The organism is Sphingobacterium sp. UBA865 (genome assembly GCF_002295765.1).
Taxonomy (GTDB): Bacteria; Bacteroidota; Bacteroidia; order Sphingobacteriales; family Sphingobacteriaceae; genus Sphingobacterium; species Sphingobacterium multivorum.
This window is the reverse complement of sequence record NZ_DBGB01000031.1, coordinates 57,672-173,014: the sequence shown is the minus strand read 5'-3', so window position 1 is coordinate 173,014 and position 115,343 is coordinate 57,672. Positions and strand designations below refer to the sequence as shown.

General features: G+C 40.7%; 94 protein-coding genes (2 of these 94 cut by a window edge). 56 read left to right on the top strand and 38 right to left on the bottom strand.

Going from position 1 to position 115,343, the window contains the following annotated elements; genetic code table 11:
- The 3 genes from B2O97_RS16745 to rhaT all read right to left on the bottom strand — a co-directional run.
- On the bottom strand, window positions 1-597 hold the beginning of the coding sequence (locus B2O97_RS16745) for a TIM barrel protein (protein WP_286767709.1). The gene continues 678 nt to the left of window position 1, outside the view; the window shows 597 of its 1,275 coding nt (coding positions 1-597); the start codon lies at window positions 595-597; its stop codon lies beyond the left edge, outside the window.
- A gap of 82 nt (window positions 598-679) precedes the next feature.
- On the bottom strand, window positions 680-2,782 hold the full coding sequence (locus tag B2O97_RS16740; RefSeq protein WP_286767708.1) for a bifunctional aldolase/short-chain dehydrogenase: 2,103 nt from the start codon (window positions 2,780-2,782) through the stop codon (window positions 680-682).
- Between the two features lie 27 nt (window positions 2,783-2,809).
- Window positions 2,810-3,886, bottom strand: a complete 1,077-nt coding sequence (gene rhaT / locus B2O97_RS16735; RefSeq protein WP_286767707.1) for an L-rhamnose/proton symporter RhaT — start codon at window positions 3,884-3,886, stop codon at window positions 2,810-2,812.
- Between the two features lie 174 nt (window positions 3,887-4,060).
- On the opposite strand from rhaT, the gene B2O97_RS16730 reads away from it, so the two are divergent.
- Both B2O97_RS16730 and B2O97_RS16725 read left to right on the top strand, forming a co-directional pair.
- Window positions 4,061-4,681, top strand: a complete 621-nt coding sequence (locus B2O97_RS16730; RefSeq protein ID WP_286767706.1) for a 3'-5' exonuclease — start codon at window positions 4,061-4,063, stop codon at window positions 4,679-4,681.
- A gap of 10 nt (window positions 4,682-4,691) precedes the next feature.
- Window positions 4,692-6,605, top strand: coding sequence for a DUF294 nucleotidyltransferase-like domain-containing protein (locus tag B2O97_RS16725; protein WP_070570129.1), 1,914 nt, complete (start codon window positions 4,692-4,694; stop codon window positions 6,603-6,605).
- Window positions 6,606-6,660: 55 nt separating this feature from the next.
- Here the strand turns inward: B2O97_RS16725 and B2O97_RS16720 are convergent, their stop codons facing one another.
- From B2O97_RS16720 to B2O97_RS16675, 10 genes are all read right to left on the bottom strand, one after another.
- Window positions 6,661-7,212 carry a hypothetical protein gene (locus B2O97_RS16720; RefSeq protein ID WP_147281985.1) on the bottom strand — a complete coding sequence of 184 codons (552 nt, stop codon included), beginning with the start codon at window positions 7,210-7,212 and terminating at the stop codon, window positions 6,661-6,663.
- Window positions 7,209-7,442: a hypothetical protein gene (locus tag B2O97_RS16715; protein ID WP_147281984.1), complete on the bottom strand. Its 234-nt coding sequence runs from the start codon at window positions 7,440-7,442 to the stop codon at window positions 7,209-7,211. Before B2O97_RS16715 ends, B2O97_RS16720 begins: the two co-directional genes overlap by 4 nt.
- A 6-nt stretch (window positions 7,443-7,448) precedes the next feature.
- A complete protein-coding gene (locus B2O97_RS16710) occupies window positions 7,449-7,712 on the bottom strand; it encodes a hypothetical protein (RefSeq protein ID WP_070570132.1) in 264 nt (87 codons plus the stop codon).
- A gap of 1 nt (window position 7,713) precedes the next feature.
- A complete protein-coding gene (locus B2O97_RS16705; protein ID WP_115046533.1) occupies window positions 7,714-9,675 on the bottom strand; it encodes an alpha-L-arabinofuranosidase C-terminal domain-containing protein in 1,962 nt (653 codons plus the stop codon).
- 105 nt (window positions 9,676-9,780) lie between these two features.
- Window positions 9,781-11,325, bottom strand: a complete 1,545-nt coding sequence (locus B2O97_RS16700) for an alpha-N-arabinofuranosidase (protein WP_236560294.1) — start codon at window positions 11,323-11,325, stop codon at window positions 9,781-9,783.
- A gap of 10 nt (window positions 11,326-11,335) precedes the next feature.
- Window positions 11,336-12,484 (bottom strand): aldose epimerase family protein, encoded by a 1,149-nt coding sequence (locus B2O97_RS16695; RefSeq protein WP_201640069.1) that lies wholly within the window; start codon window positions 12,482-12,484, stop codon window positions 11,336-11,338.
- Window positions 12,485-12,578: 94 nt separating this feature from the next.
- Window positions 12,579-14,279: a sodium:solute symporter family transporter gene (locus tag B2O97_RS16690; RefSeq protein ID WP_070570138.1), complete on the bottom strand. Its 1,701-nt coding sequence runs from the start codon at window positions 14,277-14,279 to the stop codon at window positions 12,579-12,581.
- 69 nt (window positions 14,280-14,348) lie between these two features.
- The gene (araA, locus tag B2O97_RS16685; protein WP_070570341.1) at window positions 14,349-15,851 is read right to left on the bottom strand and encodes an L-arabinose isomerase; all 1,503 of its coding nucleotides are present in this window, start codon (window positions 15,849-15,851) and stop codon (window positions 14,349-14,351) included.
- 37 nt (window positions 15,852-15,888) lie between these two features.
- On the bottom strand, window positions 15,889-16,581 hold the full coding sequence (locus B2O97_RS16680) for an L-ribulose-5-phosphate 4-epimerase (RefSeq protein ID WP_070570140.1): 693 nt from the start codon (window positions 16,579-16,581) through the stop codon (window positions 15,889-15,891).
- A gap of 17 nt (window positions 16,582-16,598) precedes the next feature.
- Window positions 16,599-18,287: a ribulokinase gene (locus B2O97_RS16675; protein ID WP_115049386.1), complete on the bottom strand. Its 1,689-nt coding sequence runs from the start codon at window positions 18,285-18,287 to the stop codon at window positions 16,599-16,601.
- A gap of 329 nt (window positions 18,288-18,616) precedes the next feature.
- Here B2O97_RS16675 and B2O97_RS16670 point away from each other — a divergent pair, with 329 nt between their 5' ends.
- The 17 genes from B2O97_RS16670 (at window position 18,617) to B2O97_RS16590 (ending at window position 37,984) form a co-directional block, all read left to right on the top strand.
- The gene (locus tag B2O97_RS16670) at window positions 18,617-19,321 is read left to right on the top strand and encodes an NUDIX hydrolase (protein ID WP_070570142.1); all 705 of its coding nucleotides are present in this window, start codon (window positions 18,617-18,619) and stop codon (window positions 19,319-19,321) included.
- Between the two features lie 145 nt (window positions 19,322-19,466).
- Window positions 19,467-20,117, top strand: coding sequence for a hypothetical protein (locus B2O97_RS16665; RefSeq protein ID WP_070570144.1), 651 nt, complete (start codon window positions 19,467-19,469; stop codon window positions 20,115-20,117).
- Window positions 20,118-20,485: 368 nt separating this feature from the next.
- On the top strand, window positions 20,486-21,988 hold the full coding sequence (gene atpD / locus B2O97_RS16660) for a F0F1 ATP synthase subunit beta (protein WP_070570146.1): 1,503 nt from the start codon (window positions 20,486-20,488) through the stop codon (window positions 21,986-21,988).
- Window positions 21,989-22,009: 21 nt separating this feature from the next.
- Window positions 22,010-22,258 (top strand): ATP synthase F1 subunit epsilon, encoded by a 249-nt coding sequence (gene atpC, locus B2O97_RS16655; protein ID WP_070570148.1) that lies wholly within the window; start codon window positions 22,010-22,012, stop codon window positions 22,256-22,258.
- Window positions 22,259-22,656: 398 nt separating this feature from the next.
- The gene (locus B2O97_RS16650) at window positions 22,657-23,547 is read left to right on the top strand and encodes a branched-chain amino acid transaminase (RefSeq protein WP_070570150.1); all 891 of its coding nucleotides are present in this window, start codon (window positions 22,657-22,659) and stop codon (window positions 23,545-23,547) included.
- Entirely contained in the window at window positions 23,531-25,231 is a 1,701-nt protein-coding gene (ilvD, locus tag B2O97_RS16645) for a dihydroxy-acid dehydratase (RefSeq protein ID WP_070570151.1), read from the top strand. The genes B2O97_RS16650 and ilvD overlap by 17 nt, the downstream gene beginning before the upstream one ends.
- A 117-nt stretch (window positions 25,232-25,348) precedes the next feature.
- On the top strand, window positions 25,349-27,091 hold the full coding sequence (gene ilvB / locus B2O97_RS16640) for a biosynthetic-type acetolactate synthase large subunit (RefSeq protein ID WP_115046528.1): 1,743 nt from the start codon (window positions 25,349-25,351) through the stop codon (window positions 27,089-27,091).
- Window positions 27,092-27,099: 8 nt separating this feature from the next.
- Window positions 27,100-27,690: an acetolactate synthase small subunit gene (gene ilvN / locus B2O97_RS16635; protein ID WP_070570155.1), complete on the top strand. Its 591-nt coding sequence runs from the start codon at window positions 27,100-27,102 to the stop codon at window positions 27,688-27,690.
- Window positions 27,691-27,704: 14 nt separating this feature from the next.
- On the top strand, window positions 27,705-28,169 hold the full coding sequence (locus B2O97_RS16630; RefSeq protein WP_236560296.1) for a DinB family protein: 465 nt from the start codon (window positions 27,705-27,707) through the stop codon (window positions 28,167-28,169).
- A gap of 45 nt (window positions 28,170-28,214) precedes the next feature.
- The gene (ilvC, locus tag B2O97_RS16625; RefSeq protein ID WP_075994367.1) at window positions 28,215-29,696 is read left to right on the top strand and encodes a ketol-acid reductoisomerase; all 1,482 of its coding nucleotides are present in this window, start codon (window positions 28,215-28,217) and stop codon (window positions 29,694-29,696) included.
- 134 nt (window positions 29,697-29,830) lie between these two features.
- Window positions 29,831-31,228 carry a 3-isopropylmalate dehydratase large subunit gene (gene leuC / locus B2O97_RS16620; protein WP_070570162.1) on the top strand — a complete coding sequence of 466 codons (1,398 nt, stop codon included), beginning with the start codon at window positions 29,831-29,833 and terminating at the stop codon, window positions 31,226-31,228.
- Window positions 31,229-31,238: 10 nt separating this feature from the next.
- Window positions 31,239-31,829, top strand: coding sequence for a 3-isopropylmalate dehydratase small subunit (gene leuD / locus B2O97_RS16615; RefSeq protein ID WP_070570164.1), 591 nt, complete (start codon window positions 31,239-31,241; stop codon window positions 31,827-31,829).
- A complete protein-coding gene (locus B2O97_RS16610) occupies window positions 31,823-33,301 on the top strand; it encodes an ATP-binding cassette domain-containing protein (RefSeq protein ID WP_070570166.1) in 1,479 nt (492 codons plus the stop codon). The genes leuD and B2O97_RS16610 overlap by 7 nt, the downstream gene beginning before the upstream one ends.
- Before the next feature lie 176 nt (window positions 33,302-33,477).
- Window positions 33,478-34,551 carry a 3-isopropylmalate dehydrogenase gene (gene leuB / locus B2O97_RS16605; RefSeq protein WP_115046524.1) on the top strand — a complete coding sequence of 358 codons (1,074 nt, stop codon included), beginning with the start codon at window positions 33,478-33,480 and terminating at the stop codon, window positions 34,549-34,551.
- 41 nt (window positions 34,552-34,592) lie between these two features.
- A complete protein-coding gene (locus tag B2O97_RS16600; RefSeq protein WP_083296124.1) occupies window positions 34,593-35,756 on the top strand; it encodes a 2-isopropylmalate synthase in 1,164 nt (387 codons plus the stop codon).
- 213 nt (window positions 35,757-35,969) lie between these two features.
- Window positions 35,970-37,217 (top strand): threonine ammonia-lyase IlvA, encoded by a 1,248-nt coding sequence (gene ilvA / locus B2O97_RS16595; RefSeq protein WP_070570170.1) that lies wholly within the window; start codon window positions 35,970-35,972, stop codon window positions 37,215-37,217.
- Window positions 37,218-37,468: 251 nt separating this feature from the next.
- The gene (locus tag B2O97_RS16590) at window positions 37,469-37,984 is read left to right on the top strand and encodes a DUF2911 domain-containing protein (protein WP_070570172.1); all 516 of its coding nucleotides are present in this window, start codon (window positions 37,469-37,471) and stop codon (window positions 37,982-37,984) included.
- A 343-nt stretch (window positions 37,985-38,327) separates the two neighbouring features.
- On the opposite strand, the gene B2O97_RS16585 is transcribed toward B2O97_RS16590, so the two are convergent.
- Window positions 38,328-40,730: a S9 family peptidase gene (locus B2O97_RS16585; RefSeq protein WP_115046521.1), complete on the bottom strand. Its 2,403-nt coding sequence runs from the start codon at window positions 40,728-40,730 to the stop codon at window positions 38,328-38,330.
- A gap of 461 nt (window positions 40,731-41,191) precedes the next feature.
- Between B2O97_RS16585 and B2O97_RS16580 the strand changes: the two genes are divergently transcribed.
- From B2O97_RS16580 to nrdF, 4 genes are all read left to right on the top strand, one after another.
- The gene (locus tag B2O97_RS16580) at window positions 41,192-41,425 is read left to right on the top strand and encodes a thioredoxin family protein (RefSeq protein ID WP_046673718.1); all 234 of its coding nucleotides are present in this window, start codon (window positions 41,192-41,194) and stop codon (window positions 41,423-41,425) included.
- Window positions 41,426-41,459: 34 nt separating this feature from the next.
- The gene (nrdI, locus tag B2O97_RS16575; RefSeq protein ID WP_083296125.1) at window positions 41,460-41,867 is read left to right on the top strand and encodes a class Ib ribonucleoside-diphosphate reductase assembly flavoprotein NrdI; all 408 of its coding nucleotides are present in this window, start codon (window positions 41,460-41,462) and stop codon (window positions 41,865-41,867) included.
- Window positions 41,827-43,932, top strand: a complete 2,106-nt coding sequence (gene nrdE / locus B2O97_RS16570) for a class 1b ribonucleoside-diphosphate reductase subunit alpha (protein WP_070570178.1) — start codon at window positions 41,827-41,829, stop codon at window positions 43,930-43,932. The genes nrdI and nrdE overlap by 41 nt, the downstream gene beginning before the upstream one ends.
- 132 nt (window positions 43,933-44,064) lie before the next feature.
- Window positions 44,065-45,051 (top strand): class 1b ribonucleoside-diphosphate reductase subunit beta, encoded by a 987-nt coding sequence (gene nrdF, locus B2O97_RS16565; protein ID WP_070570180.1) that lies wholly within the window; start codon window positions 44,065-44,067, stop codon window positions 45,049-45,051.
- A gap of 65 nt (window positions 45,052-45,116) precedes the next feature.
- Here nrdF and B2O97_RS16560 read toward each other — a convergent pair whose 3' ends face one another.
- From B2O97_RS16560 to B2O97_RS16525, 8 genes are all read right to left on the bottom strand, one after another.
- The gene (locus B2O97_RS16560; protein WP_198385995.1) at window positions 45,117-45,524 is read right to left on the bottom strand and encodes an alkaline phosphatase; all 408 of its coding nucleotides are present in this window, start codon (window positions 45,522-45,524) and stop codon (window positions 45,117-45,119) included.
- Between the two features lie 144 nt (window positions 45,525-45,668).
- Window positions 45,669-46,835 carry a glycoside hydrolase family 76 protein gene (locus tag B2O97_RS16555; protein WP_115046519.1) on the bottom strand — a complete coding sequence of 389 codons (1,167 nt, stop codon included), beginning with the start codon at window positions 46,833-46,835 and terminating at the stop codon, window positions 45,669-45,671.
- Between the two features lie 55 nt (window positions 46,836-46,890).
- Window positions 46,891-48,522: a RagB/SusD family nutrient uptake outer membrane protein gene (locus B2O97_RS16550; RefSeq protein WP_115046518.1), complete on the bottom strand. Its 1,632-nt coding sequence runs from the start codon at window positions 48,520-48,522 to the stop codon at window positions 46,891-46,893.
- Window positions 48,523-48,534: 12 nt separating this feature from the next.
- A complete protein-coding gene (locus tag B2O97_RS16545; protein ID WP_083296128.1) occupies window positions 48,535-51,579 on the bottom strand; it encodes a SusC/RagA family TonB-linked outer membrane protein in 3,045 nt (1,014 codons plus the stop codon).
- A gap of 571 nt (window positions 51,580-52,150) precedes the next feature.
- Window positions 52,151-53,866 carry a GMC oxidoreductase gene (locus tag B2O97_RS16540; protein ID WP_070570188.1) on the bottom strand — a complete coding sequence of 572 codons (1,716 nt, stop codon included), beginning with the start codon at window positions 53,864-53,866 and terminating at the stop codon, window positions 52,151-52,153.
- 7 nt (window positions 53,867-53,873) lie between these two features.
- Complete coding sequence (locus tag B2O97_RS16535; protein WP_070570191.1) at window positions 53,874-54,362, bottom strand: gluconate 2-dehydrogenase subunit 3 family protein; 489 nt, start codon at window positions 54,360-54,362, stop codon at window positions 53,874-53,876.
- An 87-nt stretch (window positions 54,363-54,449) separates the two neighbouring features.
- Entirely contained in the window at window positions 54,450-55,109 is a 660-nt protein-coding gene (locus tag B2O97_RS16530; RefSeq protein ID WP_115046516.1) for an HAD family hydrolase, read from the bottom strand.
- Between the two features lie 36 nt (window positions 55,110-55,145).
- Window positions 55,146-55,781, bottom strand: a complete 636-nt coding sequence (locus B2O97_RS16525; RefSeq protein ID WP_115046514.1) for a DUF6266 family protein — start codon at window positions 55,779-55,781, stop codon at window positions 55,146-55,148.
- A 484-nt stretch (window positions 55,782-56,265) separates the two neighbouring features.
- Here B2O97_RS16525 and B2O97_RS16520 point away from each other — a divergent pair, with 484 nt between their 5' ends.
- A complete protein-coding gene (locus tag B2O97_RS16520; RefSeq protein WP_115046513.1) occupies window positions 56,266-56,877 on the top strand; it encodes a fumarylacetoacetate hydrolase family protein in 612 nt (203 codons plus the stop codon).
- A gap of 13 nt (window positions 56,878-56,890) precedes the next feature.
- Window positions 56,891-58,621 (top strand): M23 family metallopeptidase, encoded by a 1,731-nt coding sequence (locus B2O97_RS16515; RefSeq protein WP_115046512.1) that lies wholly within the window; start codon window positions 56,891-56,893, stop codon window positions 58,619-58,621.
- Window positions 58,622-58,856: 235 nt separating this feature from the next.
- Here the strand turns inward: B2O97_RS16515 and B2O97_RS16510 are convergent, their stop codons facing one another.
- Entirely contained in the window at window positions 58,857-59,561 is a 705-nt protein-coding gene (locus tag B2O97_RS16510; protein ID WP_115046490.1) for an IclR family transcriptional regulator, read from the bottom strand.
- A 97-nt stretch (window positions 59,562-59,658) separates the two neighbouring features.
- Here B2O97_RS16510 and B2O97_RS16505 point away from each other — a divergent pair, with 97 nt between their 5' ends.
- Window positions 59,659-60,381 carry a 3-ketoacyl-ACP reductase gene (locus B2O97_RS16505; protein WP_070570201.1) on the top strand — a complete coding sequence of 241 codons (723 nt, stop codon included), beginning with the start codon at window positions 59,659-59,661 and terminating at the stop codon, window positions 60,379-60,381.
- Between the two features lie 135 nt (window positions 60,382-60,516).
- Here the strand turns inward: B2O97_RS16505 and B2O97_RS16500 are convergent, their stop codons facing one another.
- Window positions 60,517-60,765, bottom strand: a complete 249-nt coding sequence (locus tag B2O97_RS16500; RefSeq protein ID WP_070570204.1) for a hypothetical protein — start codon at window positions 60,763-60,765, stop codon at window positions 60,517-60,519.
- Window positions 60,766-61,609: 844 nt separating this feature from the next.
- On the opposite strand from B2O97_RS16500, the gene B2O97_RS16495 reads away from it, so the two are divergent.
- From B2O97_RS16495 to B2O97_RS16470, 6 genes are all read left to right on the top strand, one after another.
- Window positions 61,610-62,836: an HsdM family class I SAM-dependent methyltransferase gene (locus B2O97_RS16495; protein WP_201303586.1), complete on the top strand. Its 1,227-nt coding sequence runs from the start codon at window positions 61,610-61,612 to the stop codon at window positions 62,834-62,836.
- Between the two features lies 1 nt (window position 62,837).
- On the top strand, window positions 62,838-63,935 hold the full coding sequence (locus B2O97_RS16490; protein ID WP_070570206.1) for a restriction endonuclease subunit S: 1,098 nt from the start codon (window positions 62,838-62,840) through the stop codon (window positions 63,933-63,935).
- A 75-nt stretch (window positions 63,936-64,010) separates the two neighbouring features.
- Complete coding sequence (locus B2O97_RS16485; RefSeq protein ID WP_070570208.1) at window positions 64,011-64,481, top strand: N-acetyltransferase; 471 nt, start codon at window positions 64,011-64,013, stop codon at window positions 64,479-64,481.
- Entirely contained in the window at window positions 64,471-64,998 is a 528-nt protein-coding gene (locus B2O97_RS16480; RefSeq protein ID WP_083296129.1) for a helix-turn-helix transcriptional regulator, read from the top strand. The genes B2O97_RS16485 and B2O97_RS16480 overlap by 11 nt, the downstream gene beginning before the upstream one ends.
- Before the next feature lie 173 nt (window positions 64,999-65,171).
- The gene (locus B2O97_RS16475) at window positions 65,172-66,134 is read left to right on the top strand and encodes a DUF4145 domain-containing protein (protein WP_262511809.1); all 963 of its coding nucleotides are present in this window, start codon (window positions 65,172-65,174) and stop codon (window positions 66,132-66,134) included.
- Window positions 66,131-68,563 carry a DEAD/DEAH box helicase family protein gene (locus B2O97_RS16470; RefSeq protein ID WP_201303588.1) on the top strand — a complete coding sequence of 811 codons (2,433 nt, stop codon included), beginning with the start codon at window positions 66,131-66,133 and terminating at the stop codon, window positions 68,561-68,563. The genes B2O97_RS16475 and B2O97_RS16470 overlap by 4 nt, the downstream gene beginning before the upstream one ends.
- A gap of 16 nt (window positions 68,564-68,579) precedes the next feature.
- Here B2O97_RS16470 and B2O97_RS16465 read toward each other — a convergent pair whose 3' ends face one another.
- On the bottom strand, window positions 68,580-70,337 hold the full coding sequence (locus B2O97_RS16465; RefSeq protein ID WP_070570213.1) for an SWIM zinc finger family protein: 1,758 nt from the start codon (window positions 70,335-70,337) through the stop codon (window positions 68,580-68,582).
- A 221-nt stretch (window positions 70,338-70,558) separates the two neighbouring features.
- On the opposite strand from B2O97_RS16465, the gene bcp reads away from it, so the two are divergent.
- Together bcp and B2O97_RS16455 are read left to right on the top strand one after the other, a co-directional pair.
- Window positions 70,559-71,020, top strand: a complete 462-nt coding sequence (gene bcp / locus B2O97_RS16460; RefSeq protein ID WP_070570215.1) for a thioredoxin-dependent thiol peroxidase — start codon at window positions 70,559-70,561, stop codon at window positions 71,018-71,020.
- Window positions 71,021-71,083: 63 nt separating this feature from the next.
- The gene (locus B2O97_RS16455) at window positions 71,084-72,553 is read left to right on the top strand and encodes a glycine--tRNA ligase (protein ID WP_070570217.1); all 1,470 of its coding nucleotides are present in this window, start codon (window positions 71,084-71,086) and stop codon (window positions 72,551-72,553) included.
- Window positions 72,554-72,645: 92 nt separating this feature from the next.
- On the opposite strand, the gene B2O97_RS16450 is transcribed toward B2O97_RS16455, so the two are convergent.
- The 7 genes from B2O97_RS16450 to B2O97_RS16420 form a co-directional block, all read right to left on the bottom strand.
- Window positions 72,646-74,085 carry a hypothetical protein gene (locus B2O97_RS16450; protein ID WP_115046489.1) on the bottom strand — a complete coding sequence of 480 codons (1,440 nt, stop codon included), beginning with the start codon at window positions 74,083-74,085 and terminating at the stop codon, window positions 72,646-72,648.
- A gap of 192 nt (window positions 74,086-74,277) precedes the next feature.
- Complete coding sequence (locus tag B2O97_RS16445) at window positions 74,278-74,481, bottom strand: hypothetical protein (RefSeq protein ID WP_159333438.1); 204 nt, start codon at window positions 74,479-74,481, stop codon at window positions 74,278-74,280.
- A 302-nt stretch (window positions 74,482-74,783) separates the two neighbouring features.
- Complete coding sequence (locus B2O97_RS16440) at window positions 74,784-75,644, bottom strand: helix-turn-helix domain-containing protein (RefSeq protein WP_070570223.1); 861 nt, start codon at window positions 75,642-75,644, stop codon at window positions 74,784-74,786.
- Window positions 75,645-75,709: 65 nt separating this feature from the next.
- Window positions 75,710-76,912, bottom strand: coding sequence for a DUF4369 domain-containing protein (locus B2O97_RS16435; protein WP_070570225.1), 1,203 nt, complete (start codon window positions 76,910-76,912; stop codon window positions 75,710-75,712).
- Window positions 76,899-79,238 (bottom strand): glycoside hydrolase family 95 protein, encoded by a 2,340-nt coding sequence (locus tag B2O97_RS16430; RefSeq protein WP_115046485.1) that lies wholly within the window; start codon window positions 79,236-79,238, stop codon window positions 76,899-76,901. The genes B2O97_RS16435 and B2O97_RS16430 overlap by 14 nt, the downstream gene beginning before the upstream one ends.
- Window positions 79,228-81,111: an alpha-L-fucosidase gene (locus B2O97_RS16425; RefSeq protein ID WP_286767705.1), complete on the bottom strand. Its 1,884-nt coding sequence runs from the start codon at window positions 81,109-81,111 to the stop codon at window positions 79,228-79,230. Before B2O97_RS16425 ends, B2O97_RS16430 begins: the two co-directional genes overlap by 11 nt.
- Before the next feature lie 517 nt (window positions 81,112-81,628).
- On the bottom strand, window positions 81,629-82,021 hold the full coding sequence (locus B2O97_RS16420) for a hypothetical protein (protein WP_115046481.1): 393 nt from the start codon (window positions 82,019-82,021) through the stop codon (window positions 81,629-81,631).
- Between the two features lie 64 nt (window positions 82,022-82,085).
- Between B2O97_RS16420 and B2O97_RS16415 the strand changes: the two genes are divergently transcribed.
- Window positions 82,086-83,258 carry a trans-sulfuration enzyme family protein gene (locus tag B2O97_RS16415; RefSeq protein WP_070570235.1) on the top strand — a complete coding sequence of 391 codons (1,173 nt, stop codon included), beginning with the start codon at window positions 82,086-82,088 and terminating at the stop codon, window positions 83,256-83,258.
- Window positions 83,259-83,346: 88 nt separating this feature from the next.
- On the opposite strand, the gene tpx is transcribed toward B2O97_RS16415, so the two are convergent.
- Window positions 83,347-83,847 (bottom strand): thiol peroxidase, encoded by a 501-nt coding sequence (gene tpx / locus B2O97_RS16410; RefSeq protein ID WP_115046479.1) that lies wholly within the window; start codon window positions 83,845-83,847, stop codon window positions 83,347-83,349.
- A 147-nt stretch (window positions 83,848-83,994) separates the two neighbouring features.
- Here tpx and B2O97_RS16405 point away from each other — a divergent pair, with 147 nt between their 5' ends.
- The 3 genes from B2O97_RS16405 to B2O97_RS16395 all read left to right on the top strand — a co-directional run bounded on the left by B2O97_RS16405 (window position 83,995) and on the right by B2O97_RS16395 (window position 87,206).
- The gene (locus tag B2O97_RS16405; RefSeq protein WP_115046477.1) at window positions 83,995-85,221 is read left to right on the top strand and encodes an OmpP1/FadL family transporter; all 1,227 of its coding nucleotides are present in this window, start codon (window positions 83,995-83,997) and stop codon (window positions 85,219-85,221) included.
- A 22-nt stretch (window positions 85,222-85,243) separates the two neighbouring features.
- Window positions 85,244-86,548: an SGNH/GDSL hydrolase family protein gene (locus B2O97_RS16400; protein ID WP_046673692.1), complete on the top strand. Its 1,305-nt coding sequence runs from the start codon at window positions 85,244-85,246 to the stop codon at window positions 86,546-86,548.
- A 241-nt stretch (window positions 86,549-86,789) separates the two neighbouring features.
- Window positions 86,790-87,206: an OsmC family protein gene (locus B2O97_RS16395; RefSeq protein ID WP_070570243.1), complete on the top strand. Its 417-nt coding sequence runs from the start codon at window positions 86,790-86,792 to the stop codon at window positions 87,204-87,206.
- Window positions 87,207-87,363: 157 nt separating this feature from the next.
- Here the strand turns inward: B2O97_RS16395 and B2O97_RS16390 are convergent, their stop codons facing one another.
- Entirely contained in the window at window positions 87,364-89,736 is a 2,373-nt protein-coding gene (locus B2O97_RS16390) for an outer membrane beta-barrel family protein (protein ID WP_115046476.1), read from the bottom strand.
- 185 nt (window positions 89,737-89,921) lie between these two features.
- Here B2O97_RS16390 and B2O97_RS16385 point away from each other — a divergent pair, with 185 nt between their 5' ends.
- The gene (locus tag B2O97_RS16385) at window positions 89,922-91,265 is read left to right on the top strand and encodes a sensor histidine kinase (RefSeq protein WP_115046474.1); all 1,344 of its coding nucleotides are present in this window, start codon (window positions 89,922-89,924) and stop codon (window positions 91,263-91,265) included.
- A gap of 83 nt (window positions 91,266-91,348) precedes the next feature.
- Window positions 91,349-92,023: a response regulator transcription factor gene (locus tag B2O97_RS16380; RefSeq protein ID WP_070570249.1), complete on the top strand. Its 675-nt coding sequence runs from the start codon at window positions 91,349-91,351 to the stop codon at window positions 92,021-92,023.
- 3 nt (window positions 92,024-92,026) lie between these two features.
- Here B2O97_RS16380 and B2O97_RS16375 read toward each other — a convergent pair whose 3' ends face one another.
- Window positions 92,027-93,082, bottom strand: a complete 1,056-nt coding sequence (locus tag B2O97_RS16375; RefSeq protein ID WP_115046472.1) for a DUF2157 domain-containing protein — start codon at window positions 93,080-93,082, stop codon at window positions 92,027-92,029.
- 156 nt (window positions 93,083-93,238) lie between these two features.
- On the opposite strand from B2O97_RS16375, the gene uvrA reads away from it, so the two are divergent.
- From uvrA to B2O97_RS16350, 5 genes are all read left to right on the top strand, one after another.
- On the top strand, window positions 93,239-96,079 hold the full coding sequence (gene uvrA, locus B2O97_RS16370; RefSeq protein ID WP_070570252.1) for an excinuclease ABC subunit UvrA: 2,841 nt from the start codon (window positions 93,239-93,241) through the stop codon (window positions 96,077-96,079).
- Between the two features lie 303 nt (window positions 96,080-96,382).
- Window positions 96,383-98,269 (top strand): DNA mismatch repair endonuclease MutL, encoded by a 1,887-nt coding sequence (gene mutL / locus B2O97_RS16365; RefSeq protein ID WP_088163149.1) that lies wholly within the window; start codon window positions 96,383-96,385, stop codon window positions 98,267-98,269.
- A gap of 12 nt (window positions 98,270-98,281) precedes the next feature.
- The gene (locus B2O97_RS16360) at window positions 98,282-98,968 is read left to right on the top strand and encodes a rhomboid family intramembrane serine protease (protein WP_088163150.1); all 687 of its coding nucleotides are present in this window, start codon (window positions 98,282-98,284) and stop codon (window positions 98,966-98,968) included.
- A gap of 11 nt (window positions 98,969-98,979) precedes the next feature.
- A complete protein-coding gene (locus tag B2O97_RS16355) occupies window positions 98,980-99,858 on the top strand; it encodes a rhomboid family intramembrane serine protease (RefSeq protein WP_088163151.1) in 879 nt (292 codons plus the stop codon).
- On the top strand, window positions 99,803-100,966 hold the full coding sequence (locus B2O97_RS16350) for an endonuclease/exonuclease/phosphatase family protein (RefSeq protein ID WP_236560300.1): 1,164 nt from the start codon (window positions 99,803-99,805) through the stop codon (window positions 100,964-100,966). Before B2O97_RS16355 ends, B2O97_RS16350 begins: the two co-directional genes overlap by 56 nt.
- On the opposite strand, the gene B2O97_RS16345 is transcribed toward B2O97_RS16350, so the two are convergent.
- Window positions 100,956-102,578 carry a S41 family peptidase gene (locus tag B2O97_RS16345; RefSeq protein ID WP_115046468.1) on the bottom strand — a complete coding sequence of 541 codons (1,623 nt, stop codon included), beginning with the start codon at window positions 102,576-102,578 and terminating at the stop codon, window positions 100,956-100,958. The two genes, B2O97_RS16350 and B2O97_RS16345, sit on opposite strands and share 11 nt — an antisense overlap.
- Window positions 102,579-102,884: 306 nt before the next feature.
- On the opposite strand from B2O97_RS16345, the gene B2O97_RS16340 reads away from it, so the two are divergent.
- The 5 genes from B2O97_RS16340 to B2O97_RS16320 all read left to right on the top strand — a co-directional run bounded on the left by B2O97_RS16340 (window position 102,885) and on the right by B2O97_RS16320 (window position 107,765).
- The gene (locus B2O97_RS16340; protein ID WP_046673680.1) at window positions 102,885-103,454 is read left to right on the top strand and encodes a hypothetical protein; all 570 of its coding nucleotides are present in this window, start codon (window positions 102,885-102,887) and stop codon (window positions 103,452-103,454) included.
- 141 nt (window positions 103,455-103,595) lie between these two features.
- The gene (gene fumC / locus B2O97_RS16335) at window positions 103,596-104,993 is read left to right on the top strand and encodes a class II fumarate hydratase (protein WP_070570264.1); all 1,398 of its coding nucleotides are present in this window, start codon (window positions 103,596-103,598) and stop codon (window positions 104,991-104,993) included.
- A 48-nt stretch (window positions 104,994-105,041) separates the two neighbouring features.
- Window positions 105,042-105,530, top strand: a complete 489-nt coding sequence (locus tag B2O97_RS16330; RefSeq protein ID WP_236560302.1) for a fumarate hydratase — start codon at window positions 105,042-105,044, stop codon at window positions 105,528-105,530.
- Between the two features lie 63 nt (window positions 105,531-105,593).
- Window positions 105,594-106,748, top strand: a complete 1,155-nt coding sequence (locus B2O97_RS16325; RefSeq protein WP_070570268.1) for an MFS transporter — start codon at window positions 105,594-105,596, stop codon at window positions 106,746-106,748.
- Window positions 106,749-106,763: 15 nt separating this feature from the next.
- On the top strand, window positions 106,764-107,765 hold the full coding sequence (locus B2O97_RS16320; protein ID WP_070570270.1) for an acyltransferase: 1,002 nt from the start codon (window positions 106,764-106,766) through the stop codon (window positions 107,763-107,765).
- Between the two features lie 21 nt (window positions 107,766-107,786).
- Here the strand turns inward: B2O97_RS16320 and B2O97_RS16315 are convergent, their stop codons facing one another.
- Window positions 107,787-108,251, bottom strand: a complete 465-nt coding sequence (locus B2O97_RS16315) for a copper resistance protein NlpE (RefSeq protein WP_115049384.1) — start codon at window positions 108,249-108,251, stop codon at window positions 107,787-107,789.
- Window positions 108,252-108,442: 191 nt separating this feature from the next.
- On the bottom strand, window positions 108,443-108,817 hold the full coding sequence (locus tag B2O97_RS16310) for a DUF3127 domain-containing protein (RefSeq protein WP_070570272.1): 375 nt from the start codon (window positions 108,815-108,817) through the stop codon (window positions 108,443-108,445).
- Window positions 108,818-108,894: 77 nt separating this feature from the next.
- Between B2O97_RS16310 and B2O97_RS16305 the strand changes: the two genes are divergently transcribed.
- The 6 genes from B2O97_RS16305 to pepT form a co-directional block, all read left to right on the top strand.
- Window positions 108,895-110,073 carry a THUMP domain-containing class I SAM-dependent RNA methyltransferase gene (locus B2O97_RS16305; protein ID WP_046673747.1) on the top strand — a complete coding sequence of 393 codons (1,179 nt, stop codon included), beginning with the start codon at window positions 108,895-108,897 and terminating at the stop codon, window positions 110,071-110,073.
- Complete coding sequence (locus B2O97_RS16300; protein WP_046673674.1) at window positions 110,066-110,713, top strand: HD domain-containing protein; 648 nt, start codon at window positions 110,066-110,068, stop codon at window positions 110,711-110,713. The genes B2O97_RS16305 and B2O97_RS16300 overlap by 8 nt, the downstream gene beginning before the upstream one ends.
- A 251-nt stretch (window positions 110,714-110,964) precedes the next feature.
- Complete coding sequence (locus B2O97_RS16295) at window positions 110,965-111,732, top strand: glycerophosphodiester phosphodiesterase (RefSeq protein WP_070570274.1); 768 nt, start codon at window positions 110,965-110,967, stop codon at window positions 111,730-111,732.
- A gap of 173 nt (window positions 111,733-111,905) precedes the next feature.
- Window positions 111,906-112,742, top strand: a complete 837-nt coding sequence (locus B2O97_RS16290; RefSeq protein ID WP_070570276.1) for an endonuclease/exonuclease/phosphatase family protein — start codon at window positions 111,906-111,908, stop codon at window positions 112,740-112,742.
- Window positions 112,743-112,970: 228 nt separating this feature from the next.
- A complete protein-coding gene (locus B2O97_RS16285; protein ID WP_070570278.1) occupies window positions 112,971-113,789 on the top strand; it encodes a DUF4197 domain-containing protein in 819 nt (272 codons plus the stop codon).
- 436 nt (window positions 113,790-114,225) lie between these two features.
- On the top strand, window positions 114,226-115,343 hold the 5' portion of the coding sequence (gene pepT / locus B2O97_RS16280) for a peptidase T (protein WP_070570281.1). 145 nt of this gene lie beyond the right edge of the window; 1,118 of the gene's 1,263 nt are visible here — the first part of the coding sequence; the start codon lies at window positions 114,226-114,228; its stop codon lies beyond the right edge, outside the window.

Genomic DNA, 115,343 nt, shown 5'->3' with positions numbered 1-115,343 from the left:
TTCCTGTAGGCTAGCAAGGGTATTTTCAAAGGCCTGTCTAAAATTCAGCTGCCCAGGGAATGATGAACCATCAGCCAGCCATACCGACAAGCATGTTGATCCCAATTGCTTCCCAAAGTCGATAACTTCTATATTATGATCAATAGCCTGTTGGCGTACGCGTGGATCAACGTGATGCAAAGACCCAAATTTATAGCTGTGCTCCTGCCCGACCTGATCCTGAAATGTATTTGAATTCATCGCATCAAAGTGAATTCCAAAACTTGCTGCGTACTGCTTCAACGCTTCAGCATCATTAGGAATATCCCAGGGAATATGCAATGATATAGCATCACTCGATCCATTCAATGCATGCAACAGGCCGACATCCGCAATTTTCTGCTCCAGTGTTGCCGGTTCACCTGCACCGGAGAAACGGCCAAACCGCGTTCCACCTGTACCCAATGCCCAGCTTGGTATAGCAATCTGGAATTTTTGTAGTTTTTCTAAAATTTCTTCTTTTTGTACAATCTCGTGAGAAACAAAATCAAAGGCTCGCTGGTGCCTCTCCTGCAATTGGTCATTATGTGCGGCGATAGCACACTTGTCTAAAATCATAATAGTACTGTTTTCGGTTTATTAAAATAGGGTATTGTGGTTTCTTGATCTTATTGAAAACACAATACCGAAGATAGCGAAATTAGCGCACAAATGCCATTGCTACGCCACCGTCTACATTGAGTATATTACCTGTAGATTTCGAGAGCAAACCACCTACAAAACAAAAACAGGCATTTGCAATATCCTCCGGTAGAATCACTTCATTCAACAAGGTCCGCTTCGCGTAAAATGTAGGCAGTTCCTCGATCTGAATGCCATAAGCCTTTGCGCGACCCTCGGCCCAGCCCCCAGCCCAAATATTGCTGTCGGAAATCACCGCATCGGGATTAACGACATTGACACGGATTTTGAATGGCCCAAGCTCTGCGGCACACAATCTACTTAAGTGCAGTTGCGCACCTTTTGCACTCCCATAACCGACATTATTCGGACCACTAACAAGTGCATTTTTGCTGACTATATTTAAGATATCACCACCTATGTTCTGTCCCTTTAAAATTGGTGTGATGGCTTGGGTAACCAAAAATTGTCCTTTAACCAATACATCATACAATAGGTCCCAATCTTGTTGGGTATGGTCCTCGATCGATTTAGAAATCGATAATCCGGCGTTATTGACAATGATGTCTATCCCGCCAAAGGCTAAAACAGTTTTATACAACGCTTCTTGGATCTGTTCTTCTTCGGTCACATCCAGCAGGACGGAGATCACTGCATCTTGGCCAAATTGTGCCACGAATTCTTGCTCGCACTCCGCCAAACGTTCAGCATTAATATCGTTCAGCACAACGACGGCCCCTTCCTGTGCCATTTTCTTGGCTATCGCTTTTCCGATTCCACCACCACTTCCCGTCACCAAAGCAATCTTTCCGGAAAGTGCTTTTGGTTTGGGCATACGCTGCAATTTAGCCTCCTCAAGTAACCAATATTCGATATTGAAAGCCTCCTGACGCGGCAAAGCCGTATACTCACTAACAGCCTCTGCACCCTTCATGACATGGATCGCATTGATATAAAACTCTGCCGCTACACGTGCCGTTTGTTTATCTTTTGCAAAGGAAAACATGCCGACGCCTGGGTATAAAATGATTACCGGATTTCTATCGCGGATAGCGGGACTATTATCGTGCTTACAACTTTCATAGTAGTGGGTGTACATATCCCGATACTGTTCAAATAAAGGTGTTAATTTGACTTTGAGCTCTTCGACGTTATCTAAATTTTCATTTTTATCCAGGTTCAGTACCAAAGGCTGAATCTTTGTCCGTAAAAAGTGGTCTGGACAGCTCGTCCCCAATGGAGCCAGGCGTGCGAGATCGTTAGAATTGATAAATTCCAGCACATCCTCATCATCGGTAAAATGGCCGACCATATGTCTTTCACTTGAACAAAATCCCCGAAGAAGAGGGGCTAATTTAGCCGCTTGTGAACTGCGTTGACTTCGCTCCAGACTGGTTTCTTTTTGTCCTCCAAAAACAGATTTTTTGGTCTTATAATTTTCTTCAAGATAAGCTGCACAGGTCTCTATTGCATCCAATGAATTCACATAACATTCATGTGCGGTGTCTCCCCATGTAAACAAGCCATGTGATCCCAACATAATACCCCGAATACCCGGATTTTCTGCTAAACAGGCTCTTAACTTGAGGCCCAGATCAAACCCTGGCCGCTGCCAATCTACCCAGCCGATGGCGCCATTAAACAATTCTTGTGTAATCTTCTTCCCATCTTTTGCAGCGGCAATAGCAATGGCTGCATCGGGATGCAAGTGATCAATATGTTTAAATGGTAAAAACCCATGTAATGGCGTATCAATAGAGGGTGCTTTAGAATCCAGATCGTAAATACAATGGTTAAATAGTTCAACCATTTCATCTTCGTGTTCCAAACCTTGGTAGACCTGCTCTAAACTGCGCAGCCGTTGAAGATAGAGTGCTGCCAATCCCGATTTCTTAAGCGTCCCAATATCTCCGCCTGAGCCCTTTATCCACATCACTTCCACATCCGCTCCGGTCAATGGATCTTTTTCAACAACTTTACAGGAGGTATTGCCCCCACCATAATTTGTGATTCTTAAATCCGCGCCTAAAATATTCGAACGATATAATAATAAAGCCACTTCATCACCGCCTAGTGTACGTGCTTTCTCATCGTCCCATAAGTAATTGACATGTTTGTACATTTTCACCTCTTCTATATAGTTTAAGTATTAATTTTCTAATGTCCTTGCAAAGCCTAGCATGCAAATGGAAATGATAATTGTGATAATCCCAGCAATAATGGAACGATAGGTCAAACGTTCTACCCCTCGCCATTCTTTTAATACAACACCCCAGGCATTTGAAATAAGAATGATGAAAGCCATATGTAATATCCAGGAACTAGCGCCATTACCCAGCCGGCTTTCCCCCATACCATAAAAGAAAAATTGGAGATACCAGGTTGTCCCAGCGATAGCACATAAAAGAAAATTCCGCAACTTCGGCACTGCTGGTTTCGTATAATCTTTAAAAGACTTATTCTTGATGAGCAGATAAAGACACCAAATAAAATTCGTCATAAAGCCACCCCACAGAATTACGATATAGGTTACATTATTTTGATAGAGAAATTCTCCCTTATTGGGGTTAGCAGCCTTCCATAGCGCATTGCTCACGTCCGCCATGGGTTTCCCAGACTCTATACCAAAATTGAAGCAGGCACTTAGTATACCCGAGACAATCGCTACCACGATACCTAAACCGAAGTTGTAATCCGATTTACTTTCGGCTGATAATGTTGACAGGTGTTTTTCTTTGGACATACCAGCCTTACCACATAGATAGACTCCGACCAAGCAGACCAACAGTCCAATGAGAATGCAAACACCCGGCTGTGTCGTAAAGAAGTAATCGATCCCGTGTTTACCCTCGGCCCGATTGAAAAAATAATAAATGCTAGGCATCAAGGAGCCAAATACCATGCTGAGTCCCAAAATAATACTACTTCCCAACGATACGCCGAGGTAACGCACACCAAGACCATAAGTCAGACCGCCTATCCCCCAAAGCATACCAAACAAAAAAGTATAACTTAAAATGGAATTATTGGTCTCTTTAATAATCGCCATAAAATTGGGTATCGTGAGCATGGCCGCGATGGGAGGTATAATGATCCACGAAAAAAGTCCGCCCAAAATCCACATGGATTCCCAGGACCAACCTTTCACCTTTTTATAGGGCACATAAAAACTTCCAGACGCAAAACCGCCTATAAAATGGAAGATTACTCCGAAAACAGCATTCATTAGCTATGTATTTAGGTATTACATAGCTAAAGTAAATGATTTTAGAAAAGGAACTGTTATGCACTGTTATGTTGTAACGACAAAATAGTTACGCTATAGCTAAATTATTTCGATACGGCCCGTTATCCTGCAACAAATTTTGATTACTTTTAATTATTAATTACCGACAATTCATTGAAAAAATATTTGCTATTCTTAGATACGGAAACATCTGGTTTACCGAAAAAATGGAACAAGAGTTATATGGACAGTGACAATTGGCCCCATATTTTACAATTGGCCTGGATCATCTATGACGAAGAGCAACATGAAGTTAAACGAACCAATAAATATATTTATGAGCCGTTAATACCAATCAGTCCTGCATCCGAACAGATTCATGGATTGACACCACCTTTTCTAATGAAATATGGTGAGAAGAAAAAAGACGTATTACGGAAATTCAGTCATGACATCAAAAAATATAAGCCGCAGTTAATCGGCCATTTTCTATCATTCGACCTGCAGGTATTAGCAGCCGAATTCTATCGATCCAACTTGGCTATTCCATTTCATAACTTAGCATATTTTTGCACCTTGTTGCATAGCAAAAAATACGTTCGGAATCCGAATATGGTACATCTTCCACTTTCATCGCTACATGAAACGCTATTTTCGAGTCCAGCGACCGAAATGCATAATGCAGAAAAAGATGCCGAGATTACCGCTAAATGTTATTTTGAAATGATTCGAAAAGTTGAATTATCCGAGCAGGACATACAAAATCAGCAAGCTGAATTCGAAAACATCTGTTAATGTAACTTCCATGAAAAACCCCGACGCTATACCACGCCTACTGAAATCGACTCAGCCATTTCAAATTCTGCCCGAAACCCTACAATTGAGTATCGTCGACAGATTCAATGAACATCGTTTTTCCAAAGATACCTTAGTTTATCGGCAGAACATTACGGATATGGATGGTGTTGATTTAATCCTCGAAGGTGAATATGAAACGTTCTTTCTGGATGTTTCCGATAATAAACGATTGGTCGAAATACACCATAAGCCGTATTGTTTTGGTGGAATATCAGTCTTATTAAACCGAACAAAAGCACTCAAGTCTGTTATTGCGAAAAAAGGTACAATTATTTATCGTTTACCCCGAAAAGACTTTATTGAGTTGTGTAATGCGAATGAAGAGTTTTTCCATTTTTTCACCAATTCCTTTGGAAAAAGAATGTTAGATGAGGAGTTTTCTCATTTTGTGAAGTCGCCAGCTTCCTTTGAGGAAAGCTACTTTGCGGCAGACCAACTCTATTCGCGCAAAATTGAGCATATTACCTATAAAGATATCGTATCCTGTACACCCGATACCCCCATCTTTGAGGCTGCACAGACCATGGCGAAACACAAGGTAAGCTGCATATTTATTAAAAAGGAGGAGCAGATTCTCGGCTATGCAACCGATATTACCTTAAGAGACAATGTCGTGGCCCAGCAGATTCCGGCAACACAATCTATCGCGCAGGTTATGGATAACCCCATTGTCAGTATTTCCGATCAGGCCTATCTTTACGAGGCGGTACTGATGATGTTCCGCACGAAATCGAGGTATCTCCTTGTCGAGAAGGCGGGCAATTATATCGGTTTCCTTAGTCGAAATCGGCTATTGAGTGAACAGGGGCAGTCTCCGCTCGTATTCATTCAATCGGTTAAACTCGCCGAAACGCTGGATGAGTTGCGTGAAAAATGGAATAATGTTCCCGAGATTATTCACCAATTGCTCGGTAGGGGTGTAAATGCCGAGATTGCGAACCAGGTCATCACGACCGTTGCCGACAGTATTGCCCTTAAAGTAATTGAAAAAGTGATCGGGGAAATGGGCGAGCCACCCGCCAAATTTGTGTTTATGGTAACGGGCAGCGAAGGAAGGAAAGAACAAACGCTAATGACCGACCAAGATAACGCCATTATTTATGAAGATAAAGCAAACGAACAACGGGAGCTCGTACGCGCGTATTTCCTCAATTTTGCCAGTCGCGTGTCGGATCATCTCAATACCATCGGTTTTAGCTACTGTACCGGTGGATATATGGCCAGTAATCCCGAATGGACACATTCGCTGTCGCATTGGAAGAAAAATTACAAGAAATGGATTGAAGAGAGCATCCCCGAGAATGCGATTAAATTTTCGACCTTCTTCGACTGTAGGCGATTATATGGTGACCAGGGCATTATTGATCAACTCAAAGAATTTCTCAATATTGAGCTACAAAAACCCAACGAGCGTTTTTTTACGTTCATTGCAAAGAATGCGCTGCAATATGAACCGCCGCTCACATTTTTCAAGGCAATAAAAACGCAAACAATAGGTTCTTCTGAAGTCTTCAATATCAAGAAAGCGATGACACCCATTGTTGACTTAGTCCGGGTTTACGCACTGCAAAACAGAATTTATGAAGAAAATACCGGTGGTAGGTTGAAACAGCTCCTTGAATTGGGCATCTTCACACAAGAACAGTACGAGGAATTAAATCAATCCTATTATTACCTGATGTCGATCCGTTTAAAAAATCAGGCCAACCAGATCCGTATCGCTAAACTGGCGCCCAACAATTATGTACCTATCGATAGCTTAACCAATATCGAAAAGGCGACAATTAAAGAGATCTTCAAAACAATCCATAATTTTCAACTCGGTATTAAGCTGAAATTCACTAGCAATTTATTTGGTTAAGTACCTTATTGCCATATAAAGGCAATAAGGTACGAAGATCAGCGCTAACGCGCTTCTATTTTTTTGGGAAAGACAAATCAAACTGCCAATGCTTTGCTAATCGCTGCAACTCTTGCTTTGTTATTGGGATGACAGCACCATGTTTGGGCGAAGTGAAATTAGTAGATTTCATTTTACCTGCATTAAAGTGTCCCAGATCAACAAAATTTTTAAAATCTGTGGTTTCACTGAAGCCAAAATTATGTGGTGATATCCCATAGATATCATACATTAACACCCATTTTTCTTCCCCTATCCTTTTCCACACATTCGGAGCTTCACAGGCTTCTGGCTCAGGGTCATAGAAACGATCATCATACTGATAGGGTCCATTCGGGTGGTCTGAAACAGCTTGCTTAATGCCTGGAACACCATCATGGGCAACATAAAAAAGATGGTATTTATTCCCCACCTTCGGCATATCGCCATCGATATAATTTTTATTTGATTTGGGGTATTGAAACAAAAGCTGTGGTTCTGATTCAAATGCTGTGAACTCCTTATTTAAGTAGGCATAGTAGAGCTGATTCAGTCCATTGCCAAACCGCATCGTAAAATAGATCATCATTTTACCATTCCGATCATCATAGATGAGTTCGGGAGCCCAAAAGGCGCCAACATTTTCCCAGCCTTAAAGGCTTTCTCCAAGTAGAGCTCCGTATGGGTCCATTGAATTAAATCAGCCGATTTCATTAAGACAATACCGCGGTTGTTACCCCATCCAAATGCGACTCCGTCGCGCTCCCATTCCGTATTTCTATACCCTTGCTTTTGTCCGTAGATATGTAGATCCGTCATGACCATTTAAAAATAACCATCTTTTCCACGCATGATATAGGGATCGCGAATACCTTTCTGCTGTGCAATGCTATCACCAGCAATGGTCGGTTTTCCTTTATTGATATCGGTGAAAGAATAGCCATCCTGACTGACAGCAACATACAGACCATGGCTTTCATCCTTAAAATAAACCATGAGGTAAGCAGCCAGATCCGATTCCTTCACCTGTGCAAACAAGTTATGCACAAATAGCATCAGGGTTGTAAAAATGAGTATGCGGATATTCATCTTATTTTACGGTCAATTTTATCAAGGTCAAGGAGTAAGGTTCAAATGTTTCAACAATTGTCTTCCCCTTATAAGTTATTGTATTTTGCTTTGGACGGATATTCAATGGTTCCTCGATACTGTTACTCTGGTTTAAGTTGGCGTTGGCCAAGGTGATTTTCTCTGCTGTCGCAGCAGGCTTTTTCTTCGAATTTATGGCAAGGTTCACTTTCATCGGCTTACTATTGTAATTGACGACTTTCACGATAAGCTGTTGCGCAACGGCATCAAATACTGCAGAAGCATATAGGCTATCTTTGCCCGCTACGAATTCACCATCCCGTTTGATCGGAACAATACTTGTCCCTTTATTGGTCGCATATAATTTTTGCACGTGGTAGCTCGGTGTTCCATATACCTGCAAGTTATCCACCCAAATTAAATCAGGTGACCACTGCCAGCCTTCGACATGACCGAATAATGGCGCGTAAGATGCCATTTCCACTACGTCGCCATTTCGTTCCAGGCCCGTCATGAAAGCGGCTTCCGAGAGGGCCGCCTCCCAGGTACTTTTGCCAGGACCGTTTGGTCGTGTGGTATGCGAAGCGTATTCCCCTGCGAAGATTTTCACCCCATTTCTAGGGTAATTATCATAACGATTGGCGCTCGACAGAAACCAGGATGGTGGGCGGTAATAATGTTCATCAATGATATCGATATTCATCGCCCGCAGTTTATCATCTAAGAAGTCAAAACGATCTCCTTCGGGATCGGTACCCGAACTGGCGATAATTTTGATCTCCGGATGTTTCTCGTTTAACGCTTTCTTGAAGACGGTTAACCGCTCGATATATTGCGGGCCCCAATTTTCATTTCCAACGCCCAACATGCTGAGGTGGAAAGGCTCAGGATGCCCCATATCCGCTCGTAATTTTCCCCATTTTGTAGCTGTTGTGCCGTTAGCAAATTCAATCAGATCCAAAGCGTCTTGAACATATGTATCTAACTCATCTAAGGGTACCACTTCACCGGTATTAAATTGGCAGGCCATACCGCAATTGAGAATTGGCACCGGAGATGCGCCAATATCTTCCGCCAGCAAAAAGTATTCATAAAATCCTAAACCGAAGGTCTGAAAATAATCAGGTGTCAGACGATGGCTAAACTCGGTATTCCAGCGGTTGATAATCAATTCCCTTTCCGTTATTGGTCCAACCGTTTTTTTCCATTGAAACCGATTGGCCAAATCTCTCCCTTCAACAATACAGCCGCCAGGAAAACGGATAAAGCCGGGTTTCATATCGGCAAGCATCTGAACCATATCTTTACGTAAACCCTTCGGTCTACCTTTCCAGGTGTCTACTGGAAATAACGAAAGCATATCGACGTCTAACGTACCTGTCCCTGTAAACCACACATTTAATTTGGCTTTATCTGTCGTTTGGTTGGCAGGAAATTTGACTGCAGCTTCAGACCATGATCCGACGGATTCAAGCGGAAGTTCAGCTGTTCCAATAACTTTATTCTGTTGATCGAGCAGTTCAACATGGATTTTCATTCCTTTAGCTGCACTTTGGTATTGTACTGAGAACTCATATGCTGCACCCGCTTTCACTCCCATTCCTCTAAAGCCTTCATTTTGTAGACCTAATTTCAGGTTAGCTGCACTATGTATCCTTAAATAACGTTTGTTCCCTTTACGTTTGCCATCGTTTAGTAGCAGGTAGCTTCCCTCAGGACCATTTTCGAGCTTTTTCCAGCCCATCCAAGGCTGATCAAACTCAAATGATCTATTCTTTACCAATTCTGCATAGATTCCCCCATCGGCACCAAGATTGATATCTTCAAAAAAGACGCCCCACATATGCGGCGATATGTTGCCTGTAGGTTTATCCAACGCAACATTTAATGTTATAGGTGACTGCGCCAATGCTGAAGAGCCCAAGCTCGCTAACAGTAACAGTGTTGACAGTACTCTTTTCATCCCTATATTTATTTTTTCAACAATAATTTATTATTTCAGGTTTTACACCAGCTTTAACAGCACAAATAGGGTAACACGACATGACAACCCTATCAAAATTAGCTGTTATATTAATTCCAATACAATAACTGAAAATGCAGGAATGTCCACTTCAATTGTACCATTTACAACCTTTGCCTTATTGTACACAACAGGTGCAATTGTTGCGGGTTTCTTAAAGGAATTATAATCGCGTAGGTTGTCCGCGGTAAGTATTCGACCTGTTACTTTTCCAGCTTTCACCGAACCCAAATCTACCTTTACCTTATTATTCTTTTTCGGATCAATATTTACTAAGGAGATATGTGTACGACCTTGCTGATCTTGAGAGGCTGAAACCGACACGGCCGGAATTTTTTCTTGGTTAAATTCAAAATCCGTTGATTGAAGGGAAATAGGAATTAACTTGGCATCCTGATGTACCTTATACATTTCCATCACATGATAAGTCGGCGTCAAAATCATATTCTTTCCTTCTGTCAGGATAACAGCTTGCAATACATTCACGGCTTGGGCAAGATTGGCCATCTTCACCCGGCGAGCATGATTGTTAAAGATATTGAGTGTCATTCCTGCAATCATGGCATCACGCATGGTATTTTGTTGGTAGAGAAAGCCCGGATTCGTGCCAGGTTCTACCGCATACCAGCCGCCCCATTCGTCTACGATCAGATCCACCAGTCCTTTCGGATCATATTTGTCCATGATGGCGATATTCTTTTCCACGAGCTCATTCATAAACCAAGCTGATTTCATGGTTTTAAAATACTCCTCCTCCGAATATTGCGTTGCAGAGCCCTTGTCGTCCCAGTTGATCACGGCATAGTGATGAAGTCCCATGCCTTTCATCAAACCACTTGGAATTTTCTTCATCAAAGTCTCCGTCCAATTATAATCGGCACTATTGGCTCCCGAGGCGATTCGATACAAACCGCTTCCATTGGTCCAGTCCGACATAAACGTGGCGTATTTGCGGTAGATGTCTGTATAGTAATCGGCAGTCATATTTCCGCCACAGCCCCAGGCTTCATTTCCTACGCCCCAGAATTTCACCTTCCAAGGCTCTTGCCGACCATTTTTTCGTCGCCAATCCGACATGGGGCTCTCGCCTTTAAAATTCACATATTGAACCCAGTCGGCAAGTTCCTGCACCTCACCGCTCCCCACATTTCCCGCCAGATAAGGCTCTGCACCCAACAATTCACACATATTGAGAAAATCGTGTGTACCAAAAGAGTTATCCTCTGTCACGCCGCCCCACCAATTGTTTACGATAGCAGGACGCTGGGCTTTGGGGCCAACGCCATCCTTCCAATGATACGTATCGGCAAAACATCCTCCTGGCCAACGCAAATTGGGAATATTCAACTTCTTAAGAGCTTCGATGATATCTTTCCGGACGCCGTCAGCATGGGGAATCGAATCATTTTTCTCACCGACATAAAATCCATCATAAATACAGCGTCCCAAATGTTCGGCAAAATGTCCATAGATATGTCGACTTATAATCTGCTCCTGCTGTGGTGTTTCCAATCTTACACTACTCTGTCCATACAGTAATCCAGTGGCCAGCGTAAAAACAACGCCTAATTTTAATCTTAGCTTCATCATATCGATTTTATTATTTCACACTAAATTGATAGGTTGTCTTTGAACTATATTTTTCGCCAGGTTTTAACACCGTTGACGCAAAACTGGGGTGATTTGGTGCATCTGGAAAATGTTGTGTCTCCAAGCAGAAGGCAGAACGGAATGGATACACTTTTCCCTCTTTCCCTTTAGGATCCGAATCCTTCATAAAATTACCGCTGTAAAACTGCAAGCCTGGTTCGGTTGTGTAGATGTCCATTTCAATACCTGTCTTGGTAGCATACACCTGTGCGACCTTCTGGAAACCATCCTTCTTGTTGAGTTCAAAATTATGGTCATAGCCCTTTCCAATCTTCAGTTGAGCATTTTGATCTTCAATACGAGCGCCAATGCGTGTCGGTTTGGTAAAATCGAATGCGGTGCCCGCGACAGGCAAGCTCTTTCCTGTTGGGATCAAGGTATTATCAACTTCGGTAATTGCCTTTGCATCAATCTGAAGTTCATGATCCAAAATAGAAGAATCTCCGGCTCCATTGAGGTTAAAATACGCATGGTTGGTCAGATTTAAGACCGTCTCTTTATCTGTTGTCGCCTGATAGGCTATGGCCAAAGCACCATTGTCATCCAGGGTGTAGGTAACCTCCATCTTGACCGTTCCTGGATACCCCGCTTCTTTATCAGGTGAGGTATAGGCTAATGTGATTGATGTATTAGTGCTACTAACAACATCCCACACCTTATTGTAAACGCCATTGGTACCGCCATGAAGTGAGTTCTCGCCATCATTCTTTTCCAACGTATACACCTCACCATTCAGTTTAAATGATGCTTTCCCGATCCGGTTACCATAACGCCCTACAATGGCGCCGTAAAAATTATTATAGTTATCCTTGTATTCTTTGGCCGAATCATAGCCCAAAATCACATCAGTCGCTTTACCGTTCTTATCCGGGACTTTTAAACTCACCAGACGTGCACCATAATTTGTCAACGTAATGGCGAGTTTGTCGTTCTTGAGCTGGAACAGTTTAACTTCTTTACCATCAATCTGACTGTCGAAAGCAGGGCTGGAAGTAGAATCAGCCATCGTTGCTGCTTGCTTATTTTGAGTTGATGAAGATTGGCAGCCATAGGCCAATGAAGCACAAGTCAACAAACCAATAATAATTTTCTTATTCATCTGTAATTAAGTTTTACCCCATCGGTCTGATGGAGGCTTCCTAATTTTCATTAGGAATGGTTCATAATTTTTTAATTATTCAAATGGCAACATTCTACCAAAAACGCACGTAGATAGCGGTCACCAACAATAAAGTCACAACAATTAATGCCAATACGGATGGTTCTACTTTAAACATCGACCGATCCAATACAAAAGCTTTTGGATTAACCTTTGGTCCAAATAAGCTCACAGCAATCATAGCAATCATTGTAAATACAAATGCGAGTCCCATACATATCTGGAATGGTATTTCATAAACGCCCGCTTTGTTGAGATATGCCGTATAGATCCATGTCTCTGGTCCGAAAACCTTTGTTGCAAACTCATTGAAAAATATAGACAACGCAAATCCCGTAACAAGGCCTGTAATGGCGGCTGCACCTGTCGTCCTTTTCCAAAACATTCCTAGCAAAAACATCGCAAAAACACCTGGGCTGATGAAGCCTGTATATTTTTGGATAAAAGTAAATCCGCCGGCACCACCGATGCCCAGCGCATCATTCCAGGTAAACAAAACAGAAAGTAGAATAGAGATCACGATGGTTATCTTTCCAACCCACACCATTTTTGCTTCGCCCGCATCTTTATTGATGTATTTTTTAAAGATATCCAATGTAAAGATCGTTGCGATACTATTGGCCTTTCCGGCCAATCCGGCCACAATAGCCGCTGTAAGCGCCGCCAGCGCAAGCCCTTTCATTCCATTGGGCAGATAGCCCAATATCGCTGAATATGCATTATCGGCGTGAAACACTCCTCCAGGAGCCATTTCGTGTTGTAACGCACCATTTTTGTATAGCACATAAGCGGCTATCCCTGGAAGCATAACGATAATTGGCATAAACAATTTTAGAAATCCCGCAAAAAGAATCCCTGTGCGTGCAGTCTTTAGATCGGCTCCCAAAGCGCGTTGTGTGATGTATTGATTACAACCCCAGTAATTTAGGTTGACAATCCAGATTCCGGCAAGGTACATTCCTATTCCAGGCAGCATCAGATACTTATTGATATCTTCCTGACTAGCTCCTGGCCCTGGTTTATCGACAAATAGGTTAAAATGCTCCGGCGAATCTTCCATCAATTTATTGAATCCAGCCAAGGCGTCTTGTCCCAAACCAAAATGTTCACTGACCAAGGTCAATGCCACATAGGTCGTCGCTATACCGCCAATAATTAATACAACAACCTGAATAACATCTGTAAAACCAATAACACGCATTCCGCCTAAAGTAATAATGACGGCAAATACGGCTAAAGCAACTGTAATGGTGTGGAAGCTGTCGCCACCTCCGGCCATACTCGAAATGGCAATTGCCCCGAGATACAGGATAGATGTCAGATTGACAAAAACATACAAAAACAACCAGAAGATTGCCATGATGAGACTCGTCGTTTCATTGTATCGGTTGTTCAAAAACTGAGGCATCGTGAAAATCTTGTTTTTCAGATAGACCGGAATAAACCAAACCGCAACAATAATTAACGCTACCGCAGCAATGAGCTCGTAAGCAGCTACAGCAATACCAACCTCAAATCCATTGCCGCTCATGCCAATAAACTGTTCAGCAGAAATATTCGATGCGATCAATGAAGAGCCTATGGCCCACCAGGTCAGTGATCCTTCTGCCAGAAAGTAGTCCTTGCTGCTGCTTAAACTATTCGTCTTTTTACGATAAATCCAATAGCCATAGCCGGCTACAATAAAGAAGTAAATTACGAAGATGATGTAATCTACCGTTGCAAATTTTTCCATATTTCCCAAATTGGTTATTATCAATAAGCCATTTATACCGCGAAGAACAGGTATAAATGGCTTAGGTTATTATTTACCCAGTAAATAATAGAGTTCATTCCATTTCAATTGGTCTTCGAGTCTTGCTACCGTAGTGTCCTCGTCGATCAATACATATTCTAAACCCGCCATACGTGCAAAATCTTCCAGGTATTCGGGTGTTAAGCTCAAACTGTAGGCAGTATGGTGCGCACCCCCAGCCACAATCCAGGCACTGCAACCTGTTTTCATATCGGGCAGCGGTTTCCATAACACCCGTGCGACAGGAAGTTTAGGGAGTTCTTCTTCTACAGCAACACCTTGTACTTTGTTCACGATCAAACGGAAACGCGTTCCCATATCGACCAAAGAAGCATTCAATGCATCACCACTTTGGCCATTAAAAACCAAGCGAGCAGGATCTGCCTTGCCGCCAATGCCTAGTGGATGCACTTCTATTCGTGGTTTTCCAATTGCCAATGCGGGGTCCACTTCCAACATGTGTGAGCCAAGTACCATGGGATTCTGCGGATCAAAATGATAGGTGTAGTCTTCCATAAATGCCGTCGTACCCGGTAATCCTGCTCCCATTACTTTGCAAGCACGCACCAAAGCCGGCGTCTTCCAATCCCCTTCACCGGCAAAACCATACCCCTCAGCCATTAAACGCTGTACCGCCAGGCCCGGAAGTTGTACCATGCCATGCAGATCCTCAAAAGTATCCGTAAAACCTTTAAAGTCTCCTTGTTCCAAAAACTTCCGTAGGCCAATTTCTATCTTAGCAGCTTCGATGAGGTTAGCACGATATTCACCGCCAGCTTTCACATTTTCGGCTAGCTCATAAGTTGCTTCGTACTCTGCTAATAATGCCGCGATTTCCGCTTCAGTGCTCGCATTAATCACCTCCACTAGATCCCCAATGGCATAGGTGTTTACAGCGAAACCAAATTGCGACTCTGCCTCCACTTTATCGCCATCTGTAACAGCCACATAACGCATATTGTCACCGAAGCGTGCAAATTTGGCTCCTTGCCAGTCATGCCAGCCTGCGGCTGCACGCGCCCAAACATTAATCCGTTCCAATACTTCCGCATCTTGCCAATGGCCAGTGACGACTTTACGCGCTATTTTTAAGCGGCTAACGATATGTCCAAATTCACGATCCCCATGCGCACTTTGGTTAAGGTTCATAAAATCCATATCGATACTATGCCACGGGATATCCTGGTTGTACTGCGTATGCAGATGCAACAATGGCTTTTGCAACGCTTTTAATCCTCGGATCCACATCTTTGCAGGTGAAAAGGTATGCATCCAAGTAATGACCCCAATACAATTTTTTTCACTATTGGCGGCTGCCAATGTTGCATAAATCTCGTCTGTATTTTTTACGATCGGTTTATATTTTACCGCTACCGGAATCACCGCTTGGGTATCTAAATAATGGGCTATTTCTTCAGCATGTAGGGCCACTTGTCGCAAGGTCTCTTCACCATAAAGGTCTTGGCTTCCCACGACAAACCAGACTTCAAGCTCTTTTAAATTGATATTCATGTAAATTGTAGTTTTTGCTATAGATTTTTTATTAAAATTATTGACCATAATAGGCATTGGCCCCATGCTTCCGCTCGTAATGCTTTTTGACCAGCGCAGACTTTAATCGAGGTGCATTCGGGTTGATCTGTTCTGTCAACCAAGCCATTTTCGCCACCTGTTCCAACACCGCACTGTTATAGACAGACTTTATTCCGGTTTTACCCCAAGCAAACGGCGCGTGGTTGCCAACCAGAATCATTTCCACTTCTTTATAGTCCAGCTTATTTTCGACAAAGTGATTGATAATTTGAAACCCCGTTTCATGTTCGTAGTTTCCGGCGATCATCTCATCGTGCATTGGTGGGGCACAAGGAATATCGACGGTCAAATGATCGGCATGTGTCGTTCCAAAAATGGGAATATCCCGCTGTGCCTGTGCCCATGCTGTCGCATAGGTGGAGTGTGTATGTGTTATACCGCCAATCTCTTTCCACTGTTTATACAATAGGGCATGGGTTTTCGTATCTGATGATGGCCGAAGATTACCCTCAACCACATGACCATCAAAATCTACAATCACCATATGTTCCGGTGTAAGCTCCTCATAAGGGACCCCACTGGGTTTAATGGCAAAAACTTCATGGTGACGGTCAACAACACTCACATTTCCAAATGTAAAAAGCACCAATCCCAGCTGGGGCAATTGCATATTGCAATGGTAGGCTTCTTCTTTAATTGAATTATACATGATTAAAATTTGAATGGTTAAACAGTAATGGCGAGCGATTCCTTTCCTTCGACAAAAGCACCCAGCGCTTTGTAATGTTCATAACGCTCGGCATAAATGGACACCCATTTTTCCTCAGGGATATAAGTCCGTTCAAAACCTTGCCCCATTGCCTTCATGGCATCCTCGACCCGGTTATATAAACCAGCTGCTGTTGCGGCAAACATGGCTGCGCCAATGGCACAAGTCTGTTCACTTTTATGAATACGAATAGGCATATTCATCACATTGGCCATCATTTGCATAATAAAAGGTGATTTTTTTGCAACTCCGCCTAAACCGATTAAGCCTTTTACAGGAATACCCTGCTCCACGAAACGGTCAACAATAGCCTTTGCACCGAAACAGGTCGCTTCGACAATCGCTCTGAAGATCCGCGGCGCATCTGTTCCGAGGTGTAAGCCTGTGATCGCCCCTTTCAAGGATTGATCCGCATCCGGAGTTCGGCGGCCATTGAGCCAATCTAAAGCTAATTCTGATGTTTCTGTTACGGGAAGTAATGCCGCCTGCTCACTTAGACTGACCAATAGTTTCTCTTCCAACGCTGCGATCAATTGTTCGCGCGTTCGTTCATCGATCTCTTCAACATCTTGTATCAAATTTTTCGTTGGCCATAGCAACACCTGTTTCAGCCAGGCGTAAGCATCTCCAAATGCCGACTGACCAGCTTCCATACCTATCATTCCTGGTATAATGGAACCGTCTACCTGACCACAGATTCCCCTGACCAACGTATGCTGTACCTCCTCTTTTGGAGCAACTAACATATCACAGGTTGATGTCCCCATCACCTTACTCAGATAATAGGGCTCAATTTGTCCTCCAACTGCACCCATGTGGCAGTCAAATGCACCTACACCAACAACAACTGATGTTGTAAGACCTAATCGTTGCGCCCATTCTTCCGAAAGCTGACCTGCAGATTGATCAGCAGTGTAGGTTTCTGAAAACAGGCGATCAACCAAACCATCCAACAATGGGTCAAGTGTTGAAAAGAAAGAATTTGGAGGTAGGCCGTCAAATTCTTCAGCCCAAAGTGATTTATGACCCGCTGAACAAACCCCACGCTTCATAGCAGATACCTGTGTTCCTCCAGTCAATAGAAAAGGAATATAATCACAATGCTCCACCCAGCTATAGGTGGCGGCACGGACCTTTTCATCAGCCCGAAATACATGGAGTAATTTGGCCCAGAACCATTCCGAAGAGTATACACCGCCTACATACTTCAGATAATCCACCGAACTATTTTGATTGTGCAGGTTAATTTCTTTGGCCTCTCTAACGGCTGTATGATCTTTCCATAAGACAAACATGGCATTGGGGTTGTCTTTAAACTCGTCCAACAGCGCCAATGGAACGCCGGCTGCGTTGACAGCAACTGGAGTAGATCCTGTTGTATCCACGGAAATTGCTTTTACAGCTTTGCCAATATTGTCGACTCCCGATTTGAGCAAGCAATCTTTAATTGTCGCTTCCAAGCCTTCGATATAATCCAACGGGTGTTGCCTAAACTGACTTAAAGCAGCATCACAATACGCCCCTCTTTTCCATCGCGGGTAGTAAAATACAGAAGAAGCTATCTCCTCGCCATTGTTAGCATCAACCAATACTGAACGGACCGAATCACTTCCATAGTCCACCCCAATGACATACGATTTATTCATTTTTGCTGAATTTGGTTTATAACTTATAATTGTCTCTAATGCCTTACTTTCCACTATCCCCCTTCCGAAGCTAGCCATGGAAAATAATTAGTGTCAAATAAACATTTATTTTTTTAAATATGAAAGAAAATTTTCATATTTAAAAAATAGAGCTAACTTCATAGCAGCAAATTATGGTTAACCCGAATTCCTGATATAGGGGTATAAATGCCTTTTAAAGGGATGTATCAGACAATTATTATACTTATTTTTAGCTATTTACTTTTTTACATAGTTTTGCTCGTGGAATAAATGGGGTGGTGTCAGATAAAAAGATAAAACGATAGACGATGGAATATTATAAAAAAGATTCAGGGATCCTTTTGGCAGTAGACTGCATCATATTTGGATTTAACGGCGAATCCCTTGAAGTACTTTTAATTAAACGTGATTTCGAACCAGAAAGAAATAAATGGAGTCTGATGGGTGGTTTCGTTCAATCCGACGAAAGTCCGGAAGAGGCCGCGAGCCGAGTACTCAAACAGCTAACAGGACTTGAAAATGTATACATGGAGCAATGTAGTGTATTCGGCGAACCTAATCGGGAACCTAGCGACCGGGTTGTCAGTATCTGTTATTTTGCATTGATTGACACACAGCAATATAAACATATCCTAAGCGACGATTACGAAGCCCAATGGTTTCCATTGCGGGAGCACCCAACACTGATCTTCGATCATGATCAAATGATCGCTTCGGCACAACACCGGCTACGCATGAAAGCGGCTTTGTATCCGATATTATTTGAACTGCTGCCCGAGAAATTCACGATTCCCCAAATTGCAGCACTTTATGAGGGTGTTTACAATATTGAGTTGGACAAGCGGAATTTCAGCCGAAAACTGCTTTCCTCAGACCTCATCATCAAACTGGAGGAAAAGGATAAGGAAAATTCAAAAAAAGGAGCCTACTATTTCAAACTAAACACGGCGATCTATAAGGAAAAGATCATGTCCTTTTTACGGTATTTGCCAAGTTGGTCGATCGAATCATAATAAAGTGACGGAAAATCAGGTATGTATTGGAATATATTTCACTTAACATTTTCGTTTTTTCAATAATTCCTTATATTTATCACAGGTATATCCTGGTTTTGCAATTTGGATAGGCTGGATTAACGCATTTTATAAAATAAACAACATGAGCAAATTGAGATTAGCATTTATATTCTTTACAATTTTATTTATTTCATCACATACATTACTGGAGGCACAAACTCCTACTGCGGCTCCCGCCACTACAGCAGCACAACAGGATAATGCTTTCAAGTACAGTCCGGATGGATTAAAAAAAGGAAGTTTGGCAAATCAATTTGACCACCTGAATTATATTTCGAAAAACAACTATGATTTCAAGATGGTGCGAAAAACCAATCTGGATATTGTGAAACGAAATGTCATAGATACCGTAGCAAAACTCCACAAGGAAATCAGCTCTTTAAAATCATCTTCAAGCAACTATACATCCAATACCAAAACTTTGCAAGATTCTATTCAGGTTTTAAAAGATCAGCTGGCGCAGGAGAAGGAAAAAACAGAAAGTTTTTCTTTCTTGGGCATCAATACCTCTAAAACTTTTTACAATACAGTTGTTTGGACGATCATTGCGGTATTGGCCGTAGCAGCATTTATCTTTTTATTTTCTTATCGGAAAGCGAAAGTGGACACGGTGGAATTCCAAAAGACAGCGGAGCAATCGCAAGAAGAATTCGCTACGTTCCGTAAAAAATCCATGGAAAAGGAACAGCTGCTCAAGCGCCAGTTGCAGGACGAACTAAATAAAAAAATATAGTCCTGCTTCTCATAAAATAGCATATTTATTTTGATCGACCTGTAACGACTCCTTGAGGTACTCCGTTACAGGTCGATTTTATTTCATCAGGTACCATTCCTCAAAACAAACAAAAGATTCAACGAAGTAATGCAGTAAACTTCAAAAATACCTAGCCGAATAAAAGAGAAAAACTATATTTGCAGGTATAGAAATCGAAACATACAGAATTACAATAGATAACATTTTGACCTACATTAATAAAATTGTAATTTAATTGCAAATTCTATTTGTTTTTAAAAACGAATAACCTTATTTTTGCTGACCAAAAAAGAGGCCTTTTATGTCTCTTATATAAAATTGATTAATAAATATTTAGTCCCTATAATATGCCCAAGATTGGTAAAATAGCGCAGATTATCGGCCCAGTTGTTGACGTCAACTTCGCCGACAGTGAAAATCTACCTAAAATTTACGATGCATTGTACATTCAAAAAGAAAATGGACAACGTGTTGTATTAGAAGTTCAACAACACTTAGGTCAGGATCGTGTACGTACAATTGCCATGGACGCAACTGAAGGTTTAGTTCGCGGAATGGAAGTTGTCGATACTGGTGCTCCTATCAAAATGCCTGTTGGTGAAGAAATCAAAGGTCGTGTATTCAATGTAGTTGGTGATGCCATAGACGGGATCCAAAATTTGAATAAAGAGAATGGTCGTCCTATCCACAACGTACCTCCTAAATTCGAAGATTTGTCAACTGAATCCGAAGTACTTTTTACTGGTATCAAAGTTATTGACCTTTTAGAGCCATATGCTAAAGGTGGTAAAATTGGTTTATTCGGTGGTGCCGGTGTAGGTAAAACTGTATTAATCCAAGAATTAATCAACAATATCGCAAAAGGTCACGGTGGTCTTTCTGTATTCGCCGGTGTAGGTGAACGTACACGTGAGGGTAATGACTTATTGCGCGAGATGTTGGAGTCTGGTATCATCAAATATGGTGAGCACTTTATGGAAGGCATGGAAAAAGGCGAATGGCCTTTGGAAACTGTTGACCACGAACTGATGAAAGATTCAAAATGTACTTTCGTATTCGGTCAAATGAACGAGCCTCCTGGGGCACGTGCACGTGTTGCTTTATCAGGTTTGACAGTAGCGGAATACTTCCGTGACGGTGATGGCGAAGGTCAAGGCCGTGACGTATTATTCTTCATTGATAACATCTTCCGTTTTACACAAGCAGGTTCTGAAGTATCTGCCCTATTGGGTCGTATGCCTTCAGCCGTAGGTTACCAACCAACATTGGCAACTGAGATGGGTTTAATGCAAGAGCGCATCACTTCAACTAAAAACGGTTCAATCACTTCGGTTCAAGCCGTATATGTACCTGCCGATGACTTAACTGACCCTGCTCCAGCGACAACTTTCGCTCACTTGGATGCAACGACAGTATTGTCTCGTAAAATTGCTGAGTTAGGTATCTACCCTGCTGTGGATCCTTTGGATTCTACATCACGTATCCTTTCTCCTGCCGTTTTAGGTAACGAACACTATAATACTGCACAACGTGTAAAAGAAATTCTTCAACGTTATAAAGAATTACAAGATATCATCGCCATTTTAGGTATGGACGAATTATCGGAAGAAGATAAATTAACAGTACACCGCGCACGTCGTGTACAACGTTTCTTATCTCAACCTTTCCACGTTGCAGAACAATTTACAGGTTTAAAAGGTGTATTGGTAGACATCAAAGATACCATCAAAGGTTTCAATATGATCATTGACGGTGAAGTAGATGAGTACCCTGAAGCTGCCTTCAACTTAGTCGGTAACATTGATGATGCTATCGAAAAAGGTAAAAAATTATTAGCAGAAGCAGTTTAATCTAGATTATATCTAAGAATAATGAAGTTAACAATTATCACTCCAGACAAATTAGCATTCGAAGGCGAAGTAACATCCGTTACTGTACCGGGCACTGCGGGTTCTTTTCAAATTTTGAAAGACCATGCTGCCATCGTTTCTACTTTGGAAGATGGAAAAGTAATTATTCAACAAGGTAAAGGTGAACAGGAAGTGTTCATTAAAGGTGGTGTTGTGGAAGCAAAAAACAATGTCATTACCGTGCTTGCTGAAGGAATTATCGGAGATTAAATCAAATCGATTTTATAAAATCTAAAAAGCTTCCGATAGAAATATCGGAAGCTTTTTTTTTAAAGTTTTTTTGACATTTTCTTCATTTTAGGAAGAAAATCAACCATTGTAACAAAAAATAATTTTTCAACCGTGTAGACCAATTTTAAATATGGTATGCGACTAACAAAATATAAAACCGAATAAAAGGCATTATTAAAAAATAAAATTTCATAAAAACACACCTAATGAAATTTTATTCTAAATACAAAATTAGCACTTTACCTATTGCCAATTATTGTAATTCCTGCTACCTTGAGGAAATGAAAATCGAAAGTTTTTATAGAAGCTCGAGATAGCATGATTTACCACCAATATTACAACAAAGGGAACTACTATCATCAGGTAAATTTTGGGTTATGAAATATTACGATAAAAACACATTGATCTATTTAGATGGAGCTTTTGTAAAAGCTTCCGAGGCTGCATTGGATCCCTTTGCACAGTCATTGCATTATGGGTATGCGGTGTTCGATGGTTTACGTGCGTATAACACCCACAATGGACCACGTATCTTTAAAGCTGACAAGCATTTCGATCGCTTAAAGAGATCATGTGGAGCCGTTAATATCCCCTATCGCTGGAGCAACCGAGAGCTGATCGACATCTGTTATGAGCTCTTGGCCAACAACAACCTAAGAGAAGCTTATATACGTCCTTTGGTATTGACTGGTTCAAATATGCATCTCACCTCATCAACCGAAGCAACCCTCATGATGGCAGCATGGGAATGGGGTCCATATCTTGGTCAAAACCTATTAAAGGTATGTATCTCTGATATCAAAAGACCCAATCCAAAATCCTTTAAAATTGACTCGAAGATCTCTGGGCAGTATGTTAACTCCATTCTTGCGACAACAGAAGCCATCAGGAAAGGCTACGACGAAGCTTTAATGCTCGACCACGAAGGCTACGTTGCCCAAGCATCCAGTGAAAATATTTTCATCGAAAAGGATTTCAAAATCTATACGCCGCCAGCGAAGAATATCTTTCCGGGCATTACACGCCAGACGGTAAAAAACATTTGTAAAAAATTAAACTTCGAAGTCATTGAAAAGCAATTGACGGTAGAGGATATTTACACTGCTGACAGCGCTTTCTTATGTGGAACTGCGGCAGAAATTATCGGAATCAAACAAGTCGATGATGTCATCTACAAAGAAGCCTGGGAACACAGCATAGGTGCATCAATCCAAAGAAGATATAAAAATTTAGTATTAGAGAACGAAAATTATGAAGTCATCATCTAACGGCGAAAACACAATGAACAAATACAGCCGTACATTTACACAAGACGAAACGCAACCTGCTGCAAAAGCAATGCTTTATGGTATCGGTCTTACAGATGCCGACATGGACAAAGCACAGGTCGGTATTGCCAGCATGGGATATGATGGTAATACGTGTAATATGCACTTAAATGATTTGGCACAAATCGTCAAGAAGGGCGTTTGGAACAATGAGTTAGTGGGTTTGACCTTTGGAACTATTGGCGTCAGTGACGGTATGAGCAATGGTACCGATGGAATGCGTTATTCGTTGGTAAGCCGTGATGTGATCGCTGATAGTATCGAAACGATCTGTGGCGGACAATATTATGATGGCTTGATCTCTATTCCTGGCTGTGACAAAAACATGCCTGGTGCTATTATGGCCATGGCCCGTTTGGACCGTCCTTCTCTAATGGTATATGGCGGTACCATCGCTCCAGGACACTATAAAGGTGAAGAATTAAACATTGTGTCTGCATTTGAAGCATTGGGACAACGCATCTGCGGAAATCTTTCCGATGAAGACTATGAAGGCATTATCAAACATACCTGCCCTGGTGCTGGTGCTTGTGGCGGAATGTATACCGCAAATACCATGGCTTCGGCAATTGAAGCCTTGGGAATGAGTTTACCCTACTCATCTTCCAATCCGGCGATCTCGGAAGAAAAGAAAAATGAATGTTTAGAAGCAGGTCGACATATCCGCACGCTGCTTGAGAAAGATATTAAACCCTCTGATATCATGACACGTAAAGCATTTGAGAACGCGCTACGTACCATTGTTATCTTGGGTGGGAGTACCAATGCTGTACTTCACTTTATTGCAATAGGCAAAGCCGTAGGCGTAGACATCACGCAAGACGACTTCCAACGCATGAGTGATGAAACCCCTGTATTAGCTGACTTTAAACCGTCGGGTAAATACTTGATGCAAGATCTTCAGCAATTTGGCGGAACACCTGCTGTCATGAAATATCTTTTAAATGAAGGTTTATTGCATGGTGACTGTATCACGGTAACAGGAAAAACGGTCGCTGAGAACTTGGCGGATGTTAAATCAATCATGGAATATGATCAACCGATTATCAAACCCTTGAGCGATCCAATCAAAGCTACAGGACACTTACAAATTCTTTACGGGAACTTAGCAGAGAAAGGTTCTGTTGCTAAGATCTCCGGCAAAGAAGGTGAAAAATTCACTGGTCCTGCACGCGTATTCGATGGAGAGCATGATTTAGTAGCGGGCATCGCATCTGGTAGAATCAAACCAGGAGATGTAGTGGTGATCAAAAATGAAGGTCCTGTTGGAGCGCCAGGCATGCCTGAAATGCTTAAACCAACCTCCTTGATTATTGGTGCTGGCCTTGGTAAATCTGTTGCTTTAATCACCGATGGCCGTTTCTCGGGTGGTACACATGGTTTTGTCGTCGGACATATCACACCAGAATCTTACAAAGGCGGATTGATCGGTCTTGTAAATGATGATGACATTATCGAGATCGATGCGGTAAATAACAGCATCAATGTGCTGCTTTCCGATGAAGAGATTGCGCAACGCCGTGCCGCTTGGGTACAACCAGCGTTAAAAGTTAGCAAAGGAGTTTTATACAAATACGCTAAAACTGTTGCCGATGCATCAGAAGGCTGTGTAACGGATCAGTAGAAAATAAAAAACAGAGACATTAAGCAAATACAGACCTAAACAATCGACGCTTAATGTCTCAGATCTAATATCTAAATACTAAAAGACTGAATAATCAACAATAAAAAAATCAACGTAATGAGTACACTGGAAATAACAGAAAATAAGGCCGCTACAGAGCAGCAAACTCCGACACAAATTTCGGGATCGAAAGCTGTATTGGAGGCCTTATTGAGCGAAGGAGTTGATACCGTATTTGGTTATCCTGGAGGCGCAATTATGCCGATCTATGATGCCCTTTATGATTATACGGATCGTCTGAAGCATATTTTAGTGCGCCATGAACAAGGTGGAATCCACGCGGCGCAAGGTTATGCAAGAACTTCAGGTCGTACAGGCGTCGTCTTTGCGACAAGTGGCCCTGGAGCAACAAACCTAGTTACTGGACTGGCTGATGCCATGATCGATAGTAACCCTATCGTCTGTGTCACAGGCCAGGTCTTTGCTTCACTTTTGGGAACGGATGCTTTTCAGGAAACAGATGTCATCAATATCACGGCACCTGTCACCAAATGGAACTACCAAGTCACCGACGCAACTGAAATTCCAGCCGCACTCGCAAAAGCATTTTATATTGCCAGCACAGGTCGTCCAGGACCGGTATTGATCGATATTACCAAAAATGCACAGCTACAATTGTTCGATTACTTCGGTTACGAAAAATGCAGCCATGTACGCAGTTACAGACCTGCACCACAAGTTCGTAAAGAATATGTTGAGCAAGCTGCAGCGTTAATCAACGATGCAAAAAAACCATTTGTTCTTTTTGGACAAGGCATCATTCTTGGAAAAGCAGAGGAAGAATTCAAAGCTTTTATCGAGAAAACTGGCATTCCTTCGGCATCGACTGTCATGGGGTTAAGTGCACTTCCAACGGATCATAAACTTCACGTCGGGATGCTAGGTATGCATGGCAACTATGCGCCAAATGTCATGACCAATGAATGTGATGTTTTAATAGCCATCGGCATGCGTTTCGATGACCGTGTGACAGGTCGTTTGGACAAATATGCCAAACAGGCAAAAGTAATCCATTTGGATATAGATCCCGCAGAGATTGACAAAAACGTACAAACAACCGTACCTGTATGGGGCGATTGTAAGGAATCACTTCCCATGCTGACGAAATTGGTAAATGCCGCAGATCACTCCGCTTGGTTGGAACAATTCCGTGAACTTGAAAAAGAAGAAATCAAGGAAGTCATCCAAAACGAACTTCACCCACAAACCGATATTATGACCATGGGTGAGGTCATCCATGTGTTGAATGAATTGACAGGCGGTGATGCGATCATTACAACGGACGTCGGTCAACATCAAATGGTCACTTGTCGCTATGCTAAGTTCAACAACAGCAAATCGAATGTAACCTCCGGGGGTTTAGGAACGATGGGTTTTGGTCTTCCGGCAGCAATCGGTGCCTGGTATGGCGCGCCAGAGAAAACTGTCGTAGCAATCATCGGTGATGGTGGTATACAAATGACGATCCAGGAGCTGGGAACAATTATGCAATTTGGTGCAAAAGTCAAAATCATGATCCTCAACAATGAGTTCTTGGGCATGGTACGCCAGTGGCAGCAATTGTTTCATGACAAACGTTATTCGTTCGTGAATATCACGAGTCCTGACTTTGTTGCTGTTGCGAAAGGCTATTACATCGACGGTCAGAAGATTTCGGAACGTAAAGACTTACGTAATGCACTGAAAACCATGATTGATCACGACGGAGCATATCTATTGGAAGTGATGGTAGGTAAGGAAAACAATGTATTTCCAATGGTTGCACAAGGAACATCGGTATCTGAGATACGTTTAAAGTAGAATTTGACATGGAAAAACAAGAATATACCATCACCCTATATACAGAGAATTCAATCGGTCTTATCGGTCGAATCTCAACCATTTTTTCAAGAAGAAAAATCAATATTGAAAGCTTGAATACTTCCCCTTCTGAAGTAGAAGGGATACATCGTTTTACCATCGTCATCACGGAGGCTGAAGATGTTCTGCGTAAGCTTTGTCGTCAACTGGAAAAACAGATTGATATCCTCAAGGCCTATTACAATACCAATGATGAAGTGATCTGGCAAGAACAGGCGCTCTATAAAGTGCCTGCGGATGTTGTGAATGAAAAGGTATACGTAGAACGTTTATTGCGTCAATATGGTGCCAATGTTGTTGTGATCCGCAACGACTATATCGTCTTTGAAACTGCAGGTCACCGTGAGGAGATCGATAAGTTGACAGAAGAATTGACCAAATATGGTTTGATCGAATTTGTCCGTGGCGCACGTATCGCCATCATTAAAGATAGCGCAGGTTTCCACTCCAAATTGGTTCAGTTTGAAGCCAAGGAACCATCGATAGAAATTGTAGAGAACGAGTATCTCGACAAAAGAGATGATGTATTTACAATGTAAGCTTTAAAAGTATTATGCAAGAGACATTTAAATTTATCTTAAAGTCACGTCAAAAATTCATTGAATTACTTGACGGTCTTTCCATTGAACAGCTTAACAAAATTCCCACGGGATTTAACAACAATATCATCTGGAATTTTGCCCACATTGTCGTCAGTACACAGACCTTAGTTTATGTCCGTACAGGTATTAAAGCCGACACGACCTGGGTAAAATATAATGAAGACTATAAAAAAGACACCAAGCCAACCCGCTTTGTTGAACAAGCAGAGGTTGATGAATTGAAAGAAATTGCAATCCGCAGTATTGAGCAAATTGCTGCTGACTATGAACACGGTGTTTTCGGAGAAATCACCTCCTTCTCAACAGCAACCTATGGCTATCCAATGGATACCATCGAAGAAGTTATTGCCCTGACATCAGGTCACGATAACGTTCATTTCGGTTACGCCATGGCGCAACGCAGATTAGTACAATAATTAAAATAAATAATCAACAACCCATAACAGAAAGAAAGTAAAACAATGGCAAATTATTTCAACACCTTACCGCTTAGAGAGCAGTTAGAACAATTAAGTCACGCTGAATTCATGGACAACACTGAATTCACAGATGGTGTAAATGCTTTAAAAGGTAAAAAAATCGTAATCGTAGGATGTGGTGCGCAAGGCTTGAACCAAGGTTTAAACCTAAGAGATAGCGGACTGGACGTTTCTTATGCTTTGCGTAAAGAAGCTATTGAACAAAAAAGAGATTCTTGGAAAAACGCTACGGACAACAACTTTAACGTAGGCACTTACGAGGAATTGATCCCATCTGCGGATTTAGTTATCAACTTGACTCCAGATAAACAACATACGTCAGTAATCAACGCTGTCATGCCGTTGATGAAAGAAGGCGCTACATTATCGTATTCACACGGTTTCAACATCGTTGAAGAAGGTATGCAAATCCGTAAAGATATTACTGTCATCATGGTTGCTCCAAAATGTCCAGGTTCTGAGGTTCGTGCAGAGTACCTTCGTGGTTTTGGTGTTCCTACCTTAATCGCTGTTCACCCAGAGAATGATCCGCAAGGAAAAGGCTGGGCTGAAGCAAAAGCATACTGCGTAGGAACAGGTGGACATAAAGCCGGTGTATTGAAATCTTCATTCGTAGCCGAGGTAAAATCAGATTTAATGGGTGAGCAAACGATTCTTTGTGGATTGTTGCAAACAGGTTCGATCTTATCTTTCGACAAAATGATCGAGAAAGGTATCGAAGCTGGTTACGCATCAAAATTGGTACAGTACGGTGTAGAAGTAATCACGGAAGCCTTGAAACATGGTGGTGTGAGCGGAATGATGGACCGTTTGAGCAATCCAGCAAAAGTAAAAGCCTTTGAGATCTCTGAAGAATTGAAGGATATTATGCGTCCTTTATTCCAAAAACACCAAGATGATATCATGTCAGGTCACTTTAGCAAGACCATGATGGAAGACTGGGCAAATGGTGATGCGAATTTATTGAAATGGAGAGCTGAAACAGGTGAAACTGCGTTCGAAAAAACACCTGCTGGTGATGTTAAAATCAACGAACAAGAATACTTCGACAACTATACACTGATGGTTGCTTTCATCCGTGCAGGTGTTGAATTGGCATTTGAAACAATGGTTGAAGCAGGTATCAAACCAGAATCAGCATATTATGAATCATTGCACGAAACACCATTGATCGCTAACACAATCGCTCGCAAGAAATTGTTCGAAATGAACCGTGTTATCTCTGATACAGCAGAATACGGTTGTTACCTATTCGACCAAGCTTGTAAACCTTTGTTGGCCGACTTCATGAAAACTGTTGATACTGATCTCGTAGGTAAAAACTTCAATGAAGGTAGAGATGCTGCAGTTGATAACGCACAATTAGTTGTCATCAATGAAATTCTACGCGATCACCCTGTAGAAATCGTCGGTCGCAAATTGCGCAAAGCGATGACTGCAATGAAAGCAATCAAAACTGTTTAAAAGTCCATACGAAATTATACATGCTCCAAAAATCATGAATATTTCGTAATTTAGTATATCGAAATCAAGGTGATATTGAGACATTTGCAATATCACCTTGGTTCATATAAAAATAACATAAGAGAGATTAAAAAATGTCAAAAACATTAGTAGAAAAGATTTGGGATGCGCACGTCGTCAAGCGTGAAGAAGGGTTTCCGGATATTATATATATCGACACCCACTTGATTCATGAAGTTACTTCACCTCAAGCTTTCGATGGCTTGCGTAAAAGAGGAATCCCAGTTTTTCGTCCAAAGCAAACGGTAGCTACTGCCGACCACAACGTACCGACACTCAATCAACATTTACCGATCAAAGAAGAGCTATCCCGTTATCAAGTTGATATGCTCACCAAAAATTGTGCTGAATTTGGTATTGAATTATATGGTTTAGGACATCCATACCAAGGGATTGTACACGTTATTGGTCCGGAGCTGGGTATCACCCTACCAGGTAAAACGATGGTCTGTGGCGATAGTCATACCTCAACACATGGTGCTTTTGGAGCTATTGCTTTTGGTATTGGAACCTCTCAGGTTGAACAGGTCTTCGCAACACAATGTTTGTTGCAGTCGAAGCCAAAAACAATGAAAATTGAAGTCAACGGTACCCTTCAAAAAGGTGTTGGAGCAAAAGATATCATCCTATATATCATCTCTAAAATCTCTGCTGCGGGCGGTACAGGTTACTTTATTGAATATGCTGGTTCAGCAATCCGTTCTTTAAGCATGGAAGCACGTATGACCATTTGTAATATGAGTATAGAAATGGGTGCACGTGGAGGCTTAATTGCTCCAGATCAGATCACTTTCGACTACGTAGAAGGCCGTGAATTCGCACCGAAAGGTGAGGAATGGGATCAAGCCCTAGCATACTGGAAAACATTATATTCTGACGAAGATTCCATCTTTGATAAAGTGTTGACTTTTGATGCTGCAGATATTGCACCAATGATTACTTATGGCACCAACCCAGGCATGGGTATGGGTATCGCGGAACATATTCCAGCAACTAACGCACAACCAGAATCAGAACGGCCATCGTACCAAAAAGCATTGGATTACATGGGTTTTAAAGATGATTCAACAGTCTTAGGCAACCGTGTTGATTATGTGTTTATCGGAAGTTGTACCAATTCCCGTATTGAAGATTTACGTGAAGTAGCTTCATTCGTTAAAGGCAAGCAAAAAGCACAAGACGTTGAAGTATGGATTGTACCGGGCTCAAAACAAGTAGAAAAACAAGCGAAAGAAGAAGGCTTGGATAAAATATTTGAAGCGGCAGGATTCCAGCTACGTGAACCAGGATGTTCGGCATGTTTAGGGATGAACGAAGATAAAATCCCTGCTGGTAAATATTGTGTTTCGACTTCAAATAGAAATTTCGAAGGCCGTCAGGGACCGAATGCCCGCACCATGCTGGTATCTCCTTTGACAGCAGCAGCTGCGGCAGTAACAGGTAAAGTAACAGATGTAAGAGAGTTGATCTAAGCAGAAAAAAATGAAAAAATTTGAAACTTTAACGTCACAGGTAGTCCCACTACCTATCGAAAATATTGATACTGATCAAATTATTCCCGCACGCTTTCTAAAAGCGACCACGCGTGAAGGTTTTGGTGATAATTTATTCCGCGACTGGCGTTTTGACACAGACAATCAGCCTAAAACTGATTTTGTGTTGAACAACCCGACCTATACGGGAAAAATATTGGTTGCCGGTAAAAACTTTGGTTGTGGTTCAAGCCGCGAACATGCCGCTTGGGCTATTCAAGACTATGGTTTTGATGTGGTTATCAGCTCATTCTTTGCCGATATATTCAAAGGAAATGCCCTTAACAATGGTGTATTACCGATTCAGGTACCCGAAGAGTTTTTGGCGAAAATTTTCGAATTGGTGCACCAAAATCCGTCAACGGCGATTATTGTTGATCTTGAAAAACAGACAGTCATGTTGACAGAGACAGGTGATCAATTTGAGTTTGAAATCAATCCATACAAAAAATCATGTTTGATCAATGGCTATGATGACATTGATTTTATCCTTAACCAAAAAGATTCAATCGAAGCATTTGAAGCAAACAGACAATGGTAGATCCTGTCGTCCATATTGCCAATTTAACCATTCAGTACGGTAAAGATACCGTACTGCAAGACTTAAATTGGCAAATTTTTCCTGGCGAGCAATGGATCTTAGGCGGTCCGAGCGGTACAGGAAAAACCACGCTGGCAAAAGCGATTGCCGGGCAATTGAAGTATGAAGGCCAGATTACATTCCATCTTGACCCAACGAGCCTATTGCCGGCAAAAATTCATTACGTTTCCAATTGGTTTCAGTTTACCAATCTTGAAGGCGATCGCAATTTCTATTACCAACAGCGCTACAATAAATTTGCAAAAAACGATACATTAACGGTTTTTGCCGAGTTGAAACATTTTGCAAAAGAAGAACAGCTTTCTTTTGAAAACGTACGTTCTTACCTGAACATTTTTGGATTCGAGAATTTCAAAGATCAGCAGTTGATTGAACTTTCGAGTGGCGAACACAAAAGACTGCAATTGATCAAGGCCTTGTGGCTTCAACCTCAGGTGCTCATTATCGACCAGCCTTATACAGGACTGGATGCACAGTCCAGAAAAGATCTCAATCAGATTTTCGATCAGCTTGCGGATAAAGGGGTCACCTTGTTGTTGATCAGTAATGATGACGAACAACCGGATTGTATCAATCGTTTTGCGGAAATTCAGGAAGGTAAAATCAGGATTCGCCAACGGAGTGAAGAGCTATCCAAAGGCTTGCCCCGAATAAGAAAGGCGCTGCCTTATTTTCTACAACAGGCACCTCAGGTATCTGCCCAGGTCATGGTAAAAATGAACAAAATCAATATTTCATACGGCGAAAAACAAGTCTTAAAGAATATTGACTGGGAAGTAAAAGCCGGTGAAAAATGGTTGCTACAAGGGCATAATGGTTCAGGAAAATCAACTTTGCTTAGTCTCATCAACGGCGATCATCCACAGGCTTACGCCAATGACATCCATCTTTTTGGCAAAAAAAGAGGATCTGGAGAAAGTATTTGGGATATCAAAGAACATTTGGGTATTATATCTCCGGAATTACATTGGTACTATGATATGAATGCCAACGTTGGGCAGACGATTGCTTCTGGATTTTTTGACTCCATGAGCCTATACCAACGCTTAGGATTTGAACAACAGCAAAAGCTCGAGCAAATTCTCCATTTTTTTGACCTCAAAGAGGTTAAACACAAAACATTGGGATCATTGCCTTTAGGTCAACAACGTTTGGTCCTATTGGCCCGCACGATCGTGAAACATCCAGAATTGCTGATTTTGGACGAACCTTGTCAGGGCTTAGATAAAGAGCAGACCCAGTATTTCAACGACGTCATCGATGACCTCAGTAAAAGTGGCCAGACGCTCATTTATGTAGGTCACTTCCAAACCCAGCTACCAACGTGCATTGACAATAAAATCGTGTTGGAAAAGGGAGAAGTAAAGGCTATATCCGAAGTTATCCACAAAAAAGAAACTTTATCAACATAAAAATTGTGGAAAACTTCAATTAATTCGAAAATAAGAACAAAAAAATAAAAAGAGAATCAAGATATCGGAAAACACTGGAAATCAAAAGTCAAAAATAAAGATAACTCAATAGGTTTTAGGCCTATTTTCCAAAGTTTCATTAGACCTATCTCTGATAGCTCAATATTAAAAATACAATGAAGAAAAATATTTTAATCATACCTGGAGATGGCATCGGCCAAGAAGTAACAACTTGGGGTAAAAAAGTTTTAGAAAAAATAGGTGAAAATTATGGTCATGAGTTCAGCTTTGATGAAGCTATCATGGGCCATACTGCAATTGAAGCGACAGGCAACCCGCTTCCTGATGAGACATTATCTAAAGCAAAAGCTTCTGATGCGATCCTTTTCGGCGCCATTGGCCATATTAAGTATGATAATGATCCTTCTGCTAAGGTAAGACCTGAACAAGGCTTGTTGAAAATCCGTAAAGAACTAGGTCTTTACGCAAATCTTCGTCCAATCCTTTTATTCGATGAGTTATTGGATGCTTCGAGTTTAAAGCCCGAAATTCTTCAAGGTACAGATATTCTTTTCTTCCGTGAACTGACAGGTGATGTCTATTTTGGTGAGAAAAATCGCAATGAGGATAATACCTTTGCTTCAGACTTGATGAATTATCACCGTTACGAGGTTGAGCGTATCGCACGTAAAGCTTATGATGCAGCACGCACGCGTAACAAAAGACTATGCTCTGTTGATAAAGCCAATGTATTGGAAACATCCCGCCTGTGGAGAGAAGTTGTCCAGGAAATCGCAAAAGAATATCCGGATGTTGAAACCGAGCACATGTTTATCGATAATGCGGCCATGCAATTGGTGAAAAATCCAAAGAAATTCGATGTGGTATTGACAGCCAATCTTTTTGGTGATATCCTGACAGACGAAGCGTCACAGATCGCAGGCTCGATGGGTATGTTGGCTTCTGCTTCCGTAGGTGATGGCACAGGCTTCTTCGAACCTATCCACGGCTCTGCACACGATATCGCTGGTCAAAATAAAGCAAATCCATTGGCTTCAATTTTATCTGCTGCCTTGATGCTTGATATTAGCTTTGGTCTACAGGAGGAAGCTAAAGCGGTTACCAATGCTGTTGCAGAAACATTAAAAGCTGGTTGGAGAACCGGTGATATTGCCAACAGCAGCACAGAAGCTTCAAAAATCTTAGGTACTCAGGAAATGGGTGAAAAAGTATTGGAGTTTATTAAATAGTATACCCTTTTTAATTTGTAAATCTTTTGAATTAAGAAATTATGTTACACGATCCTAATCATCTTTACATTTTCGACACCACTTTACGTGATGGCGAACAGGTACCAGGCTGCCAATTAACTACTCCAGAGAAAATTGAGATTGCTAAAGACCTGGAAAAACTAGGGGTGGATATTATCGAAGCCGGTTTCCCAGTGTCTAGCCCTGGTGATTTTCAATCGGTCGTCGAATTATCTAAAGCGGTAAACGATGTCATTATATGTGCATTGACCCGTGCCAATCAAAACGATATTGACGTAGCTGCCGAGGCATTAAAATATGCCAAACGCCCACGTATCCATACGGGTATTGGTTCTTCGGACATGCATATCAAATATAAATTCAACAGCACAAGAGAAGAAATTTTAGAACGTGCCGTCGCGGCTGTAAAACATGCCAAATCCTATGTGGAAGATGTCGAGTTTTATGCAGAAGATGCGGGTCGCGCAGACTTGGCATTTCTAGCTAAAATGGTTGAATCGGTGATTGCTGCCGGTGCTACGGTAGTCAATATCCCCGATACAAACGGTTATTGTCTGCCAGACCAATATGGCTCAAAAATCAATTACCTCAAGGAGAATGTACGCAATATCGATCAGGCCATTATTTCGGCACATTGTCACAATGACTTGGGACTTGCAACAGCAAATTCTATCGCTGCGATTCAAAATGGAGCCCGTCAGGTGGAATGTACCATCAACGGTATCGGTGAGCGTGCCGGAAACACGTCACTTGAAGAAGTAGCCATGATCCTTAAAGTGCACAACCAGTCGTTTGGAAGCTTGACATCAAACATCGATAGCCGCATGTTTACGTACTTATCGCGCAAGGTAAGTGAAATGATGAACATGCCTGTACAACCGAATAAAGCGATCGTTGGTCGCAACGCCTTCGCACACAGCTCGGGGATTCACCAAGATGGTTTCCTAAAACACCGTGAGAACTATGAGATCATCAGACCAGAAGATGTTGGTTTGGTTGAAGCTGATATTATCTTAACTGCACGTTCAGGAAGACATGCCCTTAAGCACCATTTGGAGCGTTTAGGCTTCCATCTTGAAAAAGATGATTTAGCTGATTGCTATCAACGTTTCTTGGTTTTGGCCGACGAAAAGAAAAATATTTGTGATGATGACCTAAAAAGCCTCATCCAAGAAAAAATATAAAAAAAGGAAGGCTGCAGATGCAGCCTTTTTTTATCATAAATACATTTTTTTAAAAGGATCCAAATGATACGTTGCTAATTATTATTTTATCATACGTACAAACGATCTTCCATTCAAAATCAACTCAATTTAAACACTGTATAGGTAGAATCTCTCATATAACAGCGAATATCTGCGTTTTATTTGCTACCTTAACTAGGCAATCATCTAACAATGAATCTATCAACCTTAAACATCAATTCAGAAGCTACACTTGACCGCATCAAGTCTGTGGTCAACAGAACACCGCTTCAATATAATCGGCATTTGTCCGAAAAATACGGTGCCGAAGTCTATCTCAAACGGGAAGATTTACAAGTCGTACGTTCCTATAAATTACGCGGTGCCTACAATAAAATTATTTCCTTAACAGCGGAAGAGCGACAACGTGGCGTTGTATGTGCCAGCGCAGGCAACCACGCTCAGGGCGTTGCTTTCTCCTGCAATAAACTCGACATCAAAGGCGTGATATTTATGCCGGGGCCGACACCACGCCAAAAGATTTCACAAACGGAAATGTGGGGTAACGGCAATGTAGAAATTATCTTGACCGGAGACACTTTTGATGACTGCCAAAAAGCAGCGCTGGCTTATACAGCAGAGCATGGCATGACTTTCATTCCGCCATTTGATGATCTCAAAGTTGTGGAAGGACAGGGTACTGTAGCCGTTGAAGCTTTACAAGATCTTCCCGATATGGACGCCATATTTATCCCAATTGGTGGCGGTGGACTTGCCGCGGGAGCGAGCTATTACCTAAAAAGTAAAAACAACGCAATCAAATGCTATGGTGTTGAACCCGAAGGAGCCCCCTCCATGCAAGCGGCCTTGACTCACGGCGCACCGATCGAGCTCGAGCATATCAACAAATTTGTTGATGGGGCAGCTGTTAAAAAAATCGGTGCAACGACATTTGAAATTGCCAAACAATTGTTGGATGATACACGCTCTATTCCCGAAGGAAAGATCTGTACCTGTATCCTAGAGCTGTACAATAAGGATGCAATTGTCGTTGAGCCTGCAGGCGCTCTATCCGTGGCCGCTCTTGAATTTCACAAAGATGAAATTAAAGGTAAGAAAGTCGTCTGCATCATATCCGGTGGAAACAACGATATCGACCGCATGAGTGAAATCAAAGAATTGTCTCTACTTTACGAAGGGTACAAGCATTATTTTATCGTTCGTTTCCCACAACGTCCAGGCGCCTTAAAACTCTTCGTTTCCGAAGTATTGGGGCCTAAGGATGATATTACCCGTTTTGAGTTTATCAAAAAAACAGAACGCGAAAGAGGTCCAGCGCTAGTCGGCATTGAGCTCAACAAGCCTGAGGATTACGAAACACTGATTGAACGCATGAAAGAATATAAGTTTGATGTCATTGAAATCAATAAAGACCAGACACTATTTGAATATCTTGTATAAATAATAGGTATAAACGAGAAAAGCCAGGATATGAATCACTGGCTTTTCTCGTTTATATAACCAAAATATCCCACTCAAAGCCTTCAAAAAAACGAACAATTCCATAACCTAAAAAATCGTATATTTCCGTTATTAAAAGATATTCAATAGCTTAGGAGAGAGCGATAAATTATTTTTATTTGACCAAAGGCATATTGCATATAAAAAGTAATTTATCTAAGTTTAATTGTTTAATCAATACTATACGAAAAATGAGAGTACTAATTTTAACGATTCTGACCTTAATAGGTCAACTTACTTTTGCTCAGACCGACAAAAGTAAACGCCCAAGTCCTCCAGACAACACTAAGGTAACCACCACCGATGGTGTCACGATTGACATTAATTATAGCCGCCCTTCATTGAAAGGTCGTCAGCTTGGTGTTGATATCGCCCCTATCGGTATTGTATGGCGTACTGGAGCAAATGAAGCGACCACCATCGAATTTAATAAAGATGTATTGGTTGAAGGCAAGAAATTAGCTGCTGGTAAATATGGCCTTTACAGCATCCCTGGGGAACACGAAACAACAATTATGTTTAATAAAGTGTGGAATCAGTGGGGAACAAAATATGATGCCAACGAAGATGCGCTCCGCGTTTCCGTAAGCAACGCTACTGCAAGTACCTCACAGGAACAATTTAAGATCAACGCTACTCCGCAAGGAACTATTTCTTTGGAGTGGGGACAGTATGTCGTTCCATTTACGGTTAAAGTAAGTAAATAGCAAAAAAACTTATTTATGATTACGCAAGTCTACCATTGTATAAATGGAAGCGCAAGGTTTATTCAGACCAATGAACTCGTTGCATTTCGCGATAAACCAAACGATTGATTCTATTGATACTTTAGTAAAAAAAACACAAATCAATAAAACAAATACTTCATTCAATATAAAAGGGGCAGTCCAAAGGTGGATAGCCCCTTTTATATTGAATTTTTACCGAATCCCTATACAGGTACTTTTCAAATATTCAATTCTCAGAGGGTTTGTTTTTACTTTTTAGACACCTTCTTTTACATTGAATCCTTGTACACCTTAACACTATTGCTTCTGGTTAATCGACCGGTTATTTTTTAAGGTATTTTTCCAAAAATTGATCCTGCTCCCAAAGTAAATGGAAGATATTTTCTTTGGCGACATATCCATGAGCTTCGCGTGGTAAAATGACCATACGCACGGGAGCTCCCAAATTTTTCAGGGCCTGGAAATAGCGTTCCGTCTGCAGGGTGAATGTTCCGGGATTATTATCGGCTCCGCCGTGAACCAACAAAAGTGGGGTTTTCATCCGATCAGCACTCACAAATGGAGACATGGTCATATACAAGGTTGGATCATCCCAGAAGTTTCGTTGTTCACTCTGAAAACCAAATGGTGTTAAGGTCCGATTGTATGCTCCAGAACGCGCAATTCCTGCGGCAAACAATTTTGAATTGGACAACAGATGTGCTGTCATAAACGCACCATAGGAATGCCCACCCACAGCAACTTTTTTCCGATCGATATAACCCAAATGATCTACCGCATCAATTGCAGCTTCGGCATTTGCCACAAGTTGCTCAATAAAGGTATCATTCGGTTCTTTTGTTCCCTCTCCAACAATAGGGAAGGCCGCATTATCCAATACAGCATAGCCCTTCGATACCCAGTAGATAAAAGAGCCATAACTTGGGAAGGTAAACTCCTTCGGATTGGCCGTGCTTTGTCCGGCTGTATTCTTATCCTTATATTCCCGTGGATAAGCCCACATTAGCAGAGGCAACTTCTCTTTCTTCGTAAAATCATAACCGGCAGGTAAATATAATGTTCCAGAAAGTTCGACTCCATCCTTGCGCTTGTATTTTAAAATCTCTTTATGAACTTTTTCCAACGATTTAAACGGGTTTTCCAACGTGGTGAGCGTCACCTGTTTCCCCGATTTCATATTTTTCATGAAATAATTCGGATAAAACGATGCTGACTGAAGCGAAATCAACAGATCACCAGTTTTAGGGTTCACGAGTTGGGCGATACGTTCTTGCATTTCAGATGCTGGAGCAGTGTAGATGCGTTTTTTCTTCAATGAATGCAGATCAAGCTCATCCACAAAAGGAAACTCGCCATTTTTAGTAAAACCCTTACCTACAAACAACGCTTTATCCTTATCTATATACATCGAATAAGTGCCTAAACTATTTTTTTCCATATACACATCTCCCGGATCATTATAGACGTCCTGACTGTTCCTGTCATGCAATAGTTTAGATTCTCCCGAGGAAGGATTCACCACAAAAGTTTTTGCATTTCTCGTATCATACCATTGCGAATTGATCAATGCATATTTATCATTCCCCCATGTTACACCAGCATAACGGTCTTTGATTTTAAAAATAAGCTTTCCCGCACCATTGTAAGGGTAAGATAAAGTATATAAGGCATCACGAAACTCCGCAGGTTTGTTCGCATCCCCGCCATCCAAGGCTTCTACATAAGCCAACGTAGCTGGCTGATCACTCCGCCAATGCCAGGCCCGTTTTCCCGATCGTGTCGACGAAAAACCTTTCGGCATTACCTCTGTCAAGGGGGTCTCATTCACCAGCGCTATTTCCTTGCCCGACCGATCATAAATTCGAACCTGCTGTGGAAAAGACGAAACCGGAACTACGTAGGAATAAGGTTTTGTAATGGTCGTGACCATCACATATTCTCCATCCGGTGAGAAGCTGATCCCTGTATAAATGGCTTTATCTTTAAAGGAAGAAATCTTGCCGTCCAGATCTACAAGTTCAAGGTTGGATTGTACCAATGTTTCAAAATTCACTTCATCCTGCGGATTTTTAAGCAGGTCTTGGTATGTCCTCAATTGGGATACCTTCCCATCACTTGTTGAGACAATAGGTCCTGTCGGCAAATCTTTTGAAGGATCCAACAGTGCCGCCCTATCCTTTGGCAGGCTTGTTATTATTAAACCGGAAGAATTTCTCAGCCACTGAAATGGTGCTGTCAATGTTCCGTTCAAATTGTAAGCAGTCAACTGTTTGACATTTCGCGTTGCAAGATCAATGACAAATAAGGCAGTTCCGCTTTCATTTGTATTGCTAAATGCCAAACGGTTATTGTCTGGAGAGAACACAAAATTGGCCATCGCCGCTTTTTCGGGCATTCCCGTGAAGTCGGAAAATTCCATATTTTGTCCTATTTTTTTCAAGGCAATCTTATCGTAAAAGATAGTTGAACTTTCCATGTTGGTCTTTGGATTGATCCGCAATCCCGCCAGTTTCATTTCTTCCTGGCCTAAGTCTGCCAGGCTTTTATACGTAGGCCGGAACGTAAATAACATCCAATTTCTATCGCTAGAAATTTTTATCTGAGGGGGGCGCACATAATCGGCTAAGGCCAAAATTTCAGTAGAGGGTTTTTGAAAGGTAATGTTTTCCTGCGCTTGCGTCTGTAGCGACGTTAGAAGCAAGAGACCATAGAATAGTTTCTTCATAAATTTATTTTTCAAATTAGGGCAAAATAAGATAATAAAAATTTCATAAAAAAGCAAGTTTTATAGCTTTTTTATGACAGTAAAATTAAACTTAAATCATTTGTAAAATAGTGGTAAAAATTACGAATTTAAAGTTATCCACATTTATAAAACACAGAAAAACAACAACTTACAAACACTAATCTGCAGCAAACGCATTCTCTGATAAACTTTTGCCCAAAATGTGGAAAAGTCAAACTACCGCATCGAAAGAAAATATAAGATATTTGTTAAGCTAATGAAAGAATTGGCAACTCAACGAAGTTTTTAAGTATCGAAACACAGACTTTTCTTTTTGACGAATTGTCTATTTTTAATGGCTAGATTAACCTTCAATCTGGTCTCCCCGATTAAAATTGATACCATTAACTTCGTACCGAGTTTTTCTATAAAGATTGGAATAAAAAAATAAACAAGTAAACATGGCAAGAATTATCAAATTTGAGAAAAACGATTGTGCTCCTTGTGCGCAAGTATCGGCTTATTTGGATCAAAAAGGTATCCAATATGAAACGGTTAATCCTTTTGATGAACCAGACTTGGCCGCAAGATTCAAAATCCGCACAGTTCCTACGGTAATTGTGTTGGAAAATGAAGAGATTCAACACCGTATCATTGGCTTTAAACCAGAGGAATTGGCTGCCATTGCACTTTAATAAATTCAGCGTATCATTAAAATTAAACAGTGACATGATACACATTTATTATGATTCCAGAACGGGGAACGTACAACGTTTTATGGATAAAGTAGCGCAGATAACGGGTTGGCAAATCCATAAGATCACCGCCGATTTAACGGTAAAAGCCCCTGGTCATTTGGTCACTTTCACCACAAATTTTGGACAAGTGCCCGAAAACACAAAAGAATTCATGAAACGCGAAGCTAAAAATATTTATTCTGTTACTTCCAGTGGCAACCGCAACTGGGGACCGAATTTTGGTCTAGCAGCTGATCGCATTTCACAGGATTTCGACATTCCACTGGCGTTCAAATTTGAACTGTCCGGAACAATGGAAGATATTAATCAATTTATTGACATCTTAAAGAACTTTTGCGATGGTAGCAAACGAAGTAGCAAAAAACTGGATATTGCTTAATAATGAAATCATGATTAAGCATGATGACGAATTCAGCTTACATAAAGATAAGGAAGCGGTTCGTGCATATTTCTTGGAATATGTAAATAAGAACACCGTGTTCTTTTATACATTAAAAGAAAAAATAGACTATTTGGTAGAAAACAACTATTATATTGACTTTTACCAATGGTTTACATTTGAAGAAATGGAAACGGTATTCAACTATGTCTATGCGAAGAAATTCCGTTTCGAATCTTTTATGGCGGCATTCAAATTCTTCCAGAGCTACGCTTTACGTGATGACTCTGGCGAGAAATTTTTAGAGCGTTATGAAGACCGTGTAGTTGCTGTTTCCTTGTTCTTAGCAAGAGAAGAAGGTGTTCAGAAAGCAATTGAGTACGCAGAAATCATGATCAATCAAGAATATCAGCCAGCGACCCCTACATTCTTGAATGCAGGAAAGAAACGCTCGGGTGAATTGGTATCTTGTTTCTTGGATGAAATCGGCGACAACTTAAATGGTATCGGTTACGCTGTTGATTCCGCCATGAAGTTGTCTTCTATCGGCGGTGGTGTATCGTTCAATATCTCTAAAATCCGTGCTCGCGGAGAAGCTATCAAAGGTGTTGAAGGCCGTGCCGGCGGTGTACTTCCAATCATGAAGATTATGGAAGATACATTCTCATATGCTAACCAGTTGGGACAACGTCCGGGTGCTGGTGCAGTATACCTCAATATTTTCCACTCTGACATCGAAGAATTTTTAGATTGTAAAAAAATCAACGTTGACGAGAAAGTACGTATCAAATCATTGTCGATCGGTATCATCGTTCCCGATAAATTCATGGAATTGGCAGAAAAAGATGAACCATGCTATTTGATCTACCCACATACGGTGATGCAAGAGTATGGACAATTCTTGGATGAGATGGATATGGACAAAATGTACGACGAATTGATCACGAATCCAAACGTGAAAAAGAAAAAAATCAATGCTCGTCACCTTTTAGTTAAAATTGCTCAGACACAAAAAGAATCAGGATATCCTTATATTTTCTTCAAAGAGAACACCAACCGTGTCCATGCATTGAATGAAATCGGTCAAGTGAAATTCTCGAACTTGTGTACTGAAATCATGCAAGTATCTCAAGTATCCGATATTGAGATCTATGGCAAACAGGACACGATCCGTTATGGTATCTCCTGTAACTTAGGCTCCTTAAATATCGCGACTGTAATGGACAACAAACGTATCAAAGAGACCGTAAAAACGGCTATGCGCGCTTTGACTGTCGTTACAGACGTGACCAATATCGATATGGTTCCATCTATTGCAAAAGCAAACCGCGAGTTGCATTCTGTAGGGCTAGGTGCAATGAACCTCCATGGTTACCTTGCAAAAAGCTTCATCATGTATGAATCTAACGAAGCACTGGATTTTGCCAATACTTTCTTTATGATGATGAACTATTATTCATTGGAAGCATCGATGGAAATTGCCAAAGAACGTGGTAAAACATTTGTTGGATTTGAAAAATCAGCCTATGCCGATGGTACGTATTTCAACAATTACATAAACCGCGATTACATGCCTAAAACAGCTAAGGTAACGGAGTTATTTGAAGGAATACATATTCCAACAGTCGAAGATTGGTTGGAATTAAAAGCGAAAATCAAAGAACATGGTATTTATCATGCTTACCGCTTGGCTATTGCTCCAAATCAATCGACTTCGTATATCATGAATGCAACCGCATCAGTTATGCCAATCGTCGATATCATTGAGGTACGTGAGTATGGAGATAGTACAACTTACTATCCAATGCCATACTTGACAAACGATAATTATTTCTATTTCAAATCGGCTTATGATATGGATCAATTCAAGGTCTTAAAATTGATCTCGGTTATCCAACGCCATATTGATCAGGGTGTATCTACAATTTTGCATACAAACTCAAAGGATTCGACAAGAGATTTGTCTAGATATTATATCTATGCACATAAATTGGGGTTGAAATCCCTTTATTATACACGGACAAGAAAATCGACCATCGACGAATGTGTCTCTTGTTCAGCTTAATTTTGAGATTTTAGTATTTGGATATATAATGGGAGAAAGTCAAAAGTTGCCTACGCCATTGGCGGCTTTTGGCTTATCTAAAATCAACAATCCAAATACGTGATAATAAATGCCTAATACTTTAAACTAAAAATGAGTAAAACATATAAAGCTGTCAATTGGAATACCCCTGAGAACGATTATGTATTGATGTTCTGGGAACAAAATATCCGTCAATTCTGGATCGATACGGAATACATTCCTTCAAAAGATATCGATAGCTGGAAACGTATCAGCCCAGAAATGAAAGATGCGTATAAAAAAGCTTTAGGAGGATTAACCTTATTGGATACCCTTCAAAGCCACACAGGTATGCCTAAAATCATCGATCATATCGATACATTACAGAATAAAGCTGTATTGTCCTATATGTGTATGATGGAAGCTATCCACGCAAAATCGTATTCCACTATTTTCACGACAGTTTCTACAACCGCCGAAATAAACGACATTTTCGAATGGGTTCAACAAAATAAATATCTTCAATACAAAGCAGAAACGATTGATGGTTACTACCGCGCGATCGATAAAGAAGATGCTTCGGACGAGGAGATTTATATGGCGATGGCTGCATCTGTATTATTGGAGTCATTCTTATTTTATTCAGGATTCTTCTTGCCATTATGGTTATGTGGACAAGGTGAAATGGTTGCTTCTGCCGATATCATTAAGAAAATTATCGCAGACGAATCCATTCACGGTGTATTCGTTGGATTAATAGCCCAAGATCAATTCAAAAAATTAAAAAATCAAGATCAGGTAAAAGCTCGTTTCTTGGCCTTGCTTTACAATTTGTATGAAAATGAGCTGAAATATACAGAAGAGATCTACACTGAAGTTGGTTTAACTGCAGAGGTAAAAGAATATGTTCGTTACAATGCCAACAAAGCATTGATGAATTTGGGCTTTGATCCGATCTTCGAAGTAAAACAAGTCAACCCAATCGTATTGAATGGATTGAATACTGAAACGACACAACATGACTTCTTCTCCAAGAAATCAACTAACTACGAAAAAGCAACGGAAATTGTCCATCTAAAAGATGACGACTTCAAAATGGATGTGGTCGTAGATATATAATATTGACGATTCGTCAAACAAAAAGCCCCAAAGNNCTTTGGGGCTTTTTGTTTGACGGGAAAAAACTATTGTTGGAATGCTTTGATTGCCTGTCCGCGCCAAGCGGCATCAAGCGGTGCACCAAGCAACCAAGTTAACGTAGGCGCGATATCATAAATCATCAAAGTTTCCTTGATTTCTTTTCCTTTTGGCACACCTGGTCCGGTCATTACCCAAGGAATCTCCACCTCGGCCAGCGATTTACCACCGTGTCCTTTTCCGGTACCACCATGATCCGCAGCAATAACAAAAATTGTTTCGTCTGCTATTCCCGCATCTTTTACAGCTTGCTGCAAAGTACCAATACGTCTGTCGACCTGTTTTAGTTCGGCATAATATTCCGGTGTGTTGTGCCCGATATTATGGCCTACACCATCAGGTTGGTCGAAATGCACAAAAGTAATCGTCGGTTTCTCCTTTTTTATGATATCCACGGTGGTGTTCAAATAGAAATTTTACAGCATCTATTATGTTAAGTAAACATTATTTAATCTCTCTAACCAATATGTTACAGAACAAAAAAAAGACGCTGAAAAATTATTTTCAGCGTCTTAACCTTATACCGTTTTACATCGATTTTAATACCCAGCTTTTGCCAACCGTGCGTACATTTCGACAAAAGCACACTGATCGAGCAGCCATTTCGATTTATGCTGATCCTTCAGGGTCCAGTCTGGACTGAAAAGCCCTGCTTGATCGCGCATATGCTGCCAGGCAAATTCAAGATTTTTCGCAAAAACGGTGAGATACCTTTGGTCGCCATTCACCGCAGCGAGCTCGATGTAACCACGCATCATTACGGCATGAAACCACAAATTGCTATTTTTCAATTTTGGGAAATTCAATTTCGCATCCGTTTCGAAAAAATAGCCTAGACAGGCCTCAGCCAGCTGTTGTGCATCCTCAAGGTACCGTTTATTTTTCGTTAACTTATAAAGCAGGGCTGCTGCCTGCAACATTTGTCCGGCGTTGTACGAAAACTTAGCTTTTCCAATCTTTCCATTGAGCTGCATATTGTCCCAGTATAACTTATCTTCGGGATCCTGAAGATTTCTTTTTGTCCATTCATAAAGACGTTCCCCTTCTTGCAGATAGGACCTATCATTGGTTGCCATAAATAACTTAAGTGCAAATACACTTGCTGGTGCATTCGAACAGGTATTTTTAGATTCCTTTTTCTGTTCACACCAATAAATGCCACCGCCGAGTTTATCATCCTCCCCACTCTTTACAAAATTCCAGATCTCTTTGGCCGAAGACAGGTAGTTTATTTTTTTTGTATGGATATAGCTATCGGTAAAATCGATACCCAACCAGATATTATCGTCATAAAAACGATCCGAGGGAGGAGCTGTATTTAAATAAGAAGCATAACCAACCGGCGACCGACTTTCATCCCTATATTCCTGTAGCCCAACCAGGACTTTTTTGTCAAGTATGAACTGAAATGCCTTTTTTGTTTTTGGCAATTCCATCAAGGCATTTACAGCCGAGAAACTACCCGAGAAAGGCCATAGATAAGCATATTTCTTTTGCTGCGCTGCCTGTTGATTATTATCCAGATAATCAGCTTTAAAGTTTTCATCAAAGGGATATTTTTCAGCCAAGAGCTGATTCTTGGTATTTCCAAACTTGCTATAGATGCTATCTAAAGTTTGGATAGCATAGTTCTGAAAATTATTTTTCTGTGCAAATAAGGTTACACCAATAAAGTTCAAAAGAAACAACGTAAAATATCTTTTCATGTGTTTTAGGTAAAAGAATAGTAGATACCTATACGGCATCTACTATTCCTGAACATTAATAACCAGGGTTTTGTTTTAAATTGGGATTGATTGCCAATTGATCCATCGGTACCGCATATAGTTCTTTATTCTTATCGTTCGTAGCTTTATGATCCCACCAAGATCCGGATATATATTTTCCGAATCGGATTAGATCTGTCCGGCGCTTTCCTTCAAAAATAAATTCACGTCCCCGTTCCGCCAGTAATTCATCCAGCGTCAATGTAGCGACAGTATACTGCGCCATAGGCCAGTCAGCCTTACTAAATGCTCTTTTTCTGGATTCATTGACCAACTCCACAGCCTCACTACTGGCTTTTCCACCATTCTTACGCATAAGTGCTTCAGCTTTATCGAAATAGATCTCCGTTAAACGATAAATAATATAATCATTCTCCCAGTAGTTGGCATCGTCCAAGGTACCTGATTTATATTTATTAAATCGAGCTCCAGAATTCTCTTCTCCTTTTGTCATACCACCTTCTGAAGTTTTATCACCTTCGCTTTCTCTGCGGATCGAATTGACAAACACCAGCGGTTTACCTGAATACTCTTCCGTTCCCAATACAGGTGTAGTGGTGCCGTATTTATATTGTGGTCCAAACAAAAACCATTCTTTCTTCCGCAAGTCATTTTCAGCATAGGCATTAAATGCGGTAGGGATAACAACAAATGCATTCCATCCACCGTAACCAACTTTGAGCACTTCCTTCATATAGTCATAACTCATATAGAATCCCGACCAATCGAATGTAAACCCCGCCTGTCTGCTATATTGAAATTGAAATAAGGATTCCGGATTCGCCGAATTGGTATTACTGAACAATGCATTCAAATCAGGGCTCAATTTGGGAGCCCCTCCAATGCCGCCAGCCTGTCCGGAAATAATCTTATCACAAGCAGCGATACATTCATCATTCATCGCTTTACCCGACCATTTCTCTGCATTAAGATAGAGTTCGGCCAGCATGGCATAACCAGCAGCCATAGACACTTGACCAATATTACTTGCTGAAGTTTTAGGTAATTTCCCAACATTTTCTTCCAGCTCCTTTTGTACAAATGCAAAGACCTCTGTTCTCGGTCTGGTTTCAGGGTTAATTGGATCGGCTACCTTTGTCACGATGGGAACGTTGCCCCAAAGATCCATTATCTTAATGTAGTGAAATGCCCGCATTACTTTTAATTGCACAAGTATTTGCGTGCGTTCATCCTCTGTCAGATCCGCAATTTTAGCGATATCCAATTTCTCAATATCCTGAATAGCATTATTGACATAGCCAACGCCGCCCCACATCAACTCCCAGGCCCCACGCATTCGGCTTTCATTGCTTGTCCAGGTATGATAGTGCTGCCGGATATGGTCTCCACCGTCATATCCATGGCGTCCCTTTTGCGGCCAGGCCACCTGATCGGCACTTAATTCGGAATGATAATAAAAGCCATTTCCACCTGTAGGTGCAAGCCAGGCCTGCATATGTGTAAAAGGGCGGAGCGCAGCTTGCATAACCTCCCGTTTATTCTTATAAAAATTATCATCCTTGATCTTACTATACACTGTCTCATCCAACTTGGTGCAGGAACTAAAAGAGATACCTAAGGTAACAGTGCTCAGGATGGCGAATAAATATTTATTTGTTTTTTTCATAACCTTACTATTTTAAAATCCAACATTTAAACCAATTGTCCAAGATCTTGTTCTTGGATAGAAACTGCGCGAATCAATCCCTGCTTCAAAACCTGTATCCTGCAACTCTGGATCAATCCCCGTATATTTGGTCATGGTTGCGATATTTCTCCCTGTCGCATATACATATAGACTTTTGATATAATCAGTCTTTAGTTTAAAGTTATATCCCAATGTAATATTATCCAGTTTCACAAAACTTCCATTCTCAAGGTAGTAATCCGAATACTGTGGATCCTGTTTAAGGTCGGCATGTTTAGTAAAAGCACTTTCGAAAACATTATTAGGCAACCATTTTTGATTACCAAAGAACATATCCGCTGTATTTAAAATATCATACTTAAATTTCCCTCTGAAAAATACGGTCAGATCGAAGCCCTTATAGGCAAACCGGTTACCTAGCGACGCATTGAATTTGGGAACACCATTTCCAATATAGGCGCGATCATTATCATTTATATCCGCAATGGTAGCCTTGGAGCCGTCAGCTTTATAGAAGAGCCATTCTCCAGCATCATTCAGACCCGCATAACGTTTTCCATAGAAGGAACCAATTTCACCGCCTTCTTCAAGACGAATGGCATCTCCGAGATTACCTGGAGAGGGCAGACCGCCAAAAGTCATCCAATTACTCTTAAAGATATCATTGGACATGGTAACGAGTTTATTCTTTTGATAACTTCCCGCAAAATCCACCGTCCATTTAAAATCTTCTTTTTGAATTGGAACTCCAGACAATTGCAACTCAACACCTTTATTCGAAACCTCGCCTACATTGTACCAAATGTTTGTACTCACATAGGCTGGCTGTTGCGCCTTATATTGGTATAATAAATCTTTGGTTTTACGATTATAGACATCTAGAGACCCTGTTAGTCGGTTATTCCACAAACCAAAATCGAGCCCGATATTCAATTCGGCTTTTTGTTCCCATTTTAAGTCGGGATTGGGGTTCTGTGTCGGTCCATACGTTTGATAATAGATGCCATCCTGCGGATATACCCCACCTGTTCCCAACAAGATCAACGAATTGTAATTTGGGAAGCCCTGATTACCGGTTACCCCATACCCCACACGGAGCTTCAGATTGTTGACAAGGTCTTTATTGGAGAAAAAGTCTTCGTTTGTAATGGTCCATCCCGCAGAAATGGCAGGGAAATTACCCCATTTATGATTAGCACCAAATCGCGAAGATCCCTCTCGGCGAAGAATTGCACTCACAAAATACTTTTGGTCATAATTATAATTTACCCGTCCAAAAAAAGCAATCAATTTATTGTCTTCCTTAAATGAGCCCATCGATGGTCTTGGCAATTTGGTATTTGTCAGAGCCGTACCACTTCCCATGTCCCAATCTTGAAAAGCGTCTGTTGTAAAACCATTATTGGACATCTCAAACCGCTCATAACCATTATATTGAAAACTGTAACCGAGTAAACCCGTTATATTATGCTTGTCGTTGAATGTCTGGTTGTAATCAATTGTTGTTTCAAAGGTCTTGGACCAATTCAACTCATTTCTTTTCCAAGCATAGCCCATACCCTGATACTCAGAATTTTGGCGTTGGTCCCAATCTTTTATCGAACGAAATTGACGATCGTTCCAATTATTTCTAAGATAGGATCCGAAGGCTGAGATGCTCAATGGTTCTATAATCTTGAGTTTCATACGTGCGTCTCCCGAAAAAGTTTCCTGATTGCGTTGATCTACACGGTTGGCCATACGATCCAGCGGATTAAAATTATTATAACCCTGGGTTTGGTAAAAACTTCCATCGGGATTGTATAGTGGAGCAGTTGGATTACGCTGGATCGCCTGTTCGAAATATTCCGTTTTTCCACCCAAAAGATCTGCTTTATTGAAATTGGCAGCAATATTACCGGAGAAAGTCAATCGATCTTTTAATCCAGTTTGCGAAAAATTGACACGACCGCCAAATTGCTGACGTCCATTCTGTTTAGCAATGCCTTCGGCATTTTCATAGTTAATTGAAGCACGGTAGTTGGATTTATCGCCACCACCGCTGGCAACAAAATTATGGAATGTTGAGAAATTACCTTTATTGATCAATTCGTCATACAAATCTGTTGAAGCGCCAAGGTCAAGATCAGGTTTATTCTGTCCGTTGACCACATAATCTCTAAATTGCTGCGCACTCAGCATCGAAGGTTTCTTTGCGACAGACTCATGTTGACCATAGGTATAATATTCAAATCGTGGTTCTCCAGATTTGCCTTTTTTAGTGGTTACTAAAATTACACCACCATTACCCCGCGTCCCATAAATAGCCGCTGCAGATCCGTCCTTTAACACGTCTATGGATTCAATATCTCCTTGCTTGATCAAATCTAGATTTCCACCAGGAATGCCATCAATGACAATCAGCGGGGAGTTTCCGCCTTTCATGGAGGCCATACCCCGCAATTGGATATCTGAACCAGCATTTGGATTACTGCCCTGGGTTCTCGTCACGTTTAGCCCGGCAACTTTACCTTGCACCAGATCCATTGGGTTGCGCATACCACCTTGATTGAAATCCTTTTCTTTTACAGAGGCCACTGCTGAAGTCACTTCACTTTTCTTTTGCGTACCATAACCGACAACAATAACCTCCTCCAATTGGTCTTCTGTCGCGGATAGTCGAATATCAATCGGGGCATTTCCTATTACTTTGACTTCGTTTGTTCGATAACCAATGGACGACACGACCAGGACATCTCCTATCTTGGCTTGCAGGGCAAAATTACCTTGGCCATCCGATGTTGTACCTTTTGCTGATCCCTTGACGGTAACCGAAACACCGGAGATCCCTTCTCCAGTCTTTGCATCCTGTACCTTTCCTTTAATTAAACCCTGAAACTTAGCGACCTTATGGGTAAAGGTCTCTTTTGGATCTTCCCTCTTGGCGATGACATGCGCATTTGCCTGATGTATCGTCCCTGCGATAATAGCCAACGAAAAAAACAGCTTGGTATTTTTCGTTAAGCGGGCAAATGATTCTAAATCGATTCTGCTCATATAATTAGTGATTTTGGTTTATAAAACGTTTTAGCTTTGATAAGCTTAAACGGTCATGTTTAATTAGTATCATCTTCAATAATTAATACGAATACCTGATCCCCATCTCTATCGTAATAGATTAAATCTGGCAGTCTATTAATTATTTATAATAGTGATTTGGTTTATAAAAACGTTTTAGCAAAAAGATGCTTAGAACGCCTAGTTTAATTTAGTTTCCCTTAATTGATCGTTTTAAAATCGATCTGCTTTCTTAAAATTGCCTGCTATATTCCATTGCTTTCACTTAACAGAAAACGTCTGGGTTCAAATGTCTATGGTATTATTGCCGCATAGAATTTGCAATAAAGTCTGCTAAATCGCTTTTGCTTTTGTTGTAAAATTTTTTGGTTTCCCTATTTTGGTTTTTTAATTGCTTTTTTTTGATTACTTATTTGTTCATTAATTGTTTATTCGTTATTGTTTTCCTTTTTGGTTATTCTTTCTTGGTTTTAGCGTGCTATTCGGGTGGAAAGATAGCACTTTAATTTTACAGAGGAAAGATTTATTTTCAAAACCTTTCCCCTGTAAACTAAATATTTCCTTTCTTCATCTCGCTAATCGCATAATCGACAGATCGTGCCGAAAATGCCATATAGGTCAATGAAGGATTTTGTGTTGATGTCGAGGTCATACTTGCACCGTCTGTGACAAAAACGTTTTTCACCGCATGCATCTGATTCCATTTATTCAATACCGAAGTTTTCGGGTCGTGCCCCATACGTGCACCGCCCATTTCATGGATATCCAAACCTGGAGCTTGCCAGTGTGAATCCGGGCGAATGTTTGTGAAGCCAGCATCCGTAAACATCTCCGTCATGACAGCAATGTAATCCTTTTTCATTTTTTCATCATTCTCATCATAATCGACAGCAATTTTTAACAAAGGAATACCCCAGTCATCTTTCTTACTGCTATCCAATGAAACCATTCCCGATTCTTTTGGTATCGTTTCACCCATCATGTGAGATCCAACCTGCCAAACACCTAATTTAGGATTCAACAAATTGTTCTTCAGATCTAGCCCTAAACCCGAACGATCAGACTCTTTACTACGTGAAGCTCCGAAACCGGCAGCATAGCCCCTTAAAAAGTCCGTTTCCTGTTTGTGCAAGTTTCTGAAACGTGGAATATACCCTCCACCGGCGGGATTCCGCCCTTCGGCCGTAAAATCCAACATCCCTTCATACTCTGCATAAATGCGTGCACTATAGTTGTGAAAGGCAACATATTTTCCGAGCACACCACTATCATTACCCAAACCATTTGGAAAACGGTTCGATTTAGAATTCAATAAGATCAAATTAGTATTGATTGCAGCCGCATTGACAAAAATCAGTTTGGCATAAAAATCAATTTCCTCTTTTGTATTGGTATCTATAACACGTACACCCACTGCCTTTCCCTTTTGTTCATCATAGAGAATCGAATGAACAACCGAAAATGGACGTAGCGTCATATTTCCGGTTTTGGCCGCCCAAGGAATTGTCGTTGCATTGGAACTGAAATATCCACCAAAAGGACATCCTCGCTGACAAAGTACGCGATTCTGACACTGTACACGTCCTTGTTCGATGTGAATCTGATTTGGTTTAGATAAGTGTGCACAACGTGCTGAAATCACTTTGCGCTCCGGAAATTTCTTTTGGACGCTTTCTTTAAAATACTTCTCGACAATATTTAAGGGGTACCCTGGCAAAAACTCACCGTCAGGCAATTCAGGAAGTCCATCGTGATTACCTGCAATACCGGCAAATTTTTCGACATAAGCATACCAAGGCGCCAAATCAGCATAACGTATCGGCCAATCTACTGCAAAACCATCTCTCGCTGGCCCTTCGAAATCAAAGTCAGACCAACGTTGCGTCTGTCTCGCCCATAATAACGACTTGCCGCCAACTTGATAGCCTCTGATCCAGTCAAAAGGTTTCTCCTGAATATAAGGGTGTTCCTTGTCTTTTACAAAAAAATGGGCCGCATCCTCATGGAATGCATAACATTTGCTGACAATCGGATTCTCTTCTTTTACTTTGAAAGGCATTTCGTTCCGATGTTCAAACTCCCAAGGCATCATATTGGTGGTTGGGTAATCCTTGATATGTTGTACATCACGTCCACGTTCCAAAACCAATGTTTTCAAGCCCTTCTCGCACAACTCTTTTGCGGACCAACCGCCACTAATTCCCGAACCGATCACGATCGCATCGTAGGTTCTGTTTTTTTCACTGTCAATATTTAGATTTGCCATGTGCTATTTATGCCTTAACTTTTACCGCACCATTGTACGGACCCGGAATAAGTTTATAAATCACCTTATTCTTCATCACGTATTCTGAGTTCATATACCCCTGAATTGCACGCGATTTGAAGGTCTCAAAAAAAGCCTTCTCGTCGGTTTGGTCTTTTAACCCCGCCAAAGTGGTCTCAGTCTCTTTGTTATTTTTTAAATTCAACTGTTTTCGCAATTTGTTGAAACCAGCGACAAATTTAGCCTGATTTTCTGGCGACTCACAGTCATCCACCATTTTGATGACGAAAAGATGCAGGTTCAGATCCTTTCCTCCCGGTGTATCCGATTTCGGAATCAGGATGTTAGCCAGATCGCCCAAAAATTGCTCATCTTCCGCCGAAATCTTCAGCTTATTTAATACAATTGATGCACCTCCATCATTCAGACAGGACGACAAAATTGTCAGTCCGCCAGCTATAATGAAAAATTGCTTTATTGCGGTTCTACGGTTCATAATCAGAGTTCCCTTTACAATTCGGTAATATTACATATATCCGAATAAAAATACAAATGCTAAAACGATTAAATGATTTTACAACCCTCAAATCCAGTGCGCCAACAGGGCTTTCGCCTCGAATAAGTTTTCCACAATGTTATCAACAGCTGTTAGTCTAGCACGTTCTACCTCTTGCTTCGTAACTGCAATCAACTGTAATTCTGCTCCCAATGCCGATGTACTTCCTGTCGATGTATCCTCAATAGCCACACAGCGGTCGGCTGGTAGACCCAGATGTGTCAATGCCAAACGATAAGGTTCAGGATCGGGCTTTGGCAACTCCACACACTCACGCGTGACAAAAAACTCAAAATAATCCAAAAGCTCATGTTTGCCCAAAACAGTATCGACAGTGCTTCTATAACTTGAGGTCACCAGCCCAATACGGATATCTTCTGCTTTCAAAAAAGCTAAAATTTCTCGTGCTCCAGGCATCAATTCTATATCGCTCATGTTAGAATCGGCATAAGCCGCACGTGTACGCTTCCACATATGTTCTTCCGTCACGTCGTAGCCATAGTCCTCGGTAAGACGCTTGACATTATGTGCTAAAGTATGTCCAGCAAAATCGCGAATCCAATCTTCATAGCTGATCTGAAGGTTAAATTCCTGTTTTAATATAGGTGCCCAATTTTTGAAATAGAAATATTCCGAATCAATTAACGTACCGTCTAGATCGAACAATACCGCCTGTATTTTATTCATAGTGTTAAAGATACACAAGTAGGTGGAAAAATCCTATTAAATGACGCCACAATAGGTCGAATTTGAGAATGCACCATGATAGGTATCCCAAAACCCGATGTAGACATGATAATCAGCTTTCTGATTTAATTCAACTGGTACATTGACGAAACATTGACCATCCTTAGCAGATGCAACTGCTGGTTTTAAGGAACAGAAATCATTTAAGCTAACAAATGCTAGATTTAACTTATAAATTTCATCATCATACGCTGGGTTTGGTATCCATTCCAAAAATATACGTCCTTCACTCACACTCACCTTAGTACCCTCAGGCGGTATTAAATCCCCCACAAACACGTTCAAATTTTCAAAATTCACGACGGGATTATAGTCAGTATCAAAAGCCAACACATCATTGAAAACATGCTTTTGCGCAAGCTGAAATGCACCATATTTAGATCCATTTTCTTTTTTTAACTCATAGCCAAAATCAAAGACAGCTTTGTTCTCTGCACAAAATTTTCCGACAGCCTTCATTTTTTGGCGATGTAATCGCTGAGCTTCAGTCGGAGGTTTACTACTTTTCCTCCTTGCACCCCGAATAATCCATTGCCCCATACGATTGTATCCATATATCGATCCAACTTTACCCCGGAAACCACCATTTGGACCATCTTCTAATATAGCCATATTTTAAGTTTTTTGTTTAATATCATCTTAATAACAACCTCCTAACAATTGATTTGGATTTATGTTTGAATTAAGTTAGGTATAACTTATTATTAGGTTAGATATAGTTTAGGTCTTAATTAGGTATAACCTATATTATACCTATCTAAAACCTAAACAAAACCTAACTAAAACCTATATAAATAGCAATCTTAATTTAAATTAAAATGGACTTGCTTCTCTTCATTTTTGGATAACCATCGGACATTTGCTAAGTTTGTTGTGGCAAGCGAAAACACAGGTTTACTGGGTATAAGTCCGCAACAAGCTTTAGGAAGATAGTCATATGATCTTCATGGAAGTTATATGTCTCCGCCACGTGTAAGACGCTCACATAAAAAGCGGAGCCATCTTTGGATCTGGCTTCAAACATCCTCGCGATGAACGTCGAGCTAAAGCGCTTGCCAAGAAATCTGAAAGCTTCATTGCCTTAAAAATTTATATCATGAAAATAATTGCAATCGGTCGCAATTACATCGACCACGCGAAAGAACTCAATAATCCAGTCCCAGAAAATCCCATTATATTTTTAAAACCCGATACTGCGGTATTAAAGGATAACAAAGATTTCTATTACCCCGAATTCTCCAAAAACATTCAGTTCGAAACCGAAGTTGTCCTCCGGGTCTGTAAAGAAGGAAAGCATGTCACGCCCAAATTTGCGTCAACGTATTATGATGCCATTGGTCTGGGCATTGACTTCACCGCCAGAGATGTACAGCAGGAACTTAAAGCGAAAAGCCTTCCCTGGGAATTGGCAAAAGCATTTGACCATTCTGCAGTGATCAGCAACTTGATTCCTAAAGGAGAGCTTGCAGATGTGAACTCGATTGAGTTCTCCCTGCAGCAAAATGGACAAACAGTCCAGCAGGGAAATACCAAGGATATGATATTTTCCTACGAAGATCTGATTGTATATACCTCCAAATTTATTACCCTCCGCAAAGGTGACCTCATTTACACCGGAACTCCAGTTGGTGTCGGATCTGTAGCCATCGGCGATTTATTGGAAGGTTTCATCGGCGAACAGAAGATGTTTAGCTGTAAAATTAAATAAGCTCGGACATCTTATGACAACAAAAAGAATAGCATTACTGGCCTTCCTCACTTGTACGGCAGGCCTAAGCCAAGGGCAAGATATTATCAAAAGTCGCAATTATCCACAAAATTATTTTGTACGCCCCATGGATATTCCTCCACAGGCTTCGGGATCGTTTGGCGAATTGCGCGCGACGCATTTTCATGGCGGAGACGATTACCGCACACAACAACGCATCAATATTCCTGTGCATGCAGCGGCGGAAGGTTTTGTATCCCGCGTCAGGGTACAGATAGGTGGTGGTGGTAATTATGTTTACATTGATCACCCCAATGGTTACACCTCGGTATACATGCACTTAGAGAGTTTCAATTCAGATCTTGCTAAAATCATCAAAGATGAGCAGTACAAGCAGAAACGTTTTGATGTCGATGTATTCCTCAAACCAAATCAGGTCCCGGTGAAAAAAGGTGAGTTTATTGCAAATTCGGGCAATACCGGTGGTTCAGCTGGCCCACATCTTCATTTCGAAATCCGGGATACAAAAGCACAATTGCCGCTCAATCCGCAATTGTTTGGACTGTTGTTTCCAGACGGTGTCAAACCGATTATCCGCGGTATGACGGTCTACGATTTGGGTTCCGAAATATTCGACGAAAATACACCTCGAAGACATCAGACGATCAAGTCGGCTGGCAATGGTACCTATAGCTTAGCGAGTACCGCGCCGATACCTGTGAATGGTACCTTTGGATTGGGAATCAACACCGTTGATAAACGGAGAGGAATCTCTTTTACATATGGTGTATATTCGATTGAACTATTTTTAGACAATAAAAACATCAGCACGGTACTGTTCGAATCCATTCCTTTTGATCAGACCCGTGCGATCCAGTCTTACGTAGACTACCCTTATTTAAAAAAATCAGGGGTACGCGTGCAAAAGAGCTTCAAAGATCCTAACAATCCGATCAACATCTTCAAAAACTTGGATAACCTCGGTAAAATCACGTTGAAAGACAATGAGGTGCATGAGGTAAAATATGTGGTTAAGGATGTTCAAGGGAATACGAGTGAATTGAATTTTAAGGTGCAGAATAACCCTTCACTTTCCATCAGCCGCCCAAATGCGAAGGGGCTTAAAATGTTTCACTATGCCGATGAAAACAAATATGAAGCGGAGAATGCTCGGGTTTATATGAGCAAAAATATATTGTATGACGACCTTTACTTCAATTATTCGCAGGGAGCAAAACCTGCAAAAGGCTACTCGGCAATGCACTATATCCACAACGCTTATACACCGGTGTTCGGATTTTATAAGCTCATGATCAAACCAGACTACAGCTTGTCTGAAAATCTTTATGACAAAGCCTTGATTGTTTCTTCTGATGGCGGAGCACAAGGTGGTCAATATGAGAACGGCTGGGTGGTAGCCAACGTACGCGAATTTGGTGGTTTTTACATCGCTGTCGATACCATTGCACCAAATATCACTGCGCGTAACCTGACCGACGGCAAGAATGTTTCCAATCAACGCTCCATCGATTTTACCATCAGTGACAATCTATCGGGTATAGCTACTTTTGACGCTTATATTGACGGGAAATGGGCTTTAATGAAATATGACCCTAAAACAAGACATATCTGGCATGACTTCGAACCGGAACTCAGCAGTGGCAGACACGACTTTAAACTTGAAGTGAAAGACAACAAAGGGAATTTGAAGGTCTACGAGGCTTCATTCTCCACATCGCGTTAACAGCTAATTTCAAACTTACAACATTTCTCCGACCTGATCTGCTACATTAATTGCAATTTTCGATTTTTGGTTCAAACAAAAGGGAAATGATAAAATGAGTAAAGGAAAAGAGTCCTGGAATTGGCGAGGACTCTTTTCCTTTACTCAACAATAATCAATGTTACATTTTTAATTGTCACAGTACAATAAGCATGATGCATTCAATATACACGCTATAGAACGATTATCGTGTAGATTAAGATACCTTATTCTTTAATAATGATTGAATGATCTGTATTCCCTGTTGCATTTCTTTAGTTCCAAAACGATACGATGGGCCTGAAATACCAATTGCTGCCAATAATTTATTATTACTATAAATTGGTACCGCTACGCAATTCATCTCTTTTTCCAAACGTTCATAATCTTCAGCATAGCCTTTTTCTATTACATTATCGAGTTGCTTTTGCAATTTGATTTGTTCTGGCTCGATGAGATTAACCATTAATTGTTTGGTCAAACTCGGTGAATGTGCCATAAAAACATTGCCCAAAGCCGAATTCATTACATCCATTTCTTTACCTACTTCTAGACTTATACGTACAGAGCGTTTGGGATCGCTTTTTAGTTCGTGCCGCATATAGGATCCTAGCTGTATGGTTAGATAAGCGGTTTCACCGGTGAGTTCGGTTATTTTTTCTACGATAGGACGATAGTCTGTCTTCAGTGTAGCGGTAGAATATTCCGTTGGGATGAGGTGATGCATTTTGCCTGTGAGGTAATATCGGGTAGAAAGTTCCTCTTGATCTGCATAGCCCATCTGCACCAAGGTTTTAACAAAATTATGTACCGTAGATTTTTTCATATCCAAACCTGATGCAATATCTTGTATACGCACCCGATTACCGTTTTGTACCATATAATCCATAATGAGAAATAGCTTCTCGACCGACTGTATCATGTTATGTTCATTATTACGGAACAAATTTACATTTTAATGCTCAATAGTCGTTTATAATAAAATAAAAACAGAATTTTGCGATATATAAAATAGAAATATGCAAGATTTAAAAAATAAGAATGCCCTTATCACAGGTGCTGGTAAAGGGTTAGGTAAAGCGATGGCTTTGGAATTGGCAAAAGAAGGGGTCAATATCGCTCTGGCAGGTCGTACAGAAAAAGATTTGTTACGGGTAGCTGCTGAAATCAGCGCCATTAACAGCGATGTAAAAGTGCAAACTTATGCCTTGGATGTCTCAGATTATACAGGTGTACAAGACACGGTAAAAAGTATTTTGGAAACTTTTGAAACTATTGATATTCTTATCAATAGTGCCGGAGTTTTGGCTGTAGGAGGTATCAACGAATTGCCAGTTGAGCAATGGGAGCAATCTTTCAAAATAAATGTATTTGGAACGTATTATATGATCCACGAGGTATTCCCGGAAATGGTCAAAAACAATGGTGGTGATATCATTAACATAGCATCTACCTCAGGTTTGAAAGGTTCTGCAAAAATGAGTGCCTACGGAGCATCAAAAGCAGCGGTGATCAATCTTACCGAGAGTGTGATGCAAGAAGGCCGCAAGTCCAACATTCGTGTATCGACCATCAACCCGAGTACCATTGCCACAGATATGACGGTGAACGCCAACTTCACCGATGGAAACGAAGAAAAAGTATTACAGCCGGAAGATTTGGCGACCCTAGTCGTACACCATCTGAAATTGCCAAAACGTGCTTTTGTAAAAGAATTTAGTTTGTGGTCTACCAATCCATAAGGTTTTTTATTGTCAACGTTGTAAGAAGAGGCTAACTGAACTACGGTTAATTTAGCCTTTTTTATCATCATTATTTTGATAAACCTTTTTATCAGGAGTGTAGATGGTGATAAAGTGACTAATTATTTCCCGCCCCTAACCCTTGTCAGTGTTTTTCTTGAAATACCTAGGTAAGAAGCGATCATATAAAGCGGAATGCGATTGTAGATATTGGGGTAATTTGATACAAAATCTTCGTAGCGTTTCTGGGGTGAGTTTTTGAGTTGATGCATAGTTTGCTACCATTCCCTCTCTGTGGAGCAAAGCTCCCTTTTTAATCTGTCTGTATTCGCCGTATTGCCCCATGAGTTCCTCGTCTTCTTGCGTCAAAGTTCCTTTTTCCATAATCCATGTTTAATTGGTTTATCACTTTTACAGATCTCGACCGGCTCTGACGGATTTCTCGGGAAACCTTGATCTTATGATAGGTATATTAAAGCTGAATAGCACATTGACAAAATTGGTATTGATATATTTCTTATTAAACAGATTTAAAGCGAGCGCCACTTGTGTAAGTTTATATCAAGAGCAAGCCCACCTATTGTATATACTTTTAGTAGTGTTGAGCGCGTGAGAAACTAGTTGTGCATAATATAGATTTTGTACTTGAAATCACTTTCAACCTGCGGTGTCACAAACGGTCAGCTATTCTTATATGTAGCAGACGTAAGACAGCCCCTTTATGCATACGTTATAAAGTTTCCTTATTAACAAGGAACGGCCTCAGTTGTGTATATTAGGACAAGAAGCCTTATCGCAGATCGTTGGTCTCCCGATTTTTCACAGCAAGGCCCACCCTTTGTATATACCGAGCTCTAGTTAGAGTTAGATTATAAAATTCAGTCTTAAAAGGCTGCATGCAAACTTTTAGGAAATAAAGAACAAAAACAAATCTTTACCTTTACAGGGGAAAAAAAACAACAAATTACCCCAATACTGATGATTACTGGAGAAATAAAATCCCAAATAGATAAAATATGGAATGACTTCTGGACAGGGGGAATTTCCAATCCCTTGACCGTTTATCGAACAATTTACCTTTCTGATTTTCTTAAAACAATTAGATGACAGGCAGATTACGATTGACAAAGAAAAACAATTATTAGGAAGCTCAAAAAAAGCAGATATCTACACCGAAGAGCAGAAATCACTACGTTGGTCTTATTTTAAAGACTTAGATCCTGAGCGCATGATGGATATCTTTCGTATACCACAAACAGATCTAGAGAACCTGACGGCATTTGACTTTATGCGTACGCTCGGTACTGCAGGAGGTAAATTTTCGCAGTACATGAAAGGCGCAACTTTCATGATAGAGAATCCAAGTTTGTTAGATAGCGTAGTACAACAGATCGACAAATTACCTTTGAGTAACAGAGATACGAAAGGTGATCTATACGAGTATATGCTAAGTAAAATTGCCGAGGCAGGTACCAATGGGCAGTTCCGGACTCCACGACATATCATCCGCATGATGGTGGAGCTGATGCAACCCCAGCAAGACGATACCATCTGTGATCCAGCAATGGGAACTGCGGGATTTTTGGTAAACGCTGCTGAGTACATCCAAGAAACGCATGAAGACTGGTTGCTCGAAAAAGCTTTCCGCGAGCACTACTACGGCAATATGTTCAACGGAATGGAAATTGACCCCTCCATGTTGCGCATCGCTTCGATGAATTTGCAGTTGCACGGCATTGAGAATCCGGTACTTTTCTCAGGGTCCGCATTAGCAGAGCGAAACAATGTCAATTCGCAATACTCCCTTATCTTAGCCAATCCACCATTTAAGGGCGCGCTGAATGCAAATGATGTCGAGAGCTCCTTGCTCCAAATGACAAATACGAAGAAAACCGAGATTCTTTTCTTGAGTCTTATGCTACGCATGATGACATTGGGAGGACGTGCTGCTGTGATCGTTCCTGATGGCGTTTTGTTTGGATCATCCACTGCGCACAAAGCCATTCGCAAAGAATTGGTGGACAACCAACAATTGCAAGCTGTAATCTCCATGCCTTCAGGGGTATTCAAACCTTATGCAGGGGTAAGTACCGCAATTCTGATCTTTACCAAAACCAATTCGGGCGGCACTGACAAGGTATGGTATTACGATATGAAAGCCGATGGTTATAGCTTGGACGACAAGCGCAATGCTATTGCGACTAATGATATTCCAGATATTATCACACAATACCATAACCAAGCTATCGAGCAAGATCGCAGCCGTACGGATCAGTCATTCTTCGTGCCAGCGCAGGAAATCCGCGATAATGGGTATGACTTGAGTATCAATAGATATAAAGAAGTGGTCTATGAAGAATTAAGCTATGAAAAGCCAGAAGTCATCCTTGAGCAGATAGCAGAGATTGATCGGGAGAGACAGATATTGTTAAACGAATTGAAAGGGCTGTTGTAGTATGTGGGAGAAAGTTAAATTTACAGATGTTGTAAAAGACGTTACGGGAGGGAATAAAAAATTAAATCAAGATAAATATTTAGAGAAAGGAAAGTATCCGATAATAGATCAGGGTGAAAAGTTTATTGGTGGATATTTTGATGACGATTTAACAGTTAAAGTTGTTAAGCCTGTTGTCGTATTTGGAGATCATTCTAAATGTATAAAATACGTTGATTTTGATTTTATTCTAGGCGCTGATGGTGTTAAAGTTTTGGAACCATGCCAAAAACTAGATTCCAAATACTTGTTTCATTTCTTAAAAACAATAAAGCTCCCCAATGTGGGATACAGCCGTCACTTTAAGTTTTTAAAAGAATCTATAATCCCACTCCCCCCATTCCCTATTCAAGAAAAAATAGCTACAATCTTGGACAAGGCGGATGAGTTACGTCGCAAAGACAAAGATCTACAAACCAAATACAACGAACTTGCGCAAGCTATCTTTATTGATATGTTTGGCGATCCGGTTAGAAATGAGAAGGGCTGGGAGGTGATAAAGATAGGTGGCCTATCAAATGTTTCTTCCGGTAGTACCCCTAGCAGATCAAATGATAGTTTTTATGTTGGCAATATTCCCTGGGTAAAAACTGGTGAAGTTAGAGGTACAACGATCTTAGAGACAGACGAAAAAATATCCGAAGAAGCTTTAAAGTCTTCCAGTTGTAGAATTTACCCTAAAGGGTCGATAATTATTGCAATGTATGGACAGGGGAAGACAAGAGGGCAAATCGGTATTCTGGGTATTGATGCCGCAACGAATCAAGCTTGCGCTGTTATATCTCCCTCAAAAAAAATGAATTATGCTTATTTGTTCGAATTATTAAAGCAAAATTATGAAGACTTGAGGAGTTTAGGCAGAGGAGGAAATCAACCTAACCTTAATGCTGGTTTGATTAAAAATTATGAAATAATTAATCCCCCACTCCATCTCCAAGAAGCCTTCGCTAAAAAAATAGAGCTTATCAACCAGCTCAAAGCCCAGTCCAATGCAGAGAAGTCCGAAGAGCTTTTTCAATCCTTATTGCAGAAAGCATTCAAAGGTGAGTTGGTAAGTTAGTCTCCGTCCATTTTTATCCAATATTAGAACAAAAAGTTTACATTATCTGTAAACTTTTTTAGTTATATTTGTGTTGTGAATATTATCGAAGTCGCTACAAGTCAGTCCCATTTAATCGAAATTGCTCTGGTTCGAAAGATCGATTTCAAAAACTTACCTGCCAACAGGTATTTCTTTGATTGGAATGAGGAAGCTGCTTTTGAAATATTTAAATTGACGATTAAAGGGAAGGACGATATATTGGGCTTGATTTCTTTTGAAAGAATCCCAGATGAGATGCGGATCCATGTGAGGTTATTAACCGCATCGGTAGAAAATGTGGGGGCAGCTAAAATATACGACAGGATTATTGGCAACTTATTGACATACGTAGCCAAACTTGCGGTACGTGATTTTGGTGAATGGGCCTGTATTTCATTACGCCCCAAAACCCAAATCGCACAGCATTATATCGACAAATATAAAATGAATATTACCGGAGTGACACTTAGTTTAGAGGTTCCGGAGATTTTTGAATTAATTGAACTTTATGACCATGACAACTAAAAAAACAACGCTTTTGGATACGGTCGAATATGGCGTAGACGCGAGGTATAATTCGCAGGAGGAAAAACAAAATGATGCTCAACTGTTAATGCAGGCGAGAAGGGATAGGATGGCTAGAACGTCCGAACAGGATATAATGCGCGCAAAATTGATGCAGCTAAAACTACAAATTGACGAGTACTTGAACTCCGCTGAAAGTGATGTGCAACATCAATTTACGTCATTTTTAAATACATATATTAATACCATATACGAAAAACAACAACAGTTTGCACAAGATTTGGATATTACACCTGTGTCTCTAAGTCAGATATTGAACAATCATCGTGAACCGAAAGAGGAGTTTTTTAAGAAGCTGATGATTCATTCCGAGCGTATTTTTAAGGCGATTAAAGGCTTTCATAAACAGAGTTGGTATCAGGTATACTATCGTGACAAAATCAATGAAACAATGGCACATCAGGATGAGTGGCGTGAAGAACTTGAAAAGAAAATAAAGTTTCCGGCATTTTCTTAATGATTTAAGGATAATTAGTGTATCTTCCATAGGTATCCTTTCATCCAGCGATAAAACCATATCAATATAGATAGAAAATTGAGTAGAAATAAATGGCATCAAATTTTGAATTTTTAGCAGAAGAGTTTCCTCTTATTTACCAAGAAATCACGCAGGCATAACAGCATACTTTTATAGCACCACGTTTTGCGGCGATGCTATGCCGCTCTACCTTAGAGATGTCGCTTTTTTGGCTTTACGAAAATGACTCGGATTTTGAAATGCCATTTGACAAATCGATCAATAGTCTGCTGCATACGGACTCATTCCGTGAAAATATAAGGTCCTCTGTACGGGAAGAATTGAATACTGTTCGTTTATTAGGCAATATCGCTTCGCACGCAGGAAAAGGGAATAACGTAAAAACAATTAAAGATACAGAGGCCTTACATGCACTTAAATGCATGTACAACTTTTTACATTGGATAGCAAAATTATACGCCAAAAGATTTCCGGGAGAAGCACAATTCGATGAGAATCTAATCCCTCGTGGTCTGGTCGATGATATCAATGTAAAAAAAGTTAAAGAATTGAATCAATCTTATCAAGAAGCGCAGCAGCTTGCAGATGAAGCCTACAAAGAAAAACAAAAGGCTTTATTGCAGAATGAAGTGTTGCGCAAACAGTTGGAAGAGGTACAATCACTACTCGCCAACAGAAAGGAAGAACGAGAACAAGTTATCGGCGCTTTACCCGCGCCGCCCGTGCTCATAACTGAGCTGGAGACGCGTCGCTTGCTCATCGATCTTTATCTGAGAGAAGCTGGATGGGACAATCTACAAAAGCCCCGCGATCTGGAGTTTGAGGTAAGTGGAATGCCTTTATCAACGAATCCTTCGGGCAAAGGATACATCGACTATGTGCTTTGGAACGATGATGCCAAACCATTAGCAATTGTTGAAGCTAAAAGCACATTGCATGATGTGCATAAGGGCCAACATCAGGGCACACTTTATGCGGATTGTCTAGAAAAAAGCACCGGTCAACGCCTATTATTTTTTACTCCAATGGGTATGAAACGTATTTATGGGATGACCAGTTCTACCCGCCCCGACAGATTTATGGTTTCTACAGCAAATCGGAGTTACAGACGTTGATCAAAAGAAGGGAATCGCGAAAGGATATCAGGAAATTTGAAGTAAATGCTGCCATCGCGGGGAGATATTACCAGTTAGAGGCAATACAGCGGCTTTCGGAGCATTTTGTAACGGTGAAGAATGATAAACTAAGGGGAACAAATCGTCGTGCTTTATTGGTAATGGCAACAGGTTCTGGTAAAACACGTACTGCTGCGGCCATTGTAGATATGCTTACTAAATCCAATTGGGCCAAACGTATACTTTTCCTGGCGGATAGAAATGCGTTGGTCACACAGGCTAAAAATGCATTTAAGGAGCATTTACCACACTTGTCAGCAGTGGATTTGACCAAAGAAAAAGAAACAGGCCACACGCGGCTTGTCTTTTCGACCTATCCAACCATGATGAACCTTATCAATAACCAAATGGAAGGTGAAAGTCGCGATTATGGTGTAGGTCACTTTGATGCTATTTTCATCGATGAAGCACACCGCTCCATTTATCAAAAGTACCAATCTATCTTCGATTACTTTGATGGTTTATTGATTGTGTTAACGGCTACACCAAAAAAAGATCTTGATAAAAATACGTATTCATTTTTTCAATTAGAGGATGATATACCAACTTTTGCCTACGAATTAGATACTGCCGTAAACGACGGCTTCTTAGTACCGCCACGCTCGTATGCTGTCCCTGTACAGATGGTAAGGGATGGCGTGAAGTACAAAGATTTAAGCGATGAGGATAAGGCCGAATTAGAGGAAAAGTTGGGATTGACAGCGGTATCTGATGAAGCCCTTCAGGAATTTGAAGTTGGAGCTTCTCAGATTAATTCTTTCTTATTTAACGAACCTACGGTAGATCTCGTTTTGGATCACCTAATGAATAATGGGTTAAAAGTAGCTTCTGGTGATAAGGTGGGAAAAACGATTATTTTTGCCAGAAACCATCGCCATGCTGTTTTTATCGAAGATCGATTTAACAAAAACTATCCCGAATATGGAGGCAACTTTTGCCGGGTCATTGACAATTACAATGACAAAGCGCAAGATTTACTTGAAAAGTTCTGTTATGACAAAGAAGAACTAGAACCTCAGATTGCTATTTCGGTCGATATGATGGATACAGGAGTCGATGCACCTAGCGTACTGAATCTCATATTTTTTAAACCGGTAAAATCATACGCCAAGTTTTGGCAAATGGTCGGTCGCGGTACTCGTTTACGTCGTGATTTATTTGGACCCCATGAGGATAAAAAATTCTTCCTACTATTTGACTACTGCCGAAACCTTGAGTTCTTTCAGGAGAATCCAGACGGTTATCAAACGAATACGCAAAGACCTTTAAGTCAACTGTTGTTTCTGGAACAATTACATGTTGCTAACCTTATTCAGGAGAATATGGATGCCAATAACCAAGATTTAGCTTTAGCAAAGGAATATATCAATCAACTACATGCCAAAGTAGCGCAGCTGGATACAGCTCGGTATGAGGTCAGAAAGCATCTCGCTGTAGTGCATCAATTTGCAGATAGAAGCAAGTGGGACAACCTCAATAAATCTGCTATCATTGCTATAGAAACGGAACTGTCTCATCTTATTCCTTACACTGAAGACATAGATGAAATGGCTAAACGATTCGATCTAAATAGTTATAAACTGCAAGGAGCAATGATTAATAAATCTCCGCGGCAGACCGTCCTTATCCAGAACTTTATGGATATAGGAAAGAGACTATTAAAAAAGCGAAATGTACCTGCTGTCGCTGCTAAAGAAATCGTCATAAGAGAGATGGCCTCCATAGATTTTTGGCAAGATGCATCAGTATCAAAAATTGAAAATCTACGAAAGGAAATTCGAGATCTAATACACTTGCTCAAAGAGGAGAATAACATTAAACCTATTTATACAAAGCTTGATGATAATCTTTTAAAGGAAGAAATTATCGGGTATGATATTATCGCAAATTTTAAAAATCTACAAAGTTATAAAGATCGAGTAACCGCCTTTATCAAAAAGAATAAGCATCATCTTGTGATCGACAAATTGCATAAAAATCAACCGATCAATGCTTTCGAATTACAGCAGTTAGAACAATACCTCGTCGCGGAGGCACTGGGGTCCAAGGAAGAGTTTATAAAAGAATTTGGTGATCAGCCGCTAGGAACTTTTATTCGGTCCATTATCGGCTTGGATCAAGAGGCTATACAGGCTCATTTCACAAATTTTATTGGCGAAGCTAACCTTTCGGCCAAGCAGATCAAGTTTATGGACACTGTAATACGTTATTTCGTAACCAACGGTTATCTAGAAACCGTCGATCTCATGGAACCTCCTTTTACGGAGCTAGATGACAGCGGGGTTATCGGATTATTTGACGAAAACAATGTTGTCAAACTCATGAGCTTAATCAAGCAAGTTAACCAAAATGCAGATATCGGGGCCTAGATGAACATGTATTCATCTACTCCCCCTGTGCATTGATTTTGTCCAGTATATTCGTTAATTCATCCATCATCGCAGGACGGTGCCTGTAGATCATTTTCCAGTGAAGCATTTGGGCCAAGAGTGTTTCCCTACCAGAAGGTATATCTTTAAATATAACGAATACGATGTCCATCAATCGTTGGTAGGCATTACGTTTATTGGCAGACTCAGCATGTTGATCCAATAGGGATGAGTACAATTTCATAAGTTCCGCAGGATACAATTTATATAAATGCTCATGATAGTTTAGTATGGTTTCCAGATCGGTCTGCCGTTGCACCAGTGCAAGTAATTGGTCGAACATATTCTCTTCAATATAGATAGGACCTATTTCGTTCAAAAGCCAGTAGTCTTGGTGTTTCGAATAGGAACTCTTTTCTCCGGTTGATTTTGCGCGAATCGAGTTGATTTTGTCGTTAATGACACTTCTCCATTCTTCTGAGGTATAGGTGTTTTTCCACTGGTTGTAATAGTGGCTGCTAAAAGAGTAACCTATAGCGAATTTTTCTGTAAAAGAGCGCACCATTGGAATGTCATTTTGCAGAACGGCAATATGCAAAAGGGTTTCTTCCCAGTCCCTTATTACACGAGGATGCTGTGCTTCTTCCGCTAGTCGTATTCCTTCAACCAGCAATTCCTTGGCCTCTTCAAAGCGCTCGTTTTCAATAGCTTTTTCGACCTGAACCTTCCTCATTTGTGGCAAATGGATTTGTTGTTCTATCAATTGCTGTACCTCTTCTGTCCTGTTTCCTTTTTGAAGGATGGAGGCTTTAATCTGTATAAAAAAACTACTACGGTAATCATAACGGTCTAAACGAGCTTTATGAATAGCCACATCGGCAAAGTGCAGAAAATCATCTATTTTACTTAAATCCAGACATAGCTGCGCATAAAGATCTGTCATATCATATCCGAAATCTCCATAGTCAAAGTACAGATCCTGTTGCAGCTCTTTATTCAAATACACAGCAATCTTTTCTTTCAAATCGACGGGGGACTGCACCGCAATATCTGTCAATAAGGATATACCACTATCGATAGCATCTCCTATAGATCCATTGCTATCGTCGGCGTAAGTAATCACTGGCATGACTTCCTGTATATACGCCATGCATAACAAGCTACCGTTTAGGATGTTATTTTTGGATAGATAATATTGACCTTGCATCAGAATTTTTTGTAATTCCCGTGCTAGCTTACCACTTGAACCATAATCGATAAATTCGTGTTTGCTGTAGGTCTTGATCGCTTTCCTAATCTGATCCTTTATTTGCTTTTCTATGTCAAAGTTTTCATCTTTTTCTACAAAGAATAGTTCCAAATCAGATTTAAAGCTACTGTCCTTTTTGCTGTACTGGACAATAAATGCTTTCAGCTCGTCGCTACTGATATTGTCCAGTAGTTTTTGAAAGGATAGTTTTGTTTTTTTCTTGGTAGTTTTAGGTACATCCTCAGGAGCAATCGCTTTTTCATCCCGTATAGCATACAAGACAGCAACCACGTGCTTGCACAAATCGCCATCGTAGGGACAGTCACATCCATAATCTCCTACTGATCCTTTTTTGCTAATTTCAATCTCTACAAAATAATCGTCCGACCCTGCTACCACTGCACCCCATACACCATCTTCTGTTTCTCCAAGAGATTCAACCTGTCCTTTTTGGTAGTAGACTTTACCTCGCTGTAAAATCGTACTATTGATCTGTTTTTCAAAAGATGATAGTTCCATTTCCATGTTTTTTTAAAAATAGTAATTTATGTGTCGATAGAACAATTGATTTTCTAAAAATTATCCTCACTGTACCAGCCGACAGATCTTTTATCAAATTACTTGGCGAGAACCAAGTTGTCGACTTCACGAGTAGCAGCAGGCACGTTAACCAAAATGCTTAAGCATACCATCGGATAGATTTATTGTTATAATTTCGTATCTTAATCGACTAAATACAATGTAATATGGCAACACTAGAAATAGGACAGAAAGCACCGGATTTCAGTGCAAAAAATCAACATGGTGAAACGGTACATCTTTCGGATTTCAAAGGGAAAAAAGTTATTTTATATTTTTATCCAAAAGACAATACACCAGGCTGCACCACGGAGGCCTGCAATTTCAGAGACAATTATCAGTCCCTGAAAAAGGAAGGTTATGAAATCATCGGCGTAAGTGTGGATGACGAAGCATCACATAAAAAATTTATCACTAAACACGAATTACCTTTCCAGCTCCTTGTCGATGAAGACAAAAGTCTCGTGGAGGCTTATGGGGTATGGGTAGAGAAAAACATGTATGGTAAAAAATATATGGGTACAGCACGCACAACCTTTGTGATTGATGCAGATGGCATTATCCAGCATATCATCAAAAAAGTAGATAACAAAAATGCGTCCCAGCAGATCCGTGATTTAGGCATTTAAAGAATACCTCTTATCAAGAATCTTATATCTAAAATCTAAAACTAATATCTATATTTGCCACTTATGAGCAAACAGACAGACGACTTTTTCAAAAGTGTAGTATCACACGCGAAGGAATACGGTTTTGTATTTCAATCGAGCGAAATATATGACGGATTAAGTGCCGTCTACGATTATGGTCAATTGGGTTCGGAATTAAAAAACAACCTAAAGACTTATTGGTGGAAATCCATGGTGCAATTGCACGAAAACATTGTTGGTATCGATGCCGCAATTTTCATGCACCCAACAACATGGAAAGCATCTGGTCACGTTGATGGTTTTAACGACCCAATGATCGACAATAAGGATTCAAAAAAACGTTACCGTGCCGATCAATTGATCGAAGATAAGATTGCACGTTATGAAGCAGATGGTAAGACAGCTGAAGCTGTTGCCCTATTAGACGCTTTGAATACCGCATTGAATGCAGACGATTTAGCTGGACTGAAAACCATCATTGAAGAACATAATATCGTATGTCCGGTTTCAGGTACCAAAAATTGGACTGAAGTACGTCAATTTAATTTGATGTTTGCAACCCAAATGGGTGCTATGGCAGATGGAGCTGATCAGGTTTACCTTCGTCCTGAAACTGCACAAGGTATTTTCGTCAACTTCCTGAACGTTCAAAAGACAGGACGTATGAAAATTCCTTTTGGTATCGCCCAAATTGGTAAAGCTTTCCGTAACGAAGTAATTGCCCGCCAGTTTATCATGCGTATGCGCGAATTCGAGCAAATGGAAATGCAATTTTTCTGCCGCCCGGGTACTGAATTGGAATGGTATAACAAATGGAAAGAGACACGCTTGAAATGGCATTTGGCATTGGGTTTCGATCCATCCAACTACCGTTACCACGACCACGATAAATTAGCGCATTACGCAAATGCTGCAGTTGATATTGAATTCAACTTCCCATTCGGATTCAAAGAAGTTGAAGGTATCCACTCCCGTACAGATTTTGACTTGAAACAACATCAGGAATTTTCTAAAAAGAAAATGCAATATTTTGATCCGGAGATCAATCAAAACTACATTCCATATGTCATTGAAACTTCAATTGGATTGGACCGCCTTTTCTTAACTGTATTATGTAACTCTTTGGTAACAGAAGATCTTTCTACAGCAGAAAAACAAGATTCTCGTGTTGTATTGAAATTTCCACCAGCATTGGCACCGGTAAAAGCTGCAATTTTACCATTGACCAAAAAAGATGGTTTACCAGAAAAAGCACGTGAGATCCTAAATACACTAAAATTGGATTACAACGTTCAATATGACGAAAAAGATGCCATTGGAAAACGTTACCGTCGTCAAGATGCAATCGGAACACCAATCTGTATCACAGTCGATTACGATTCATTGGAAGACAACACCGTAACCATCCGTCACCGTGATACGATGGCACAGGAACGTGTTGCCATTGCCGATCTTGAAAAAATATTGAATGACTTGGCTGGTTGGAATACCTTGCTAAAAAAATTGATATAGCCAATATGCTATCACAGAAAAGGTGTCCATTGCTGGACACCTTTTTGTTTTAATAGATGTAGGGCGGCTAGATGCTAAGTACAATAACTGTGCTAGTATTCTATCACAATATGATCGTCCCACTGTTCATTCTTCACGATCTGAAAACCCAAATTCCCATTGGCAGTCTCCAGCAATTTGCCCTTAAACTGTATTTGAACATTATTTCGGATTTCACTTCCCAATTCAAACGTACGTAGCAATTGGCCATCTTTGAAAACTCGGAACTGATATTTAATAGCCTTGTTATCGAGATAATAGCCCATAAATTGGTTGAACGAAAAACTTTGATTAGCCACCGTAAAATGTGGGACAACCGTCAACACACTTTTATCGAAATGATCGCTACTCCGCGTCATAAAAGGATAATAATGAAATACAGGATGAAGTTGCTCTACCTGAATACTATCAATTGCGCTCAGATCTTCGCTGTCTGTAAAAGTCAACTTGACCTCGCTGTAGATCCGGTTTAAGTTTAGGACCCGCTCTAACGCCCCCTTAACCTCAAAGGTATCCCGAGCGGCAAACAACTCCGCAGATTGTTCAGAAAAAGCATTGGTAGCATAAAAATGTTCAAAATCCACAGCCTCTGCCATAATCAGCGGTAATGTTGAATTTTTAGCTATTAGACTGAGGTAATAAGTTCCAATCGGCAATTCAACAGCGAATGTTTCCTGCGAATTAAGCACTCCCGATTTGATCATGGCCTTCGATTTTGCATCGAACACATGATAGTAAAACTTGCTTGGTAAAACGGCCGGGTTGACTTGTCCGTAAATCATCAAGTTGTCCATCTTAAAGGTACCTGTCGTTGGACTGTAACCCGCTCCTCCATCCCTGCTACCCGCAAATAATGAGATTTTCAACCAAAGCTCTTTACTGTTGCCAAGCGATATGTCAGCCAAAGAAGCACTTACAGAAACTTTAGATGAAAGAGACAGATTAGAAGGATACTTGACTGTGTCTGAAAGTGCGGAAAAACTATTCCCCTTATCAAGCGAATAACTCAAAAGCAGCGCCCTTGGTCCTGTACTCGAACTATTGCAATCAAAGGTCCAAGTACCCAGCGAGTGAATACTTGTAGTAGGAATCTTGACTAGTATCTCTTTACTCCCTTTAAAACTAACGGCTTTTCCCGTTGCGGGCCAACCAGCCAAGAAATCATAGTCTGTCTTTTCATTGTTGTAATCGATCGAAACGGCGGCATCGAGTGCGACTTCAGGAACAGTGTTGCTACTATCAAACGTCCAGTGGTACAGCAATTCGTTTTCGGAAGCAGCTCCGCTTAGCGCAGCCCGTTTTGCTTTGGTTGATTGTTTTTTTAGGGGAGTAACAATCGCTTCAAAATCCTTGACTTTGAATTTTACCGCATGAATTGTTTCATCGTTTTCATCGGGAAGTTTTGCATGCTTTTTGCACGAAGGCATTGCGGCTAAAACCAGGATGAATACACATGAAAGAATTCCCCAAGTTGACTTGGATTTTCTTTTCATAAATATAAATGATTTATAAGTTAATTAACCGGCAGATTAAAATTAACTTATAAATCATTTCACTCCAATAGTGTAACTAAAAAATTACAATCGTTTTCTCGCTTTTACAAGTGGTCTCTTTATCTATTTTTTGAACGTATATCTTTCCAGAAGAGATTGTTAATTTCATTTTGAGCACATTATTCAGCCCTCTTAGACGTACATACTCGCCATTAAGTTCGTCCCATTCCTAATCGGATTACCATCTTCATTCAACCAGATATAGTTATAATGCGCATCGACTTTATCTTTTACCGTCAACTGTACTGTGTTTTTCTTCTTGTCTATTTTAACCTGAATATTCTTTGGCTTATCAATTTTGTCCAAATACCAACTCCGTCTTTTCCAAGCCAGCATTTCCAGTGGACCTGCTTTGCATCTGCCGATTGCGAGCGGTTTACAGACTCAATAGCATATGGATTACCAGTCCAATACTCATCGGAAAGCTGGGCAAAGGAATGTCCAATTTCGCGCATCGCGATGTCATTGCTCTTAAAATTAACAGTGACGAGTCTTTTTTCGATATTGTCAACAAAACCATTATTCCGATTTCCGCGGAGGGGAGCATACCAAAAATCAACGGCATGAGGACCCAGCTATAGATCGGAAACCCCCATAGACTATTCCATTAAACGGCATAGTAACATCCGCCAAACAACCTAATCGCGCATACGATGTTCCTGTACATATTCACTCGGCGAAAGTTTGGTTATTTTCTTGAACACCCGATTGAAATTGACAACATTGTTAAACCCCGTTTTAAAAGCGATATTAGAAACACTTTCCGAAGATTCGTCAATCAACATTTTACAGGCGCGTTCAATCCGGATTTCATTGAGGAAGGTAACATAGGTTTTCCGGGTATGTTTCTTAAAATACTTGCAAAATGCGTGTGGTGTCATGTGTGCTACCGCTGCTATATCTTCCAAGGAAATCTTGTCTCCAAAATGCTGGAAAGTATATTGGAATATTTCATTGATTCGCAATCCTTCGGCATCGGAAAACTTCTTTTGTGGAATACCTGTATACAGCGAAGTCCATTGATCTACTTTTTTACTTAAAAAATTAATCAACTTCACAAACGAGAGGAGGCGATCTATGCCCGCACTCACGTTAATCTGTACAAACTTCTCTTTCAACGCAACGGAGTGCTCCGCATCCAATTTTTTACTGACGTTGATGTGTTCCAGAAAATATTTAACATCATCAAATTCAGGAAAATCCAGAAAGGGTTTAAAATGCTCGTAGTCGAAAAAAATATGGATGGCATGAATGCCATCCCTTATATCTTCCCCCGTTTTGAACATATGCGGTTCATCCGCATCAACGATATAGATCTCGTCCTCTTCAAAACTATGTGTAAAGTTGCCAATCATAAAGGTTCCCCGCCCTTTCAGGATATAGGTCAGCTGGATTTCCTTGTGTCGGTGGTAGTTGCTATAGAATGAAGGCAGAATATCTTCCTGCACACAAATAGATCCTTGGTAAACTACCGGAACTGTAAATTGAACGACTTTCATTACGTATTGAAATAACAAATATTAAACAGTTAATTCAAATGTAAGATTTTTTAAGACAATAATCGTTAATTTTTAGCAAGAAATTCCTTTACCTTCCCTAAAAACTGTGGCATCGCTGGGTCCTCACCACTCAAGGATAAAATTTGGAAAGTCCGTGGATTTATCCATAGATAACTTGGCGTACGATCTATACCAAAATCATTTTCCATCGTTGCTTGGTCGTTATAATTGAAAAAATAACTCTGCTTGCCCAGTGCAAGCTCTTTACTTGATTTGATCCATTTATCCAGATCCTTATCCAGCGAAAAATAGATAACCCTTACCCCCATAGCGTTCAACTGAGATTCTTTTTTCCGTAACATCTCTATATCCGCCTTACTATTTGTATTGGAAGTTCTCCAAAACGCGGCAATCAGCATTTTAGCTTTTGAAAAATCCTTCAAATTCAAACTATCCCGTTCTACATTCATGGGGCTAATAGCAGGAAATACAGGCATATTCTCGTAGAAGTCTTTCACCCTATCGACCTTTTCACGTGCAAACTTAAAATAAGGATGTTTCTGTAAATCTGCATTAAAACTCAGCAATGCGGCATCGAATTTTTTATAGTTCGTCTGATCCAAGGAGATGTATTTAAAAAAATAAGGCAATACCAAGGATGAACGATGGGTACTATCGAGAATAAAATCGGCGTATAGTGTGCGTGGATTAAATGCTGTATTGCCACTTAAGCGCTGTATTTCATCGACTGTTTTTTCATAGGAACCGTCATTTCTTGCAGCCATCGAAGGCAACTGGCTCTCCAGTTGCCTTACCCTTTGACTTTTATTTGCCGTTTTATTTTTTTCCTCCTGTTCACGCTTTTGGTAGGCTGCATTGAACTGCACAAAATCGTTCGCATTCTGTGAAGAGGTTGTCAAGGTAAACTTGCCCTGATTTTCACTCAAATCATAGTCACTCCCGCCTTCGACAAATAACGTATAGGGCTCCATACCCTTTATCTGAATATCATAAAATCCGGCCATAGCCAATTCACCTTCCAGAACAAATTGCCCATTGGCAACCTGTGTTTTTACAAATTGCTGCAATTTATTATCGTGATCGACGAGGCTCACCTGAGTCCCGTCCCCGGCGGAAGTTTTTCCGGTTATTTTATAGCTAAAGCTATTCAACAAGGCGGCTGTCTTCGCCGATTCGGACTTTTGGGTACAAGCTGTCGTCCCCAAGGCCAGCACAGACACCAAACAAAAATAGTTAACGAACTTCATAATCTTTATAGTTTCCGTTTTCAAATAGACGAAGCTTTCCTTTTTTACCTTTAATCTGCAAGGCGGAAACCTTTCCATTTTCCCATTTGATGTCTACGGTATAGTTTCCACGGGTTTTAAGTCCCTTAACTTCACCCTTTGACCAAGCTTTGGGTAGAGCAGGTAATAGATGGATATAACCATTGTAGCTCTGTATCAACATCTCGGCAATCCCGGCTGCACCGCCAAAGTTTCCATCAATCTGAAAAGGCGGATGCGCACAGAATAAATTAGGGTAGGTACCTGCCCCGATTCCCTGATAGGTTGTTTCATTGGTAAAAGCAGGTTTAAGCAACTGCCTTAGAATTTCGAGTGCATGATCACCGTCCTGTAATCTCGCCCAAAACAATATTTTCCAGGCTCTAGACCAGCCCGTTCCTTCATCGCCACGTACAGCTAAAGTCTTACGTGCTGCGTCAGCCCATTCAGGTGTCGTCTGTGGCGAGATAAATGCTGCGGGATACAGACCATATAAATGTGATACATGTCGGTGTTTAGGTTCAACTTCCTGATAGTCCTCGAGCCATTCCATCACGCGCCCCGATGGGCTAACGACTACAGGCGGAGGGACATCCTTCAGCTTCGCTTTCAAGGCGCCGGCAAAACTATCGTTCGTCGTAAGGATAGAATCAGCTTGAATCACTGCCTGGTATAATTCCCGTACGATCTGGTTATCAATGGTAGGTCCCATCACAACCGCAGCAACTTTTCCATTGGCCATTCGGAAAGCATTTTCCGGCGACACCGACGGTGAAGTGACCCACCATCCTGTTTTAGGGTCCTGAACCAATGTATGATCGTAGAACTCTGCCGCTCCTTTGAGTATCGGATAAATCTCTTTGAGGTAATTTTTATCCCCGGTAAACAGATAATGTTCCCAGAGATGGTTACATAACCAGCCTGATGCCGTACTCGCTCCCCAGGAAGCCTGCTCACCCGGAGCGGAATACCCCCAGATATTCGTCATCATATAGACCACCCAACCCGGTGCGTTATAGTAAGCCTTTGCTGTCTGCTCGCCAGTTTTTGCAATCCGCTTTATCATTTCAATAAAAGGCTTATGATATTCGCTCAGGTTATTGACCTCCACGCCCCAATGATTCATCTGTGCATTGATATTGAGATGATAGTCACCATTCCAAGGTGTATTGATCTGATTAGCCCATAGTCCCTGCAGATTTGGCGGCAGAGAATTTGTATTTTTAGGAGCAGCACTTGAAATATTCAAATACCTTCCATACTGATAATAAATTGTGGCCAGATCAGGGTCCTGAACTGGATTTTTATAGAAATTGGCAATCCGTTCATTGGTAGGGATAGCGTTATTCGCCTTATTTCCAAACAAATTAAGATTTACCCGATTAAAGATTTCTTGATAGGCAGCAAGATGGTTTTTATATATTTTCTGTTCGTCAGCAGTTTTTGCGGCTGCAACAGCCGCTTTGACAACAGGTAAAGGATCCTTCCCATAATAGGAAGTACTTGCTGAGAAATAGACCGTGAGACCGCCTTTTGCAGACACCTCTAAGGTTTTATCCTTTTTGCTGATCTGCAGATTTTTACCTTTAACCTGAATTAATCCAACGAATTTCAGATTTTTACCTCCTTTTCCATCAGGCAAAAATCCCTCGATCAGAATCCCATCGTCCAACAAGGTGTAACGGTCAATATTTTCCTGCCGCTGGAATGATATGCCTAACTGCTGTACCTCATCGTTATGTTGGTTCAATTGGATAATACCTACATTATTGTCAAAAGAAGTATAATAACGACGTTGGAACTGTTGTCCGTTTATCTTGAATGAAGTTTGTGCCGAGGCAGTCGCTAAGTCCAAGGAACGCTTGTACTCTTCGATCGTTCCCGCGGGCAATTTATAATCCAGCAAAAGGTCACCGAATAACTGATAACAGCCATAGGGAACCTTTGCACCATTACCAAAACCAGATCCCTTGCCTTTGGTCACAAAAGTTTCATTGACCAGTTTTTCGGCTTCATCATTTTTACCAGCTTTAAGCAGTGCCTGAATAGCTTCAACATTTTTGTAGGCTTCATAATTATTGGGATCTTCTGGACTGCCCGACCACATACTGATCTCGTTGAGCACGATCTTTTCCTGACTAGGATTTCCATCTGGCATCATGCCGATGAGTCCATTTCCCAATGGCAGAGTTTCTTCCCAAACCTTTGCGGGCTTATTATACCAAAGTACGAGTGGATTTTGTTGGGCAAAAAGCAACGTGGTATGACATATACATACCACGATAAACATTAAGAATTTATTTGCCATACAATTCAAATTCCGCTATGGCCAATTCATTGCCGTCGATAAATTGTTTTGGTTCAAATTTAATAAACTTGGTTGCACTGTTTGTATCAAAAAACACCTGTTGCAAAATTGGATTTGCCTTAATATTGGAAAACTCGCCCTCTTTAACAAGGGTCCATGTTTTTCCGTCGGTACTGGTTGATATTTTATAATGTGTTGGTGTCCCTATGTTCTTTCCATCCTGACGAGGAAGGAAGCCGATACCAGAAACAGGTTTGTCTGTAGCGACAACGATTACACCTTGATCGGCAACAGTCGCAAAAGTACCTGGTTTTCCGTCAGATATATAAGCATTATTATTGGATCTACCTGTCGAAATCTTAAATCCAGTCAGCTTTTTCACCTCTTTGGTATTAAATGCAAAGGATTCGTTATACTCCTTGAACAGTCCAAAATCACTAAGCGTAATCGCTACAGGAGCATAGACATGAAGACGTAGTCGACTTGCAGTTTGAGGTTGCTCGAGTTTGATGAGGCGGTTTGCACCGATACTTGTTGCTTTGGCCAAAGGCTTCCAGCTGTTATTTTCCCAACGTTCAATCGAAACACTATCGATACGTTGTCCCAACTTAATGTTTTCTCTCAACTGAATAAGGTCGAACTTCGCTGGGGATTTTAATTTTATTTCCAATGTTGCCGATGTTTTGGAATCGTCTGTTGCCCAATAGCTATAGCGGTCGTTATCGGTAATAAATGAAGTACCATAGGATTTGGAATCACCGTTACGGACATTGGATGCCGTGATGGTCGCTCCTTTGGCTAAATTGGTACGGAAAGTTTCCTTCACTTTTTTCCCAAAAGCCTGCAGCGACTTCACATCATTCTCATGTAATGTACCAGAAGGCATCGGTGCTAAGCCAAGATTCATGCATGCTCCTCTTCCAACGGATTTTAAATAGATCTCAAAAAGATGATTTGGTGTTTTTACACGGCTATCTTGTTCTTCATGATAAAACCATCCCGGACGTTGTGGCACGTCACATTCAGCAGGTATCCAATATTTACCATTACGGTCACCTGTTTCGGCATTATGTGATTCTGTCGCTCCGGGTACAGCGACTTTTCCGTTTAAGCCAATCGGCGTAAATGTTGCCCATGAAGTTTCAGCAGCAAATCCTTTTTCATTACCCACCCAACGCATATCGGGACCGATATCTGAGAAAATAACCGCTTCAGGCTGTAATTTTCGTACAATTGGCCAGGTTTTTTCATGCCACTCATAGTAAGTTGTTCGATCGATGATACGCTTTCCTTCATGGCCACCATAAAAGCCATCACCACCATTTGCTCCATCATGCCAGGATGTAAACAAAGGGCCATAATTGCTCATCAATTCAGTCAGCTGCTGTCTGTAGGCTTCAGCATAGGCCGGAGTACCGTAACGTTCATCGTGACGATCCCAAGCAGAAAGATATACACCAAATTTCATCCCATTTCGATGGGTCGCTTGCATAAAATCTTTGACCATATCACCTTTTCCATTTTCCCATGGCGAAGAAGCGATACTATAGGATGTTGTCTTGGTTGGCCACAAACAGAATCCATCATGGTGTTTTGCCACACTAATTAAACCCCTGAAACCACCCGCTGCCGCTGCCTTAGCAATTTGATTTGCATCAAAAGCCGAAGGATTAAACAATGAGGGCTGTGCATCACCATAACCCCACTCCTTATTTTGGAAAGTTGTCGGCGTATAATGAATCAAACAATACGTTTCCATCTCTTGCCACTTTAATTGACGCTCGGTTGGCAAGGCCCCGTAAGCTTTTAAAGTATCTGATTTGGCGACAGGCCCGCTGGAAAGTAAAATGGAGGATAACAAGATTGTCAACATAGTCTATATTTATGTGCTAGAAAATTAGGTTGTAAAGCCCTAAGATAAGAAGTTTTGCAAAATGCTGTATGTAACATTTGCGTACAAAACCGAGCGATGCTCAGCTCGATTAGGATGTATTCCTGGGGCAAATCGTATTTTTTGATCAAATCAATCGATTGATTAAAATATGCAAAACATGAATGCTGTAATAATACTTGGCACTAGTAGAAAAATTGTTCAGCACATGCGGCCCCGCCAGTTTGAACCCGCTCGCCAGTTTCAGAAATCGAAACTGTATTTTTTCTTAAATAATTGTTTGTCGACAAGGCTCGGGGGAGAAACTCTTCCAGCACCATAACTCCTTTGATCTCATTAGGCTTGGCATCATAGTCACTAAATATCTGAACAGTTTTAAAAGCTGAATTAGGATAACTTACAACGAGGCTATCTAGGTTCTTCGCTGAATTAAAATAGAACGTTTTTTAGGACCTGAGTTGCTCGTCAACGTAGCTGTATTCCCCTTTTAGCAAATCACCTATGTATTGATAAGTTCGACAATTTTCCCGCCCTCAAATAATAACTTCTGTCTGTCTGAAAATATAAGTTCCTTATTAAAACTCTTTTTTTCAAGTATCATCCGATTTCCGTTTACACGAACGTCCCAGTACACCTTATCCGTAAAAAAGGGGGCAAATCCGTTCGTGGTAGGTATCTCTAAAAATCCTCCTATAATGCTATCCAATTGTTTCCCACGATAACTCAATTTCATTTCGTTCACGTTAGACATAAATAATTCAGCGGTAGATGACTCTAGATACAAGATCGGAATTTGCATTGGTCTTTGTTCAAAAGTTCCTTCCTCATCCTTTGAACAGGAAAAGCAAAGCACTAGGAATATAGTACAAGGCAAAAGCCATATTTTTTTCATAAAATGGGTTATTTCATTGCTAATTATACAAATATAAAAATTTCATCTCGTACCTTTACACATCATGAAACAAGATCAATCTAAAATCATACGTGAACAGGTCGATCGTTCAGCACTTCGCGAACATTCGACTCCTTTATACCTTACATCAAGTTTTATCTTCGACAGCGCTGAACAAGGTCGGGCGGTCTTTGCTGGCGAAGAGGATGCAATGATTTATTCCCGCTATGCTAATCCAAATACTTCAGAATTCATCAACAAAGTTTGTATTCTTGAAGGTGCAGAAGCAGGATTGTCTTTTGCGTCAGGTATGGCAGCAGTATTTGCCTCCTTTGCAGGAATTATCGAAAGTGGAGACCATATTGTCTCTTCACGTGCAATATTCGGTTCTACACATCAGTTATTTACGGAACTATTCCCACGTTGGGGCGTTACAACAACTTACGTAGACGCCGCTAATCCCGAAGAATGGGAAAAAGCAATTCAGCCGAATACGAAAATCATCTTTTTAGAATCGCCATCCAACCCAGGTCTGGAATTGGTTGATTTGGAATGGTTGGGTAAATTCAAGGAGAAATATCCTCATATCATTCTGTCGATCGACAACTGCTTTGCCACACCTTATCTTCAGAAACCGATTCAATATGGATTTGACCTGGTTATCCATTCGGCGACCAAATATATGGATGGACAGGGTCGTGTTTTGGGCGGTATTGTTGTCGGAAAACAAGAGCTTATCGATAAATTGATGTTCTTTATCCGTCATACAGGCCCCGCATTATCGCCTTTCAATGCCTGGATCATATCAAAAAGTTTAGACACGTTGGGCATCCGTATGGATCGCCATTGTTCTAACGCATTGGCTTTGGCCGAGGCATTGGAAAATCATGCGGAAATTGAGGATGTAAAATATCCATTTTTACCAAGCCATCCACAATATGAGCTGGCTAAGAAACAAATGAAAGCTGGTGGCGGTATTGTAACCTTTGTTGTCAAAGGTGGTTTTGAGCGAGCAAAAGCCTTTGTAGATCATTTGGAAATGATTTTATATACCTCTAATTTAGGAGATTCAAGATCAATCGCAACGCATCCAGCTTCAACGACACACTCAAAATTGTCGGAAGAAGAACGTTTGAATCTGGGCATCAAACCGGGCAGTATCCGCCTGTCTGTGGGTCTGGAAGATCAACAAGATATCATCAACGATATCTTGCAGGCTTTAGAGAAAACGAAATAAACGTTCGCTTTGTAATAGTTAGCGAATATACATTAACTAAAAAAGCCTTTGCATAAGCAAAGGCTTTTTTTATTCACTCTCATCCTACTTAATTCAACGATGCGATCGCTGCAGCATAGTTTGGCTCATCAGCAATTTCTGCGACTTGCTCTTCGTACAATACTTTTCCATTTTCATCCAATGTGATGACAACACGGCTCAATAAACCTGCCAAAGGTCCATCAGCGATAGCCAATTGATAAGCATCTGAAAAGTTTGAATCTTTATACTCTGATAATGTCACTACGTTATTTAGCCCCTCTGCAGCACAAAAGCGGCCTTGTGCAAAAGGCAAATCTTTCGATATACATAACACCACAGTGTTATCCAACTGAGAAGCCTCTTTATTAAATGCACGTACGGAAGCGGCACAAGTTCCGGTATCTACACTAGGAAAAATATTTAATACAATTTTTTTTCCTTTGAAGTCTGTAAGAGACTTATCGGAAAGATCGCCTGCAGTTAATTTAAAATCAGGAGCTTGCTCGCCAACCTGTGGTAAACTGCCTTTCGTGGTTACTGGATTGCCTTTAAAAGTGATTGTAGCCATATAATATGATCGTTTAATTTTTAGTATCCTTGCACTTAAAGGTACGAGCAAAAAAAATATTACACAACATTTATTAATTTTAGTCAAACATTTATTATGTTAGCATTGTATTTGAAAGAGGAATGTTAACCAAAAATAAACACTAGTATGAAGAAACTGCTATTTTCAATACTTTGTGCAAGTCCGTCACTCCTGTTTGCACAAGGATCTCAAGTGAATCTACAAAGTCCCAAAGCTGTGGGAATGGGGGGAGCAGGTTCTGCTTACTTTTTAGATGAGTCTTCCATTTTTTATAGTCCGGGTGCTTTAGCAAAAATGGACCATAACGCTATTTCAGTTGCCGGTAATGCCGTGATGTACAAATCTGCCTTTCAAGAGGTCGGCAGTACAGTTGTTTATCATACTAGAAATCAGATTTCAACTCCTTTTTCATTATTTGCTGCATTCGGCCCTAAAAACTCCTGGTGGAAAGCCGGTATTGGAGTATACACACCTTACGGTGGGGCCGTCGATTGGGGGAAAGATTGGGTAGGTAAATTCAGTTTGGTCAGCCTTTCGCTACGTGCAATCTATATTCAGCCCACATTGAGTTTCAAACTGACTGAAAATTTTAGTGTTGGGGGTGGTTTTGTATACAACGTTGGTACCGTAGACCTCGAAAATTCTGTTCCGGTATTCTATCCGGACGGTCACGCCGGACTGGCAACCCTAAAAGGAACCGGAACTGGAACGGGGTATAACGTGGGTATTCATTATAACTTAGAAGACGACTTCGCTATATCGGTAAGTTACCGCTCTAAAGTCGTCACCAAACTTAAAAATGGAGATGCAAATTTTGACGTGCCTGAATCGGTAGCAAGCAACTTCCCTGCGGGCAACAAATTCAGTGCTGAATTACCGCTACCATCCACATTTGCCGCGGGCGTTGCCTTCCCTATTTCGGAGAAATTGAAGATGGCTCTTGATGCAACAATCATCAATTATGACATCTATAAGGCGCTAGATTTCGATTACAAAGAAAATACGCCGGTATTGCAAGATACGCATTCTCCAAAAAAATACGATAAAGCAGGATCCGTCAAAGCAGGATTGGAATATATTGCTTCCGACCGCTTGCAATTACGTATAGGTGGCGGTGTGATCGCAACTCCAGTACAGCAGAGTGCTTATGTTTATCCGGAGACACCAGATAACACCAGGTATTTGATATCAGGAGGTTTTACAATAAAACCATCACCAAAATTTGACGTCACAGGTTCCTTTGCATACCAGCGCATCGTGGCTCGCCAATCAACCAATGTGGAGAGTCATCTTTCGGGTACTTATGCGACAAATATTTTTGCTCCCGGTATTGGTGTAAGCTATAAATGGTAATTAACAGCCAAATTTGACTAAGATGAAAAAAAACAAACTTTATATAGCTGCGGCGTTAGCACTTTTAGCGATCGCCTCATGTAAACCTACCTTGGACGAATATACGCCTTCGGCTGGATCGCTTAATTTTTCAAAATATGTTGCCATCGGAAATTCATTGACTGCTGGGTATGCGGATGGTGGACTGTATCTGGAAGGTCAAAAGGTAGCCTATCCAAATTTAATTGCCGAACAGTTAAAGCAAGTCGGTGGTGGTGAATTCAAATCGCCGTTTTTCAGTGAAGATCAAGCCAATGGTTCTGGTTATATTACACTTACAGCGCTCGTCAATGGCCAGCCGGTAACGGCACAGGTAACGGATAAATTGGCCTACCGCTCAGCTTCACCAAAATTATTGACAAAATATACCGATCCGATCAACAACCTTGGTGTACCGGGCATGCGTATGGATATGGCTTTTGTAGCTGGAATAGGATCACAGGCTGGAAATATGTATTTCGAACGCTTGCTGCCTGATGCTGATGCAATGAAAACGTATTTTGCTTATTCCACAGCGCAAAATCACACATTTTTTAGTTTCGCCCTAGGTAACAACGATGCATTAGGCTGGGCTACAAATGGTGGCGTAGAAGATGGACCTACATCAACATTAACCTCCACTGCGCTATTCACATCATTATTGGGCAACTATGTGACGACATTAACCGCTGGCGGACAAAAAGGAGTACTAGCAACAATTCCAGATGTAACAGCAACACCTTATTTTACGACGGTAACCCGTGCTGCTTTATTGGCAGCTGTGAATGCAACAAATCCGCCGACACCGGTAACAAATATCTACATTGCAACAAAGTCAGGTCCTCGTGCAGCTACTGATCAAGATTATTTTGTGCTCCCTTTCTCTTCAACAGGATTATTGGGGAAACCAAATGCGGCACAAATTCCGTACGGCTTACACCCACTGAACCCCGTGGAAGACAAATACGTGCTTGATGTAAGCGAAACAGCAACGGTCGTACAACGCATCAACGAGTATAATGCAGCCATCAAAGCTGCTGCAAATTCAAAAGGTCTAGCTTTAGCTGATGTGCATGAATTCTTGAATAATGTAAAAGGAGGTGTTCGTATCAACGGACTAGCGGTGAGTGCAAAATACATTACCGGAAATGCATTCTCTTTAGATGGTATTCACTTAACACCAATTGGAAACGCCCTAATGGCGAACATCTTTATCAGCGCCATCAATTCTAAATATGGCTCAAAGATTCCACAGGTTGATGTAGCGAAATATCGCGGTGTCAAACTACCCGATACCGTCACAAAATAAAGAGTGATCTACATACTGACAAAAGGCAGACGAATAATCGTCTGCCTTTTTTGTATATTTCCTCTATAAATAAGTTCCTCAATAGGCAGAGGAGAGATCGATAAATTACTTTTATATACTACGCAATTATATTGCATATAAAAGGTAATTTATCTAAGTTTGTTTAGTATAGATTGAACAGAAAAAAACTCGTTTCACGTTCCACAGCCTAAACGAGCAAAAAAGAATAAAATAGAATAAGATGAAAATCAAATTAAACCGTGTCAACCAAGCTGTGCATTTCGAAGCCAGCAGTGAATTATCCCCCGTGAAAGTCAACATCGATGGTTCAGAAGCTATCGGCGGCGAAGGAAAAGGTGTTCGTCCAATGGAATTGGTTTTAATGGCACTGGGTTCTTGTAGCGTCTTTGACCTCCATAGTATACTGGTAAAACAACGCCAGCAAATTGACGATATCCAGGTTGAGGTGGAAGGAAAACGACGCGAAGAAATTCCACAGGTCTTTACAGATATTCACATCAATTTTTTCCTAAAAGGTGAAATTGATGAAGTAAAAGCAGCCAAAGCAGCTGAATTAGCTGTTAAAAAATATTGTTCGGTACACGATATGCTTGCCGCTGGCGGTATTAATATCACGTATTCACTGAAAATAAACTAAGAAATACTTTCCTTGCATCTGATAATCCTCCACATCGCATGTGGAGGATTATTGTTTTTGATCCATGCGGTATTTATTCTCTTTTACAGGCGTATGGAGAATATAACCAAGGAAATAGAATCTCCAGCAGGATTTGACTTTGCCAAAATTAACCGAATTACAAGCGATTCTGCTCTTCTGTTCTTGTTGGCTGATTGCTGCTCTTGACCTTCTGGTTTCCAAAATGATACCGCAGCGTCAGATTCACCTTTCTAGTATCGCGGTAATCTTTATAAAAGTTGTTTTGGTCACCATATTTGGATGATATCGTCATTTTTTCTGTTTTGAAAATGTCCATAAATGAGAGATTCACTTCAAATTTCTTTTTAAAGAATTTTCGATTTGTCATCACATAGGTACTTGAATACCCTGTAATATGAAATGGCCCCTGTATCGTGGGCGATGTAAATGTATTAACCAGTTCAAGGTTCCAACCGGCATCCTTATTCAGCACATAGTTGGTGCTTACGTTTCCGTTGCCGATATACACATCATTCTTGTGCAATACGTCATCAGTACCCATAAAGTAATTCTGGTTATACATCCCCTCTAGCTGCAGATTCAATCCCCAGCGCCCGGTCAGCTGAAAACTCTTTCCTAAGTCTATCCCTGCCCCTTGTCCTTTCTTGATATTGGTATATTGGAAAATAAGTTGGTGATTGTTGTTATCTTGGCGGGAAATTTCCATATTCGGCCACTTCTCAAATCGGTAGAATAAATCGATATTCCAGTTGTTTTTTGTCCAGGTCAGATTCAGGTTATGAACGATCGTCGCCCTTAAACGTGGATCTCCCTGAAAATAGGAAAAGCGATTATAGTAGGACTTAGCCGGATTAAGCCAGGAGTATGCTGGGCGACTAATACGCTTTCCATAGGAAAAACCAAACTGCTGATCGTCAGTCAAGGCATATTGCATGTAAAATGTCGGAAAGAGCACAAAATAATCACGCTTATTGATATCAGCTGGTTCGGATACAATACCTTCCAAATCGGTATATTCTCCCCTTAGACCTGCTTTCCAGCTCCATTTTTTCCAGGCATAGTCCAATGAGCCATACAAAGCCACATTACGTTCTTTGTAATCAAACACACTACTCTTATCAGGCCTTTGCTCGAGCTCTCCTGATTCATCATCAAAGAAAGCAAGGGTACTCGTCGTTTTCACATCGCTAAATTTTCCACCAAACTCCAGCCCCAGCTTCTTTATTTTTCCGGTGAAATCTATCTGGGAAGAAAAAAGCCGATTTTTATTTCCATTATTACTGATAAATCGGGTATATGTGGGTTCCTCCCCCTTAAATCGCAGTGCCGTCAGCACGTCTTGATCATTTGTCGAATGATTGTCAGTGAAGTAGGATGACCAATTTATGCTCCACCTGGAATTAAGCTTCTTTGTTACCTGAAGGTAGAGGTTATTCGTTTTTGTCGATCGTTGATGATCATTGGTGGTAAAATAACTGGACTCCTGTACATGATTTTTATCGTATATAACGGTTGGCACTTCATAAATCCCATAGGTTTTCGGTCCATAATATCCATTTAGTCCAGCATTAACCGTCCAGGTTGTATCGGGTGTATAGTCTATCGAAAACACATAGCTGTTCTGACTGTTATTGGTATCAAATCGATCCATGACACCTTCCCATGAGGTTTGCTCATTTGGATAATAAACATAATTCGTTTCATAGCGTGCGTAAGTCCCTCGTCCGAAATTATACGTACCTCGAAGATTGAATTTTTCATTTTTATAATACTGGGTTAGTCCAAACAGTTGCTTCCAGGTACTGCTTTTTTCGGCCAATGCAACCACCGTGCCTCTATAGCCATATAGGTTGGATTTGGAAAGTTTAATATTGATAATCGTACTTCCCTCAGCTTCATATTTTGCAGGTGGATTGGTAATAACCTCTATCGATTGCACGTCGCTACCTGCTGTATTCTCCAGATAGGCTTTCAGTTCGTCTCTCGTGAGCATCACTTTTCGGTCATTAATGAGGACAACAATATTTTTGTTTCCACGGACCATTAAATCCGCACCATTCACCATCACTAAGGGCGTACGCTTCAAAATATCCCAGCTATTCAATGCTGAAAGATTGGAATTCTGAACGTTGAACTCTAAGCGATCCAACTTACGGATCAATCGGGGAGCTCGACCCACGACCTGCGCTTCTTCAAGTACCTTTGCTTCGGGAATAAGTTCAAGTAACAAAGGGCGTGAAATGGTATCGCTGCGAAAAAAAAGTTCCTGAGACTTGAAGTTCAGATAGCTTGTCCGTAGATAGTATCCACTAGGATGATCCAGCATAAGTATAAATTTTCCAAAATGGTCCGTCTTTACTTCCCGGATCTCCTGATAGTTGCTATCCAATAGCATAACGGTCGCTCCCGCCAGCACAATTTTGTTTGCATCCTGTACTTGCCCCCCGATTTGTTTGGTCTGTGCCGAAAGCAACAAGGGGAAAGCCAGAAAAAATAGGATCAATTTCATGTACAAATAATTAGTCTTTTAATTCTAGTATAGCTTATCCGCATTATTCTATTTGACAATCGCGGCCATTTCATACTGATATGCTATGCTTCAAAAGTGTCTATAGTGACGGCAAATAATGGTTAATAAAGGGTTAATACTGGGTTAAGGTACATTATCTTAGCCCTCAGCAGTTATATTTGTGTATGGAATTGAAACCCAAAAGTTATATCGTCCTATTCACGTTATTTTTTGCCGTACTTATTGGCATACAGGGATATCAATTGTACAATACCTATCAGCTCAAACAGCGTGATATTTTTGCCACTGTAAAAAGTAAGCTAAGTAAGCTTCATGACAATGACAAGCTTTTTGATGATGATTTAATGAGCAAAGACATTGCTAGAGATTACTACATCAAATTGGTTAAACATGAGATAACGGCCGAAAAATTAAAGGAGTTATACCATGCAAACGCCCATAAAACATCCCAGAGGCTAACGCAATATGTCGACAGTCTATTTCAGCCACTTGGAATGGATGTCATTCTGAAAAAAGAAATTTTGGGCATCTATTTCAAGAGCTTAGAAAAACAGATCGCAGCGGGTCCCATTACCATCTACACAACGTCTGGAGCTTTTCGGCGGCCCGTTGAACTTTCCTCAAGCGAGTGGATAACAGAAAAAACAGAAACACAGAAAATCGAAAACAGCATCCAGAGCAAAGAGGTCTTATATACCTTTCTTGTACATAGGAAGACATCCTTTGAGGTGACGAATCTCAACTGGATATTGTTCAAAGAACTTACTTCGCTCCTATTGAGCACCTTATTTATTCTAGCCGCTTTTCTTTGGCTTTTTTATAGAACCATTCAGAATCTCCGAAAACAGCAGAAACAGATCACCGTACTGCACGATGTCGTCGACAATATTTCACATGAACTCAAAACACCTATTGCAACCCTGAAAATTGCTGCTAAAACACTTCGGAAATCAACAGGCGAAAGCATTATAACCGTCATTGAACGACAAGTAAATCGCTTGGAACAAACCCTTGATCCACTTAACGAAAATCTTCAAACTATTGATCAGCCTCCTGTTAAAAGCACAGAACTACAAGCTATTTTCGACGATTTTCAACTGACCAACTGCGCTATTGCATTCCAATTAAGTCTCTTGCCTGACGGCAAACTATGCCTGAGCCCAAATGATGCGACAACACTATTTCAGAACCTGATGAACAATGCCGTAAAATATGGTGCAACTTGGATTAATATCTCTTTTGAGGATCAGAAAGGCAAACTCTCGGTTTATATACAGGATAACGGTTACGGCATGGAGGAGTCCGAGCTACCCTATATTTTCGACAAGTTTTACCGCATCCAAAAAGACAATATTCACGACACCAAAGGCCTGGGAATAGGTCTTTTCCTTGTAAAAAAAATCGTCGATCGTTATCACGGACAGCTTACTGTAACCAGCGAACCCAATGTCGGGACTACGTTTAAAATCCAGCTACCGCATGCGCTTGTCCCATCATCGGAAATATGACCAAAAACAAGGATAAGCTGTGAAAAGACAATAGACGGCCATAGACTAAAGTATTTATATTAACTCAACTACTGAAAACAAAAATGAATAAAATATTACTCGTTGAAGACGATCCCGATTTTGGTTTTATGCTTAAGCAATACCTTGAGCTATCCACATTTGCCATAGACTGGATAGCACAGCCCAATGATCTTACGGAAAATTTCCAGCAGCTAGCCGATTACGATCTGGTTATACTGGATGTTATGCTTCCTCAAATCAGTGGTTTTAGCCTCGCCAAAGAAATCAATGCACTATACCCTACTTTACCCTTTATCTTTTTAACAGCCAAAGAGCAAAAAATAGATAAGCTCACGGGACTAAAAATCGGTGCCGATGATTATGTCACTAAACCTTGTGATCCCGAGGAACTATTGCTTCGCATACAAAATATATTAAAGCGGAATCAGAAAAATAGTACTCCAAAATCGATCGCCATCGGGAGCTATCTATTCCATCCTGAACAATTATTATTAAGCCATGCTTCGAAACAATATAAGCTCACTGAACGTGAAGCCCAACTTCTCCTCTTTCTATGGCAACACAATGATCAGCTTGTCACGCGTGAAGAAATCCTTGAAAAAGTATGGGGAAATGCAGATTTCTTCACAGGAAGGAGCATGGATGTCTTTATTACCCGGATCCGCAAATATTTAAGCCTGGATCCTAATCTGAGCATCAGTTCGAATAGAGGTGTCGGATTTACGATTCAATTTTAAGAGTTATCCAGCAATCTCTTCCTTCCGTTTGTTCCATAATTTCTCTGCCCAACGGCCGACAAACCAAAAGGACACGGCCAAAATTAAAAAGAACACTGCTCTATTGATATTATCCCAGAGATACTCGACATAGCGGGTATAGATATTGAGCACTAAAAATACAAAGCCTACTTCTCTGCTGACGTTATCTTTCGCTTTTAAGCCGTAGACAACCAGGAATACCGACACGGCAGTGGATAAAATACCCCAGTAGAACATATGGTATTGACGTACAGTCGTCCATTCATAGAAATCAGCATAATTTCCAAAAATAGAAAGGGTCCACAAGGAGACCATCAGGTAGATCAACCCTACAATATAACTGATAGGCTGAAAGATTTGCAGGCGTTCGAACCGCGGTTGAACCCAAACGGCCAAAGCGGTGAGCAGCGCTCCGAAGATGGTAAAACGAAGTGGGTAATTCATTCCCCAAAACTTAAAGCCCCAATTGCTATGGTAGGCGGTCTCGGTCGCAAACCATACGCCCAAGGCCAAAAGCATAAACGTCCAAATCAGCTTACTCTCGAGCTTGACGGCAAGAAAGCCATAAATCGCCACGGAGAGTAAAAATAACAGCGAATAGTGCATCGTATCTTTGTCCAATACTTTACCCATAAACCCGATACAGGCCGCAGTTCCGAAAACTCCAATCAGCATCATGGTTTCCGTGGATAGATTTTTATAAGGATAGCGTTTCTTATACCGAAAACCCAGCGTATAGAATAATACAGCCACGGCAGCGAAAAAGAAGCAAAATAGGATATTAGGTGCTTCGTAGAGTGTATCCACAAAGGCCAAGAATGATGCATCTGTAAACAACGAAAAGACAGCGAAGACCAGAGATGCCAAGGCAATCCAAAAGGCATATCTAGCCAGTTGTCCCCAATCAAAACTTTTCACGTCTAAACTATCCATCAGCTCGTTCGCTTTTTGCTCATCTAATAAGTTCTCTTTCTTCCAAAATTGGACAATATCGTCGATCGATTGTTTCTCTTGTTTGCTGACGTCGTATTTTCGCATAAATTTAGATTTACTGTGCAAGGTACATTATTTTTTTAAATCACTTGTATATCACATTTTGTTCCAAAAGTCAGAAATGCTCGCATAATTCCTTTAAAATCTGTAATTTTGCATGTTTTGCATTTAATCCCTAACACGGGACCTTAAGGAGTTTTCATGGCAGTAAAAAGAAGCCCAGATTTGGGCGAACAAAGTGAAGTTCAGGTATTTGGAGCGCGTGCGCATAATCTAAAAAATATAGATGTTTCTTTTCCGAGAAATGAATTGGTTGTTATCACAGGTTTAAGTGGCAGCGGAAAGTCTTCCTTGGCTTTTGACACCATTTATGCCGAAGGACAACGTCGGTATATGGAGACATTCAGTGCCTACAGCCGTCAGTTTTTGGGCGGCATGGAACGTCCGGATGTGGACAAGATATCGGGCTTAAGTCCAGTGATCTCCATTGAACAGAAAACCACCAGCAAAAACCCGAGGTCCACTGTTGGAACCATTACTGAGGTGTATGACTTTATGCGTCTACTATTTGCCCGAGCAGGAGAAGCTTTCTCCTATGTGACTGGGAAGAAAATGGAGCGTATGTCGGACGATCAGGTTATCGAACGGATTTTGACTGAGTTTGAAGGACAGGCACTGAACATCCTGGCACCAGTGGTTAAAGGGCGTAAAGGCCACTACCGGGAGTTGTTTGAACAAATCCGTAAGCAAGGTTATGTGAAGGTACGTGTGGATGGAGAAATATTGGACCTTGTTCCAAAAATGCAGGTCGACCGCTACAAAATACACGATATTGAAATCGTCGTAGATCGTCTGAAAGTAGAGCGTGAAGATAAAAAGCGCTTACAAACTTCCGTGATGCAGGCGATGAAAACAGCGAAAGGTATCATCAAGGTCTCCACGAAAGATAATCAGGAGCAATTCTATAGCCGTTATCTCATGGATGCCGAATCGGGGATCTCTTATGATGAGCCACAGCCAAATACCTTCTCATTCAATTCCCCATACGGTGCGTGTCCGACATGTGATGGTTTGGGCTATATTTTTGAAATTGATAAGAATGCCGTTATCCCGGATAAAAAACTAAGTATTCAAAAAGGTGGTTTGGCCCCTTTGGGACCTACCCGGGAAAATTGGACTTCGGAAGTCTTGAAAGCTGTCGCAAAAAAATTAGATTTTACCATTACAACACCGCTTGAAAAACTAACTGAAGAACAGATTGACCAGCTTTTATTTGGCAATAAGGAAGAGCCTATCGTTGTCACGGTATCTTATGGAAGTTATGGCACACGTGAATATCGTGTTGAATTTGAAGGAATCTTTAAGATGCTGGAAGAGTTTTCGGGAAAATCATCGGATGAGGCACCTTCTTTAGATGACTTCAGAACGAAAGTGACCTGTCCAACCTGTGCGGGAGCTCGTCTGAAAAAAGAATCGTTACATTTTAAAATTGCGGATAAAAACATCCATGAGCTCTCAACGATGGACATTACATCCATCAAAGAATGGTTTGATCAGGTAGAAAGCAAACTTGATGAACGCCAGCTCATTATTGCAACGGAGATATTAAAGGAAATCCGCGCACGTTTAGGCTTCCTGCTGGATGTCGGCCTAAATTACTTGACCTTGGACCGTACAGCTAAAACACTTTCGGGTGGTGAAGCACAGCGGATCCGTTTGGCCACACAGATTGGTTCCCAACTGGTGAATGTACTTTATATTCTGGATGAACCGAGTATTGGGCTCCATCAGCGGGATAACGAACGTTTGATCAATGCGCTTAAAAACCTACGCGATATTGGCAATTCGGTCCTTGTTGTGGAACATGACAAAGACATGATCCTACATGCCGACCATGTTATCGACATGGGACCTGCTGCAGGCGTTCATGGTGGGACTGTGGTTGCCGAAGGTACACCAACAGAAATCCTAAAATCGAACTCTTTAACAGCAGCTTACCTCAACGGGACAAAAGAGGTTAAGATTCCCGAGAAACGCCGTGAGGGCAATGGAAAAACATTGTCATTACATGGAGCAACCGGACATAACTTAAAAAATCTGTCTGTCTCTTTTCCATTAGGAAAACTCATTGTTGTATCGGGTGTTTCAGGTTCGGGTAAATCAAGCCTAATCACAGGTACTTTATACCCGATTTTGAATAAACATTTTTTCAGAGCCAAAGCAATTCCACTTCCTTTCAAAAAAATTGAAGGGTTAGAACATATTGACAAAGTCATCGAGATCGACCAAAGTCCTATCGGCCGTACACCACGGTCCAACCCTTCGACCTATACCGGTGTATTTTCGGATATCAGAACTTTGTTTGTTCAACTTCCAGAAGCTAAGATCAGAGGCTATAAACCAGGAAGATTTTCCTTTAACGTCAAAGGTGGTCGTTGTGAAACCTGTCAGGGAGCCGGGCTGAAAGTCATCGAAATGAATTTCCTTCCCGATGTACAGGTTCCTTGTGAAACATGTCACGGAAAACGCTACAACCGAGAAACTTTAGAGGTACGCTACAAAGGAAAATCCATTTCCGATGTACTTGATATGAGCATCAACGATGCTGTGGATTTCTTCGAAAATGTACCGAGTATTTACCGAAAGATCAAAACACTGCAGGATGTAGGTTTGGGTTATATCACCTTAGGACAGTCCTCCACAACCTTATCGGGGGGTGAGGCACAACGGGTAAAATTGGCTACTGAACTTTCTAAAAAAGACACTGGAAATACATTCTATATCCTTGATGAACCGACAACAGGTCTTCACTTTGAAGATGTCAATGTCCTTATGGGCGTTATCAATCGTCTGGTCGAGCGCGGGAATACCATTTTGATTATTGAGCATAACCTTGATGTCGTTAAATCGGCCGATTGGGTCATTGATATCGGTCCCGAGGGTGGCAAAGACGGCGGGCAGGTTCTATTTGAAGGAACACCTGAAAACTTAATTAAAAATAATAAAAGCGAAACAGCACGTTTCTTAAAATTGGAAATGTAATGCCTTTGAAACGGCAGCCGCGAAGTATTATATTTCGTGACTGCTGTTTGCTCGGGATGGCTCGGTTATTGCGCAGGAATGTTTTCCAACTCCTTGAGCTTTGTCTTACATGGGGCAATAGATATCGCACACTGACTTTGACGGCCGAGGAATAGGGCGCAACTATTTATCAATGCCATCCATTTCATTTGTATAAATGAACACATTAAAGGTTTTTGCTTTTAAAGAACATACGGAATGTCCAGTTGATTTTCATCAGTGTTTATACGCTGTAAATATGGATATTTCTTAACTTTGTATTATATGTCGGATATTATTCAATTACTTCCAGATAATGTTGCTAATCAGATTGCGGCGGGAGAAGTGGTGCAGCGACCAGCGTCTGCCATTAAAGAATTGATTGAGAATGCTATTGATGCTGGAGCTGACAAAATAAAACTTATTGTTAAAGATGCAGGCAAGTCATTGATCCAGGTCATTGACAATGGCTGTGGCATGAGCGTAACTGATGCTCGTCTTTGTTTTGAACGTCACGCAACATCGAAAATTCGTAAGGCTGAAGACTTATTCGCTATCCGTACGATGGGTTTCCGTGGTGAAGCAATGGCATCCATTGCTGCGATTGCACAGGTAGAGCTCAAAACACGCCGCATTGAAGATGAACTGGGTACAGTTGTTGAGATAGAGGGATCAAAAGTTGTCAACCAATACCCGGAAGCTGTTGCTGCCGGGACAAATATTTTAGTTAAAAATCTTTTTTACAATATTCCTGCACGGAGAAACTTCCTAAAGAGCAACTCGGTAGAAATGCGTCATATCATTGATGAATTTCAACGTATTGCTTTATCAAATCCACAGATTTTCCTAACCTTACATAGCGACGGAAATGAGATCTACCATTTGCCGGCTGAGACGCTGAAACAACGTATTGTCCATATTTTTGGCAACAATTACAATCAGCGACTTGTCCCTGTGGAAGAAGATACGTCCATCATCAAGGTAGAAGGTTTTGTTGGGAAACCTGAATTTGCAAAAAAAACACGTGGTGAACAGTTTTTCTTTGTCAACAAACGCTTTGTACGTGATCCATACCTGCACCATGCAGTCATGAATGCTTATGAAGATATTTTACAGGCCGAAACATTCCCTTTCTATGTATTATTTATCGACATAGATCCTGCACGCATCGATATCAACGTACACCCTACCAAGACCGAAATTAAGTATGAAGACGATAAGGCTATTTACGCCATTATCCGTTCAGCCGTAAAAAGATCGTTGGGACGGTACAATATCATGCCATCTTTGGATTTTGAACAGGAAACAAGCTTCACCAATCTTATTACAAAAAAGGCATTAGATGAAATCATCGTTCCAACGGTAACTTTTAATCCAGACTTCAATCCATTTGATACAGACAAATCGAAATCCAATTCGAGCTACACCCGTTCAGAAAGCTACGCTGAAGGACTTAACAAGAAAACAGGTGGCATACCTAGCAATTGGGATTCCCTGTACCAAATCGTCGAAGAGGAGGAATCTGTTCAGCTGCCATTGCATGCGGAGCCGGAATTGCATACGGATAGCTCACAGGTCATTCAGGTCGAAGATAAGTCATCCTCAAAGCTCTTTTTTCAGCTCCATAATAAATATATTGTCTCTCAGATTCACTCTGGATTTATTCTAATTGATCAACAGGCTGCACATGAACGTATTCTCTTTGAGCAATTTCTTGCGCAACTGGACCAACATAAAGGGCTGAGTCAGCAAAGTTTGTTTCCACAGACTTTGGACCTAAATGCTGCAGATAATGAATTAATGAAAGACCTTTTGGAGGACATCAATGGCTTAGGCTTTCAAATTCGTGAATTTGGAAAAAATTCCTATATTATTGACGGAATTCCTGCAGACTTAGGGACAGGATTCGACGAAATAAAGATGATTGAGAAAATATTGGAGGATTACAAAAACAATCAATCTGAGTATAAGCTCGCTAAGCGCGAAAATCTTGCAAAAAGCCTTGCCCGTAATGCGGCCATTAAACCTGGTACCGCGTTGGACAATACAGCAATGGCAGAGCTTGTGGACAGACTATTTGCCTGTCACTCACCCAATATCTCCATCTATGGCAACCCTGTGATTGTAACATTTACATTGCAAGAATTAGCGGAAAAATTTGGCAAAAATTAGAAGATAAAATATATGTTTCCACAACTGACACCTGTTATCAAGAATTTATTGATCATCAATATCATATTTTATATTGGATCACAACTTGTACCTGTAGCATATGATTATCTTGCGGTCTATTATCCGGACTCCCCTTATTTTAAAATTTGGCAGGTGATCACGCATATGTTTATGCACGACAAGAACAATATTAGCCATATCTTCTTCAATATGTTTTCCCTGGTCATGTTCGGTCCTATGATTGAGCAGGTCCTTGGTTCAAAACGTTTTTTAAATTTCTACCTGGTTTCGGGAATCGGTGCCTGGTTTCTTTATACAGCTGTAAATGGTATACAACTCTATAATGCGACAGGTTCTTTCGCTCCACTTCACGGCATAAGCGGAAACGAACTTATTGCCATGGCCAATACCGGAAATAATGAAGCACTAACCTACCTCATTCCGATGTTGGGGGCCTCAGGAGCCATTTATGGTGTTCTATTAGCATTTGCCTACCTTTTTCCAAACATACCGCTTCAATTTTTGTTTATTCCTGTACCAGTCAAAGCAAAGTATATGATCGGTGGATTCATTCTCATCGAAATTTATATGAGTTTGTCTAGACCAGGGGATTCTGTGGCTCACCTGGCTCATGTCGGTGGTGCACTATTTGGCTATCTACTGCTTAAACTGTGGAAGATTAGAAAAGGAATTTATTAATATCGTGCGCAATGAATAACATCGGTTTAAAAGATTTTTGGAGACAAACCTATAAAACTGGCTCGCCCGTACCTTTGGTGATCAGTATTCAGGTCTGTTTATTTGTCCTCATTTATTTTTTAGACCTGCTCTTCGAATTAAAAATTGTACCACAAAGCTTTTTGGAACCTACGGTGCGTCTATTAAGTTTACCGAGTAATTTCTCAAGCTTTATTGCACAACCCTGGTCATTGGTTACATCGAATTTCGTTTACGTCAAGCTCTGGACCATACTTTTTGATAGTCTCTGGCTCTATTGGGTCGGTCAGATCTTCTTTACCTTCTTAAACAAACGGCAATTTCTATTTGTCTATATCGCCTCATGGCTGCTCGGCAGCGTGCTCTATATGGGCTTTGGGTCACTTATTCCCATGCCAAGTAACTTACAGCTTATGGGAGGTTCTCTTCCCCTGGCAGCGGTATTAGCCGCGATTGTGACTTTGGTTCCCAAGTACGAATTACGCTTTCTCCTTATTGGTACTGTTAAGCTAAAATTAGTGGCTATTATTTATTTTGGATTGGAATTCCTTACCCTTACGATGACCAATCGACCTGCTGCCATTTCGTATTTTGCAGTTATACTTTTTGGAATGGGATTCACTTATGCGCTAAAATCGGGAATGGACTGGTCTACGATTTTTCAGAAAAAACAACAGAAGCCTGCAAAAATGAAAGTCGTTGTAGGTAACAATATTCCGACAAATCGGAAACATCGTTATGACTTACCCAATCAGGACGAAATCGATGCTATCTTAGATAAAATTTCTGTTTCTGGCTACGACAGTCTAACGAACCATGAAAAAGAAACGCTCTTTAGGGCAAGCAATAGTGGTGACAAGGTTGATGGATAAAAGGACATTTTTAAGAAGAAAACTGGGCTTTATAAGTAAAACAATGTTCCTGGCAAATATGCTTGCGATCGTTGCATTGCTTATGAGCTATTCGGCTACCTTCATTAATCCCAAATCCTTTTGGCCAATTGCATTTATGGGCCTGGGCTACCTTCCAATTCTCCTTATCAATATTGGATTTATCTTTTACTGGCTACTCCGCAAACGAAAAATTGCACTTTATTCACTCGTTACAATCCTCATTGGATGGCCTTTTTTAACTAAGCATTGGAATATTCGCAAAGAGAATGCCCCTGTATCATCGGAGGTACGTACGCTTCGCATCATGACTTTCAATGCTCATCTGTTCAAGAAGGTAAACGATGAGAAAAAGAACTTTAAAGCCGACGTTGTCCGCATTATTGACAGCATCTCTCCTGATGTGATCTGCTTTCAGGAATATATTAGCAAGATTAAGGGAAAACATGTTTTCTCTGAGGAATTCAAAGATAAATTGGGATATGACTATTTTTTCTTTGAACCGAGCTCTAAAAACGATTATGAGGCGTATGGAATGGCTGTTCTTTCGCGTTTCCCGATCTATGATTCAGGAACCATCAGAGACAACGATTACGGAATCAACCGGATTAGTTATGTTGATATCAAAAAACAGGACACCCTGATCCGCATCTACAATATACATCTACGTTCTTTTGCGCTGCAAAATGAAGACAAGGAATTTATCCAAAACCTGTCCAATAATAATGAATCGGATAATTCGAGGACCCGTAAATTGAGCCGCAAACTTAAGAATGCCTTCGAGCTACGCAGCGAACAGGCGCATTCGTTAAAGAAGCACATGAATGAATGTCAATATCCTTATATTGCCGTAGGTGATTTCAACGATACGCCAATGAGCTACTCGGTCAATCTAATTGGAGACAGGCTGTATAATGCATTTAAGGAGAAAGGTAATGGCTGGGGAGTAACCCATCATGCCCTGCTTCCGATCTTTCAGATCGACTATATTTTTGCTAGCCAGAAATTTCAGGTAATGAATTATCAGATTGTCAAACAGAAATTATCGGATCATTACCCCGTGTGGTCTGATCTTAGGCTTAAACCTTAGGCATCTGATAACCCAATGTTTTAAGACCTATTTCAATAAATTTATCCCTTCGGTTTTTGATTTTGTAATATGCTTCACGACCAAAATAATAGCGACCGACCAAGGCCTCGATATCGGATTGAATCAAATCATGTAAGTTTTTTGCTTCTTTGGCGGTGACCGAAATCCGCTTCTGACTGTTGAGATATGAAATAAATAGATCAAATTCTGTTGTCGGTAAGTGGTAACCGCTAATAAAATTCTCGATAGAATATGCGGGCAAATGTTTCGTGAAGCGATCATAAACAAATTCTTCGATCGCATTGGAATGAAATATCTCGCGGTATTTGGCACTGGTTTCGTTGGTGTCAATCGGAATAGTAACATCCGGAAGAATACCACCACCACCAAAAACAAGTTTCCCTTTGCTGGTGGTAAACATTTCTTTTTGGCTGAATTCAGTGTCCATCGTCCATAAATCGAAGCCTGTCATGTATTTCGCAGCATCAAAATTGGCGCGTGTGTATTTTCGCTGAATGCATCTTCCAAGAGGGGTATAGTAGCGAGCTACAGTCAGATTGATTGCAGAGCCATCCGAAAAGTCAAATTGTTCTTGTACTAAGCCTTTACCATAGGACCTGCGGCCGACAATCGTTGCCCGATCCAGATCCTGAAGAGCACCGCTCAAGATTTCGCTTGCTGATGCCGTACTTTCATTGATTAGCACAATGACACGGCCATCACCAAAATCGCCAGCTTTCTCCGAATAGAAATCCTGGCGCAGCTCATTGGCACCCTCGGTATACATCAACAATCTTTTTTCTTTAAAAAATTGCCCCGCCAGATCAATCGCCGTATGGACAAATCCACCACCATTGTTACGCAGATCCAAAATAAGATCCTGCGCCCCACTTTTCCGTAAATCTATGAGCGACTGTCTGAATTCGTCTGCTGTCTTATGCCCAAATCTCCGAATTTTCACATAAGCTGTTTTCGGAGCGATCATATAGGATGCATCTAAGCTGGAAACATTTACCTGATCGCGAATGACTTTTATTGGATTGGCCATTACCACTCCATTACGTTGAATAGCAATCAATACAGCTGTTCCTTTCTTTCCACGGATTAACCTTTCAATTTCGGAATCGGTTACCTTTCTTCCGACAAGATCCTTATTCCCGATCTTTAAAATGCGGTCGCCGATACGCATACCTGCTTTTTCAGCGGGACCAGCAGCAACCATTCCAACAACAAGTAGCGTATCTTTCAGACGGAAATACTCCACACCGATACCATCAAATGTTCCTTCAAGCGTTTCCTGCTTTGCAAGCACTTGATTCGGCCTTAAAAAGGTGGAGAAAGGATCTAAACGGGATACGACATGTTCAATGGCTTCGTCTTGAACGGTATCTATACTGACATTATCAACGTAATTCTCAGCAATTAATTGAATGAGATATTGTAATTTGTCCGAGTTGCCATTCGAGCGTAGACTCGAAAAGGTTGTTTTTTGGTTGCTTCCCTGCTCCTCGGCATAATTTTGCCCCAACAGCAAGCCAAGAAGCAATACTGCAGCATATGTAGCGGCTACAAAAATATTTCGTTTAATACTTTCTGCATGGGAAATCTTCATGAATTATCGAAGATGAGACAAACTATTCAACAATTAATTACTTCATCAAAAATAGCAAGTTTATTCGGTTAAACGAGCACCTGAACCCATATTTTTACATTAAAAATAAAAAGTTCCCTTCCTTGTTTTCAGGCGGAAACAGCGTCTTCCATGGCTAGAAGTCTTTGTAAAAAATTAAAAAATAACAACAGAACAGCCGATAAGGGCACCGAACATTTAATTTCAACAGATGAAGATGATGTCTATAATTTAACTTGCAAATGCGCGTAAATTTATCTTAGTTTGAATTGAAAAAGATTCCACTTTATGCACGAAATCGAACCTTATTACAACTGGCGGGACTATTACATTGCCGCTGAAGATGAACAATCCCCATTTTATGGTACAATCTATAGCGAATTCGATTTTGACAAGCAGATCTATAATTTTCTTTTGCACCCACAATGGGACGAATTCGGTTCGCTTACCTTATATCTAAAAATACTATTTGTGGACTATGAAAAACAATACTGTATTATCGAGCTGATTGGTGAATGGAATGATGCGATCTACAATGATATTATGTTGCTCAAGCGAGAAATTATCGATGTATTGATCAGTCAAGGCATCAAGTATTTTATTCTAATCGGGGAGAATGTACTGAATTTTCATGCTTCAGACGACTCTTACTATGAGGAATGGTTTCAGGATATCGATGATGGCTGGATTGCTGGCGTCGGTTTCCGTGAACATGTGATCGAAGAGTTCCAGCAACAGAATATAGATTATTACATTAATTTCGGTGGCGCATTGAATGAGCTACCTTGGCGGGCATTAAAACCGAAACAAGTTTTCCACCATGTGAATGATTCCTTAACAAAACGTCTTGGTTTTTAGATCTGCTTATTGGGTTTTATTCTCAATCCTTATTCTTTAATCCTTGCTCTTTACTGTATTATCCTGTAACTTTGTAATTGATGTATTAGGTGCTTCGCACATATACTTATAATTTTTACGTTTTACTTATACTTACATACTATGTCATTCAGAATTGAAAAAGACACGATGGGTGAAGTTCAAGTCCCTGCAGACAAATACTGGGGTGCACAGACAGAGCGTTCACGCAACAACTTTAAAATCGGACCGGCAGCTTCGATGCCACACGAAATCGTCGCAGGCTTTGCTTATTTGAAAAAAGCAGCTGCTTATGCTAACCACGAGTTGGGGGTATTACCTGTAGAGAAACGTGATGCAATCGCTACCGTATGTGATGAGATCTTAGCGGGCAAATTGGATGACCAATTCCCATTGGTTATCTGGCAAACGGGTTCAGGTACACAATCCAATATGAATGTAAATGAGGTTGTCGCAAACCGTGCACAAGTATTGGCTGGACATAAGATCGGTGAAGGCGAACCTGTGTTAAAAGCAAATGATGATGTAAATAAATCGCAATCATCTAACGATACTTTCCCTACAGGAATGCATATCGCGGCGTATAAAGCTGTTGCAGAGGTTACAATTCCAGGTGTAGAAAAATTGCGTGACACATTAGCTAAAAAAGCTGAAGAGTTTAAAAATGTCGTAAAAATTGGCCGTACACACTTAATGGATGCTACTCCGTTGACTTTAGGTCAAGAGATTTCAGGTTATGTCGCACAATTGAACCATGGTCTGAAAGCTTTAAGAAATACACTTTCGCATTTATCAGAACTTGCATTGGGAGGTACTGCAGTAGGGACAGGATTAAATACTCCAAAGGGGTATGACGTTGTCGTTGCTAAATATATCGCCGAATTTACAGGCCTACCTTTCGTAACCGCTGAAAACAAATTTGAGGCATTGGCAGCTCATGACGCAATCGTTGAAACACACGGTGCATTAAAGCAATTGGCTGTAGCATTAAATAAAATTGCAAACGATATCCGTATGTTGGCTTCTGGCCCACGCTCAGGTATCGGTGAAATCCTGATCCCGGAGAACGAACCAGGATCATCGATTATGCCAGGTAAAGTTAATCCAACGCAATGTGAAGCATTGACAATGGTCGCGGCACAAGTGATGGGTAATGATGTGGCTATTACGATTGGTGGAACGCAAGGTCACTATGAACTAAACGTGTTCAAACCATTGATGGCGGCAAACTTCTTGCAATCTGCTCGCCTATTAGGGGATGCTTGTGTTTCATTTGAAGAGCACTGTGCAGCTGGTATTGAGCCGAACTACAAACGCATCAAAGAATTGGTTGACAACTCATTGATGCTGGTAACCGCTCTAAACACAAAAATTGGTTATTATAAATCGGCAGAAATCGCGCAGACAGCGCATAAAAATGGCACTACGCTTAAAGAAGAAGCAGTGCGTTTAGGTTATGTGACTCCTGAAGATTTCGATGCTTGGGTAAAACCAGAAGATATGGTTGGAAGTTTAAAATAAGCTGTGACTTTTATTTCAATAAAAAATATACGAACAAAAACATACCTATTGGCGCTTGCCATAGGTATGTTTTTCTTTTTTACAGCCTGCAAATTCAATTCGGATATGCAGAGCGAAGGTGCCCCCTTTTTACAGGGAGAATGGGTCCAAGACAGCATTCCTGGACAGCAGCAGATGATGCAATACACCTTGACCGACTTCAAGTTTACCTGTGACTCTGTTTACGCGACCATGCACGTCAACAATAAAGTACAAACCATACCAGATAGCTGTTACAAAAATGGCTCCTGGACAGAACATGCAAAAGGTATTTATGTTTTGCGCGGAGACTCCATCATTGTCGATGGTATCTATACCAAGGAGAATGGCAAACAGAAGATTTCAGGTTGCTATCTTTCCGGTCAGTATATCCCCCGCTTTAAAGTCGTTTATCATACTGCAGATTCGGTGGTACTGGAAAGCAGGTTAGATCAACGTCAGATCATCTTAAGAAAGACTAAAAATATTACTTGTGTCCCTCAAAAAAGGTATCAATAATTTTTAGTACAATCTATTTACTATCTTCGTACCATTATCGTACAACCTCAACCTTAAAATACAATGAACAAAGGAATTATCGCTTTGGCATTTGGCGGACTTGCCATCGGAATGACCGAATTCACGATGATGGGCATCCTGCCTGACATTGCCAAAGATCTTCATATCGAAATCCCTACCGCTGCTCACCTGATTGCACTCTACGCACTGGGTGTCGTTGTAGGTGCCCCAACATTAGTGCTATTTACAGGAAAATATCCTCCGAAGAAGGTATTACTCTTTTTAATGCTGCTCTTTTTTATCTTCAATGGCCTTTTCAGTATTGCACCGGGACAGTTTTTGATTAGTCTCTCCCGTTTTATGGCCGGACTTCCCCATGGAGCATTTTTTGGTGTTGGGTCTGTCGTGGCAGCAAGACTGGCTCCGAAAGGAAAAGAAGCACAGGCTATATCCATTATGTTTACCGGAATGACTATTGCCAATTTGGCTGGAGTACCACTCGGCACCTATTTAGGCCATCATTATTCATGGCGTTTAACGTATGGTATTATCAGTATATTGGGATTAATCACTTTTGCAGCAATTTATGCATGGATGCCAAAAATTGAGGCCGCCAAAGGAAATAATATCTTTAGTCAGTTAAACTTCTTCAACAAAAAAATTGCCTGGTTATTAATGGCTATTATTGCCATAGGCACCGGTGGACTTTTCGCCTGGATCAGCTACATCGCGCCTTTGGTGACCAATGTGTCGGGCATCGCTGCTGATCGTGTCCCCTTGATTATGATCCTGATCGGTGTTGGTATGTTTTTCGGAAATCTTATCGGCGGAAAACTGGCTGATACAATCTCCCCAACCAAAGCGGCAATCGCGAGTTTCTCCGCTATGGCGATATGCCTTGTGATGGTCTACTTTATATCACCACTGGGCTGGACAGCCTATCCTTTAGCCTTTATTACAGGACTGGTGTCCTTCACTATTGGTTCGCCGACACAACTGATGTTGATCCGCGCCTCAAAAGAAGCAGCAACATTGGCCGCAGCAGGTGGTCAGGCAGCCTTTAACCTCGGGAATACCTTAGGTGCATTTTTAGGTGGAATCCCAATAACCTGGGGTTTAGCTTATAATACACCTTCCCTCGTTGGTGTGGGCATGGCGAGCATTGGAGCACTCCTGACTTTGCTATATTTGAAAGTCTACGACAATAAAACTCAATAAAAACAGCATAATCAAATGGCGCGAACAAGTTATATCAGTATACTACGTATTGTTGCGATATTCCTCGTTATCTTGATTCATTCCTCTTCGGGCTACTTAAACAGCAATGAATTTGAATCATTCGACTGGAGTTATGCCAATTGGCTCAATAGCTTCTCGCGCTTTGCGGTACCCCTGTTTGTCGTTATTTCAGGTGCCCTCCTGTTGCAGAAAGACGAAAGTACGGGACAATTTTATCGGAAACGTTTATTGAAAATTGTCCCGCCTTTTCTTTTTTGGAGCATCGTCTATCTTTTCTATTATTTTGTCCGTTATATCGATTTTGACTATATCGGTTTTCCACAAGTTATCAACATTGTGTTAATTCGCTTAAAGTCAGGAACGAATGCGCACCTTTGGTACCTATATATGATACTTGGGCTCTACCTTGCAGTTCCTTTCATACGCAAAATTGTGGGCAACTGCAGTAAGAGAGAGCTTGAGATCTTTTTGGGATTGTGGTTTGCAGCGTTATTTTTTACGAATAAATGGTTCAATAGTTACCTACCTAATTTTGACCTGACCTTTTTCTCGGGTTATGCAGGCTATTTGGTCTTGGGCCATTACTTACGTAATTACCCTATCCCAATGGTAAAATTGTCAAGTTTTACATTTTTTCTGATCTGCTGTTTAATTACAGCATCGGGGACATATTATCTAAGTAGCTCCCGAGGTGAATTTGATCCGACACTTTACAACTATCTTTCCCCCAACATCGCATTGAGTGCAGGCTTTTTATTCGTCTTCGTGCAAGGCCTTAAGCTCCCAGAACAACTCAACGCCTTCTGGGAATTTATCGACATCCACAGCTTTGGCATTTACCTTTGCCATATTTTGCTGCTCAATTATATTCATCCTTTGCTTCCTTTATCCACTTTGTGGAAAATCCCGGCAGCAACGGTGCTCACGTTGTTGGCTAGCGCCCTACTGACCTATTTATTACGAAAAGTTCCATACGGTAAATACATCAGTGGCTAATTCCGTTATCGGAGCTTCGTTTTACAATTTCTCGCCTTCGACCTTATTGTATACATAAAGATGCGCATTGGGGCCTTCAATCGCATGGCCTTCCTGATCTAGCCCAATCAGCTTGTTTTCACCCACCTTCAGTTTCATATTTGTTTCCTTCCCTGTGAGATGAACAACGGATCCGTTGTCGTGCCACATGACTTTACCACTATCTTCGACCTTGGTATTTTTATTAATATATTCACTGACGATGGCAAAGGTATTATCATTTTTTAAGGTGATATTTGTTTTGATACCTTCACAATCAGCACAGGGAATAGTAGCTTCATAGGTACCGGCCCAATCCAACGAATTCTGAGATGTATGGGCAGTATCCACCGCCACAGTCTCATGTGCAGTGGAATCTGCGGTTGTATGCTGACTATCTTTTGAGGTTTGATTACATGCACTTAGCGAAATCATTGCTAAGCAAGAGAACAATACGGTTAATTTCATATCTGTTGTTTTTGATGTACGATACCATATAGCAAGCAATTTCAGCGCCAAGAAAAATCAGGCACGCCTACTGGATTCCAAAGAAAAAAGGCTTCTTGAGGAAGCCTTTCTATCGTAAATAACTGTATTGCGAACAGTTTAAATAATCTATTTGCTACCGCGTGGCGATAGGCTATACAATCCTATTCAGATTAAAATGGTAGATCGTCATCATCTGATGAACCCGCCAAATCTACAGGGGCAGGCATATCTGCGTAACCTGGAGAAGATGGAGCTGGAGCAGCATTACCTAATTTTGTAACACGCCATGCTACTAATGAATTGAAATAAGTTGTTACGCCATCTTTATTAGTCCAAGGACGACCACGAAGATTAAAAGATACTTCTACCTCTTCACCAATTGCAAGGTTATCAAAAATTGACGTTCTGTCTTGTGTTGCCTCAAAACGGATATACTCAACAAATTGTGGGTTTTCGGCATAAGCTACAATCATATCGCGTTTTTTGAATGATTCTGTCACTTGTTGTGTCGCTCCTATCTCGTGTACTTTTCCTCTAATTTCCATAATCAAAAAAATAAATATTAAAGCGTAAAATTAAGCAATTTTTGAGGAAGAGTTTAATTAACTTTGTACAAAATATGATGGAAGTTTTCAACACCCCCAATAAAGTTATTATAACGTGCAATAAGCGCTTATCACCTTATTTGCAACAGGAAGTTAAAGAGTTAGGTTTTGACATTGTCAGGGCATTCCCTACAGGCGTAGAATTAAAGGTCAGTATAAACGATACGATCAAGCTTAATCTGAACCTACGCACAGCCTCTCAGATTTTGTATTCGTTAAAGGAGTTTACAGCCAATAATCCGACGGAGCTCTATGAAGAATTGAGTAAAATTGCCTGGGAAGAACTTATTCAATTTGACGGATATTTCTCTGTCAGCTCTAATGTTGATAATGAGACAATCAGCACGCCTTTATTTGCAAACGTAAAGGTTAAGGATGCAATTGTGGACCGTATAAAGGAAAAAAAAGGTCTGCGCCCTAATTCAGGTCCGGACAATAATAAAGCGGTTGTCCACTTGTACTGGAAAGATGACCGTGCTGAAATTTTTCTCGATACCTCAGGCGAGACACTGGCAAAACATGGTTACCGTAAGATCCCTGGAAAAGCGCCAATGCTGGAAGCTCTTGCAGCCTCAACAATTATTGCTTCCAAATGGGATGGTAATTCACCTTTTGTAAATCCGATGTGTGGATCCGGAACTTTAGCCATTGAGGCGGCACTGATAGCAACAAACAGAAAACCAGGGTTGCTGCGCATGAACTATTCATTTATGCATTTCATCGGTTATGATGAAACAGTTTTCTTCCAGGAGCGCCGACTACTCAAAGATCAGATCAATAAAAAAGCGGCTCCACAAATTATTGCAAGCGATATTTCAGAGGAGGCAATCAACGTCTCAAAGATGAATGCAAGAACTGCTGGTGTGGAGCAATTAATTTCGTTTGAAGTATGCGATTTTGCCGAAACACACGTTCCTAAAGAAGGTGGTGTCATTTTATTCAATCCTGAATACGGTGAACGTCTGGGCACGCACAGCAAGTTAGAGATTACCTATAAGCGTATGGGGGATTTCATGAAACAGGAGTGCAAAGGTTATAGAGGCTATATATTTACCGGAAATCCAGATCTGGCAAAGAAAATCGGGCTACGTGCGTCCCGACGCATAGAATTTTATAATGGTAAATTAGATTGTAGATTATTAGAATACGAATTATACGAGGGTACTCGCGAAAAAACAAAAGTATTGTATGAATAACATTATTGAGCGCACAGTAGCATTTGTGCAAGATCGATTGAAATTTGCAGAAGCAGGCCACGATTGGTCGCATATTCAACGCGTATGGAACAATACGAAGTTAATTTTAGAAGATGAAGAAGCGGATGTTATGGTCTGCGAATTGGCGGCACTGTTACATGACATCGCTGACAGTAAATTCCATGATGGTGATGAAACAATAGGCCCTCGTGTTGCCGGAGAGTTTTTGGCAAGTCTAGAAATTTCACCTGAAATCATTGACCATGTGAAGAAAATCATCTTCAATATGTCTTTCAAAGCAAGTTTGGGGGAAGTGTCATTTCATTCAAAAGAGATGGAAATCGTGCAAGATGCAGATCGTTTGGATGCTATCGGTGCAATAGGCATTGCCCGTGCGTTTAGCTTTGGTGGTAATAAAGGCCGTGAGATGTATAATCCGAACATTCCTGTTCAAGAATATAAGGATAAGGAAGCGTACAAACATTCGGAAGCTCCTACAATCAATCACTTCTACGAAAAGCTATTATTGTTAAAGAATAAGATGAATACAGAGGCTGCAAAAAAAATAGCAGCACATCGTCATGACTATATGCTCAACTTTCTGGATGAGTTTATGGCTGAATGGAATGGTAAAAAATAAATTACACTTAACAATTCCTAAATATAAAAGTGGTACTTTAGATCTTGTACATCGAGATAAAAAGTACCACTTTTTTTGTTCCATGTAAAATCAGCTTTTAAACAAATTTGTAAGAAACGATCCTGTCACCAAGGTCGATTTTTACTGCTAGTATCGTAATCGGTATTATAAATACGTAGAATAGGAATAAATCACCGAGTGAAACGTGCACATTATGCCGTTGAAAACAAACACTCATACATAATTATAGCATGAAAAAACATATTTTTAGCTGTCTGACACTGGCTATGGTAATCTCATCCTCCGCATTATTCGCACAAACGAAAGCCATTGCACATCGTGGCGTATGGAAAAACAGCCATCTTCCGCAAAATTCCATTGCTTCCTTAACAGCGGCCCACGAACTCAAGCTCTTCGGATCCGAGTTTGATGTACATTTGACCAAAGACAATATTCTTGTGGTCAACCATGACAATGATTTCTATGGCATTGATATCGCAACGGCAACCTACAAAGAGCTCTTAGAAAAGAAACATCCTAACGGTGAATCCATTCCCACGTTGGAAGAATATATTAATGTTGGAAAAAAATTAAAGGGTTTACGCCTTATCCTTGAGTTGAAAATCAATAAACTTGGGGTCGAGCGTACGCTTGAAGCGACCACAAAAACGGTTGAAATGGTCAAAAGCTTAAAAGCTGAGAAAATTACGGATTACATTTCCTTCAGCTTTGAAGCTTGTCAAAAGATCCACGAATTGGCTCCTAAGGCTAATATCCAATATCTTACAGGAGATAAATCTCCTTCAGATGTAAAAGCTGCTGGGATTAATGGGGTGGATTATCACTTTTCCGTCTTTAAAAAGAATGCGACATGGCTGAAAGATGCGCATCAACTTGGTATGAAAGTGAATGCATGGACCGTAAACACAGAAGAAGAAATGACAAATCTAATCGATCAGAAAATTGATTTTATTACCACTGATGAACCTGAGTTGTTGCTCCGCATATTAAAGAAATAAGGACAAACCGAGTGAACAAAGGACATTTATAGCGATGAAACTAAACACTCGTGTCGCCCGAGGCAGCATGATTGCCTTTATATAAAGAATAAATGATGAACAAATAACCGAGTGAAACGAGTTCATTTAAACACATGAAGATCACTCATAAATAGCATAAATAATTCAAATAAATGAAAAAAAGTCTTTTTCTCGTTATAGCACTGTGTTTATCTTTCCTATCGTATGGGCAGGAATTTATTGCAGGCAGTTATAATATACGCCAAAGAAATACCGTCGATGTCGATAACATGTGGAACGACCGGAAAGTCCCGCTTACCAATCTGATCAAATACCATGGTTTTGATATCTTTGGTATCCAAGAAGGTTTTTTTGATCAGGTTCAAGATCTCAAAAAGCTCCTTCCTGGATTTGATTACGTGGGTGTAGGTCGCGACGATGGTGCACAAGAGGGCGAGCACTCGGCGATTTATTACAATACAAATCGCTTTAAAGCGATAAAGAGTGGAACTTTCTGGCTTTCAGCCTCAGATACCGAACACCCGAATAAAGGCTGGGATGCAGCACTACCGCGAATCTGTACCTGGGGTATCTTTGAAGACAAGGCCAACAAAAAACGCTTTATCTTTATGAATACACATTTTGACCATATCGGTCGTACTGCACGTACCGAAAGTGCAAAATTGATTCTGACAAAAGCAAAAGAGTTTGCCAAAGATCTACCGCTCATTTTAACCGGAGACTTCAATGTGGATGAACAAGATGAGGCTTATTTTACACTTGCCAATAGCAAAGTAGTTACCGACGTACATGAATTGGCTCCTTTCAAATATGAACCGAATTCTTCCTTCAACGGATGGGGCAAAAGCATCAGACCAACAGGCCGCATAGACCATATCTTTATCACCAAACCTTTCCAGGTAAAAAAATATGGTATCCTGACCGACACCTACATGAATAAATTTCCGTCGGATCACTTTCCAGTAGCAACGACACTCTCCTGGAAATAATGTCTTGTTAATAACAACAACCCTATAACACAAACAGCAGGTTCGCTTAGGATCTGCTGTTTTATTTTGTGGGACAGCTTTTATTTACACCGCATCAGGAATAGGGACTCAGCACGCTGTAGCGTATCTGCTACGATTCCAGACAATAGCTATGTTTCCTGGCAATTGGTTTAAACTTTCACATAAATTAACAGTCGATATGTTTAATTTTGACAGCAAAATAAAAACATGATGAAATTTCCACTATTATATTGTACACTATTTGTCTCCGGATTACTTTATTCCAATGCAAGCGAAGCGCAGATTTTTAAGAAAATCAGTGAGACATTGGCAAAAGCAAATCAGGGCCAGACCGACAGTACCAAAACAACGACAACAACAAATACGACCGCAATAGCATCAAAATCGAATACCTTGGCATCTTTGTCCAATAAGGATGCATCGTTGGGAATCAAACAGGCTTTAAGCAACGGCTTAAATCTGAGTATCGAATCTCTAGCCAAGAAGGATGGTTTTTTGGGAGATGCAGCAGTAAAGATTTTGATGCCTGCCGAAGCACAGAAAGTAGAAAAAACGCTTCATGCTGTTGGGATGGGGAAATTGTGCGATCAGTTTATACAGAGCATGAACAGAGCTGCGGAGGGAGCCGTTAAAGAGGCTGCCCCAGTATTTGTCAATGCACTTTCGAAGATGACGATTACAGATGCAACCAACATTCTTTTAGGCAGCAAAGAAGACGCCGCGACAACGTTTTTTAAAACAAATACATCGACCGAATTAACAAACAAGTTTAGTCCTGTTATCAAATCTGCTATGGGTACAAACAATGTGGACCAGTACTGGACCCAATTGACAACAGCTTACAACAACCTTCCTTTAGGCAATAAAGTGGAGACAAATCTTACGGCATATGTTACGCAGAAAGCAATAGATGGTCTATTTATCAAAGTTGCCGACCAGGAGTCAAAAATTAGACACAACATAGATGGCAGTAGAAATACCAATATCCTGCAGAAGGTATTTGGTTACGCTGATCAAAAGAAATAGAACACGATTTACATGTAAAAAAAGGACCTGTCAATAATTTTATAGGTCCTTTTTTTATCTGAAATTGTCTGGTCTTATTGGCCAGGAAGAACCTTCAGTTTGCTTTCATTGCTGTTGGTGTCTGCGAAGTCATGAAGGTTTTAATTGATGCAGGACCATCATGATTTCTTTTTTCCTATCCATGGATAAACCAAACAGCTCAAAAGATCTCCAGCACAATGCTATCTAGCGATACATTTTCTTTAGCGGTACATTCTCTTTAGGAAAATTAGGATTCTATCCGCTCCGATCCCTTTCTGTTATTGCCCATTTGTTACAATAGCGTCAAACGCATGTATGAAGGGTAAATTGTTTGTAAATGCAACCAAATTAAATTGCAAATAAAAAGCAATTTATCTAAGTTTGACCACCCTTATCACATTAGGGCTATTAGAAAATGAGCACATTTGAGATCAACAACATAAGTGATTTTTCGGTATCCGAAAGATTTCAACGCTATGTACAGATTGACACACAATCTGATGCAAATTCACCAACATGTCCTTCTACAGAAAAGCAAAAGAACCTAGGAAAGTTACTTGTAACGGAGTTGCTGGCATTGGGTATTTCAGACGCGGCAATGGATGAAAATGGATATATTTACGCAACTATTCCATCCAATACCACAAAGCAAGTTCCCGTTATCTGTTTCTGTTCTCATATGGATACATCTCCGGACTCTTCTGGAAAAGATGTAAAACCACTGGTTCATGCTAACTATCAGGGCCAAGATCTTGTGCTTCCTGACGACAATAGTATTATCATCAAATATGCCGAACATCCCGATCTAGCCAATCAAATTGGCCATGATATCATTACAGCGAGTGGCATTACTTTACTCGGTGCAGATGACAAAGCAGGTGTGGCCGAAATCATGGATGCTGCCCGTTTATTAATGAAACACCCTGAAATCAAACATGGTGACATCAAAATTCTTTTTACGCCAGATGAAGAGATTGGTAGAGGTGTTGATAAAGCAGATTTAAAACGTTTAGCAGCAGATTTCGCTTATACCATGGATGGTGAAAGAGCCGGAACCATCGAAGATGAAACATTTTCCGCAGATGGAGCTACATTAACTATTCATGGCGTATCGGTGCATCCAGGTTTTGCTAAAGGGAAGATGCAAAGCGCCATCAAAATCGCCAGTGCTATAATTGAGGCGCTACCGAAAGATAGGCTTTCACCTGAAAGCACCAACAAAAAAGACGGTTTCGTACATCCTGTTCATATCAGTGGATCTGTGGAAAAAGCAGAAATTCAATTTATCGTACGTGATCACGTTACGGCCAATCTCAAGAAACATGAAGATGAACTGGAAGGTATTGCAAAATCAATCGTGGAGCAATATCCAAACTGTACTTATACTTTTGTTGTAAAAGAACAATACCGTAATATGAAAGAAGTGCTGGATCAGCATCCTGAAATTATGGAAATCGGGATGGAAGCCATCAACCGAGCAGGAATGGTAGCCGAAAGAAGAAGTATCCGTGGTGGAACAGATGGCTCCCGTCT

What these genes read in the sequence shown, in the direction of transcription:
- B2O97_RS16725 (WP_070570129.1), top strand. Translation starts at nt 4,692, where the DNA reads ATGAAAAACCCCGACGCTATACCACGCCTACTGAAATCGACTCAGCCA.
- B2O97_RS16340 (WP_046673680.1), top strand. Translation starts at nt 102,885, where the DNA reads ATGCACGAAATCGAACCTTATTACAACTGGCGGGACTATTACATTGCC.
- B2O97_RS16315 (WP_115049384.1), bottom strand. Translation starts at nt 108,251, where the DNA reads ATGAAATTAACCGTATTGTTCTCTTGCTTAGCAATGATTTCGCTAAGT.
- B2O97_RS16425 (WP_286767705.1), bottom strand. Translation starts at nt 81,111, where the DNA reads ATGTTGACAATCTTGTTATCCTCCATTTTACTTTCCAGCGGGCCTGTC.
- B2O97_RS16325 (WP_070570268.1), top strand. Translation starts at nt 105,594, where the DNA reads ATGAACAAAGGAATTATCGCTTTGGCATTTGGCGGACTTGCCATCGGA.
- B2O97_RS16690 (WP_070570138.1), bottom strand. Translation starts at nt 14,279, where the DNA reads ATGGAAAAATTTGCAACGGTAGATTACATCATCTTCGTAATTTACTTC.
- B2O97_RS16740 (WP_286767708.1), bottom strand. Translation starts at nt 2,782, where the DNA reads ATGTACAAACATGTCAATTACTTATGGGACGATGAGAAAGCACGTACA.
- B2O97_RS16695 (WP_201640069.1), bottom strand. Translation starts at nt 12,484, where the DNA reads ATGAATAAGAAAATTATTATTGGTTTGTTGACTTGTGCTTCATTGGCC.
- B2O97_RS16550 (WP_115046518.1), bottom strand. Translation starts at nt 48,522, where the DNA reads ATGAAAAAAACAAATAAATATTTATTCGCCATCCTGAGCACTGTTACC.
- B2O97_RS16715 (WP_147281984.1), bottom strand. Translation starts at nt 7,442, where the DNA reads ATGACGGATCTACATATCTACGGACAAAAGCAAGGGTATAGAAATACG.
- B2O97_RS16440 (WP_070570223.1), bottom strand. Translation starts at nt 75,644, where the DNA reads ATGAAAGTCGTTCAATTTACAGTTCCGGTAGTTTACCAAGGATCTATT.
- B2O97_RS16400 (WP_046673692.1), top strand. Translation starts at nt 85,244, where the DNA reads ATGAAAAAAAACAAACTTTATATAGCTGCGGCGTTAGCACTTTTAGCG.
- bcp (WP_070570215.1), top strand. Translation starts at nt 70,559, where the DNA reads ATGGCAACACTAGAAATAGGACAGAAAGCACCGGATTTCAGTGCAAAA.
- nrdI (WP_083296125.1), top strand. Translation starts at nt 41,460, where the DNA reads ATGATACACATTTATTATGATTCCAGAACGGGGAACGTACAACGTTTT.
- nrdF (WP_070570180.1), top strand. Translation starts at nt 44,065, where the DNA reads ATGAGTAAAACATATAAAGCTGTCAATTGGAATACCCCTGAGAACGAT.
- ilvC (WP_075994367.1), top strand. Translation starts at nt 28,215, where the DNA reads ATGGCAAATTATTTCAACACCTTACCGCTTAGAGAGCAGTTAGAACAA.
- B2O97_RS16385 (WP_115046474.1), top strand. Translation starts at nt 89,922, where the DNA reads ATGGAATTGAAACCCAAAAGTTATATCGTCCTATTCACGTTATTTTTT.
- B2O97_RS16525 (WP_115046514.1), bottom strand. Translation starts at nt 55,781, where the DNA reads ATGGCTATATTAGAAGATGGTCCAAATGGTGGTTTCCGGGGTAAAGTT.
- ilvA (WP_070570170.1), top strand. Translation starts at nt 35,970, where the DNA reads ATGAATCTATCAACCTTAAACATCAATTCAGAAGCTACACTTGACCGC.
- B2O97_RS16505 (WP_070570201.1), top strand. Translation starts at nt 59,659, where the DNA reads ATGCAAGATTTAAAAAATAAGAATGCCCTTATCACAGGTGCTGGTAAA.
- B2O97_RS16600 (WP_083296124.1), top strand. Translation starts at nt 34,593, where the DNA reads ATGTTACACGATCCTAATCATCTTTACATTTTCGACACCACTTTACGT.
- B2O97_RS16610 (WP_070570166.1), top strand. Translation starts at nt 31,823, where the DNA reads ATGGTAGATCCTGTCGTCCATATTGCCAATTTAACCATTCAGTACGGT.
- ilvB (WP_115046528.1), top strand. Translation starts at nt 25,349, where the DNA reads ATGAGTACACTGGAAATAACAGAAAATAAGGCCGCTACAGAGCAGCAA.
- B2O97_RS16420 (WP_115046481.1), bottom strand. Translation starts at nt 82,021, where the DNA reads ATGAAAAAAATATGGCTTTTGCCTTGTACTATATTCCTAGTGCTTTGC.
- fumC (WP_070570264.1), top strand. Translation starts at nt 103,596, where the DNA reads ATGTCATTCAGAATTGAAAAAGACACGATGGGTGAAGTTCAAGTCCCT.
- B2O97_RS16700 (WP_236560294.1), bottom strand. Translation starts at nt 11,325, where the DNA reads ATGATGAAGCTAAGATTAAAATTAGGCGTTGTTTTTACGCTGGCCACT.
- leuC (WP_070570162.1), top strand. Translation starts at nt 29,831, where the DNA reads ATGTCAAAAACATTAGTAGAAAAGATTTGGGATGCGCACGTCGTCAAG.
- B2O97_RS16430 (WP_115046485.1), bottom strand. Translation starts at nt 79,238, where the DNA reads ATGGCAAATAAATTCTTAATGTTTATCGTGGTATGTATATGTCATACC.
- B2O97_RS16285 (WP_070570278.1), top strand. Translation starts at nt 112,971, where the DNA reads ATGATGAAATTTCCACTATTATATTGTACACTATTTGTCTCCGGATTA.
- leuD (WP_070570164.1), top strand. Translation starts at nt 31,239, where the DNA reads ATGAAAAAATTTGAAACTTTAACGTCACAGGTAGTCCCACTACCTATC.
- B2O97_RS16590 (WP_070570172.1), top strand. Translation starts at nt 37,469, where the DNA reads ATGAGAGTACTAATTTTAACGATTCTGACCTTAATAGGTCAACTTACT.
- B2O97_RS16535 (WP_070570191.1), bottom strand. Translation starts at nt 54,362, where the DNA reads ATGAACCGTAGAACCGCAATAAAGCAATTTTTCATTATAGCTGGCGGA.
- B2O97_RS16720 (WP_147281985.1), bottom strand. Translation starts at nt 7,212, where the DNA reads ATGATGATCTATTTTACGATGCGGTTTGGCAATGGACTGAATCAGCTC.
- B2O97_RS16665 (WP_070570144.1), top strand. Translation starts at nt 19,467, where the DNA reads ATGAGCAAATTGAGATTAGCATTTATATTCTTTACAATTTTATTTATT.
- ilvD (WP_070570151.1), top strand. Translation starts at nt 23,531, where the DNA reads ATGAAGTCATCATCTAACGGCGAAAACACAATGAACAAATACAGCCGT.
- B2O97_RS16405 (WP_115046477.1), top strand. Translation starts at nt 83,995, where the DNA reads ATGAAGAAACTGCTATTTTCAATACTTTGTGCAAGTCCGTCACTCCTG.
- leuB (WP_115046524.1), top strand. Translation starts at nt 33,478, where the DNA reads ATGAAGAAAAATATTTTAATCATACCTGGAGATGGCATCGGCCAAGAA.
- B2O97_RS16465 (WP_070570213.1), bottom strand. Translation starts at nt 70,337, where the DNA reads ATGGAAATGGAACTATCATCTTTTGAAAAACAGATCAATAGTACGATT.
- B2O97_RS16390 (WP_115046476.1), bottom strand. Translation starts at nt 89,736, where the DNA reads ATGAAATTGATCCTATTTTTTCTGGCTTTCCCCTTGTTGCTTTCGGCA.
- B2O97_RS16680 (WP_070570140.1), bottom strand. Translation starts at nt 16,581, where the DNA reads ATGTATAATTCAATTAAAGAAGAAGCCTACCATTGCAATATGCAATTG.
- B2O97_RS16510 (WP_115046490.1), bottom strand. Translation starts at nt 59,561, where the DNA reads ATGATACAGTCGGTCGAGAAGCTATTTCTCATTATGGATTATATGGTA.
- B2O97_RS16585 (WP_115046521.1), bottom strand. Translation starts at nt 40,730, where the DNA reads ATGAAGAAACTATTCTATGGTCTCTTGCTTCTAACGTCGCTACAGACG.
- B2O97_RS16515 (WP_115046512.1), top strand. Translation starts at nt 56,891, where the DNA reads ATGACAACAAAAAGAATAGCATTACTGGCCTTCCTCACTTGTACGGCA.
- B2O97_RS16295 (WP_070570274.1), top strand. Translation starts at nt 110,965, where the DNA reads ATGAAAAAACATATTTTTAGCTGTCTGACACTGGCTATGGTAATCTCA.
- atpC (WP_070570148.1), top strand. Translation starts at nt 22,010, where the DNA reads ATGAAGTTAACAATTATCACTCCAGACAAATTAGCATTCGAAGGCGAA.
- B2O97_RS16480 (WP_083296129.1), top strand. Translation starts at nt 64,471, where the DNA reads ATGACAACTAAAAAAACAACGCTTTTGGATACGGTCGAATATGGCGTA.
- B2O97_RS16415 (WP_070570235.1), top strand. Translation starts at nt 82,086, where the DNA reads ATGAAACAAGATCAATCTAAAATCATACGTGAACAGGTCGATCGTTCA.
- B2O97_RS16375 (WP_115046472.1), bottom strand. Translation starts at nt 93,082, where the DNA reads ATGCGAAAATACGACGTCAGCAAACAAGAGAAACAATCGATCGACGAT.
- B2O97_RS16670 (WP_070570142.1), top strand. Translation starts at nt 18,617, where the DNA reads ATGGAATATTATAAAAAAGATTCAGGGATCCTTTTGGCAGTAGACTGC.
- B2O97_RS16360 (WP_088163150.1), top strand. Translation starts at nt 98,282, where the DNA reads ATGTTTCCACAACTGACACCTGTTATCAAGAATTTATTGATCATCAAT.
- mutL (WP_088163149.1), top strand. Translation starts at nt 96,383, where the DNA reads ATGTCGGATATTATTCAATTACTTCCAGATAATGTTGCTAATCAGATT.
- B2O97_RS16435 (WP_070570225.1), bottom strand. Translation starts at nt 76,912, where the DNA reads ATGAAGTTCGTTAACTATTTTTGTTTGGTGTCTGTGCTGGCCTTGGGG.
- B2O97_RS16450 (WP_115046489.1), bottom strand. Translation starts at nt 74,085, where the DNA reads ATGAAAAGAAAATCCAAGTCAACTTGGGGAATTCTTTCATGTGTATTC.
- uvrA (WP_070570252.1), top strand. Translation starts at nt 93,239, where the DNA reads ATGGCAGTAAAAAGAAGCCCAGATTTGGGCGAACAAAGTGAAGTTCAG.
- B2O97_RS16490 (WP_070570206.1), top strand. Translation starts at nt 62,838, where the DNA reads ATGTGGGAGAAAGTTAAATTTACAGATGTTGTAAAAGACGTTACGGGA.
- B2O97_RS16500 (WP_070570204.1), bottom strand. Translation starts at nt 60,765, where the DNA reads ATGGAAAAAGGAACTTTGACGCAAGAAGACGAGGAACTCATGGGGCAA.
- B2O97_RS16310 (WP_070570272.1), bottom strand. Translation starts at nt 108,817, where the DNA reads ATGGAAATTAGAGGAAAAGTACACGAGATAGGAGCGACACAACAAGTG.
- B2O97_RS16710 (WP_070570132.1), bottom strand. Translation starts at nt 7,712, where the DNA reads ATGAATATCCGCATACTCATTTTTACAACCCTGATGCTATTTGTGCAT.
- nrdE (WP_070570178.1), top strand. Translation starts at nt 41,827, where the DNA reads ATGGTAGCAAACGAAGTAGCAAAAAACTGGATATTGCTTAATAATGAA.
- B2O97_RS16530 (WP_115046516.1), bottom strand. Translation starts at nt 55,109, where the DNA reads ATGAATAAAATACAGGCGGTATTGTTCGATCTAGACGGTACGTTAATT.
- B2O97_RS16320 (WP_070570270.1), top strand. Translation starts at nt 106,764, where the DNA reads ATGGCGCGAACAAGTTATATCAGTATACTACGTATTGTTGCGATATTC.
- atpD (WP_070570146.1), top strand. Translation starts at nt 20,486, where the DNA reads ATGCCCAAGATTGGTAAAATAGCGCAGATTATCGGCCCAGTTGTTGAC.
- B2O97_RS16350 (WP_236560300.1), top strand. Translation starts at nt 99,803, where the DNA reads ATGAAAAAGAAACGCTCTTTAGGGCAAGCAATAGTGGTGACAAGGTTG.
- B2O97_RS16305 (WP_046673747.1), top strand. Translation starts at nt 108,895, where the DNA reads ATGGAAGTTTTCAACACCCCCAATAAAGTTATTATAACGTGCAATAAG.
- B2O97_RS16445 (WP_159333438.1), bottom strand. Translation starts at nt 74,481, where the DNA reads ATGCTGGCTTGGAAAAGACGGAGTTGGTATTTGGACAAAATTGATAAG.
- B2O97_RS16705 (WP_115046533.1), bottom strand. Translation starts at nt 9,675, where the DNA reads ATGAAAAGAGTACTGTCAACACTGTTACTGTTAGCGAGCTTGGGCTCT.
- B2O97_RS16355 (WP_088163151.1), top strand. Translation starts at nt 98,980, where the DNA reads ATGAATAACATCGGTTTAAAAGATTTTTGGAGACAAACCTATAAAACT.
- B2O97_RS16650 (WP_070570150.1), top strand. Translation starts at nt 22,657, where the DNA reads ATGAAATATTACGATAAAAACACATTGATCTATTTAGATGGAGCTTTT.
- ilvN (WP_070570155.1), top strand. Translation starts at nt 27,100, where the DNA reads ATGGAAAAACAAGAATATACCATCACCCTATATACAGAGAATTCAATC.
- B2O97_RS16395 (WP_070570243.1), top strand. Translation starts at nt 86,790, where the DNA reads ATGAAAATCAAATTAAACCGTGTCAACCAAGCTGTGCATTTCGAAGCC.
- B2O97_RS16555 (WP_115046519.1), bottom strand. Translation starts at nt 46,835, where the DNA reads ATGAAAAGATATTTTACGTTGTTTCTTTTGAACTTTATTGGTGTAACC.
- B2O97_RS16540 (WP_070570188.1), bottom strand. Translation starts at nt 53,866, where the DNA reads ATGGCAAATCTAAATATTGACAGTGAAAAAAACAGAACCTACGATGCG.
- B2O97_RS16495 (WP_201303586.1), top strand. Translation starts at nt 61,610, where the DNA reads ATGATGGATATCTTTCGTATACCACAAACAGATCTAGAGAACCTGACG.
- tpx (WP_115046479.1), bottom strand. Translation starts at nt 83,847, where the DNA reads ATGGCTACAATCACTTTTAAAGGCAATCCAGTAACCACGAAAGGCAGT.
- B2O97_RS16580 (WP_046673718.1), top strand. Translation starts at nt 41,192, where the DNA reads ATGGCAAGAATTATCAAATTTGAGAAAAACGATTGTGCTCCTTGTGCG.
- araA (WP_070570341.1), bottom strand. Translation starts at nt 15,851, where the DNA reads ATGAATATCAATTTAAAAGAGCTTGAAGTCTGGTTTGTCGTGGGAAGC.
- B2O97_RS16300 (WP_046673674.1), top strand. Translation starts at nt 110,066, where the DNA reads ATGAATAACATTATTGAGCGCACAGTAGCATTTGTGCAAGATCGATTG.
- B2O97_RS16290 (WP_070570276.1), top strand. Translation starts at nt 111,906, where the DNA reads ATGAAAAAAAGTCTTTTTCTCGTTATAGCACTGTGTTTATCTTTCCTA.
- rhaT (WP_286767707.1), bottom strand. Translation starts at nt 3,886, where the DNA reads ATGAATGCTGTTTTCGGAGTAATCTTCCATTTTATAGGCGGTTTTGCG.
- B2O97_RS16520 (WP_115046513.1), top strand. Translation starts at nt 56,266, where the DNA reads ATGAAAATAATTGCAATCGGTCGCAATTACATCGACCACGCGAAAGAA.
- B2O97_RS16545 (WP_083296128.1), bottom strand. Translation starts at nt 51,579, where the DNA reads ATGAGCAGAATCGATTTAGAATCATTTGCCCGCTTAACGAAAAATACC.
- B2O97_RS16380 (WP_070570249.1), top strand. Translation starts at nt 91,349, where the DNA reads ATGAATAAAATATTACTCGTTGAAGACGATCCCGATTTTGGTTTTATG.
- B2O97_RS16455 (WP_070570217.1), top strand. Translation starts at nt 71,084, where the DNA reads ATGAGCAAACAGACAGACGACTTTTTCAAAAGTGTAGTATCACACGCG.
- B2O97_RS16675 (WP_115049386.1), bottom strand. Translation starts at nt 18,287, where the DNA reads ATGAATAAATCGTATGTCATTGGGGTGGACTATGGAAGTGATTCGGTC.
- B2O97_RS16630 (WP_236560296.1), top strand. Translation starts at nt 27,705, where the DNA reads ATGCAAGAGACATTTAAATTTATCTTAAAGTCACGTCAAAAATTCATT.
- B2O97_RS16345 (WP_115046468.1), bottom strand. Translation starts at nt 102,578, where the DNA reads ATGAAGATTTCCCATGCAGAAAGTATTAAACGAAATATTTTTGTAGCC.